This is a genomic window from Mesorhizobium sp. 01N446 (genome assembly GCF_056399285.1).
This window is the reverse complement of the sequence record NZ_JBFTRA010000007.1, coordinates 1-111,662: the sequence shown is the minus strand read 5'-3', so window position 1 is coordinate 111,662 and position 111,662 is coordinate 1. Positions and strand designations below refer to the sequence as shown.

Here is a 111,662-nt window from a genome sequence, read left to right as displayed (position 1 = left end):
CGATGGCGGCGATGCTGAAGAAGCTGTTCGGCAACAAGGACTGAGCGGGCACGCATGCGGCCTTACAGGGCTTGACGTTGATCACCCCTATCGCCCATAGCCCTCATCAAATTTCGCTTTTCCGATAGGACTGGACAAAATGGGTTTCAAATGCGGCATCGTTGGCTTGCCCAACGTCGGCAAGTCGACGCTCTTCAACGCGTTGACCAGGACGGCTGCGGCGCAGGCCGCCAACTATCCGTTCTGCACCATCGAACCGAACACCGGCGAGGTGGCGGTGCCCGACCCGCGCCTGCAGAAGATCGCCTCGATCGCCAAGTCGAAGGAGATCATCCCGACCCGCATCTCCTTCGTCGACATTGCCGGCCTGGTGCGCGGCGCCTCGAAGGGCGAAGGGCTGGGCAACCAGTTCCTCGCCAACATCCGCGAGGTCGACGCCATCGTGCATGTGCTGCGCTGCTTCGAGGATGACGACATCACCCATGTCGAGGGCCGCATCGATCCCGTCGCCGACGCCGAGACGGTCGAGACCGAGCTGATGCTCGCCGACCTCGACAGCCTGGAGCGCCGCATCATCCAGATCCGCAAGCGCGCCGGCAGCAAGGACAAGGAAGCCACCGCCGTGCTGCCGATGATGGAGGCGGCGCTCGAGCTGCTGCAGGCCGGCAAGCCGACCCGTGTCCTGCTCAAGGGCATCTCGGCCGAGGATTTGCGCATCCTGCAGGGGCTGAACCTTCTGACCTCGCACCCCGTGCTCTATGTCTGCAATGTCGCCGAGGCCGATGCCGCGACCGGCAACGAACACACCAGGGCCGTGGAAAAGATGGCCGCCGCGCAGGGGGCCGGCACGGTGGTGATCTCGGCCGCGATCGAGGCCGAAGTCGCCCAGCTCTCCGACGAGGAAGAGATGGAGTTCCTGTCCTCGCTCGGCCTCGACGAGCCGGGCCTGAACAAGGTGATCCGCGCCGGCTACGATCTGTTGCATCTCATCACCTATTTCACCGCCGGTCCGAAGGAGACGCGCGCCTGGACCATCCACAAGGGCGACAAGGCCCCGCAGGCCGCCGGCGTCATCCACACCGACTTCGAACGCGGCTTCATCCGCGCCCAGACCATCGCCTATAACGACTTCGTCACGCTGGGCGGCGAAGTGGCGGCCAAGGAAGCCGGCAAGGCGCGCGACGAAGGCAAGGAATATGTCGTCCAGGACGGCGACATCATGCTGTTCAAGTTCAACACCTGACGCCTCAGGCGGCAGACGATGCCCAGCCGTCCTCTGAAAACCGACCTGCCGAACGGGTTTCGCCAGCTGGTTTCCGGCTACCGCTGGCACCCCCAGACCATCGGCCAGTCACAGGCCGGCGTGTTCCGGCTGGCGGCTGACGGCCAGCCGGCCCTGTTTCTGAAATGTGAGCGCAGCGGCCCCTTTGCCGAACTCGCCGATGAGGCCGCGCGGCTGCGCTGGCTTGCCGGACAAGGCATCGCTTGCCCCGATGTGATCACCCTGGAAAGCCATGCCCGTCACGACTGGCTGCTGATGTCGGCCGTCGCCGGCGAGGATCTGGCGTCGGCTGCCGTCGATCCGGCCGATGTCATCGCCATCATGGCCAGCGCGCTTCACGGCCTGCATGCGCTCGACATCCGCTCCTGCCCCTTCGACCATCGCCTCTTCAGGCGGGTCGCGGCCGGGCGGGCCCGCATGGAAGCCGGCGAAGTCGACGAGAGCGATTTCGACGAGGAACGGCAAGGGCGGACCGCCGCCGAGGTCTTCGCCGAGCTTGAGGCGCTCCGGCCGGCGACCGAGGATCTTGTCGTCACCCATGGCGACGCCTGCCTGCCGAATGTCATGGCGACCGAAGGCCGTTTCAGCGGGTTCATCGATTGCGGCCGCCTGGGCGTGGCGGATCGCCACCAGGATCTGGCGCTCGCCTGCCGGAGCATCCGCTACAACATCGGTGAGGCCTGGGTAGAGCCTTTTCTCGAAAGCTACGGGCCGCCAGAAGCCGAGCCGGCGAAATGTTCCTGGTACCGGCTGCTCGACGAGTTTTTCTGAATAACCGAGGTCGACCCCGCCCGACCCGGCCTTGTCTTGATTTCGTCATGCCACAGGTCTAAGCGGCTTGCACACGGTCGCGCACACACGACGAAGTGCCGTGAAATCCGACACGACGCGCATCCGAACGCACCTTCGCAGGGGAGATCTGGCGATGATCAAGGCCTTTGTCGTGGACAATGATCGCCTGCGCGTCGTCGATGACCTGCTGGCCGAGGGCGACAGGGTTGTCTGGGCCGATCTGGTCAGTCCGACCAGGGAAGAAGAAGCCGCCATCGAAAGCTGGCTTGGCGTCGCCATCCCGACCCGCGAGGAGATGGAGGAGATCGAGATTTCCAGCCGTCTCTACATCGAGGACGGCGCCTACTTCATGACCGCCACCTTGCCCGCCCAGACCGAGGTCGACGATCCCCTGATGTCGCCGGTCACCTTCGCGCTTGCCGGCAAAAGGCTGATCACCATCCGCTATCATGAACCGAAGGCCTTCAAGACCTTTCCGCTGCGCGCCGAGAAGGTGGCGACCGGCTGTACCAGCGGCGACACCATCCTGATCGGCCTGCTGGAAGCGATCGTCGACCGTCTCGCCGACATCCTCGAACGCGCCGGCCGCGACATCGAGGGGATTTCGCGCGATATCTTCGAAGCACGCTCGACCAAGGTCTCGAAGCGCAACCGCGACTTCCAGGAACTCTTGAAAGCCATCGGCCGCAAGGAGGACATCGCCTCGTCCGTACGCGACAGCCTGATCTCGCTGCAGCGCCTGGCCGGCTTCCTCGCCCATGTCGCGACCCAGACCAAGATGAGCAAGGATGTCCGTGCCCGCATCAAGACCTTGTCGCGCGACGTGCTGTCGCTCGCCGACCACGCCACCTTCCTGTCGCAGAAGATCTCCTTCCTGCTCGACGCCACGCTCGGCATGATCTCGATCGAGCAGAACGCCATCATCAAGATCTTCTCGGTCGCCGCCGTCATCTTCCTGCCGCCGACGCTGGTCGCCTCGATCTACGGCATGAATTTCGATGTCATTCCCGAGCTGAAATGGCATTTCGGTTATCCCTTCGCCATCGGTCTGATGATCCTGTCGGCGATCCTGCCCTTCTGGTATTTCCGCCGTCGCGGCTGGCTCTGAGCGCCGCCGCCGCGCAGGCTGGCTCACCAGAAAGGACTTGACCAAATCGCTGCCGGCCTGCATCCGGGTTGCCCGATCTTGGGAATTAACCGGATTGCCGACATGACCCGAAAAACATGGGCCTATGAGGATTTCGTCGAGGGCGCCTCGTTCGACCTCGGCGCGAAACAGGTGAGCGCCGCCGAGATCATCGGGTTCGCCAGCGAATTCGATGCCCAGCCGATGCATCTCGACGAGGACGCCGGCAAGGCCAGCATCCTCGGCGGCCTCTCGGCCTCTGGCTGGCACACCTGCGCCATGTTCATGCGCATGCTGTGCGATGCCTTCCTGTTGGACTCCACCTGCCAGGGCTCGCCCGGCGTCGATCAGGTCAAATGGAAGAAACCGGTCCTGGCCGGCGATACGCTCAGGGGCAACCTGGTCGTGCTGGCCAAGCGCCTGTCGCGATCGAAGCCGCAACTCGGTTTCGTCACCATGCGCAGCGAGCTGGTCAACCAGCGCGGCGAAAGCGTCTTCGAGCTCGAGAATTCCGTCATGTTCCTGACGCGCGATGCGGCGGGGTATCAGGCATGACCCTGGATGAATTCTTCCGCATCGGCACCACGATGACGCTGGGCTCGCACACATTCGAGCCCGAGGCGATCAAGGCGTTCGCCCGCAAATACGACCCGCAGATCTTTCACATCGACGAAGAGGCCGCCAGGAAGAGCGTGCTCGGCGGGCTATGCGCCTCCGGCTGGCACACCGCCGCCACCTGGATGAAGCTCAACCTCGAAGCGAGCATGGATGCCGAGGGCGCCAACTGGAACGGCCCCGGCCCGGTCCCGGAATTCGGCCCCTCGCCCGGTTTCAAGAACCTGAAGTGGCTGAAACCGGTCTTTGCCGGCGAAACCGTCACCTTCAGCCGCACCGCGCTATCCCACCGTCCCATCGTCTCGCGTCCCGGCTGGCGAATGCTGTCGCTGCGCGCGGAGGCCTTCGATTCGACCGGCGACAAGGTGCTGGAGTTTGAAAGCGCCGTGCTGGTGAAGGTGGGTGAGTAGCCGGTTCGCGTAAGCGAATTCATCGTGCCAGTGGCACGATGAAAGGCCGACGAACGCCGGGACGCTGCGAAACAGCGGGGACCCGGCCGGGCGGTTGTGATCAATCGCCCCTCAATGCCCCTCGAACCCGATTAGCGTCCTGACCGGCACGCCGAGCGCCTCGAGCTTGGCGCGCCCGCCGAGATCGGGCAGGTCGATGACGAAGCAGGCGGCAAGGATATCGGCGCCGATCTGGCGCAGCAGCCTGACCGCGGCTTCCGCGGTGCCGCCGGTGGCGATCAGGTCGTCGACCAGGATCACCTTCTCGCCGGGGGCAACGCCGTCCTTGTGCATCTCCATCTCGTCCAGCCCGTATTCCAGGCTGTAGGCGACGCGCACCGTCTCGTAGGGCAGCTTGCCCTTCTTGCGGATCGGCACGAAGCCGGCCGAAAGCTGGTGGGCTACGGCGCCGCCCAGGATGAAGCCGCGCGCCTCGATGCCGGCGATCTTGTCGATCTTCTGCCCGGCATAGGGATGAACCAGTTCGTCGATGGCGCGGCGGAAGGCGCGCGCATTGCCGAGCAGCGTGGTGATGTCGCGAAACAGGATGCCGGGCCTGGGATAGTCCGGGATGGTGCGGATCGACGCCAGCAGCGTGTCTTCGAGCGAAGGTTTCATGAAGTGGCTCCGGATGATCCAGCTGACAGGTTTGCAACGGCGCGGGAGACCGATCGTAACCCGGCGCGACCGACAACGGCTAGCGCGATGTGGCGAGCGAGACAAGCGCATCCGGCAAAGGATTGACCTGGCCGGCGCAGCGACCGTCCATGCCGATGCTGTGCCGGTTACCGGAAGCGCAGGTTCTCGCGCGACAATTGTCCGATCGAACTGCACCCCATCAGCTTCATGCCGCGTTCGATCTCGACCCGCATCTGTTCAAGCGCCCGTTCGACACCCGGCTGGCCGGCCGCCGCCAGCGGGAACAGATAGTAGCGGCCAAGGCCCACCGCCTTGGCACCGAGCGACAGCGCCTTCAACACATGGGTGCCACGCTGGACGCCGCCGTCCATGATGACGTCGATGCGGTCGCCGACGGCATCGACGATCTCGGCCAACTGGTCGAATGCCGCCCGCGAACCGTCCAGCTGACGCCCGCCATGGTTGGAAAGCACGATGCCGCTGCAGCCGATCTCGACGGCGCGTTTGGCGTCCTCGACCGACATGACGCCTTTGAGGCAGAACGGCCCCGACCACTGCCTGACCATCTCGGCGACATCGTCCCAGGTCATCGACGGATCGAGCATTTCGGTGAAATAGCGGCTGATCGACATCGTGCCGCCGCCCATGTCGACATGCTCGTCGAGCTGCGGCAGCTTGAACCCCTCATGCGTGAAATAATTGATCGCCCAGGCCGGCTTGAGCGCGAACTGCGCCATCCCCGCCAGGTTGAGCTTGAAGGGAATGGCAAAGCCGGTGCGCTTATCGCGCTCGCGGTTTCCCCCGGTGATGCTGTCGACGGTCAGCATCATCACCTCGACGCCAACTTGCTTCGCCCGCTGCATCATCGCCCGGTTGAGGCCGCGATCCCGGTGGAAATAGAACTGGTAGACTTGCGGACTGGCGCTGATCCCGCGCGCCTCCTCGAGGCTGACGGTGCCGAGCGAGGAGACCCCGAACATGGTGCCGTATTTGGCGGCGGCCTTGGCCACGGCACGCTCGCCCTGATGATGGAAAAGCCGCTGCAGGGCAGTCGGCGAGCAGTAGAACGGCATGGCCAGCTTTTGCCCCATCACCGTCACCGACATGTCGATCTCGCTTACCCCGCGCAGCACGTTGGGAACGAGATCGCAGGTCTCGAAGCTTTCTGTGTTGCGGCGGTAGGTGACCTCATCGTCGGCCGCGCCATCGATGTAGTTGAAGATCGGCCCCGGCAGCCTTCGCCGCGCCATGCGGCGGAAATCGGAAAAGTTATGACAGTCGTTGAGCCGCATCATCGATTTCCCAGGCCATGGCGGGCCAGCCTTTGCCGCCCTTCGATGCGTCGAATATCAATCCGATGCCGCCATGCCAACGGACTAATTGCTGAACCCCGCCGGGCATGGCCGTGAAAAGAAAAAGGGGCGCCTGGAGCGCCCCTCGCATCGAAGCCGGCTGCCGGCGAAGATTACATGCCGAGATCGGAACGAAGCTCGGCCCTGGCCACTTCGTATTCGGCCTTGAAGTCGTCCCGGTTGAGCAGGACAGCGGCAATGACGCTGCCGGAAATCTTGCCCATCTCGACATCGGACGCATAGTGGATGCCGCCAACCTCACGATTGTGGGCGTATTCGGCCGCACGCGCCATGATCTCGGCGCGCTTCTCCGGAACCATGTCGGCCAGGATGATGCCCATCATGGTGCCGACCGTGGCGTGGCCGGACGGCCAGGAGCCGGAGCTCGACAGCTTGACCACCGGCTTGACGAGGTCGCTGAGCTGATGCGGACGCGGGCGCTTCCAGACATCCTTGGCCGGATCGACGACAGCGCCTTCGGTCTCGACCACGCGGTCGAAGAAGGCGCTGAACTTCGGCAGCTTGTCCTTGGTGAAATTCGGCCCCATGACGTTTGCAAAGCGCCAGACATTCTCTTCGGAGTCGGCAACGGCGCTGGCAATCATCTGCGGCGTGCGCGTCACCTGCAGCGTCAGCACCGCGCCGAGTTCGGCCTTGGTCTGCGCCGAATCGTTTGCCGGCGGCGGCGGCAGGATCATCGTCAGGTCGATGTCCTTGTTGGTGACGAAGGGCTTTGCGTCTTCGGCCTGGGCGGCCGAGCCGATGACCAGCAACAGCAGACCAGCAGTCAGCGATGCGTATTTCTTCATGGGTGCGATCCTTTGGTGGGAATGACGCAGGATCGCTGTTGGCGGTGACGGCTATGTGACACAGCCTGTCGCCTGAAATGCAAAAAGGCGCCTTTCGGCGCCTTTTGTGGTCGGTTGGGCGCGCTGCTTAGTGCGCGACGCCTTCCCACACCTTGCGCTTGGTGAGGTAGACCAGCGCCCCGAAGAGCAGCAGGAACACCAGCACGCGGAAGCCCATCTTCTTGCGGTCTTCCATGTGCGGCTCGGCGGCCCAGGTCAGGAAGGCAGCCACGTCGCGGGAATACTGGTCGACGGTCTGCGGCGAACCGTCATCATAGGTCACCTGGCCGTCGGAGAGCGGCTTGGGCATCTTCAGCGACACGCCGGACATGAAGTACGGGTTGTAGTGCGTGCCTTCCGGGATGACCATTCCGGCCGGCGGTGTCTGGTCGTAGCCGGTCAGCAGCGAATGGATGTAATCGGGGCCGCCCGCGTCATACTGGGTGAAGATATCGAAGACGAACTGCGGAAAGCCGCGCTCGACGCCGCGCGCCTTGGCCAGAAGCGACATGTCGGGCGGGGCCGCGCCGCCATTGGAGGCAGCGGCGGCTTCCTCATTGGCGAACGGCGCCGGGAAGTGGTCGGACGGCTTGCCGGGACGGTCGAACATGTCGCCGGCGTCGTTGGGACCGTCATGGATAGTGTATTCGGCGGCCAGCGTCTTGATCTGGGCTTCGTTGTAGCCGAGGTCCGACAGCGTGCGGAACGCCACCAGGTTCATCGAATGGCAGGCCGAGCAGACTTCCTTGTAGACCTTCAGGCCACGCTGCAGCTGCGCCTTGTCATAAGTGCCGAACGGGCCGGTGAAGCTCCAGTTCATTTCCTTCGGTTCGTTGATCGGGAAATGCGTGGGCGCCGCCGCGTTGTGCGCCTCTTCGGCCGCGAACGCTGCGGTGCCGGCGGCCACGAGGCCGACCAGCGCCAGCGAGGTGAGAATCTTTTTCATGCCAAATCCCCTTAGATTCTCTACCGCTCAGCCCTTGGTCTCTGGCGCGGCCGTGGCGCCCGCCGGATGCCCGCTGCCACCCTTGTTCTTTTCGAGCACCGCTTCGGTGATCGAGTTCGGTAGCCTGCGCGGTGTCTCGATCAGGCCAAGCACCGGCAGCGCGATCAGGAAGAAGGCGAAGTAGAACAGCGTCGCCATCTGCGCCATGAACACATAGCTGCCTTCCGCCGGCTGCGAGCCCAGCCAGCCGAGCAGGATGGCGTCGGCCACGAACAGCCAGAAGAACAGCTTGTACCAGGGCCGGTAGACCGCCGAGCGCACCTTGGACGTGTCGAGCCACGGCACCAGGAACAGCATGACGATGGCGCCGAACATGCACAGCACGCCGCCGAGCTTGGAATTGATCGGCCCTATGTTGAAGGTGATGGCGCGCAGGATCGCGTAGAACGGCAGGAAATACCATTCCGGAACGATATGGGCCGGGGTCTTCAGCGGGTTGGCGACCGTGTAATTGTCCGGATGGCCGAGATAGTTCGGCAGGTAGAAGACGAAATAGGCGAAGAAGAACAGGAACACGATCATGCCGAACGCGTCCTTGATGGTCGCGTAGGGCGTGAAGGCGACGGTGTCGGTCTTCGACTTGACCTCGATGCCGGTAGGGTTCGACTGGCCCACCACATGCAGCGCCCAGACGTGGAGCACGACGACGCCGGCAATCATGAACGGCAAGAGGTAGTGCAGCGCGAAGAAGCGGTTCAGCGTCGGATTATCGACGGCGAAGCCGCCGAGCAGCAGTTGCTGGATCCAGTCGCCGACCAGCGGGATGGCGCTGAAGAAGCCGGTGATGACGGTGGCGCCCCAGAAGCTCATCTGCCCCCACGGCAGCACATAGCCCATGAAGCCGGTCGCCATCATCAGCAGGTAGATGATGCAGCCGAGGATCCACAGCAGCTCGCGCGGCGCCTTGTAGGAGCCGTAGTAGAGGCCACGGAAGATGTGGATGTAGACGGCGACGAAGAAGAACGAGGCGCCGTTGGCGTGCATGTAGCGCAACAGCCAGCCGGAATTGACGTCACGCATGATCTTTTCGACGGAGCCGAAGGCGAGATTGGTGTCGGCAGTATAGTGCATGGCCAACACGATGCCGGTCAGGATCTGCGCCACCAGCATGATCGCCAGGATGCCGCCGAAGGTCCAGGCATAGTTGAGGTTACGCGGCACCGGATAGGCGATGAAGCTGTCGTAAACCAGCCGCGGCAGCGGCATGCGGGCGTCGAACCAGCGTTCGATACCGGTCTTGGGCGTATAGGTCGAGTGTCCCTCGCTCATCGAAATATCCCCTGCCTCAACCGATAAGGATCTTGGTATCGGAAATGAATTTGAATACCGGCACAGCCATGTTCTCGGGCGCCGGGCCTTTGCGGATGCGGCCGGCGGTGTCGTACTGCGAACCATGGCACGGGCAGAACCAGCCGCCGAAATCGCCTTCCTGGCCGAGCGGGATGCAGCCCAGATGCGTGCAGACCTGAACCATCACCATCCAGGCTTCCTTGCCGGGCGTGGTGCGGTTGGCGTCGGTCGCCGGCGCGTCGGCCGGCAGATTGGCGTTGCGGGCGATCGGATCCTTGAGATCGGAGAGGTTGACGGCCTCGCCGTCCTTCATTTCCTTTTCGGTGCGGTTGCGCACCACGACCGGCTTGCCGCGCCACTTGACGATCAGCGACATGCCGGGCGTCAGCGAGGCGACATCGACTTCCACCGAGGCGAGCGCCAGCGTCGAGGCATCGGGGCGCATCTGGTCGATGAACGGCCAGGCGACGGCGCCGGCCCCGACCACCGCGGCCATGCCCGTGGCGACATAGAGAAAATCTCGACGATTGGGATCGTGGATGTCGGTTGCGCTCACGGGTGCCTGATCCTTTCGCCTCTTCCGCGCCGGTGGCCGAGCCTTGTTCCCCGCTCAATCACGCCAACCCGACAGCGCATGGCGAACAGGCTAGCGAATTCCTCCGGCATTTGGACTTCGGTTTATGCGTGAAGCCCGTTTTTGTCCAGACGGGTCAAGGCACAAGGGCAGATTGTCGCGGGGACAAAATCCCCTATTGCCCGGCGGGACGGCGAATGGCCGCGAAAGGCGGCTAAACAACCGGGAAATATCAGCAAAATCCGAGGCTCCAGCCTGCCTCGACACAGGGCGCCGGTGTGATCTATCCTCCCAGGCATGGCACACGTCATAGACCGTGAGGAATGGGCGGTTCGCTCCGACCACTGGAAGGGCGAGTTGCAATGCGGCGCCTACGGCTCCAACTCCTGCCTGATCTTCAACTACCTGCCTGATGAAGGCGGTGGCCCGCGACTGCATTCCCACCCCTATGCGGAGATCTTCATCATCCGCCAGGGCACCGGGCTGTTCACCGTCGGCGACAAGGAAATCGAGGCATCCGCCGGCCAGATTGTCATCGTGCCACCGCATACGCCGCACAAATTTACCAATCTCGGTCCGGGCCCGCTGGAAACGACCGACATCCACGAGAACGCCACGTTCATCACAAAGTGGCTGGAGTGACCAGGATCCCCAAAAGTGGATACCGGTTTTCCCGGACAAACGGAGCCTGTTCGTCCAGGGATCCTGGTCAAACAAAGCGCCCTATTTGGCGCCGAGCCTGACCAGCACAGCCCTGGGGATGTCGTATTCGCGGATGACGCCGTCGTGCTTGCGCAGCCCGCACAATTCGCGCTGGATGAAATAGCCGTGCACCGCCTCGGCGGCCTCCTTGAGAAGCCTGGGGCGCAACTGTTCGTCGGCACTGCCGCGCAGCCTGGCCAGCGTTTCCTCGACCTTTTGGCCGGCGCGGCCGAGCGCCGCCGCCTTCTCGGCCAGGATTTCGTGGCCAAGCGCGTCGAAGGCCGCTTCAGCGGCCGAAGAGCCGGCAAGATGAGATGGCGGACGCAAGGACATTTCAGTTCCCCTTCCCGAACACCATGCGGTGGGTGACGAATTCTTCGCCTTCCACGCGCTGAAAGCCAAGCCTTTCATAGAAGCCGAAGGACTCAGGCGGCGCGCGGGTGTTCAACACGGTGAAATAGCGGCGTGCCCGATCGATGACGGTCTCGACCAGCATGCGGCCGAGGCCGGCGCGGCGGTGAGGCGCGCCGACGAACAGGTGCCGGACCCGGCCCTGGTCCCTGCCCCCGGCGTAAGGATCGATGTTCAACCCGCATATGCCGGCGAGGTCGGCGCCCTGCCACGCCCCGAACAATGCCTCGCCGCGTCTCAGGAACTTGTTGCGGCCGCTTGCCCAGCCATCCGCCAGGCGCACCAGCATCCAGTAGCCTTCCAGCCGGCTCTCGTCCTTCAACCTGTCGAAGGCCGGCGTGGTTGGCCGCAGCCGCTTGAGAACGTAGCCGACTTCTGGCGTCCCGCCCATGCGCCTACTCCGCCGGCCGCGTCTCTTCGAGCACGCTTTCCTCGTGATAGAGGAAGCCGCCGGATTGCCGCTTCCACAGCCTTGCATAGAGCCCGTCAAGCGCCACCAGCTCGTCATGCGTGCCTTGCTCGACGATGCGACCGCCGTCGAGCACCACCAGGCGGTCGAGCGCGGCGATCGTCGACAGCCGGTGGGCGATGGCGATGACCGTCTTGTTCTCCATCAGCCGGGCGAGGTTCTCCTGGATCGCCGCCTCGATGTCGGAATCGAGCGCTGACGTCGCCTCGTCGAGGATCAGGATCGGCGCGTCCTTGAGAAAGACACGGGCGATCGCCACGCGCTGGCGCTGGCCGCCCGACAGTTTCACCCCGCGCTCGCCGACAAAGGCCTCGTAGCCGGCCCGATCCCGGTTGTCGCGCAGACCCAGGATGAAATCATGCGCCTCGGCCTTCCTGGCCGCGGCGATCACCTCGGCGTCCGTTGCATCAGGCATGCCGAGCTTGATGTTGTCACGCAGCGAACGGTGGAAGAGCGCCGTATCCTGGCTGACGACGCCGATATTGGCGCGCAGCGAATTCTGTGTCACCTCGGCAACGCTCTGGCCATCAATGGCGATCGACCCGCTTTCCAGGTCGTAGAGCCGCAGGATCAGATTGGCGAGCGTGGTCTTGCCGGCGCCCGATGGCCCGACCAGCCCGACCTTCTCGCCCGGCTTGACGACAAGGTCGATGCCGTTCAGCACGCCGAACCCCTTGCCGTAGTGGAACTCGACATTTTTCACCTCGATGCGTCCGCCGGTCACCACAAGCTCCTTGGCGTCGGGTGCATCGACGAGGCCCAGCGGCTGCGAGATCAGTGCCTTGGAGTTCTCCAGCACGCCGAGATTCCGCAGAATGCCGTTGAGCTGCATCATCAACCGGCCGAGCAGCATGTTGAGCCGCAGCACCAGCGACAGGGTGAAGGCGACCGCGCCGACGGTGATCGAGCCCTCGACCCAGAGATAGACGGCAAAGCAGCCGATCGCCGTGATCATGATGCCCGACAGCGTCGTCAGCGCCATGCGCACGCCGGTCAGCCGGCGGGTGAAGGGGCGCAGCGCGTCGAGATAGATGTCGAAACCGTTCCTGATGTAACGGTCGTCGCCATCGGCCGAGAACAGTTTCAACGTCTGCACGTTGGAATAGGAATCGACGATGCGGCCATTGATCATCGAGCCGGCCTCGGCCGTGGCCTCGGCATTCTTGCGGATCGCCGGCAGATAGAGTCTTGCCAGCAAGCCGAAGGCCACGATCCAGACCACCACCAACGCCGCCAGCCGCAGATCCAACCCTGCGACCAGGGCCAGCGTCGTCACCGTATAGACGAGCATGAACCAGACGACCTCGATGAAGCTTTCCATCAGGTCGCCGGTGGCTTGTCCCGCCTGCCAGACTTTCGTCGCGATGCGGCCGGCGAAATCGTTCTGGAAGAAGGCGTAGGACTGGCGCGAGACATGCCGATGCGCCTGCCAGCGCACCAGATTGTAGAAGCCGGGCGTGATCGTCTGCTCGTCGACCAGCGCCGACAGGCCGACGACGACGGTGCGGATGACCAGCACGACCGCGATCATGAACACCAGTTCGGGGCCGGCGGCGGCCCACAGTGCATGCCAGCTGCGTTCGCCGGGAAGCTGGTCGAGGATATCGACCAGCCGCCCGACGAAGTAGAACAGACCGGCCTCGACCAGCGGCGCGATGCCGCCGATCACCAGCATGGCAAAAAAGGCGAACTTCGCCTGGCCGACATAGTGCCAGAGAAAACCGCCGACGCTCGATGGCGGCCGAAGATTGGCCGGCTCCCTGAACGGGTAGACCCAGTTCTCGAACCAGCGATAGATGGCTGTCATCATGCGGCGGCCATCATTCTGCGGCTTGCCCCTTCGCGATCACGTCGTTGGCGACCTCGGCCGGTATGTCCTCGAGCAGGAACCCGCCCGACTGGCGCTGCCAGAGCTGCGCGTAGAGCCCGCCCCTGGCGACCAGTTCGTCGTGCGAACCTTCCTCGATGACACGGCCCTGATCCATCACCACGAGCCTGTCCATCGCCGCGATGGTCGACAGGCGGTGTGCGATGGCGATGACGGTCTTGCCCTGCATGAGCTTGTAGAGGTTCTCCTGGATGGCCGCCTCCGCCTCGGAATCCAGCGCCGACGTCGCCTCGTCAAGGATAAGTATCGGCGCATCCTTCAACATAACGCGAGCAATGGCGATGCGTTGCCGCTGGCCGCCGGACAATTTGACGCCACGGTCGCCGACATAGGCGTCAAACCCCTTGCGGCCCTTGTGATCCGCGAGGCCGCCAATGAAGTCCAGCGCTTCGGCCCGCCGCGCCGCCTCGACAAGCATCTCGTCCGATGCATCGGGCCGGCCGTAGAGGATGTTCTCGCGCACCGAACGATGCAGCAGCGAGGTGTCCTGCGTGACCATGCCGATCTGGGCGCGCAGCGAATCCTGCTTCACGCCGGCAATCTCCTGGCCGTCGATCAGGATCTTGCCGCTTTCCAGGTCATAGAAGCGCAGGAGCAGATTGACCAGTGTCGACTTGCCGGCGCCCGATCGACCGACAATGCCGACCTTCTCGCCCGGCTTCACCGTCAGCGACAGGTTTTCGATCACGCCTTTCTGCTTGCCATAGTGGAAGCGGATATCCTCGAAGCGGATCTCGCCCCTGGAAACGGCGATCTCCCTCGCGTCCGGCCTGTCCTCGACCAGCCGCGGCAGCGAGATCGAGGCGATTCCATCCTGCACCGTGCCGATATTCTCGAACAGGCCCGACATTTCCCACATGATCCACTGCGACATGCCCCACATCCTGAGCACCAGGCCGATGACCACGGCAACCGCACCGATCGTCACCACTTGCCCCATCCACAGCCACAGCGAGATGGCGGTGACGGAGAACAGCAGCAGGGCGTTCAGAATGTAGAGCGTGCCGAAAAGCACCGTCACCAGCCGCATCGACCGGTAGACCGTGTCGAGGAAGCCCATCATGCCTTCCCTGGCGAAAGTCGCCTCGCGCTTGGCATGGCTGAACAGCTTGACCGTCTGGATGTTGGAGTAGCTGTCGACGACGCGGCCGGTCATGACCGAGCGCGCATTGGCCTGCTCCTCGCCGACCTTGCCCAGGCGCGGGATGAAGTAGCGCAGCAAGAGGACGTAGCCGACCAGCCAGACCGCGAGAGGCGCGGCCAGCCGCCAGTCGGCCGAGCCGACGATCAACAGCATGCCCAGGAAATAGACGATGACGTAGTTGAGCACGTCGATCACCTTGATGACGCATTCGCGCACGGCGAGCGCCGTCTGCATCAGCTTGGTGGCGATGCGGCCGGCGAACTCGTCCTGGTAGAAGCTCATCGACTGGTTGAGCAGGTAGCGGTGCACCTGCCAGCGGATGCGCATGGGATAATTGCCCATCAGCGTCTGCTGGTTGAGCAGCGAATGCACCCATACCGTGCCCGGCAGCGCGAACAGCACGATGAAGGCCATTGCAGCGAGCTTCCAGCCCTCCGTCTGCAGGAAGGTTTCGCGATTCTGCCCCGACAGCCAGTCGACGATGCTGCCGAGGAAGCCGAACATCCACACTTCCGCTATGGCGATGGCCGCAACCAGCACCGCGTCGACGAGGATATAGGGCCATGCACCGCGCGTATAATGCAGGCAGAAGGCGACCAGCGTCTTGGGCGGCTCTACCGGTTCCGCTGCCGGGAACGGATCGAGCCTTCTTTCAAACCAGTTAAACAACAACATGGGTCATGCTCTTAAATCTGTTTTCCGCTCACGCGGCTTGGCGACGTACGAAGTCCCCGGCGGCGCCGAGGGCCGACGGTCCGGAATCATCCGGACCGTCGGCCCTGCTTCGCGCAATATAGGGGTTCGCGGGCTTTTCGCCGACAGGCTCGCTTGACGATCCTGACGGGGCGGTGTCGACAAGCCGGATTTTCGCGCCCGGCCGGATCAGCCGGATGATCCGGCGCACCAGCGAAGGCCGGCTCGGATCGGGCACCGCGCGCGAAAAATCGACATCCGGCAGCATGCCGCGATGCGGGCGGCGACGGACTTCGGCATGGACCACCGACGAATAGGTGTCGCCGATCAGCAGCGCCCAGGTCGGCAGCCGGTGGATATGCAGGCTCCTCGAGCCAGGTATTCTGTAGGGATCGAACATCGGTCCGTCCTCCGTATGAAAATAGAGATGGAAAGGCGAAGCAACGTCGTCCGCCGGCATTCGGCCGGAGGCGCGGATTGCGTCTGTCTGGACACGGCGAGCGTCAGTCCAGGCATGCTCAGTTCGGGCGTTCAGCCCTTTTGACTTTTTGAAAAACATCGCAGGATTCCTTCGAGAGCCGAAAAATTGTTTCGGCGGGAATCGGTGCGATCAAGTCTTAGAGAGTCAGGAGAATTGTCGAACCGAAGCCGCCGGCAGGCGTACAAGCCCACGAGAGGGGCGCTGGATGTGCATGGTCATCATGAGTGTCCCCTCCATCGGTTCGGGTTGACAATGCGACTGACATACCCGACTTCGCAGAAAATGGCCACCCGCAGGTCCAGCAATTTCCAAAACCGGGAAGCTCCTGTGGCCGATCTGCCACTTATTAGAAGGACGCGGAAATGAACCGTCGTCTCCGCATCGCGCTCTACCAGCCGGACATTGCCGGCAATACCGGGACAATCCTGCGCTTCGCCGCGTGCCTCGGCCTCGGCGTCGATATCATCGAACCGGCCGGCTTTCCGCTTTCCGACAAGGCGCTCAAGCGCGCCGGCATGGACTACCTCGAAATGGCTGCCCTGACCCGGCACATTGACTGGAACGCCTTCGAGGACTGGCGCAGGAAGGACAGGCACCGGCTGGTGCTTCTGTCGACCAAAGCTGCGGCCCCCTACACCAACTTCAGCTTTGCGGACGGCGACATCCTCCTGTTCGGCCGCGAATCCGCAGGCGTGCCGGATCTTGTCCATCAGGCCGCGGATGCGCGGCTGACCATCCCCATGCAGGGCAGCGCGCGCAGCATCAATGTCGCGCTCTCCGTCGCCATGGTGGCGGGCGAAGCCGTTCGGCAGCTCGGATAGGATCCGCGGCCCGTCGACGGCCCTGCCGTCGCCGACGGCAGCGGTTTCTCCGGCCATTCTCACCCAGGCGCACATCGCCTTCTCCTGTCATTTGCCCAATCGATGTTTCTTCGCTACAAGCTCAACTTAACTTGAGGTCAAGCGGAAAATCGGAAATGGCTCCAGTAACGGAATTGACGGTCGGCCAGGTGGCCATGCGCAGCGGCGTCGCGGTGTCGGCACTGCATTTCTATGAAGCGCGCGGGCTGATCCGCAGCCACCGCACGTCCGGCAACCAGCGCCGCTATGGCCGCGACGTGCTGCGGCGGGTGGCGATCATCAAGGTCGCGCAGGAGGTCGGCATCTCGCTGGCCGAGATCGGCGAGGCACTGGCCTCCCTGCCCGAAGGCCGCACGCCGACCCGCGACGACTGGAGCCTCTTGTCGACCGCATGGCGCGATGCGCTCGACCACAAGATCGACCAGTTGAAGAAACTGCGCGACGGGCTGACCGACTGCATCGGCTGCGGCTGCATGTCGATCGACAAATGCCCGCTCAGGAACAAGGGCGACCGGCTGGCCAGGGAAGGAACTGGGGCGCGCAGGCTGGTTCTTCCTTCTTCCCGTTCACGGGAAGAAGGTGCCTGAAAGGCGGATGACGGGCCAGCCCCAGCATTGAAAAATTCGCGCTGCCCTCACCTGCCTGCCGGTATCCTCTCCCGCAAGCGGCGCGAGGAAATTCTAGTCCGCCACCGGCAACCGCCTGATGGTGAATTCGATCAAATCACCCGGCCGCTCGAACCAGCTTTCGATCTCGGTCCAGTAGGCCTGCTTGGGAAAGCGCTCGAACCATTCCTTGGCCTTGAGGCGGGCATCGGAGCGCGGCAGGACGAAGGTTTCGCGCAAAAAGCCGTCGCGCGGCATGCGGGCGCGTTCAGCCCGGCTTTGGTCGAGCCTCTTCTTCAGGCCATCCAGCGGCGGTCTTGCCGGCGTGCGCACGAAACAACTCCTTGCACAGCAGCGCATGACCCCGAAACCGGATTTCGGAAAGGATCATGCGCAAAACCAAAGTGACTTGACCCTGTCCTTTAAGAGATTAGGGATCGCGCCCGGAAAAGACGAGTCTTTTGTCGACTCACCGCCCAGCAACCGGAGAAGGCGCTTTGGAACGACCTGAAATACCAGCTGGCCTGCCCGCCGACATCGAAGAGAAGAAGATGAAGGCGCGCCTGTGGTTCGAGGCGCTGCGCGAACGCATCTGCGGTGCCTTCGAGCAGATCGAGCAGGATCTCCAGGGGCCGCTGGCCTCATGGTCGCCGGGCCGCTTCGAAAAGACGCCGTGGGAGCGTGACGAGGGCAAGGGTGGCGGCGGCACCATGTCGATGATGCATGGCCGCGTCTTCGAGAAGGTCGGCGTCCACACCTCGACCGTTTACGGCGAGTTCTCGCCCGAATTCAGGAAGCAGATGCCCGGCGCCGAGGAAGACCCGCGTTTCTGGGCCTCCGGCATCTCGCTGATCGCGCACCCCTGGAACCCCAACGTTCCGGCCGTGCACATGAACACGCGCATGGTGGTCACCTCGAGGCAATGGTTCGGCGGCGGCGCCGATCTGACGCCGGTGCTCGACCGCCGCCGCACTCAGGACGACCCTGACACTGTCGCCTTCCACCGCGCCATGCAGTTCGCTTGCGAAAAGAACGCCGCCGTCGCCGACCACCCGAAATTCAAGGCCTGGTGCGACGAGTACTTCTTCCTGCCCCACCGCAACGAGCCGCGCGGCGTTGGCGGCATCTTTTTCGACTGGCTGAATTCCGCCGAGGACAAGGGCGGCTGGAACGCCGACTTCAACTTCGTCCAGGACGTCGGACGCTCCTTCCTCGTCGTCTACGGCCACCTCGTGCGCGCCAATTTCAACGAGAACTGGACGGACGGCGACCGCGATGAACAGCTCATCCGCCGTGGCCGCTATGTCGAGTTCAACCTGCTTCACGACCGCGGCACCATCTTCGGCCTGAAGACCGGCGGCAATGTCGCCTCGATCCTCTCCAGCCTGCCGCCCGAGGTGCGCTGGCCGTAAGGTCAGCCGGAGCAATTCCGTCTGGAATTGCGTCAAGCCAGCGAGGCAGGGAGGGCGGTGCACGATGCTTTGATGCAACCAGACCGCCCCTCCCGTGTTATAGTCCTCGCCCTGCCCGCGTCCGGGAATGGACCCTGGGCCAAAAATGTGGCGGAGCCCCGACCGGCTCCCTGGAGGAAAAGGAGAAATCCGATGAAGCAGTTTCACTGCGGCTCGCTTGTTCCCGGCTGTGAGTGGCACACCCGTGCCGACGAGGAAGCCGAAGTGATGCGCCGTGCCGTCGAACATATGCGCGAGACGCATGGCGAGACGACCATCCGCGAAACCATGATCGAGGCGATCCGCTCGCGCATCGAGAAGGTTCGCGACGCCGCGTAGGCTTTGCCCTGACAGGAGCCATCGGCAACGGAAAACCAGCCGCGTTGGCGCTTCAAGATTGGCTGGAAGCGCCATCGCGAACGCCGGGCGAGCCGGACCCCGCAGGGTCAAAAATTATATTTGCCTCAGCTAAAGTAAACCGCACGGTAACCGAACCCGTGCCACCGTCGCGCGGATAATCCGGCTACAGTGGGCTGCCAGAGAAGCCCGTCGCCACCAGGGCACTGATCCGGACCGGTGGGGCGAGGTGTTTCGCGCATGCGCGAAAAGTCCGGCAGTCGAAGGAGGTTCCGCACGGTGGCGCTCCTGCTGTGCGCGCTCATCGGGGCGTTCCCGGCTGCAGCACAGGAAATGACGACATCGCTGGTCGACATACATCAGGGCTCGCCACTCAGCGATCGCGCGAGAAGCCTGGGCAATGGCGGCTACGAACTGCAGAACGGGACCTTTGTTTCGTTCAACCAATGGTACCGCGCGCGCTGGGTCGACATGCATGTGGACCTGCTCACCCAGATCACCGAAGATACCGGCATCCTTTGGGGCTTTGGAACCGGCGAAGAGGGCGAGAAGTATCGGGTCGAGCCCAGCCTCAAGCTCGGGTTCGTCACCCAGATGCATCCGAACCCGAACAGCACGCTTTCCCTTTCGCTCACCACCACCATCGGCGGCAAGCTTACCGAAAAAGCCTGCGAAGCCGACTACGGTGATTTTGGCACCTACAGCGTCAATTGCCGGCTTGCGGCGAGCCAGTTGGCGCCTGAGGAAACCTTGAAATATCTGGTTAACGCTAAACCGGAGAGCCAGCACATCTGGCTGAATTACCGTGTAACTTTCTGATCGCCGGGAGGATGAAAAATGAGAAGATCATCCTGCCCCGAAATGCGCGATCACCCGTCTTGGTTCTTGTTTGAACGGAGTAAGATCATGTCACGGAGTTGCTTGAAATTCGGCGTCGCCACGGCTCTCGCCATCCTGTCGGCACCGATGGCGTCGGCGCAGGAGGCGGTCAACGCGGACGAGATGGCCGCGCTGTGCCACGGCGGCGGTCTGTCCACCTGCGTCAGCGCAACGATCCCGGCCGCGGGCATGCAAGTGGTACAGGGGTGGATGAGCCCCGACGTTGGCGCCGCCTGGGCCGCGGGATACAAGGGCAAGGGCGTCACGATTACGATCGTCGACGATTTCTCCAGTACGTCGCGCTTTTCCGGCAATTTCGGTGTCGGGGCTCAAACCCAGCGCCACGGCGAATGGACGCGTGAGGAAACCGCCATGATCGCGCCCTTGGCGACCATCCGGTCGAAGGATTTCTCAACCGGCTCGGCCGTCGGCCTGGCGCCCGGCCTGAATGTGCTCAATCTGAGCTACGGCATGTACGCCAAGGCGGGCTACCGCTCGAACCAGATCGGGTGGGCCCAGGAGGAAGCCTCCATCATCTCTTATGCCAACAACGGAACGGCAGTCGTTTCGAAAGCCGCGGGCAACGATTCGGTTGCCGTGGGCGGGATCACGAACGGCCAGCAGGACTATCTCGACCTTGCCCTGATCGGAAAACCATCCGCGATCTTCGTCGGCGCACTGTCCACCAACGGCACGACGTCCAGCAAGGCCCAGCTTGCCTGGTATTCCAACACCGCCGGCTCCAATGCGGCGGTGCAAAGCCACTTCCTGGTGGTTGGTGTCGATGGCAGCAAGACGGGCCTTTATGGCACCTCCTTCGCCGCGCCGATCATTTCAGGATACGCGGCGATCATCGGCAGCAAATTCACCAAGGCCACGGCGACCCAGATCACCAACGACCTGCTCAACACGGCACGTACCGACACGCTGGTCAACTATAACCCTTCCGTCTACGGCAAGGGCGAGGCAAGCCTTTCGCGCGCCCTGGCCCCCGTGGCGATCAAGTAGGAGAGCGACATCGGTTTTTGATCGGCGACGCCAGACCGCAGGCGCGGCCGTCCGGCCAGGCTCCAGTCTAAGTTTCGAGCGCCTTCGCGGCGCGGTCGAGCAGCGCGCCGCGATCAGGGGCAAATCCGGCCTCGATCCATTCCGCCTCGAGGTTCTTGAGGATTTCGCCGAGCTTTGGCCCAGGCGTTGCGCCGAGCGCCGTCAGATCGGCGCCTTTCAGCGGAAACGCCGGTTTTTCCCATTTGAGCGCGAAGGCCAGCAGGCGCGAAAAGCCGCCGGCTTCGAGCAGCGCGTCAGTGTCCTCGACAGCGCGCACCCTGGCCCCGGCAAGCGACAGCCGCAGGCGGTCAACAAACCCTTGCCGCTCGCCGCGATAAAGCCTTTTCGCCAGTTCGCCCTCGGTCGTCTTCGGCTCGACGGCGGTGGCCACTGCCCAGTGGCGCAAGCGGTCGGATTCCGCGGTCGAAAACCGGAGCCGCTCGGCGAGCGTCTTCATGCGCGCTGCATCCGGCGGCACGATCGCCTCAAGCCGCAGCATCGGGTCCGCCGGCCAGCCCAGATCCTTCTCGGCCTTGGTCAGCCCGTGGATGGCGTCGATGCCCCATTTCTCGCTTTCCGGCAGCGCGGCGGTCAGGACACCAGCCTGGCGCATCCACAGCAGCGCCCGCGAGGGGTCAGGCGCCGAAAGCAGTTTCTTCAGTTCGGACCAGACACGTTCCGCCGAAAGTTGCGCCAGGCCCTCCTTCAGCCGGGCGCAGGCTTTCAGCCCCTCGGCATCCGGCCGGCCTTCGCCATACCAGGCGAAGAAGCGGAAGAAACGCAGGATGCGCAGATAATCCTCGCGGATGCGTGCTTCCGCATCGCCGATGAAGCGCAGCCGCCGCGCCTCGATATCGGCGATACCGCCGACCAGGTCGACGATGCTGCCGTCGGCCTCGGCATAGAGCGCGTTGATGGTGAAGTCGCGCCGCTCGGCATCCAGCTTCCAGTCGCGCCCGAACGACACTTTGGCGCGGCGGCCGTCGGTCTCGACATCGGCGCGCAAGGTGGTGATTTCATAGGGCTTGCCGCCGGCGACCACAGTGATGGTGCCGTGCTCGATGCCGGTCGGCACCGGCTTGAAACCTTCCGCCTCGGCGCGGCGGATGGTTTCGTCGGGCAAACAGGTCGTGGCGATGTCGACATCAGCGACCGGCTGGCCCATCAGCGTGTTGCGCACCGCGCCGCCGGCGATACGCGCCTCTTCACTGCCTTGCGAAAGGGCGGAAAGCAGGCGCTGCAAATGCTTGTCGGCAAGCCAGTTGGCCCTGCCAGCGATCGAAACACTCACGCATAGAGCCTTTCATAGAGCGTGCGGATGATGCCGGCGGTGACGCCCCAGATACGCCGGTCGCCATAGGGCATGTCGTAAAAGAACCATTCGAGATCGTTCCACATGCGGCTGTCCCTGATATGGTTCGCAGGGTCCATCAGGAAGCGCAGCGGCACTTCGAACGCGGCATCGACCTCGTCGATGTTCAAGGTCAACCCGAAGCCGGGCCGCACGATGCCCAGGACAGGCGCTATGCGGTAGCCGCTGCCGGCGACGTAGTCGGGCATGCGGCCGATGATCTCGATGCGGTCCTGGTCGAGGCCGATCTCCTCGAAGGTTTCACGCAGCGCCGCCGCCTCCGGGCTGGCATCGGTGGCATCGATGGTGCCCCCGGGAAAGGCCACCTGCCCCGAATGGCTGCGCAGCTTTTCGGCCCGTTTGGTCAACAGAACCGTCGCCTCGCCGTCATGATCGACCACCGGGATCAGCACCGCCGCATTGCGCAGCGGCTTGCCCTGGTTCAGCCGCGGATGACCCGGATTGAAGCGATGGTCGCCATAGTCGTCGCCGGCATGCGCATCCGGCTGCGCGGCGAAGCGCGCGCGAAAATCAGCCGATGAGAACGGCACCCGTGACAGCTGGTCCATCATGCGCTCAGCCGTTTCAACTGGTCCGCCGGCATGATCGGAAACACCGCGCCCTTGGAGCGAACGGCAAACATGATCTTGCCGCCGATCTCGATCTCCTCGCCATGCCCGACCAGTTCATACATGACAGGCCGCCCCACCAGCGCTTCCAGCCGTCCGCGCACCAGCACATAGGGCTTCAGGCCGCCTGTCTCGTTCTCGTCGACGAAGCGCAGCGGCCGTTCCGGCCCGGCCTCGACCACATCGCCGACATTGGTGCGGAAGGTGATGATCTGTTCGTCGCCACTGCCCGAAACGTCCATTTCGACGGCGATGAACGGCGCATCGGCGACGCGGATGCCGACCTTTTCCACAGGCGTCACCAGATAGGTCCTGCCGTCCGCGTCCTTGCGCAGCACGGAGGAGAAAAGCTGCACCAGCGGCATGCGGCCGATCGGGGTGCCGAGATAAAACCAGGTGCCGTCGGCCTTGATCTCCATGTCGAGATCGCCGCAGAAGTCGGGATTCCAGCGCTCGACGGGCGCCGCGCCCTTGCCGGCACGCGCCGCGCGCGAGATCAACGCCTCCAGGCCGCGCGCCTCGGTTGCCTGCGTAAGGCTTTGTTGGCGATGTTCGTCGTGTTCCGTCATCGTCACGAAATAGTCACTGTTGTTCCGCTTGTCAGCCTAAGTCTGTGATTTAAGTTCGACCATAGGCGCTACGCGAGGCCGAATCGCGGCGACATATGATATGGTGCGGGCCGGTATTTCCAACCAAAGGGATCGAGCCGAATGAGCGTGATGGTCAAGGAAAGCCCGATCAGCGAAACGGACATGATCGCCGAGGCCGAAAAGGCGCTGGCCGACATTTCCAGGATCCGCGACGGGGTCGGCCGGGTAATCTTCGGCCAGGAGGCTGTCGTCGAGCGCACTTTGGTGGCGCTGCTGGCCGGCGGCCATGCGCTGCTGGTCGGCGTTCCCGGCCTTGCCAAGACCAAGCTGGTCGAAACGCTGGGCGTCGTGCTCGGCCTCGATTCGCGCCGCATCCAGTTCACCCCCGACCTGATGCCGTCGGACATTCTCGGCTCCGAGGTGATGGAGCAGGACGAGACCGGCAAGCGTTCCTTCCGCTTCATCTCCGGGCCGATCTTCGCCCAGCTGCTGATGGCCGACGAGATCAACCGCGCCTCGCCGCGTACCCAGTCGGCGCTGCTGCAGGCCATGCAGGAGTATCACGTCACCATCGCCGGCGCCCGCTATGACCTGCCCGCACCTTTCCATGTGCTGGCAACGCAGAACCCGCTGGAGCAGGAAGGCACCTATCCGCTGCCCGAAGCCCAGCTCGACCGCTTCCTGATGCAGGTCGATATCCTCTATCCCGAAATCGAGGCCGAGCGCCGCATCCTGCTGGAAACCACCGGCATCGAGGATGCCAAGGCGCAGAACGTGCTGCAGCCGGCCCGGCTGAAGGAGATCCAGACGCTGATCCGCCGCATGCCGGTGCCCGAAAGCGTCGTCGAGGCGATCCTCACCCTGGTGCGCTCGGCGCGTCCCGGGCAGGGCAATGCCGAGACCGACAAACATGTCGCCTGGGGCCCCGGCCCGCGCGCCAGCCAGGCGCTGATGCTGTGCACACGCGCCCGCGCGCTCTACGACGGACGGCTGGCGCCCTCGGTCGACGATGTGCGGGCTCTGGCCGAGCCGGTGCTGCAGCATCGCATGGCGCTGACCTTCGCGGCCCGCGCCGAAGGCACCAGCGTGCGCGACGTGGTGGCGAAACTCGTGAAAGGGATTTGATGGCGCGTATCGGCGAGGTCCAGGCTCCGGCAGCGACGCGCGACGCGCTCGCCCGTGGCCGGTTGCGGGCTTCGCTTGTGCCCGACCTGCTGGTCGAGGCGCGGCGCATCGTCAACACCGTGATCGCCGGCTGGCATGGCCGCCGCAAGCGCGGCATCGGTGAGAATTTCTGGCAGTTTCGGCCCTATGTCGAAGGTGATTCCTCGCGCATCGATTGGCGCCGCTCGGCCCGCGACGACCACACTTATGTGCGCGACCGCGAATGGGAGGCCGCCCATACGGTATGGCTGTGGGCCGACCCCTCGCCGTCCATGCTTTACAAATCGACCGGCGCCAGCGTCTCCAAGCAATCGCGTGCGTTGGTGCTGGCGCTGGCCATGGCCGAATTGTTGTCGCGCAGCGGCGAACGCATCGCCTGGCCTGATCTGACCGACCCCTTCACCGCCCGCAGTGGCGCCGAGCGCATCGCCGCCCAGCTCATGCATGCCGGCGACCTGCCGGCAAAGCCCAACCTCTCCGACATCAGGCGCTTCTGCGACATCGTCATTGCCAGCGATTTCCTCGATCCGGTCGAGGAAACGATGGAATGGCTCGACGTGCTCGCCCGCCACGGCGTGCGCGCCCATCTGATCGAGGTCGCCGACCCGGCCGAGGAGACCTTCCCTTATGCCGGCCGCACCGAGTTCACCGATCCCGAGACCGGAGACAAGCTGACCGCCGGACGCGCCGAAATGCTGGGCGACGAATACCGCCTGCTCTACGCCGCCCGCCGCCAGGAGCTGGCCGCATGGTGCAAGCGGCTCGGCTGGAGTTTTACCGTCAACCACACCGATCGGCTGGCGTCCGACGCGCTGGTGCGCCTCCACATGGCGATGACCGCCGATGGCGGCTATGCCGGTAGCGGTCGTGCTGGTCAATTCGGGCCGACCGGTGCTGGCGCTCGTGCCGGCATGATCGCCACTGGCGATCAGCCAGGAAAGGTGGTTGGCGCATGAACTGGCTGCCGCTCTCCTTTGGCGCTCCCATGGTGCTGTGGGGCCTGCTGGCGCTGCCGGTGATCTGGTGGCTGCTCAGGCTGACGCCGCCCAAGCCGCAGGCCGAGATCTTCCCGCCGCTGAAGATCCTGGCGCGCGTCTTGAAGCGCGAGGAGACGCCGCATCAAAGCCCCTGGTGGCTGACGCTGCTCAGACTGCTGATGGCCGGCCTCATCGTCGCCGCTTTGGCCGAACCGGTCTTCAACCCGCGCGAAAAACTGCCGGCCGAGGGTGCGGCCCTTGCGCTGGTCATCGACAATGGCTGGGCGAGTGCCGCCGACTGGAACAAGCGCGTCGCCACCGCCGAGCGGCTGATCAAGGACGCCGGCTCGAACGGCGTGCCCGTCATCATCGCCTTCACCGCCGAAAAACCCAACGCCGAGATCGGCCCCTTCGATGCCGCCGCCGCACTCGACCGGCTGCGCGCCGCCAAGCCGCGGCCGATCCCGACCGACCGGCCCGCCGTCTATGCCCGCGTCGCCGGCGTGCTGGAGAATTTGCCCGGCGCCAGCGTCGCCGTGCTGGCCGACGGCCTGGCGGCCAAAGGCGACGAAGCCGCCTTCAACACGCTCTTGTCGAAGAATGCCGCGCGCGTGGTGTGGGCAACGGCCGACCGCCTTTCGCTGACCGGGCTTACCGCCGCCGACAACCAGGTCGACGGTTTCGCGCTCACCGCCATCCGCGCACCGGGCGATCCGGCGCCCGCACAGGTCACCGCCGGCGCCTTCGACGACAAGGGCCGCCGTATCGCCGATGCGACGCTGACCTTCGCGCCCGGCGAAGCCACCGCCACCGGCACCATGGGGGTGCCGTTCGAGCTGCGCAACGACTTCGCCTCGATCGCGCTCGACGGCGAGCGCCAGGCGGGTGCGGTGCGCGTGCTCGACGAAAGCTCCAAGCGCCGCCGCGTCGGGCTCTTGTCGCAGGCCGAGGCCGACCAGGCGCAGCCGCTTCTGTCGCCGCTCTACTACATCAGGCGCGCGCTGCAGCCCTTCGCCGACCTGGTTGAACCCTCCAGCGCCGATCTCGCCGACGCCATCCCGCAGATCCTCGACCAGAAGCCGGCTATGATCATCATGGCCGATATCGGCACCATTCCCGCACAGGTCCGGCAAAGGCTGGTCGACTGGGTCGACAATGGCGGGACGCTGGTGCGTTTTGCCGGCTCGCGGCTGGCCGCCGCCGGCAATGACGACGATCTGCTGCCGGTCCGCCTGCGCACAGGCGAGCGTTCGCTCGGCGGCGCGCTGTCCTGGACATCGCCGCAGCCGGTCACCGAATTTCCCAAGGCCGGTCCCTTCGCCGATCTGGCGCCGCCTACGGAGGTCACCGTGAGCAGGCAGGTGCTGGCCGAACCGACACCCGACATCGTCGAACGCACCTGGGCCGCTCTTGCCGACGGCACGCCGCTGGTCACCGGGCTGAAGAAAGGCAAGGGCACGCTGGTGCTGTTCCATGTCACGCCGGAGGCAACCTGGTCGAACCTTCCGATCTCGGGCAGCTTCGTCGAGATGCTGCGCCGTATCGTGCAGCTGTCGCGCAACCAGGGCGCGGCGATCGCCAATGCCGAAGCCGCCGCCACGTCGCTGGCGCCCTATCGCATGATCGCCGCCGACGGCTCGCTGGTGCCGCCGACGCCGGATGCGCGGCCACTGGTGCCGGGCGCCGGCGTACCGGTGACCTTCGAGAACCCGCCTGGCCTTTACGGCTCGGAGACCGGCGTCTTCGCCCACAATCTGCTCGATGCCGCAAGCACGTTCGTGCCGCTGGCCCGCCCGCGCTTGACCGTTCCGGTCACATCAATCCAGTACGCCTTCGATGAATCCCGAAATCTGAAGGGTTCGCTGGTCACGGCCGCGCTGGTGCTGATGCTGCTCGACACGCTGGCGGTGTTTTGGATGGGCGGGCTGTTCTCGCGCCGGCGGCGCCGTGCCGGCGCGGCGGCCACCACCGCGGCCGTCCTGATCGCGCTTGGCGCGCTTTTCGGGCACGCCGATTTCGCCCGCGCCGATGATGCCAAGCCAGGCGACGAAGCGGCCATCGCGGCGATTTCGAAGACCCGCATCGCCTATGTGCTGACCGGCGTGCCGGGCGACGATTCGATCAGCCGCGCCGGGCTCGAGGGCCTGACCCGCTTCCTGATCGAGAAGACCGCGCTGGAACCCGGCGAGCCGGCTGGCGTCGACATCGCCAAGGACGAGTTGTCCTTCTATCCCCTGATCTACTGGCCGATCGATCCGGCCGCACCCATGCCGAGCCAGGCCGCGATCGCCCGCATCGACGCCTATATGCAGCAGGGCGGCACGGTGCTGTTCGACACGCGCGACCAGTTCGCCAACGGCATCGGCGCCGATTCCACCAGCCCGGCGACCGAGCGGCTGCGCGACATCCTCGGCAACCTCAACGTACCGCCGCTGGAGCCGGTGCCGTCGGACCACGTGCTGACCAAGTCCTTCTTCATCCTGCCGGAATTCCCCGGCCGCTTCAGTGGCAGCCCGCTCTGGGTCGAGGCCTCGCTCGACGCCAGCAATGCCGACAACCGGCCGGTGCGCACAGGCGACGGCGTCTCGCCGATCATGATCACCGCCAATGATTTCGCCGGCGCCTGGGCGGTCGACGAGAACGGCGACCCGCTGCTGCCGACCGTGCCGGCCGATCCGATGCAGCGCATCTACGCGCTGCGCGCCGGCGTCAACATCATGATGTACATGCTGACCGGCAACTACAAATCCGACCAGGTGCATGTCCCCATCCTGCTCGAACGGCTGGGGCAGTAAGCCAAATGAACTGGTCGATCTCTTTCGAACCGCTGATCGCCTGGCCTCTGCTGGCCTTGGTGCTGGTGCCGCTCGCGCTGCTGGCACTCGTCGGCCTGTGGTATCGCCAGCGCGGCGGTGTCCTGCGCTTCGTCGCCCTGCTGGCGCTGGCCGCCGCTTTGTTCAATCCGGTGTTCCTCAACGAGGAGCGCGAGCCGCTGAAGAGTGTCGTCGCGCTGATCGTCGACCGCAGCCAGAGCCAGGACATTGGCGACCGCACCAAACAGACCGACGAGGCGCTGGCCGGGCTGCAGCAGCGTCTTGGCCGCTTCAAGCAGTTCGACGTCCGCGTCGTCGAGGCCGGCAAGTCCGATGCCGCCGAGGAGCGTACCGAAACACGGCTGTTCGGTGCGCTGGAAGGCGCCTTCCGCGACGTGCCGCCCTCGCGCATCGGCGGCGCCATCATGATCACCGACGGCGAGGTGCATGACGCGCCCCCCGGCGCGCCCGACTTCAACGCCCCGCTGCATGCCTTGATCACCGGCAACGACCACGAAAAGGACCGCCGCATCCGCTTCGAGAATGCGCCGCGTTTCGGCATCGTCGGCAAGCCGCTCGACATGACCTACCGTGTCATCTCGACGGAAAACGAAACCGGCCCGGTCGATGTGCGCGTCTCGGTCAATGGCGAGCAGGTCTCGGTCGAGCACGCCACGGTCGGCCAGGCCATGCCGCTGCAGGTGACCATTCCGGGCGCCGGGCGCAACATCATCGAACTCGCCATCGATCGCGAACCGGGCGAGCTGACCGACACCAACAACCGCGCCATCGCGCTGGTCGACGGCATCCGCGAGAATTTGCGCGTGCTGCTCGTTTCGGGCGAACCGCATGCGGGCGAGCGTACCTGGCGCAATCTGCTGAAGTCCGACGCCTCGGTCGATCTCGTCCACTTCACCATTCTGCGGCCGCCCGAAAAGCAGGACGGCACGCCGATCAACGAATTGTCGCTGATCGCCTTCCCGACGCGCGAACTGTTCGTCGAGAAGATCAAGGATTTCGACCTCATCATCTTCGACCGCTACCAGCACCGTGACGTGCTGCCGATCCTCTATTACGACTACATCTCCGAATATGTCGAAAAGGGCGGCGCGCTGCTGATCGCCGCCGGCCCCGAATATGCCGGCGAGGCTTCGATCGCACGCACGCCGCTGATGTCGGCCTTGCCGGCCATGCCGACCGGCGAAGTGGTCGAAAAGGCCTTCTATCCGCGGCTCACCGACCTCGGCCAGCGTCATCCGGTGACGCGCGGCCTCGACGGTTCGGCCACCGAGCCGCCGCACTGGAGCCGCTGGTTCCGCACCATCGGCGTGCAGAATCCGCAAGGCGAAGTGGTGATGAAGGGCGCCGATAACCGGCCGCTGCTGCTGCTCGACCGCAAGGGCGAAGGCCGCGTCGGGATGCTTCTGTCCGACCAGGGCTGGCTGTGGGCGCGCGGCTTCGAGGGCGGCGGCCCGCATGTCCAGCTCTACCGGCGCATCGCCCACTGGCTGATGAAGGAGCCCGAGCTCGAGGAAGAGCGGCTGACCGCCGAGGGGCGCGGCATGGTGCTGGAGATCCGCCGCCAGACCATGGCCGACGATCCAGGCCCGGCGCAGATCATCACGCCCTCCGGCAAGACGGTGACCGTCAAGCTCGACAAATCCGAGCCCGGCGTCTTCCTCGGCAGCGTCCAGACCAACGAGATCGGCCTCTTCCAGGTCGCCAATGGCGATCTCACCGCGCTCGCCCATGTCGGACCGGTCAATGCGCCGGAATTCGCCGACGTCATCTCCACCGAAAACCTGCTGAGTGCGCCGGCGGAAGCCACCGGCGGCAGCGTGCGCCGGCTGGCCTCGTCCTCTGCCCTTGGCAGCGACGTGACCTTGCCGTCCATCGTGCCGGTGCGCTCGAGCGGCGAGGCCTCCGGCAGCGACTGGATCGGCCTGCGCACCACGGACGACAGCGTGCTCAAGGCCGTCTCGCGCGTACCGCTGTTCGGCGGCTTCCTCGGCCTCGGCCTGCTGCTCCTGGCGATGGGCTCGATGTGGTACCGCGAGGGGCGGTAGTTCCCTTCTCCCCGTCCCTATGCGGGGAGAAGGTGCCAGCAGACGGATGAGGGGCAGCGCTGGCCTCCGAAGTATTGATCTGAGATTCGATACTAATCAGCCGTTGGCACCATAGCCGTCGGCCCTTCACGTCAAACGGCGTCTGCCGGGGCCCCGTTGCCTGCGGCAACTCCCCAGCGTTCGTGACCTTTCATCGTGCCACTGGCACGATGAATTCGCCGGCGGCGAACCGGCCACTCACTCTTCCGGCTCGGTCGTGAACAGCAGCGGGTAGCCCTTGGCCTTGCCGGCATCGGTGGCGCGCGTCGCCTTGGTCTCGGCGACGTCCTTGGTGAAGACCGCGACGACGCAGACGCCGCGCCGGTGCGCGGTGATCATGATGCGGTGCGCCTGGTCCTCGCTGAGCTTGAACTCGCCCTTCAGCACCGTCACCACGAATTCGCGCGGTGTGAAGTCGTCATTGACGAGGATGACCTTGTAGAGCTTCGGCCGCTCGGTCTGCGGCTTGACCTTGGTTCGCGGTTTTGTGGTGATTTCAGGCATCGGAACCGACAGTTTCGCGATCGGGCTGCCCCGGTATTTTGCCACGGGCGGCAGCGATCGTCCATTTTGATTGGCATGCGGACCGCCGGCGGGCCGGCCCGGTCATTCACAACCATGTGGGAAATTGTCGGGCGCGGTTCAACGGCCCTGGCGGCCGAAGATGCGGCGGTTGGCATCGGCATCGGCCCGGCGTTCCATCCAGGCCGCGATCGGCCATCCGGCAATGCAGACCAGCGTCACGGCAAGAAGCACGATCAGCAGCCATGCCTGGACAGGCGTGATGTAGTCCCAGTTGCTGGAAACTATCGGCGCGAACAGCGAGGGCTCGGTGCGGCCGCTGGCAGGGTCGGGCACGGGGCTGGCGGTGAGCAGAATCAGCACCCTGGCGACACCGGTGGCAACCAGGCCGCCAATCACCATGGAACGCAAAATGGACGAAAGCCGCTTCTTCATGCGGATTGTCCTACACGGCCGGCGTTGAAAACGGGTTAAGTCGGATCGAGGTGGCTGGCTGTGGGCCGCCGGCGTTCAGCCGCTCGATCGGGTGCCTGGCAGAAGGCCGCCCCAGCCGGCTAGGGCTGGAACGGCCTCGATAGAAACTGGCTTCAGAGCCGATCAGGGCTTCTTCGGAGCAACCTTGTCCGTCGCCTTGTCCGTGGCCTTCTTCACGACCTTCTTGGCCGGAGCCTTCTTGTGCTTGACCTTCTTGACGACCTTCTTCACCGGGGGCTTGGCGGTGGCGTCAGCAGCCGGAGCCGGGGTGGTCGTGGTGGCGGCAGCAGCCGGAGCAGCGGTCGTGGTGGCAGCGGCGTTGCCGAGAGCCGGCATCGCGAAAGCGAGAGCGACGGCCAGACCGGTGGCGGAGAGGATGGACTTTTTCATGGCTTTCATTTCCTTTTTATGCTGGTCAAGTTGAGTGTCACTGGACCGGGTCGTTCGGTGTCACTCCAAGCAGCTTCAGAGCGTTGGCGAGCATCCGGATGCCCTGCGCCTGTTTCTTGGCGGCGCAGTACCGGTTGCCCTTTCTCTGAAGTGCCTTTGCCGCGGTGACCTGCGTTGCCGTGGCATGGGTTTCGAGGGCTTCATCAAATTGGTGGCTGAGATTGGCGCACCGTTCGCTCCGGGTGAGCGGCGCCTTTGCATCCGATTGTCCAACAGCGGCAGTGACCAGGCCAAGGCCCAGCAACGCACCCAACAAACTGATCGACAAGCTTGGCATGGTTTTTCCGTGAACCCGGAGATTTTGCGTCGCAGCCGGTAATCTGACCGCCACGGCACCGTTATGCCGCCCTACCTTTTCAGGAGTTTTTCCCGATTGTAGAATTTTGTTTCTGGATTGTGTCTGGCCCGCCCGGGCGATGGGTGTCGCCCAAAAGTGGTCCCGGCTTTGGGAAAACGACACGCATGGAAACAAACAGCTTCAGCACGACCGTGGCTTTCCATGTGGAGAAGACGGAATTCGTTCTCCCTTGAAATCCAAGGCACTGGCCAACATATGGCCCGAATTCTATCGTGTGGCTCACCAGCCAGGAATGACTTGGCTGGCAATCGAAACAGGGCACCTCGTGAAATCCGACGCACACATACTGATCGTCGACGACGACAAGGGCATCCGCGACCTCCTCCAGGAGTTCTTCCAGAAGCGGGGCCTGCACACGTCGGTTGCCGCCGACGGTACCGAGATGGAGGCCGTCCTGCGCCGCTCGCAGGTGGACCTCATCGTGCTCGACGTGATGCTGCCCGGCAAGAGCGGGCTGGAACTGTGCCGTGACTTGCGCGCCCAGTATTCGACGCCGATCATCATGCTGACCGCCGTCACCGAAACCACCGACCGCGTCGTCGGCCTGGAGATGGGCGCCGACGACTATGTGCCCAAACCCTTCGACCCGCGCGAACTCCTGGCGCGCATCCGCGCCGTGCTGCGGCGCAACGGCGCCGCCGAGCCGAAGCGCGCCGCCACCAAGCAGATCTACCGTTTCGCCGGCTGGACGATGGACTGTTCGCGGCGCCGGCTGACGGCGCCCGACGATGTCAGGGTCGAGCTGACCATGGCCGAGTTCAACCTGCTGCAGACCTTCGTCAAGAGCGCCCAGCGCGTACTCACCCGCGACCAGCTCATCGAACTCTCCGGCGGCGACAGCGACTATTCCTTCGACCGCAGCATCGACATCCTCGTCAGCCGGCTGCGGCGCAAGATGGAAGATGATCCGAAAACACCGAAACTGATCCTGACGGTGCGCAGCGGCGGCTACCAGTTCCTGCCCGAGACGACCTCCGAATGAAACGTCTCCTGCCGCAGACCTTGCCTGCCTGGGTGCTGCTGATCGTCATTGCCGGCCTTTTGATCAGCCAGGTCGCGACCCTCTACATTGTCTCGCGCGACCGCGCCGCGGCCAACGACGTGGTCGACCTCTACCGTCTCAACGACCGCGCCTTCTCTTTGGTGCAGCTGATGAGCGGCGCCACGCCTGAGGAGCGCAAGGCAACGGCGGCAGGCCTCTTCAATTCGACTTACGCCCTTACCGTCTCGGACACGCCCGCCGTCACCTCCTCGATCGCCGGCGACGACGAGCTGGCCGAACTCGAGGACATCCTCGTTGGCCGGCTGACGAAGTTCGGCGTCACCGACGCGCGCGTCCGGCGCGATCCCGCGACACGCGAGGCCGACGACGCCAGCACGGTATCCGGCCCCGATATCGGCCAGGTCGAGCGCGACCTTCTGGTACTTGCCGCCGACTTCGCCCAGAGCGACAAGCTGACGGCCTCCTTGCGCTTCGCCGACGGCCAGTGGCTGAACTTCACCGAGCCGATCACGCCCGTCGGCCCGATCCTGAGTTTCGACAGCCTGCCGCTCTATTCGCTGATCGCCGGCCTGGTGGTGATCATGTCGATCTGGTCGCTGCGCCGGCTGACCGCACCATACCGGATGATGGAAACCGCCGTGAACCGGATCGGCAAGGATTTGAAGAGCCCGCCGATCGCCGAATCGGGCAGCCGCGAGGTCCGGGCCGCCGCCAGGGCGATCAACGCCATGCAGACGAGACTGCGCGAATATGTCGAGGACCGCGAACATCTGGCCGCGGCACTCGCGCACGATTTGCGCACGCCGATGACGCGCATGCGGCTGCGGCTCGAACTGTTGCGCAAATCGGCGGTCCGCGAGGCGCTGGCGCATGATCTGGCCGATGTCGAGAGCATCGCCAGTTCAGTGATCGACTTCGCCACTTTCGAGGTGAACGAGGAAAAGACCGAGCGCATCGATTTCTGGTCGCTCGTGGAATCGATCGCCGACCCCTATCCGGAGGTCTCCTTCGACAATGACGACACCCGTTCGCGCGGCCTGATCTGCATGGCGCGGCCCGTGGCGCTCAAACGCTGCGTCACCAATCTGGTGCAGAACGCCGTCACCTACGGCAAGAAGGCGCATCTCAGCCTTTATCGCTCGGACGGCACGATCACGCTCGCCATCCGCGACGAAGGGCCAGGTATACCGCAGGCCCAGATCGATGCCGTGTTCGGCTCCTTCGTGCGCCTGGAACAGTCGCGCAACCGCCAGACCGGCGGCCTTGGCCTCGGCCTCACCATCGCCCGCAACATCGCGCGCGCCGCCGGCGGCGAAATCCACCTGTCCAACCATCCGGATGGTGGGCTGCTGACGGAGCTGCGGCTGCCGCTGGCAGCCTGAGCTCTACCTTCGCAACACCGCGCTCAGCACATCGCGGATGCCGATGGCGCCGACGAAGCGCGACTGATCGTCGAACAGCGCCACCGGTGCGGTCTGCGAGCGATGCATGGCCAGCATGACGGTTTTCAGCGACGTGCCGGGATTGGCCCAGAATACTTGCGCTGCTTCCTCCGACTGGGCCTCGACATCGGCGCAGGACACCCACACCGCAGGCTTGCCGTCGCGTTCGGCCGCCGCCACAAGGCCGTGCTCGTCGATCTTGAAGCGCGTCGTCTTGCGGCGGTCGAGCCACACCCAGCCGTCCTTGCTCTCTTCGAGGTCGCGGCGGTCGCGCATCACGTTCCAGGCGGTCAGAACCGAGAGCGGGTTCACATTGGCGATGAAGTCGCGGACATAATCGTTGGCGGGGCGCAGCACGATGTCTTCCGGCGCGCCGGTCTGCACGATGCGCCCGCCTTCCATGATGGTGATGTGGCTGCCGATCTTCAGCGCCTCTTCCAGATCGTGGCTGACGAAGATGATGGTCTTCTTCAGCTCGGCCTGCAGCTGCAGTAATTCGTCCTGCAGCTTGGTGCGGATCAGCGGGTCAAGCGCCGAGAACGGCTCGTCCATCAACAGGATCGGCGCCTCGGTGGCGAAGGCCCGCGCCAGGCCGACGCGCTGCTGCATGCCGCCCGACAGCTCATGCGCGTATTTCTTCGACCACTGGTCGAGATTGACCAGCTTGAGCTGCCTGTGCACGCGCTCCTTGCGCTCGGCGTCCGGCACGCCGGCGAGTTCGAGGCCAAGCCCGACATTTTCCTCCACCGTGCGCCACGGCAGCAGGCCGAACTGCTGGAACACCATCGCCACCTGCTTCTGGCGCAGCCGCCGCAAGGTCGGCTCGTCGCAGGTGACGACGTCGACGGTTCTGTCGCCGTCCTTGACCAGCACCTGGCCGCGCGACACCACGTTGAGCCGGTTGACGGCCCGAAGCAGCGTCGACTTGCCGGAGCCCGACAGGCCCATCAGCACCGAGATCTCGCCCTCATGCACGGTGAGGCTGGCGCCGGCGCAGCCCAGCACATTGCCGGTCTTCTCCAGGATTTCGGCGCGCGTCGCGCCCTTGTCGATCATGGCCAGCGAGCCGGCCTGGTCGGCGCCGAAGACGATATCGACGTTCTTGAAATCAACGGCGACGGTCATTTCTTGCCTCCAACGCCAATGCGGGTCATTCGGTCGAGCACGATGGCCAGCACGACGATGGCAAGGCCCGCCTCAAGCCCGAGATCGATGCGGCGCGAGCCGAGCGCGCGGTTGATCTCGGTACCCAACCCGCCGGCGCCGATGAGAGCGGCGAACACCACCATCGACAGCGACAGCATGATCGATTGCGTCAGGCCCGCCATGATGGTGGGCAGCGCCGAGGGCAGTTCCACCTTCCACAAAAGCTGGCTCTTGGTGGCGCCGAACGCCTCGCCGGCCTCGATGATCGACTTCGGCACCGAGACGACGCCGAGATGGGTGAGCCGCACGGCCGTCGGGATGACGAAGATGATGGTGACGATGAGGCCGGGCGCGTTGCCGAGGCCGAACAGCGTCAGCACCGGGATCAGGTAGACGAAGGTCGGCAGCGTCTGCATCAGGTCGAGCACCGGCAACATGATGCGGTAGACCTTCGGCTTGTGCGCCGCCCAGATGCCGAGCGGCACGCCGATGGCCATGGCCATGGCGGCAGCGGCGACGACCAGAACCAGCGTCTGTACGGTCTGCTTCCACAGGTTCTGGTTGATGATGAAGATCAGGCCGAGGAAGACGCCGATGGCGAGCGGCCGCGAGCGCTGCAACAGCCAGGCGATTATCGCGATGACCAGCGCCAGCAGCACCGGCGGCACCATCAGCAGCAGGTCGACCAGCCCGTTGAGGATGAAATTGAGGCCATTGGAGAAGGCCCTGAAGATGGTGTCGAAATTATCGGTAAGAAAGCCGAAAAACGCCTTTCCCCAGGCCCCTATCGGGATCTTGTGATCGACCATAAATTGCGAAATCGGATCCATCTTACCCCTCTTCGTCCATGAGCCGTCCCGCTCCCGGCTCGCGCAACGTCATCTTGTCACACGATATGAAAAAGGGCAGCCTTTTCCAGAATGGCTGCCCTTTTATTTCGGTCACGCCGAAATCACAGTCGGCTCAGCTTCCGAGCGCGGTCTTGATCGCCGCTGCGGCATCGCCGCCGTCGAAGGTGGTCACGCCGGCGATCCATGGCTTGACCGCGTCGGGGTTCTTCTTCAGCCAATCTTTTGCCACCGTGTTGGCGTCGCCGCCCTTCAGGATCGCGTCCATCATCTGGCCTTCCATGTCCAGATTGAACTTCAAATTGGCGATGAACTTGCCGGCGTTCGGGCATTCGGTGGTGTAGCCCTTGCGCACGTTGGTGAACACGGTGGCGGCCCCGAAGCCGCTGTCGCCCATGCCGTCGAGATAGGTGATCTTCATGGCGCCCATCACCGGATGCGGCGTCCAGCCGAGGAAGGCGATCCACTCATTGTTCTTCATCGACTGCTCGGCCTGCGTCAGCATGCCGGCCTCCGAGGATTCGACCAGCTCGAAGCCCTCGAGATTGTCCTTCGGGTTCTTGATCATGTCGAGGATGATGCGGTTGCCGTCATTGCCGGCTTCGATGCCGTAAATCTTGCCGCCGAACTTGTCCTTGAACTTGCCGATGTCGGTCAGCGACTTGACGCCGGCGTCCGCGACATAGGTCGGCACGACGATGCCATAGCCCGCGCCGGTCAGGTTGGTGCTGATCGTCTCGACCGAACCGTCGGCGGTGTAGTCCTTGATGTCGTTGGTCATCGACGGCATCCAGTTGCCGAGGAAGACATCAAGGTCCTTGTTCTTGAGCGAAGCCATGGTGACCGGCACCGACAGCTGGATCGTCTGCGGCTCATAGCCGAGCGCGGTGAGCAGAACGGAGGCGACGCCGGTCGTAGCCTGAATGTCGGTCCAGCCGACATCGGAGAGACGCACCGCCTTGCAGCTTGCCGGATCGCCGGCGTAAGCGGCGGTCGTGGACAGCAGGGCCGCCAGGCCGAGGCCGACGACGATAGATTTCATACGCGACATGAACTTTCTCCCATTGCAAATTTTGCGGCAAAGCGAAGTCACGGTTCTTGCGCCCGCCTTGTTTCGTCAGCCAAACACCATTTTGATGTTGTTTCAAGCGGCGCAACATCACGATGAACGGCGCGCGCTGGCCATTACGCGACATGACAGGTTTTTGAACGACATGGAGTTTTTGGTGGACGAAGCCTGCGCCCACTCCCCGCGCGGCGGCAAGTCGGCTTAAAAGGCAGCCATGGCCAAACTCTACTTCCACTATGCGACGATGAATGCCGGCAAGACGACGATGCTCTTGCAGGCCTCTTACAATTACCGCGAGCGCGGCATGACGACGATGCTGTTCGTCGCCGGCCATTACCGCAAGGGCGACAGCGGCCTGATCTCGTCGCGCATCGGACTGGAGACCGAGGCCGAGATGTTCCGCGACGGCGACGACCTTTACGCCCGCGTCGCCGAGCACCACGACCACACGACGGTGCATTGCGTCTTCGTCGACGAGGCGCAGTTCCTCGAGGAGGAGCAGGTCTGGCAATTGGCCCGCATCGCCGACCGGCTGAACATACCGGTCATGTGCTACGGCCTGCGCACCGATTTCCAGGGCAAGCTGTTTTCCGGCTCGCGCGCTCTGTTGGCGATCGCCGACGATTTGCGCGAAGTGCGCACCATCTGCCGCTGCGGCCGGAAGGCCACGATGGTCGTGCGCCTCGGCCCGGACGGCAAGGTGGCCCGCCAGGGCGAGCAGGTGGCGATCGGCAAGGATGTCTATGTCTCGCTCTGCCGCCGTCACTGGGAAGAGGAAATGGGCCGCGCCGCGCCCGACGATTTCATCGGCTTCATGAAATCCTGACCCTCTTGCGCGGCGATCCGCGTCAGGCCGCTAAGACACGCCTCAGCGGAAACCGCCAGCTCAGCCGGACACCGAGCGTCGCCATGGCGATCAGCGCCATGCCGGCGGCCTGCGCCGGCCCGAGCGGATGCCCGTAGACCGCCCAGTCGATGACGATGGCAACGACCGGATAGATGAAGGTGATGATGCCGATCACCGGCGTCGTCAGGCGCGGAAAGGCCGAGTTCATCAGCACATAGGCAATGCCGGTGTGCAGCACGCCGATGCTGACCAGCCAACCCCATGAATGCGCGGGAATAGGCTGGCCGATGCCGGCGAAAGGCGCGAGCATGACGATGCCGACGATCGTCTGGCAAAGCACGGTGACCTCCGCGCGCTGCTGACCGAGCCCCTTGGCCAGGATCGTCGCCACCGCATAGAGCAGCGCGGCGACCAGCGTCAGCGCGATGCCCAGCGCCCATGCCGCGCTGGCTTGCGCATGTGAAACCACCAGCCCGCTGGCCAGCACGACGCCGAGGAACGCGCCAAGCATCCACAGGATCTGGTCGAGCGAGATACGCTCCTTGAGGAAGACCACGCCGATGATGACCACGAAGAAGGGTTGCACGTGATAGACGATCGTTGTCGTGGCGATCGAGGTCATGGCGAAGCCGGCGAAGAAGGCGGTCCAGCTCAGCACCATGCAGGCGCCGGCAAGTGCTGCCAGCGCGAGGCGGGACGGCGACAGCGTCCTGTCCGGCAGATAGCCGCGCAGCAGGCACCATGCGCCGAGGAACATGGCGCCGAAGACGCAGCGCCAGAACACGATCGTCACGGGATGGAGCCCCGCTTCCGTCACGAAGGCGCCAACCGTGCCGGCAATCGTCATCGCAAAGGCCAGGCTCGCGGCCGGAAAACGGGAGGTTGGCAGCTCCTTCATCGAAGGCTCCTCAAACGGACAAGACCCATCTGGCCAGCAGGACAGCTTTCAAACAAGCGAATAGATTTGGAGCGATCTATTCGATATGCTGATAGCACCATGGCTGCTCCGCTTGACCTCAACCTCCTGAAAACCTTCGTCGCCGTCGTCGAAAGCGGCAGCCTGTCCAATGCCGCGCCCCGGGTCGGCCGCAGCCAGTCGGCGGTCAGCATGCAGATGCAGCGGCTGGAGGAGATGGTGGGCAATCAGCTTCTTGTGCGCGGACCGAGAACGGTCACTCCCAACGCCATCGGCGAGGATTTTCTGATCTATGCGCGCCGGCTGCTGAAACTGTCTGACGAGGCCTGGGCGAGCGTCACCCGGTCGAAGGAGACGGGCATCGTACGCCTTGGCGTGCCGGACGATTACGCCGCCTTCCTCCTGCCGCCAGTGCTATCGCGCTTTGCCGAGGATCATCCGCTGGTCACGGTGGAACTGATCTGCGAACAGTCGACCGCGCTGGTGAAAACCCTGGCGGAAGGGCGGCTCGACCTGGCGATCGTTACCCGCCTGCCGGACCAGCCGCTCGACGTGATCAGGCTGGAGCGTTTCGTCTGGGTCGCTTCATCAAACCATGTCGCCTGGCAGGCCGATCCCTTGCCAGTCGCCCTGTTCGAGCCCGGCTGCGCCGCCAGGATGAATGTCCTGCAAGCGCTTGGCGATGCCGACCGCTCCTACCGCTGCACCTATTCCAGCGCCTCCCTGCTTGGCCTGATCGCGGTCGTGCAGGCCGGGCTTGCCGTCGCCGGTCTCGCCCAGCGCAGCGTGCCTCAGTCGCTGCGCATCATTGGCGCCAATGAAGGGCTTCCCGCGCTGCCGGATCTCGAAGTCGGCATCCTGCGCAACCCGATGTCGACGACACCGGCGGTCGATCGGCTGCATGATTTCCTGCGCCGCGACCTCGCGCAGCAGGCCTGAGATCCACTTCCGGCCGCGGGCGATTGGGCGAAGGTCCGCCCTTGCCAATCCGCCATGATGCAGCGTTTGTTAAGGCCTCGGTCCTACAAGGCCGTCAGCCAGAGCTCTCCGGGGTCAGCCATGCTTCGCGCCATTTCCTCAGCCAGTCTTCTTCTCTTGGCCACCTCGATCGCCGCCCATGCCGGCGGCGATCCGGCGCTGGGAAAGAAAGTCTTCAACCGCTGCATCGCCTGCCATGAGGCGGCCAGCGACCGCGACAAGGTCGGCCCGCATCTCATGGGTGTGGTCGGCCGCACCGCGGGCACCGCGGAAAGCTTCCTTGGCCATTATTCGGAGGCAATGAAGGGCGCTGGCGCTGGCGGTCTTGTCTGGGACGAGGCAAATCTTGCCGAATATCTCAGGGCCCCCAAGCTCAAGGTTCCTGGCAACAAAATGGCTTTTGGCGGCCTGACCAATGATGACGACATCGCCAATGTCATTGCCTATCTGAAGGCCGATCCCAAACCCTGAATGCGCCCGGGCGGCAGGGCTGCGCCTGATATGTCTGCCTGCAACCGGCTCAATTCCCTGGCGAATTCAGGATTTTCCCGCCGGAAGGGGCTGACTGCTCTGCCCGCATGAAGGTTCAATGGCAGTTGAACTAGTCCCGACTGACCGGCTAATCACGCCATGACCCCACCTTGATTGTCTTTCAAGGCCTTGGCGGATTCTTTTGTTTTCACGCCGCCCTTGTCTTCACGTCTTTCAATCGCCGGAAGCCCCACATATATTCGCCGCTGTTCGCAGCCAGCGACCGGAAGCCGAAGCGGGAGGCCCCTATGGCGACATTGCAGAATTTCGATGCCGAAATTGCCAAGACCAAGCAGGTCGTCCAGGACATGCGCACCAAGATCGAGCAGTCCGGCACCGTGCTCGACACGCTCGCCACCGCCGACAAGAAGATCGGCGACGCCAATTTCGACATCGAGAACGCCCGCATCGAGGATGTGCTGAAGCAGCAGAAGGTGATGGAAGGCAACATTGCCGACCTGATCATCGGGCTGGAGGACGCCACCAACGTCTTCGGCGCCGAGTTCGAGAGCATGAAGAACTACACCGGCTGGGAAAACTTCGTCGGCATCTTCTCCAGCCAGAGCAAACAGCGCATGCGCACCGACCGCGTCCGCAACATGTCCCTGGCCGGCAATCTGCAGGAACTTCTGGCCAAGTCCGAGACCATCGTCGGCATCCTGAAGGCGCAGAAGGAGGTGCTCGACCAGCGCTACAAGACTTCCGAGACCAGCCTGTCGCAGGTGATCGAGCGCCGCAAGACCACCATGTCGAACCTCGAAGCCGTGCAGAAGCGCATCGAGGAGCTCAATCCGATGCTGCTCGACATCGAAAACAAGATCGCCGCCTCGACCAGCCAGAAGGACCGCACGCAGCTCGAAGGCGAGCGCTCGAAACTGGCCACCGAATACAATGAGAAGCAGGCCAAGGAACAGGAACTGCTGGCCGAAAGCCAGACGCTGGAGCGCTACACCTCGATGTTCCAGACCTTCGTCGATTCACTCAACAACCAGATCGCCGCGCAGTCGACGCTGATCAACAAGCTGACCATCGATACCGAGCAGCGCATCGTGCTCTACAAGGCGCTGGAAGATTCGCTGAAGACCGCCGCCCAGCAGGATGTCGCCCACAAGATCAACACGCTGGGCAGCCAGGTCGACAACACGGCGGAAGAAACCATGGCCGGCATTGGCGCCGCCTCGCAGAAGCACATTGGCGACCTGCTCGAAATGCACGAGAAGAACATGGTCGCCAGCGCCGATATCCAGCGCCGCAAGAAGCTGGCCGACGACGCCTTTGCCCGCCGCTTCGACGAGGTGCTGAAGAAGCACAATTCGGCCAACTACGTGCAGTCATAATTGCCGCGCGCACCGGTGCGACAATCCCAGGACTGACAGAATGACCCCCGAAAACGACGCGGCGGCGCGGTATTTCTCGGCAATCACGGCCGCGCTCAGCGGCCTTGAAGTGTTCATGCGCGACGACCGCTCACCGCTTTACCGGCACGGCATCGTCGCCAAGATCGTTGCCGAATACATCGCCCGGCTCGACAAGTCCTTTGGCTGCTGGCGCAACCGGCTGGGCTTCATGGATACGTTCCGCATTTCGCGCGCCGAAAGCGGCTTCCCGGTGTTCCAGAACCTGCTCGAACTGGAAAACGACCGCCGCCAGGCCGACAGCCGGCTCGCCAACATCCCGCTGGCCGGCGAGCTGCGCGAGGAGATGGCCGACTTCATCCTGCGCCACAAGGAATTCCCCGAAGCGCTGCAGAAGTCGATGGCCGAGCGGCTCTATCTCGAGGACGTCAAGAGCGAGCAGACCTTCGGGCCGTTCACGCTGGCGCAGACGGCCAAGGTCTCGGTCAATCCGAAGACGGCACTGCCCTACTATCTCGTCCATTGGGCGAGTTTCGACGGCAGCGCCAACCTGCCTTTGGTCTACATGGTGACCGTGGAGGATTCCTCCGAGAACATGGTCCGCCAACTCGTCGACCGCAACGGCAAGCTCAACGACAAGGTCGACATCCCGTTGCCCGTCGACGGCCTGCTCAATCCCGAGCTTGCGCACCGTTTCGACGATTTCACCGAAAAGAATTCCGCCTACACGCTGTCGCCGGCGACCATTGCCGTCAACCTCGACAAGGATTTCGAGCCGCTGCACCCCAAGCAGTTGCGCCGTGTCGTGCTCGGTCCCTTTTATTCGGCCGGCATTACCGACAACAATTCGACGGTGACAGAAGTGCTGGCCAAGGTGCGCAAGCCGGAAAACGCCTGGCTCCTGACCTGGACCATCCAGGAGGTCTATTCCAAGGGCGAGAAGCCCGGCCGCAAGGGGTTATTTTCCAGCGAGAAGACGACGCAGGAATTCTTCATCAACACCGACGACCTGGAAGCCGCGCGCCAGGGCGTGTCGAGCTACGAGAACCACGCGCTGATCCCGCACGAGGCCTACCAGGCGCTCTACGCCGCCGGCGAAGCACAGAAGATCTTTGGCGGCTACAAGGTTCATATCCTGTCCAACGGACAGGTCATCTCGGACGTCTGACCGTAACACCACGGAGCATCCTTCATGGACACCGGCCTGACCACCATCCCGGAAGCGGCGATCGAGAAGCACCGCGCCACCGCGCAGAGCTTCATCACCCGCATCGTCGTGCTGGAGGATCCGTCGCGCGAATCCGGTACCGCACTGGCTGGCACCAACCGCCGCTTCGTCTCCACTGTCTCGGTCGGCTCGGTGCGCCGCACCCGCGAGGTCGAGCTGTCGAAGACCGTCGGCGCCGTCCATCCCGACGACCAGTTGCTCACCATCCCGCAGCACACGCTTCTGTTTCGCGCCCGGCGCGGCACGGCGATCGCGCTCGCTGTATCGGATGTCTTCGCCGAAGGCTCAGACCTTGAAAGCCTGCAGGCGAAAAACACCCGCGCCCCGCTCGAGGGCGACGAGGCCTCGGCCTTCAAGAGGCTTCTCTCCGCTTCCGCCTACATCTCGGCTTTCAGCCTCGCCTCCTATCTGTTCCAGCTGATCGACAGCGATGGCGAGGCGCCCAACGACACGCCAGAGCCGGATTTCCTGTTCGACACGCCGCAGGATGCGGTGAAGTCGATCCTCGCCGGCCTCGACAAGGCGATAGCGGGCTCGAAGGACGACGCCGACCTGATGATCCGGGCACGCGCCTTTGCCCGTGTCGCCATCGACGGGCTGCTGGCCAGAAAAGGCCGCTTCGACGGCATCGGCCCGTTCGAGAACGCCCATATCCGCATCGATGCCGATGATTTCACCCTCGACGGCTTCGACGTCGCGCCGGGCAAGCGATCCAAGCCGCTGGTGATGACCTTCAAGAAGCCGGAAGAGGTTGTCGGCAACCACATCGCCAAATACCAGTCGGTCAAGCTTGCCAAGATGCTGATGGCCTATGATTTCGAGCGCGAACTGAACCCCTTCGTCGAGCTCGGCGGCTTCCTGTTCACCTTCATCGGCGACGGCGCGCCCGGCACCGGCAAGACGACTTTGATCCAGATGATCGCCGGCCTCGTCAACGGCTACTGCCAGGTCGCCGGCTATCCCTTCGCCTACGAGAATTTCGGCGTCGACCAGATCTCGTCCTACCAGGGCAAGTCGGGCCAGAACTGCCGCCAGTTCATCAACAATGTGCTCAATCCCCGCGTCATCGGCTTCGGCACCATCGACGACATCGACCAGGTGGCCGCCAGACGTTCCGACGACCGCGCCTCGGCCGGCCAGCAGGAAATCACCGGCGTCTTGATGGATGCCTTCGCCGGCGCTTCAACCGTCGTGCGCGGCAACTGCTCGTTCGGCATGTTCTCCAACTATCCCGAAAATGTCGACGACGCGCTGCGCCAGCGCGCCGGCGCCCGCTGGCTGGTCGACGGCCCGCAGACCCGCGACGACTATATCGACATCTTCGTGCTGCTTGCCGGCAAGAACCACGAGATCCCTCTGGGCAAGCACGAGCTCTACGCCGCGCAGGAAATCCAGCGCGCCGTGACCGAGGCCTATGAGGAGCATGAGAAGCCGCAAGAGGACGGGCTGATGAAGGTCTATGAGCGCTACATGAAGGAGAACGGCGCGCCCAAGACCATGGCCGACATCGGCACCTACCTGCACCTGATCAAGGACGCCGAGCCGCGCTTTACCGGCCGCGCCATCAAGAACGTCACCGACGCCATCAAGATGCGCGCCATGGACATCGAGCTTCCCGACGACTGGTTCGAGAAGCCGGAAGCCTTCATGCACAAGGCCTATGACGAGAAGAAAGCCATGATCGAGGAACTGCGCGGTCCGTTCTCGATGGACATGGTCATGCAGGAGATCAACCGCTACGCCGATTCCGAGTTCCGCTATTCCGACAAGTCGGACGACGCCGCGGTGGAAAAGCTGCTGCGCGACGCGCGGCTGCGCGAGCGGGCGGCGCGCGAGATGGAAGAGATGAAGAAGAAGGGGCTGTGGGATGCTTGAGGCGCGCCGACCTTCCCTTCTCCCCTTGTGGGAGAAGGTGGATCGGCGCGTTAGCGCCGAGACGGATGAGGGGTGTTCCAGCGGAGTGAGGCGTTGGCGTTCCCTGGAGCACCCCTCATCCGTCGCCTTCGGCGACACCTTCTCCCACAAGGGAAGAAGGGAAGACCGCACAGCTCATCCGCCCTTCGGGCACCTTCTCCCTGTGAACGGAGGGAAGGCAAGATGAACGCCAAAAAACCCGACCTCCTGCGCGACAACGAACTCATCTACGGTCGTTTGCTCCCCGTCGACGAGCCACACCTCATCCAGCGCTACAACAAGGCGCTGGCCGCCTTCGGTCTCGCGCCGACCAAGCTGAAAAGCTTCCAGATCGACCGCACCGGGTTTTCGCCCGAGATCGCCGACGAATGCGGCGACCCTGACTATCTCGATCCCAACGAGGTCAACCGCCGTTTCATCATCCTGACGCCGTCGCAGATCGACCTGCCGGTGGTGCACACCGCCTTCTCCAACACCTCGCAGCTGATGTTCGAGTTCATGTCCAAGAACCAGCGCGCCATCGACGCGCTGACCATCAAGGACGTCATCTACGGCGAGATCGAGGATTCCGTTCCCAAGGTCAACGACATCGAGGACTTGCTGTCGATCAACCAGGTCGAGTTCAAGGTGCTGTCGGCCGAGGACGTTCTGGGCAAGGCCGCCGAACTCGGCAAGCTGGTCGACCGGCTGAAGCAGGAGCCCGATGCCTGGCGCGACAACGCCATGCTGACGCGCATGGTGGAGCTGGCGAAGATCTGCGGCGACATCAGAGAGAACGCGCTGGTGCCGGATCAGGTGATCTTCCGCCACAACGCCTACTGGACCAGCCATTTCGGCGGGCTCTACGTCTTCGTCGATCCCGACATGACGACGGTGATCAGCGACCCGGCCGCGCCTGGCTTTCGCCGCTCGCGGCCGTGGCAGGTCAGCTATCTCTCGATCAACGACGCCGACAAGGTGTTCAAGTTCCTGGCCAGCACCGGCCGCATCGAACTGCCCCGTGCCTCCTGGATCGAAGCGTCCGGCTATCTCGAGCACCGGGCCGAGATGGTGGTGCGCGCGCTGATCCGCGACGCCGAGCCGAACCGCAATCTGACCGATGTCGACAAGGTCTGGCTGCAGACCTGGATCCAGAGCCATGCCGACCTGATCACCAAGGACGGCAATTTCCCCTTCCTCAACGCCGCCAAGCGCGAGATCGCCCAGCTTGGCCATCTCAAGATCGAGGATGTCTTCCCCCAGCAACGCTTCCTGGTGATCCGCGCCAAGCCGGACCATCCCGACGCCTGGCTGACCAACCGGCTGATCTCGGATTTCGTGCCGACCGACTTCGTCTCGCGCTACATCTTCAACAAGCAGGGCTTCTACAAGGACTATGACGGCTTCAGCGACGCCTGGCGGTCGCATGTTGTGGACGTTCTGAAAACCACATATTTGAAGGACAAGGTGGCGTTTCGCACACGCCTCTACGGCCTGACTGACTAGAACGAAATGAGCCGCCATTTCGTTCTAACTTGTTGTTTTGGCGCATGATGTTATCCAAAAAGCCTGCAACTTTTTGGCATCATGCTGAGTTGTTTTGGCGCATGATGTTATCCAAAAAGTCTGCAACTTTTTGGCATCATGCTTTGAGGGGGTGACACTGCCATGCTCGATCCGATCGTCAATTTCTTCACCCGGATCTTTCAGTGGATCGGCCGCGGCATCGGCCTCTTGATCGGTGCCGTCCTGTGGCCGTTCCTGTGGGCGGGCCGCTGGTACACGCAGCGCGGCTGGATCCTCAAGGCCGTGCTCGGCCTGGCGCTACTGGTGCTGATCGGCCTTTACGCCAACTTCTTCTACGCCACCCAGTGGTGGAACAATTTCAACCCGAACTATCCAGACGGCTACACGTTCGAGAAGCGCAATGTTTCCGCCGGCGAGCAGGTGGCCGCCGGCACCGGCACCGACACGGCAAAGACCTGCGGCAATTCCGGCATTGCCCAGATCGCGGCGGACCTGACCGACTTCAACGTCAATCAGAATGCCTGGATCTCGTCGATGATCCTCTACAAGCTCGGCCTGTTCGGCATCGACTGGGACAACACGCCGTGGATGGACAACAAGGCGTCCTTCCAGCGCGGCATCAACCAGGCGGTGCGGCGCACGGCGACCGAGCTCGCCGACAATCTCGGCCGCGTGCGCACGACCTCGCAGATCGATGCCGATCTGCAGGATGCGCGCGGCAATCTGCAGTTCGACGAATACACGTGGTATTTCGGCGTGAGCCCGTTCGGCCCGAAGACGCCGACCCCGAGCTATTATCGCGACGCCGTGCGCAAGCTGCGCTCGTTCAATGCCCGCCTTGCCACTTGCCAGGCCACGTTCGATGCCCGCGCCGACAATCTGAAGCAGTATATCGACCGCATCGCATCGGACATCGGCTCGACCTCCGCCATCCTCAAGGAGCGTGCCGAGAACCATAACAATGGCTGGTTCGACACCCGCGCCGACGACCGCTACTGGTTCGCCTATGGCCAGCTCTATGCCTACTACGGCCTGATGAAGGGTGCCCAGGCCGATTTCGAGGACGTCATCAAGGAAAAGCACCTGCAGAGCCTGTGGGACACGATGGACGCGCAGTTCGTCTCGGCCCTGCGCATCCAGCCCTTCATCATCGCCAATGGCCGTGAGGATGGCTGGCTGCTGCCGACGCATCTGACGACGATGGGCTTCTACATCCTGCGCGTGCGCTCCAACATGGTCGAAATCAGCAACGTGCTGACGCAGTAAGGCTGCTTACCCGCAATGCATGTCGCCCAAAAGTGGTCCCGGTTTTGGGAAAACGACATGCATTAAAACAAAAGGCTAAAGCGCGATGCGCTTTAGCCGACCGATGGCGAATTTGCGCCGTCGCCTCTGTCGCATTCCGTGCATTGTGCGGCTGTTTTGAGACGGCGGAAGCGCCCCTGCTCTGGCTTCTATACGGCACGGCAAGCGGAGCCAGAAAGAACCGAAGACAGGTCGGCCGGCCGCAGAAGAATTTTCTCTATAGGAAACATAGTTGCATGGAAGTTGACGCCACGGCTGCGACAGGGTTAGAACATGCCCGCGCGCCCGGTTCCAACCTGCTTGCGAGTGAGATCAACCCCGTCCCCTCCACCGTTCAATCCAGAGGAAAGCCGTCATGGCCGAAGTGAAGTCCGACATCGAGATCGCGCGCGCCGCCAAGAAAAAGCAGATCCAGGAGATCGGCCAGAAGATCGGCATCCCGACCGAGCATCTGCTGCCCTATGGCCACGACAAGGCCAAGATCTCGGCCGAGTTCATCAAATCGGTGAAGGGCAACAAGGACGGCAAGCTGATCCTGGTCACTGCCATCAACCCGACGCCTGCCGGCGAAGGCAAGACCACCACCACCGTCGGCCTTGGTGACGGCCTCAACCGCATCGGCAAGAAGGCGATCGTCTGCATTCGCGAGGCCTCGCTCGGCCCGAATTTCGGCGTCAAGGGTGGTGCCGCCGGCGGCGGTTACGCGCAGGTCGTGCCGATGGAGGACATGAACCTCCATTTCACCGGCGACTTCCACGCCATCACCACCGCCCACAATCTGCTTTCGGCGCTGATCGACAACCACATCTACTGGGGCAATGAGCTCGGCATCGATACCCGCCGCGTGGTGTGGCGCCGCGTCATGGACATGAACGACCGGGCGTTGCGTGAAATCATCTGCTCGCTCGGCGGCGTCGCGAACGGTTTTCCGCGTGAAGCCGGCTTCGACATCACCGTCGCCTCGGAAGTCATGGCCATCCTGTGCCTGTCGACCGACCTTAAGGATCTCGAAAAGCGCCTCGGCGACATCATCGTCGCCTATCGCCGCGACAAGTCGCCGGTCTATGCCCGCGACCTCAAGGCCGACGGCGCCATGGCCGTGCTCCTGAAGGACGCCATGCAGCCGAACCTGGTCCAGACGCTGGAGAACAACCCGGCCTTCGTCCATGGCGGCCCGTTCGCCAACATCGCCCATGGCTGCAACTCGGTTGTCGCCACCACGACGGCACTGAAGCTTGCCGACTATGTCGTCACCGAAGCCGGTTTCGGCGCCGACCTTGGCGCTGAAAAATTCTTCGACATCAAATGCCGCAAGGCGGGCCTCAAGCCAGCAGCCGCCGTCATCGTCGCCACCGTGCGCGCCATGAAGATGAATGGCGGCGTCAAGAAGGAAGACCTCGGCAAGGAAAACGTCGAGGCCGTGAAGAAGGGCTGCGCCAATCTCGGCCGCCACATCGAGAACATCAGGCAGTTCGGCGTGCCGGCGGTGGTTGCCATCAACCACTTCTATTCCGACACCGACGCCGAAATCCAGGCGATGAAGGACTATGTCGCCTCGATGGGCGAAGAGGCTGTGCTGTGCAAGCATTGGGCCAAGGGCTCGGCCGGCATCGAGGACCTCGCCAACAAGGTGGTGGCACTGGCCGAATCCGGCGCCTCGCAGTTCGCGCCGCTCTATCCCGACGCCATGCCGCTGTTCGAGAAGATCAACACCATCGTCCAGCGCATCTATCGCGGTTCGGAAGCGATCGCCGACAAGTCGGTGCGCGACCAGCTCAAAGCCTGGGAAGACGCCGGCTATGGCAATCTGCCGGTCTGCATGGCCAAGACCCAGTACTCCTTCTCGACCGACCCGAACCTGCGCGGCGCGCCGACCGGCCACACCGTGCCGGTGCGCGAGGTCAGGCTTTCGGCGGGTGCAGGCTTCGTCGTCATCATCTGCGGCGAGGTCATGACCATGCCCGGTCTGCCCAAGGCGCCGTCCTCGGAAAAGATCTTCCTCAACGAGGCCGGCCAGATCGAAGGCCTGTTCTAGAATCCTTCAAAATCCCAAACGGCAAAGGGCGCTGCAGCGATGCGGCGCCCTTTCTGTTGCGGAGTGGTCCTACGCCGCGCTGCGCGCCAGCGCCCGCTGGTTGGAGGCGTAGATCGAGTCGCGCTCCGGCAAGGCGCCGGTCTTCAGGCACTCGGCCCATTCGGCGGTCTTAAGCACCGCGGCGAAGCGCGACTGCAGGATAACAGTCACCACGCGGTGGATCTCCTCTGCCGAGGCATAGCCGGCGCTGTTGGCGTAGGGCACCGAGCCCGTTGCATCCGACAGGAACTCGACGGCAAAGCCCATATGCACGGCATGGATGATGGTCGACAGGTCGCAATTATGCGTCATGTAGCCGACCACAGTGATCGTATCGATGGCGTTGGCGCGCAGCCACGCTTCGAGGTCGGTGCCGGTGAAGGCGGAAGGCAGCGTCTTCTCGACATAGTGGTCACGGCCGCGCCTGGCGATTTCGGGATGCAGGTCGCCGCCATGGCTGCCCTTGGCGAAGATCGGCGACGTCTCGGGCGCCATCTGCTTGATGACGACCACCTTGATGCCGGCGGCCGCCGCGGCGTCCATGGCGCGCGCCACATTGACGACGCTGTCGCGGAACGGCGGATGCTGGATGGCCAGATTGCCGCCGTCATAATCGTTCTGGACGTCGACGACGATCAGCGCGCGGCGCGGCGTGGTGTTGGCTGAGGCAGACATGGGGTTTTCCTTTCCGGCTTGAATGCGATGGGCGGACAATAGGCGGCTCCATGAGTGACCAAAAGTGGCCCGATTGACATCATTCGAAAGAATTGGGACAATCCAGCTTCCGAACCGGAAACGCCCATGACCGCCCCGATCATTGCCGCCCTCGCCTTCGACGGCATCAGCCCGTTCCATCTCTCCGTGCCTTGCCTGGTGTTCGGCGCCGACCGCACGAGGCTCGGCCTGCCGCGCTTCGACTTCCGTGTCTGCGGGGTCGAGCAAGGCATGATCCAGACCGATGCCGGGCTGAGCATCCTTGTCCCGCACGGTCTGTCCGCGCTCGACGATGCCGACATCATCATCATCCCGAGCTGGAAGGATCTCGAAGCCCCGCTGGTCAGGCCGCTCAACGAAGCGCTCGGCCGCGCCCACCGGCGCGGGGCGCTGATCGTCGGCCTGTGCCTCGGCACCTTTGCCATCGCTGCCGCCGGCCTGCTTTCAGGCCGCAAGGCGACCACGCATTGGGCCTATACCGAGCAGCTGCGCGCCCTGCACCCCGACATTTCGATCGATGCGGATGTGCTCTATGTCGACGACGGCGACATCGTCACCTCCGCCGGTGTCGCCGCCGGCCTGGACTGCTGCCTGCATATTGTGCGCGCCCGTTATGGCGCGGAAGCGGCACTGCGGCTCGCCCGGCACGTCGTCCTCTCGCCTCACCGCCAGGGCGGGCAGGCGCAGTTCATCGAACGTCCCGTTGCAAAGAGCGCTGACGCCGACCGCTTCACCCAGGCGCTCGACGCGGTGCGCGCCACGCTCGGCGAAACGCACAGCCTCGACAGCGTGGCCGAGGCCGCCGGCCTGACGCGGCGCACCTTCACCCGCCGCTTCCAGAAATCGATCGGCACCAGTTTTGGCGACTGGCTGACCAGCCAGCGCATCGAACTGGCGCAGCGCCTGCTGGAAGCCACGGAGAAATCGATGGACATCGTCGCCTTCGAGGCCGGCTTCGGCAGCGCCACCTCGCTGCGCCAGCATTTCGCCGCAAGGCTCCGGACATCGCCGGCGCAGTATCGGCGGGAATTCTCAAGACAGGCAGACCAGGGCGAACGCATGGCGCGTGCCTGATTGCTTGCAACGGGACTCAGCCGCGCTTGACCGCCCGCGCCGGATTTCCGACCACCGTCGTGTTTGCCGGCACGTCGCGCGTCACCACCGCGCCGGCGCCGACGATGGCGCCCTCGCCGATGCTGACGCCGCCAAGGATGACTGCGCTGCCGCCGATCCAGGCATGGGCGCCGATCTCGACCGGCCTGGCGATCTCCAGTCCCGCCTGTCGGCCCGCAGCTTCCTTATGGTGCTCGGCGCAGTAGATCTGCACATTGGGGCCGAGCAGCGTTCCCTTGCCGATGCGTACCCTTGCCGTGTCGAGGATGGTGCAGCCGGCGTTGAGGAAGACGCCGTCGCCGAGAAAGATGTTGAAGCCGTAGGCGCAGTGGAACGGCGCCTCGATGCGGGCGCCCTCGCCGACGCCGCCAAGCAATGCCTTCAGGCCCGGCCCGAGATTGCCGCGCTGCCGCGGCGGAAGCGAATTGTGCTCGAACACCGCGTCGCGCGCGGCAACACGCAGCGCCTCCAGCTCGTCATCGAGGCAAGTGTACCACTCGCCGGCCGCCATCTTCGCGCGCTCGCTTCCAGCCATGGCGGATCTCCGATTGGTGTCTTTGCAGAGCATAGTAGCGTCCCGCAGAAAAGCGCCAATCCAAGTACTGGTCAAATATTGGACCTATGGTAGCCTGCCGTCTCAAGGCCGTCCTGGCCCGGTGATCGAGGGGATCAACATGCTCTATCTTCTTGCACTTCTGATCGGCGTCATTGCCGGTCTGCGCGCCATGACCGCGCCGGCCGCGGTCGCCTGGGGCGCGTATCTGGGCTGGCTGCCGGTTGCCGGCACCTGGGCAAGCTTCATGAGCCATTGGGCCGCTGTCGGCATCTTCACGATCCTGGCCATCGTCGAACTCGTCACCGACCAGCTGCCGTCGACGCCAAGCCGTAAAGTGCCGCAGCAGTTCGGCGCCCGCATTATCATGGGCGCCTTCACCGGCGCAGTGATCGGCGCGACCGGTGGCGCCACCATCGTCTGCCTGATCGCCGGCGCCATCGGCGCGGTCATCGGCACGCTGGGCGGCGCCGAAGCGCGCGGCCGGCTGGCAGCCGCTTTCGGCAAGGATCCGCCCGCCGCCTTCATCGAGGACGCGGTCGCGATCATCGGCGGCCTGCTGATCGTGGCGGCGGTGGCATGACGGCAAAAAATTTCGACGCCATCATCATTGGCGCCGGCCAGGCCGGCACACCGCTCGCCGGCAGGCTGAACGCGGCCGGCATGAGCGTGGCGCTGATCGAGCGCAAGCTGGTCGGCGGCACCTGCGTCAACACCGGCTGCATCCCGACCAAGACGATGGTGGCGAGCGCCTATGCCGCGCATCTGGCGCGGCGCGCGGCCGATTATGGCGTCACGATCAGTGGCCCTGTCGGCGTCGACTATGCCAAGATCAAGGCGCGCAAGGACAAGGTTTCGGGGGCCTCCCGCACCGGGCTGGAAAGCTGGATCGCCAGCATGGACAAATGCACGCTCTATCGCGGCCATGCGCGCTTCGAATCCGCCAATACGGTGCGCGTCGGCGACGACCTTCTGACCGCCGGCAAGATCTTCCTCAACACTGGCGGCCGTGCCTCAGTGCCTGATTTGCCCGGCATCCACGACATCGACTATTTGACCAATTCCTCGATGATGGATCTCGAGGTCCTGCCGCGCCATCTGATCGTCGTCGGCGGCAGCTATATCTCGCTCGAATTCGCGCAGATGTTCCGCCGTTTCGGCTCGGAAGTCACCGTCATCGAGAAGAGCCCGCGCCTGACCGGCCGCGAGGACGAGGACGTCTCGGCCACCATCCTGTCCATCCTCGAAAACGAAGGCATCGCGGTCCATGTCGGCGCCGACGACATCGGCTTCGCCAAACAGGGCAACGATATCGCCGTGACCTTCTCTGCCGGCAAGCCGCCAGCTGTCGGTTCTCACGTGCTGCTGGCGCTGGGACGCACCCCAAACACCGACGATCTCGGCCTCGACAAAGCCGGCGTCGAAGTCGACAAGCGCGGCTTCGTCGCGGTCGACGACCAGCTGCGCACCAGCGTGCCGGGCATCTGGGCGATGGGCGACTGCAACGGCAAGGGCGCCTTCACCCACACCTCCTACAATGACTACGAGATCGTCGCCGCCAATCTGCTCGACAATGATCCGCGCAAGGTCAGCGACCGCATCGAGGCCTATGCGCTCTATATCGACCCGCCGCTCGGCCGCTGCGGCATGACCGAGGCGGCGGTGAGGAAATCCGGACGCCGCGCGCTGGTCGGCCAGCGGCCGATGACCCGCGTCGGCCGCGCCGTCGAAAAAGGCGAGACGCAAGGCTTCATGAAGATTCTCGTCGATGCCGACACCAGGGAAATCCTCGGCTGTTCCGTGCTTGGTCCCGGCGGCGACGAGGCGGTGCATTGCGTGCTCGATTTGATGTACGCCAAGGCGCCGGTCGACACGCTGGCGCGCGCGACGCACATCCACCCCACAGTCTCGGAACTGCTGCCCACCATCGCCCAGGAGCTGAAGCCGCTGGCCTGAGTCTAGTCCCCAGCATCCGGTCCGGTCAGCTTCGCTTCCAGTCGGCCGAGCAGAAGCATGGCGCCGCTCAATTCGGCGTCGCCGACATCGCTCAACAGATCGGCGCGCAGCACCGCCAGCAACCGCTCGATCTCGGTCACGCGGCTGCGCCCGGCATCGGTGAGCGACAGGATTTTGGCGCGTCTGTCGGCCGCGTCCTCCGCGCGCGTCACCAGCCCTTCCTCGACCAGCAGATCGACGATGCGCACCAGCGACGGCCCCTCGAAGCCGAGATGATCGGCGAGCACACCCTGGCGCTGATTGTCGCCCAACCGCGACAGCATCACCAATGGCATGGCGGTGGCATGCGACAGCCCGCAATCGTCGAGTGCCTTGTCGGCCGCGCGCCGCCACAACCTGGCGACTGATATAACGAGTTGGCCAAATCTGGCTCGATCCAGGTCTTGCTTGGGCATGGCGAAAAAGATAACATGCTATCTATTAGGTTGCGATAAAATTCTTTTCCCTGGCGAAGCCCCCGTCGCCAAAAAACCGGAAGCCGACGACCGAGCTCCAAAGATCGCCCTGACGGCCCTTTTCGGCCGCCGCGACCGCGAGGCACCGCGACCGGAAAAAACCGTGAGGACCGACATGGCGAACCAAGATTCCAACAGCTCCGGCGGCATCTGGCTGCTTGTCCTTTTCGGCCTGGTGCTTATGACCATCGGCCTGCCGCTGCTCTATGGCGGCGTCCAGCTCATCGGGCTTGGCGGCTCCTGGTATTACGCGCTGGCCGGCGCCGGCATCATTGTCTCCGGTTTCCTCTTTGCGTTGCGCCGTCGCGCCGGCTTCTGGCTGTACATCCTCATTTTCCTCGCCACCATTGCCTGGGCTCTATGGGAGGCCGGGCTGAATTTCTGGCCGCTGGTGCCGCGACTGGTYGCGCCGGCAGTGCTTGCGGTGATCGCCCTCCTGCTGGCGCCGCTGTTCCCGTCCTTCAGTGGCGGCAAGCGTGGACCCTTCACCCTTGCCGGCATCCTCGTGCTCGGCCTGGTCGCCACCGCCGCCTACGCCTTCCAGCCGCATGGCGTCATCCGCAACATCGCTGCCGCCAGCGAAGCGCCGGCGCCTGCCGCCGCGATGGCCTCCAGCACCGACTGGCGCCACTACGGCCGCACGCCCACCGGCACCCGCTATGCGCCGATCGGCCAGATCAACAAGGACAATGTGAAGGGCCTCAAGGTCGCCTGGACCTTCCGCACCGGCGATGTCCCGGCCAAGGGCGCCGAGGACCAGAACACGCCGCTGCAGATCGGCGACACCGTCTACACCTGCTCTTCGACAAACATCGTCAATGCACTCAACGCCGAGACCGGCGAGCCGCGTTGGAAATTCGACCCGAAGGCCTCGGCGCCACTATGGCAGCGCTGCCGCGGTGTCAGCTACTACCAGCCCACAGCCGATGCGGTGGCCAGCGGCGCTCCAGCCGCCTGTGCCGGCCGCATCGTCATGACCACCATCGACGCGCGGCTGATCGAGATCGATGCCGGGACCGGCCAGCCCTGCGCGGATTTCGGCCAGGGCGGCACTGTCGACCTCAAGCAAGGCATGGGCGAGGTCAAGGCCGGTTTCTATTTCCAGACCTCGGCACCGACAGTCATGCGCGACCTGATCATGGTCGGCGGCTGGGTCTGGGACAATGTCGAGACCGGCGAGCCCTCCGGCGCCATCCGTGCCTTCAGCGCCAGGACAGGCGAACTGGTCTGGGCCTGGGACCTCGGCAACCCCGCCATCACCAAAATGCCGCCGGAAGGCGAGAGCTACACGCGCGGCACGCCCAATGTCTGGTCGACGCCGAGCTATGACGATGCGCTCGGCCTCGTCTATCTGCCGACCGGAAACGCCACCCCAGACTTCTTCGGCGCCGAGCGCAGCAAGGCGGCGGAGGATTACACCGCTTCGGTCGTCGCGCTCGATATCGCCACCGGCCGCGAGCGATGGAAATTCCAGACCGTGCATCACGATCTGTGGGACTATGACCTTCCCTCTCAGCCGGCGCTCTATGATGTGCCCGACGGCAAGGGCGGCAAGGTGCCGGCGCTGATCCAGGTGACCAAGCGCGGCCAGATCTTCATGCTCGACCGCCGCGACGGCAAGCCGATCGCCGAGGTGCAGGAAAAGCCGGTGCCCCAGGATGGCGGCGCCAAGGAGGATTTCCTGTCGCCGACCCAGCCCTATTCGGTCGGCATGCCTTCGATCGGCGATCAGCCGTTCACCGAAGCCAGCATGTGGGGCGCCACGCCGTTCGACCAGCTCTACTGCCGCATCGGCTTCAAGAGGCTGCGCTATGAGGGCGAGTTCACGCCGCCCGGCCCGACACGCTCGCTGCAGTTTCCCGGCTATTATGGCGGCATGAACTGGGGCAGCGCCTCGATCGACGAGGCCAATGGCTATCTCATCGTCAACGATATCCGCATGCCGCAATTCGTCGAGTTGCTGCCGCGCGCCGTGGCCGACAATTATGGTCCCTCGGCGGCGCATGACGGCCTCGGCACCCAGCTTGGCACGCCTTATGGCGCGCTGAAGAACGGCTTCATGTCGCCGCTCGGCGTGCCTTGCCATCAGCCGCCCTACGGCACGATCAGCGCCATCGACCTGAACACGCGAAAACTCATCTGGCAGGTGCCGGCCGGCACGCTGCAGGACACCGGCCCGCTCAGCATGAAGACCGGCCTGCAGATCCCGATTGGCATGCCGTCGCTCGGCGGCCCGGTGACGACGGCGGGCGGCCTCGTCTTCTATGCCGGCACGCAGGACTACTATCTGCGTGCCATCGATGTCGCCACCGGCGAGGAGCTTTGGAAAGGCCGCCTGCCGGTCGGCGCGCAGGCGACACCGATGACCTACACCTCGCCCGAAAGCGGCCGCCAGTTCGTCGTCGTCTCGGCGGGCGGCGCACGACAGTCGCCCGACCGTGGCGACTACATCATCGCCTATGCCTTGCCGAAGGCGCCATGATCCGCAAGTTCCTCCACGGATGATCGACAAACGGGACGCCTCGGCGCCCCGTTTGTCGATCTGCCCCCCGCTTTCTGCATTGCTGCATTGCAGCGATAGACATTGCGTCTGATATGGATACTCGCGCAGTCTGGAAATTGAACCGATTCAGTCTGGACGCCCCATGCCTTTGCCGATCCTTGCGCTTGCCATTGCGTCCTTCTGCATCGGCACCACCGAATTCGTCATCATGGGCCTGCTGCCGGAGGTCGCCGCCGACCTTCGCGTGTCGATCCCTTCGGCCGGGCTGCTGGTCACCGGCTATGCGCTCGGCGTCGTCTTCGGCGCGCCGATCGTGGCGATGGCCACCGCGCATTTGCCGCGCAAGCCGGTGCTGGTCGGGCTGACGGCTTCATTTGTCATCGGCAATCTGTTCTGCGCCATCGCGCCCGACTATTGGACGCTGCTGGCGGCGCGTGTCTTCACCGCTTTTGGCCACGGTGCCTTCTTCGGCATCGGCTCGGTCGTCGCCGCCAGCCTGGTGCCGCGCAACAAGCGCGCCAGCGCCATGGCGCTGATGTTTGCCGGCCTCACGCTGTCCAACATCCTCGGCGTTCCCGCCGGCACGGCCCTTGGCGAAGCCTTCGGCTGGCGCTCCACATTCATCGCCGTGGTCGGCATCGGCCTGATCTCGGTCGCGGCGATCGCCTGGCTGGTGCCGTCGGATGTCACGGAGCCGAGCGGCGGCGGCCTGCGTGGCGAGTTGCGGGTGCTGGGCAGGCTGCAGGTCTGGCTGGCGATGCTGATCGCCTCGCTGGCCTCGGCCAGCCTGTTTGCCGTGTTCACCTACATCAAGCCATATCTGACCGACGTGTCCGGCCTGTCCACATCGGCAGTCACCTGGGTGCTCCTGCTGTTCGGCGCCGGCATGACGATCGGCAACATCATTGGTGGGCGGCTGGCGGACTGGAAGCTGATGCCGACGGTGATCGGTACGCTGCTTCTGATGGCGGTGCTGTTCGTCGGCTTCATGCAGTTCGGCGCCATTGCAAGCGTCGCCATCGGCATTGTCTTCCTCTGGGGCCTGCTCATCTTCGTCGTGGTGCCGCCGCTGCAGATCCGCGTCGTCGAGGCGGCTTCCGAAGGGCCCAACCTTGCCGCCACGCTGAACCAGGGCGCGTTCAATGTCGGCAATGCCGGCGGCGCCTGGATCGGCGGCGTGGCCCTGTCCGCCGGCGTTTCCTACGCCCACCTGCCATTGGTCGGCGCGGTGCTCGCGCTGCTGGCGGTCACCGTCGCGGTGCTGTCGCAAGCACTGGACCGGCGCGCGCCCGTCTCGCTCCAGGCTGCCGCGGAATAGACGTCCATCGCCAGAGGGACGGAAATCTTGCGCCCATAGCGCGGCAGGCTGGACCAATCGACAGCGATACCTCAAATGGGCATGTCTCATCGCTCTAATGGAGGAAGCCATGCAGAAATCGATCGAACGCATCGCCGGTGACAGCGAAGGCGTTTCCTACGAATTTCCCGTGTTCCGCTTCACGGGCGCCGACAAGGCGGCGCCCTCGGCCTATCTGCAGGCCGCCCTCCATGCCGGCGAACTGCCAGGGGTCGTCGCCATCGACGCGCTGATGCCGGCGCTGAGCAAGGCCGAGGCCGAAGGCCGTATCAAGGGCGACATCACCATCGTGCCCTGGGCCAACCCGATCGGCCGCGCGCAATATCATTTCGGCGAACACCAGGGCCGCTTTCACCTGGGCACCCGCACCAATTTCAACCGCGCCTTTCCGCTGCTTGCCGCGCCCGACGCCAGGCTGTTGCCCGACACCTCCTTTGGTGGCGCCGACCAGCGGCTGAAGTCACGCCTGGTGCAGTTGTCGCTCGGCCATGACATCGTGCTCGACCTGCACTGCGACGACGAGGGCCTTGCCTATCTCTACATCCACACCAGCCTGTGGCCTGCCATGGCCGATTGCGCCGCCGCCATGGGCGTCGATGCGGTCGTGTTGTGGAGCGAGGACACCGACGGCACCTTCGAGGGCGCCTCGATCATGCCCTACCAGAACGTTCCCGCCGACGTRGCGAAGTTCGACCGCCGTGTCGCCACCACGGTCGAATATCGCGGCATCCTCGACGTCGATGGCGCCCTCGCCAAAGCCGACGCCGAAGGCCTCTACCGGCTGCTGGTGGCGCGCGGCGTGATCACCGACGGCGCGCTTTCCGAACCCGGCCCTTTCAAGGGCGTTGTCGCCCCGTTGGAAAACATCGACATGATGCCCGCTCCCCGGGCTGGCGCTGTGCTCTATGACGTGAAGCCCGGCGACCGCGTCGCCAGGGGCGATCGCCTTGCCACCATTGTCCATGCCCCGGGCGAGGCCGATGGCCGCGCGGAAGTGTTCGCGCCGCAGGACGGCATCATCCTGACCCGCCGCTCGCGCCGCATCATCCGCGCCGGCGAGGACCTGCTGAAGCTGGTCGGCGACAGGAAGAGCGCCGACGCCAGGTCAGGTACGCTGGAGGATTGACTTAACCCGAGATCGCTTGCCGCGCCTTGGCCTCCAGCCACTCCGCCATCTGCCGGTAAGGCACCGGGCCGTGGCTGATGCGGGCGACGCCGAGTTCGGCCAGCCGCTGGCGCGGCGGCACATGCGCCAATGCGATGATGTTGACCGGCAGCGCCGTGGCCTTGCACAGCGCCTCGATGAGGCCCTCGTCACCCAGGCCTGCCGCAAAGAAGCCGCTTGCTCCGGCCTTTTCATAGGCATGCGCCCGCTCGATCGCCTGGTCGAGCAGTCCCCTGTCATGCGCATCGGGCTTCGCCTTGAGGAAAATGTCGGTGCGAGCGTTGAGGAAGGCCGGTATGCCCGACGCCTTGACGGCGGCCGCGGCGGCTTCGACCCGCTTCACCTGAACGGCGATGGCGTGCAGGCCGGTGCCGCCGACGATCTGATCCTCGAAATTGAAGCCGATGGCGCCGGCCTGTAATGCGCGTGTCACGGTCTTGGCGACGGTCTCCGGCTCGACGCCGTAGCCGCCTTCAAGATCCATGGTCACCGGCAGGTCGACCGCCGCGACGATTCGCTTGATGTTGTCGAGCGCCAGGTCCAGCGGGATTTTCTCGCCGTCGGCATAGCCGAAGGCGGCCGCGACCGGCCAACTCCCGGTGGCGATCGCCTTGGCGCCGGCTTTCTCGACGATCTTGGCCGAGCCTGGATCCCAGGCATTGTAGAGAACGATCGGATTGCCCTTGACGTGAAGGGAATGGAACGTCCGCGCGCGCTCGGCCTGATCGGTCATTGGTGTTTTCCCGTTCTCTGGATGTCGGATGTACAGTCTAGGCAACGCCACCGGCGCTGGCGATGGGCCATGAGCCCGGGAAGCGGCGGCCACCGGGCAGACGTTTCAAACCTGTTGCGCATCCGGTTTTTCGCCGCTATGGATTTCGCCCATGAACATGCGTTCGACCAAGACCATTTGGTGGTGGGCCTGCTGACAGCGGCCTGTTCGAACGCGCGTGCGTGAAAAGAGAGGGTGGCCGCAACGGAAAGTCCGGGCGGCCATTTGTTTTTCCAAAGCCAGTCCCGGGTCCGTTGCCCCAACAAGCTGATGGAGACGGCAATGACGATGAAGGTTCTGGAAAACGGCGCTGAAAGCTTCGTGACCGCGGGTGGCATCACCATTACGCGCGAGCGCCACGACCGGCCCTATGCGGGTGCGATCGACGCCTATGTCGATGGTTTGAACTCGCGCCGGGGCGCGGTGTTTTCCTCCAATTACGAATATCCCGGCCGCTACACGCGTTGGGATACCGCCATCATCGATCCGCCGCTGGTCATCTCGGCGCGCGGACGCGCCATGCGCATCGAAGCGCTGAACCGTCGCGGCGAAGCGCTGTTGCCAGTCATCGGCAAGACACTGGCGGACCTTGCCGACATCACCATCGCCGAGACGACGAAGAAGCTGATCCGCCTCGACGTCGCCAAGCCCGGCCGTGTCTTCACCGAGGAGGAACGCAGCCGCGTGCCTTCGGTCTTTACCGTGCTGCGCGCCATCACCGCTCTGTTCAAGACCGCTGAAGACGCCAATCTCGGCCTCTATGGCGCCTTCGGCTACGACCTCGCCTTCCAGTTCGATCCGGTCGACTACAAGCTCGAGCGCAAGCCGAGCCAGCGCGATCTGGTGCTGTTCCTGCCTGACGAGATCCTGGTGGTCGACCACTATTCGGCCAAGGCCTGGACCGACCGCTATGACTATTCGGGCGAGGGTTTTTCGACCGAAGGCCTGCCGCGCGACGAGATCGCCGAGCCGTTCAAGACCGCCGACCGCATCCCGCCGCGCGGCGACCATGAACCCGGCGAATACGCCAACCTTGTGCGGCGGGCCATGGACTCGTTCAAGCGCGGCGACCTGTTCGAGGTCGTGCCCGGCCAGATGTTTTACGAGCGCTGCGAGACCCAGCCCTCCGAGATTTCGCGCAAGCTGAAGTCGATCAATCCCTCGCCCTACTCGTTCTTCATCAATCTCGGAGAAAACGAATATCTGATCGGCGCCTCGCCGGAGATGTTCGTGCGCGTCAACGGCCGCCGGGTCGAGACCTGCCCGATCTCGGGCACTATCAAGCGCGGCGACGACGCCATTTCCGACTCAGAGCAGATCCTGAAACTGCTCAATTCGAAGAAGGACGAATCCGAGCTCACAATGTGCTCGGACGTCGACCGCAACGACAAGTCGCGGGTCTGCGAGCCGGGCTCGGTCCGCGTCATCGGCCGCCGCCAGATCGAGATGTATTCGCGCCTGATCCACACCGTCGACCACATCGAGGGCCGGCTACGCGAAGGCATGGATGCTTTCGACGCGTTTCTCTCGCACGCCTGGGCTGTCACCGTCACCGGCGCGCCGAAACTATGGGCCATGCGCTTCATCGAGCAGAACGAGAAGAGCCCGCGCGCCTGGTATGGCGGGGCGATCGGCATGGTCAATTTCAACGGCGACATGAACACCGGCCTGACGCTGCGCACCATCCGCATCAAGGACGGCATCGCCGAAGTGCGCGCCGGCGCCACATTGCTCTTCGACAGCATTCCCGAGGAAGAAGAAGCCGAAACCGAACTGAAGGCATCTGCCATGCTCTCCGCCATCCGCGACGCCAAGACGGGAAATTCCGCCAGCACCGAACGCACCACCGCGCGCGTCGGCGACGGCGTCAACATCCTGCTCGTCGACCACGAGGACTCCTTCGTCCACACGCTGGCCAATTACTTCCGCCAGACCGGCGCCAATGTCTCGACCGTGCGCACGCCGGTGCCGGAGGAAGTGTTCGAGCGGCTGAAGCCGGACCTCGTCGTGCTGTCGCCCGGACCGGGCACGCCGAAGGATTTCGATTGCGCCGCCACCATCAGACGGGCGCGCGCCCGCGACCTGCCGATCTTCGGCGTCTGCCTTGGCCTGCAGGCGTTGGCGGAGGCCTATGGCGGGGAATTGCGTCAGCTGCATATTCCCATGCATGGCAAGCCCTCGCGCATCCGCGTCTCCAAGCCGGGCATCATCTTCTCCGGCCTGCCCAAGGAAGTCACCGTCGGCCGCTACCACTCGATCTTCGCCGATCCGGTGCGGCTGCCCGATGATTTCATCGTCACGGCAGAGACGGAGGACGGCATCATCATGGCCTTCGAGCACCGCAAGGAGCCGATCGCGGCCGTGCAATTCCATCCGGAATCGATCATGACGCTCGGCCACAATGCCGGCATGCGCATCATCGAGAACATCGTCGCTCACTTGCCGCGCAAGGCCAAGGAAAAGGCAGCCTGACCGCGATGGCCGAAGCCGAGAACACGATGGCGATCGCAGCCAGGGCGGCCGCGAAGCGCAAGGTTGCCAACCTTGCCTTCTGGTCGATCGTGGTCGCCTTTGTCGTGCTCGCGCTGAAGCTGGCCGCCTGGTACGTCACCGGCTCCGTAGCGCTTTATTCGGACGCGCTGGAATCGATCGTCAACGTGATTGCCTCGGTCGCGGCCTTCTGGGCGATCCAGGTCAGTTACAAGCCGGCCGACCAGGATCATCCGTTCGGCCATCACAAGGCGGAATATTTCTCGGCGGTGCTCGAAGGCGTGCTGATCGTCGTCGCAGCACTGTTGATCCTCAACGAGGTCTGGCGCTCCTGGCAAGCGCCGGCACCCCTGGAAAGGCCCTGGAGCGGCCTCGCCGTCAACGGCGTCGCCACCCTCATCAATGCCTTCTGGGCCTGGATGCTGATCCACGTCGGCCGGGCGGAGAAATCGCCCGCGCTGGTCGCCGACGGCAACCACATCATGACCGACGTCGTCACCTCGGTGGGCGTCTTCGGCGGCCTGGTCGGGGCAATCCTGACCGGCTGGCAGATCCTTGATCCTGCACTCGCCGTCATCGTCGCGCTCAACATCCTGTGGCAGGGCTGGCACGTCATCGGCTCGTCGATGAACGGGCTGATGGACCGTGCCGTCGACACCACCGAACACATGCGCATCCGCGACGTCATCTCGGCCAACTGCAAGGGTGCGCTCGAGGTGCACGACCTGAAGACCCGCATCGCCGGCCGCGCCACCTTCATCGAGTTCCATCTGGTCGTCGACGCCGACATGTCGGTCGGCGCCAGCCACGTCATCTGCGACCGCATCGAAGACGCACTGAAAGCCGAAATCCCCTCGGTGCGCGTCACCATCCATGTCGAGCCAGATGATGAGGCCAAGCTGCCGAAGGGCACGACGGCCGTTCCGTTTGCTTAGCCTTGCGCTAGCCTGAGGCCTGTCGAGATTCAGGTCAGGCCGAGTCGAGAATGGTGACTTCCGAGAACCGGAGCGGAGCGTACTTTAAAGTACGTGAGCACCGGAAGCGCAGGAAGTCGCCGTTCGCAGGCCGGCATCACCTGAATATCGGCAGGCCTCAAGGTGCGCAGGCCGATTGCGGCATCGGCTCCAGCCGGTAGACCTTGTCGTCCGATTTCGTCTTGCCATCAGCAGCCTTCGAGCAGAGATCGACGATTGCCAGGCTGCTGTTGGGATTGGCCAGCATCATCATGCCGTTTGCGCCGCGCTTGAGGAAGATTTCCTTCTGGGCGATGTCGCAGGCAAAATCGCTCATCTTCGAGCTTGCCGCGCAGCGCCACTGGTCGGCCTCGCCCTGGCAGGAATAGGTCTGCGTGACCTTGCCGGACTTCTGCCGCGTCGTGACCGAAACGGCAATGTCGGCGCCGTCAGGCCAATTGGCGACGTCACCGCCAGATGCGAAGGACGCCAGTTCGACCGGCCCGCGAAAAACCCGGATCGACTGCGTCAGCTGGTCGGGATGCGAACTCATATGCGCCGCATCGTAATCGCGGCCGTAGCAGAACGGCTGGTCGGGCTTCAGCCGCACGCGCAACGGGTCTCCGAGCGCCGGATCGATGGGATCGATGCGCGCGAATTCCGCCTTGCAGGTCGCCGCCGGCATCGGATCGAGGCGGAAATTGTCGTCCTCCGAGCCGAGCGCTTGCCTGTTGTATTCCGCCTTGCCGAGTTGCTCCTCAGAGTCCGGATCGAGATAGATGTCGGAAGACAGGTCGGAGAGGAGCAAGCGGCCCTTGTCGTCGACCTTCAGCGAGGCCAGCGTGCGGTCGCAATCCATGCCGCAACGGATCGGGCCTGAAGTGCCGTCCTCTGATTCGTGATTGCACCAGCCGCCAGCCCATTCCGGCGCCTTGGCGCCACGCACCGTGGTGGTGAGAAAACCGTTGTAGGATGTGTCGGCATTGGCCGTGGGTTCCTCGTTCGGCCGGCTGACCGGATCATGGCCGTAGTAGAAGAATATCCGCGCCACTTTCTGCTTCGGATGTGCCTTGAGATGGCCCGCGTCATAGACCCGGCCGAAACAGGCGTCCGCCCCGTTCGGGCTGAGTTCCCTAAGTTTGAGCGCCTCGTCGGCGACCGCTGTGCCGGCCAGGAAACCGAGCAGCGCAACGCCAAGCCCGGCGCCCGCAATTGTCTTCCATTCCCTTGCCCCGAACGTCATGTGACCTCTCCTCGCATCGACAGGACGTAGCATCAACCTATGCTAGTATTGCGGCCGCAGCCACGCAAATGGCGGTGAAATCTGAGGAGAGTGCCCATGCGCAGACGCGACATGTTCCGCGCGGTTCTTGCCGGGACCGGAACGTTTCTTGGCCTGCGGTCGGTGCAGGCCGCGGCCACGGAACCCGCCAGGCTGAAGGTCGCCTATCACTTAAGCGATGTGGACAAGGTCAACTTCGTGCTCGGCAACATCAAGAACCACTATGAAGGCACCAGCGGCAATGTCGACATCGTGCTGGTCGTGCATGGCCCGGCCCTGGCCAGCTTCAAGTCGAAGGGCATATCGGCTGCGATCTCCGGCCGCTTCGCCGGCCTGGTGCAGCAGGGGCTCGAGCCGCAGGCCTGCGGCAACACCATGCGGGGCATGGATATTTCGCTCACCGACCTGCTCGAGGGTTTTCATGCCGCCGACAAGGGCGGCGTCGTCAAGCTCGCGGAACTGCAAAGCCAGGGCTATGTCTATCTGCGCCCCTGAGGCTTGAACACTGCCGCGGCAAAGGCCTACGAAGGGCGGCGGACATCCCGGAGGAAACAACAGTGCCAGCCAACAATACACTCACCATCCCCGATCTCGCCGGCAAGGCGGTGCTGATCACCGGCGCCTCGACCGGCATCGGCGCAGCCCTCGCGCTGGCCTACGCCGCGCAGAAATCCAAGGTGGCGCTGCATTACAATTCGAGTAAAGAGGCTGCCGAGAAACTCGCCAAGACCATTCGCGACGGCGGCGGTGAGGTGTTCCTCGTCCAGGGCGATTTTTCCGTTGCCACCGATGTCGAGCGCGTCGTCGAGGACAGCGCCCAGCATTTCGGCCGCCTCGACGGGCTGGTCAACAACGCCGGCGGCATGCTCGGCCGCATCCCCTATGCCGAACAGACCGAAGCGCATTACGACGCGGTGATGGACCTCAACGCGCGTTCGGTGCTGACCGCTTCGCGCAAGGCGATGCCGTGGCTGAAGAAACAGGGCGGCTTCATCGTCAACACCTCCTCGATCGCCGCGCGCAATGGTGCGGGCGGCGGCGCCGGCCTCTACGGCTCTGCGAAGGCCTTCGTCTCCAATGTCACGCGCGGCATGGCCAAGGAACTGATCGGCTTCGGCATCCGCGTCAACGCTGTGGCGCCCGGCACCATTCTCACCCCGTTCCACGAGCGCTATTCGACCGAGGAGCAGATCAAGGGCATGGTCGCCACCATTCCGCAGGGCCGGGCCGGCACGGCGGAAGACTGCGTCGGCGCCTATCTGTTCCTCTCGTCAGACCTGTTGAGCGGCTACATCACCGGCCAGGTGATCGAGGTGAATGGCGGCCAGTTGATGCCGTGACCGGCTATCTGCATACTGAAGGCCCGCACACTCTTGTCGGAGACTTTGAAGGGGAGACAACTGAATGTACGGACTGATCGGCAAGATGCGGGCGGCGCGCGGCCAGCGCGACGCGGTCATGGACGTCCTGCGCGCCAGCACCGGCGCCCTGCCGGGCTGCCTGAGCTATATCGTCGCCACCGACCCGGCCGATGCCGATGCGATCTGGGTGACCGAAGTGTGGACGGACCAGGCAAGCCACAAGGCCTCGCTGCAGCTTCCCGAAGTCCAGGCGGCCATCGCCAAGGCGCGCCCCTTCATCGCCGGCTTCGAGTTCCAGGTGGAGACCCACCCGGTCGGCGGTTTCGGATTGCCTGACGGCAAGACCGGCTGAACCCCAACGAAGCAAGCGCTTCTCGAATGCGGCCCATGGCCGGGCGCTAGCGCGCGTCGGCACGGTGCCGAGGATATGGCATTCATACGGAATACTCCTCAGTCACCCTCTGCTTCGGAAAACAGAGCGTCAATATCGCGATGCCCCCCTCGATTATGGTGGCGACTTCGAAGAAATCGTCCCGATAACGGAAGAAGATCACATACCCGCGAAATGCGTAGCTTCGCACGTCAGGTCTGAGCTCGTGCCGCGCACGCCCGATAGTGGCTGGCAATGTCGCGAGGTCGCGACATTTTTGACGCAAGACCTCTACAAACCGTCTCGCGACTTTGAGGTCGCCGCTTTCTCGCGCGATATGCTCAAGAAGACTGACCAAGTCTGCTTGGGCTGACGAGAGCATGCGAAGGCGTGGCACTCCTAGAGGCCTTCCTTTGCGAGCTGTGCGGCCTTGGCGTCTAAAGATGCATCAATGTCCTGTTCGGTGGCTTCACCGCCCTCAGCAAACGATTTGTCGAGCATGGCGCGTAAAGCCTTCAGCTTTTCCTCGCGTTCTTCGACCAGGCGCAGCCCCTCGCGCACGACTTCACTGGCCGAGCCGTAGCGGCCAAGCTTGACGATGTCCGAGACAAAATTTTCCCAACGATCTCCCAATGATACGTTCATAGGTGTACCTCCTTGTCCCTTTGACTATACGCAAATAACAAAATTTGCGCAATTACTGACATCGGCGTGAAGAATGCCCGCACCAACGTAGGCTCCACGCCAGCGTCGCCAGTTGAGAGAAATCGTGCCCATTTTCGCCGCAAGGGTTCGTATTTTTCGCGGCTGGGTCTAAGACCGAAATATGGAGACCTCGCCCGAGCAGCCGGATACGCCGGCCATCGAACGTATGGCGCACTTGCACAAGTTTGCGCAATGGCTGGTCCTGCTCACCATCTCGGCCCTGTTTGCCGGCGTGCTCGAACTTGCCGCCCTGCCGGCGGCGCTGCTGATCGGGCCGATGCTGGCGGCGATCGTCGCCGGCACCAATGGCGCCACGGTGCGGGTGCCGCGCCTGCTGTTCGGCTCCGCCCAGGCCATTGTCGGCTGCCTCGTCGCCGCGTCGATCTCGGCCGACATCTTTCCGGTCTTCTACCAGGAATGGCCGCTGTTCCTGGGCGTGGTGATTGCCACCGTCGCGGCCTCCAGCCTGCTTGGCTGGCTGATCAGCCGCTGGCGCATCCTGCCCGGCACCACCGCCGTCTGGGGTTCCTCGCCTGGGGCAGCCACCGCCATGGTGCTGATGGCCGGCGCTTTCGGCGCCGACCAGCGGCTTGTCGCCTTCATGCAGTATCTGCGCGTCATCTTCGTATCGATGACGGCGGCTGTGGTAGCCAAGATGTGGGTCGACACATCGGGCATCGAAATCCCACCGATCATCTGGTTTCCGCCGGTCGATGCCCAGGCCTTCGCCGCGACCATCGGCATCGCAGTCATAGGTGGCCTGGCGGGAAAGCTGTGCCGGTTGCCCTCACCCTTCTTCCTCGGCACCTTCATCTTCGGCGCCGTCGTCCATCTCGGCCTCGGCGTCGAGATGCAGCTGCCGCCCTGGCTGCTGGCGATCAGCTACGCCATGGTCGGCTGGTCGATCGGGCTGAACTTCACCAGGCCGATCCTGCGGCATGCGACGCGCGCTTTGCCGCAGATCATCGCCTCGATCGTGGCGCTGATCACCTTTTGCGGCGGGCTCGCCTTCCTGATCAGCCATCTCCTCGGCATCGATCCGCTGACCGCCTATCTGGCGACCAGCCCCGGCGGCATGGACAGCGTCGCCATCATCGCCGCCGCGGCGCGGAACGTCGACATCTCCTTCGTCATGGCGCTGCAATCGGCCCGCTTCCTGATCGTGCTGCTCGTCGGCCCGAGCGTTGCGCGGCTGGTGGCCAGAAGCATCAGGGACTGATAGGCTTCAGCGCCTTTGGTGCCCTACTTTTCGCCCCAGTCATATTCGCCGCCACCGCAAGGCGCTCGGGAAGGAAATCGACGAAGACGCGTACCTTGGGCGACAGATGGCGGTTGGAGGGCCACAGCATGCGGAACTGGCCGCGGCCGTCGATATGATCGTCGAGCACGGTGCGCAGCCTTCCGTCCAGCAGCGCCTCGCGGACCAGGAAATCGGGCATGCAGGCAATACCGAGCCCCGCGATCGTGGCCCCCTTCAAAGCCTCCATGTTGTTGCAGGTCAGCTTCGAGCGGATCTGCGGTTCAGCGCTTCCGGTGATGAAGGGCCACTCCAGCAGCCTGCCACTGTTGAGAAAGCGAAAGCTTATGCCGAAATGCCGGATGAGATCCGCCGGTTCGCCGGGTGTGCCATGGCGCTCGAGGTAGGAGGGCGCCGCGCACAGAAGCATGCGAAAAGGCCCAACAGGCCTCGACACCAATCGTGAATCCGGCAGCTCGCCGCTTCTGATCGCGACGTCGATGCCTTCCTCGATGACATCGACGATGCGGTCGTTGAAATCGATGTCGAGTTCGATCTCGGGATAGCGAGCCATGAACTCCGACAGCACCGGCAGCAGCAGATGATAGGTGACGATCGGGGTCGAGATACGCAGCCGCCCGTGCGGCGTCTCCCGCGTTCGTGACAGCATCGCCTCGGCATCGTCGATGTCGTCGAGGATGCGCCGCACCCGCTCGTTGAACAGCCTGCCCTCTTCCGTCAGGCCGACCCGCCGCGTGCTGCGCTGCAGGAGCCGCACGCCGAGTTCCTGTTCGAGCCTGGCCACGCTCTTGCCGACGGCGGAAGCCGAAATGCCGAGCGCCCGGCCGGCGGCAATGAAACTGCCGAGCTCTGCGGTACGGGCGAAGGCCAAAAGGCCATTGAGACGATCCATCGTCATTCCCATTAGAGCGTTTCAGTCCGGTATATCAGGAGATATAATACTATTTTTCCTGAAAGCTCGTCGACCTATCTTGTCGTTAAAACCGGCGCCGCGAGCCACGCACATGCCGGAGGATGCTGCTTCAGATAGGAAAATCCATGACCCCGAAGACCCCAACCGGCCCCGCCGAGCGCTGGCTCGTGCTCTTGTCGGTATGCCTTGCCGCGATGACCATGCCCTTGACCTTCACCGGCCCGGCCGTCGCGCTTTCCCGCATCGCGGCCGATCTCGGCGGCAGCCCGATCGCGCTCAACTGGGTGACGAACGCCTTCATGCTGACCTTCGGCGCCAGCCTGATGGCGGCAGGCGCGCTGGCCGACAATCTGGGCCGCAAGCGCATCTTCCTCGGTGGCCTCTGCCTCTATGTCCTAGCGTCACTGGGTGCGATGCTGGCGCCCGGCATCGTCTGGTTTGACATGTTCAGGGCCGCGCAAGGCATCGGCAGCGCCCTGGCCTTCGCCGGCGGCGCTTCGGCGCTTGCGCAGGAATTCGAAGGGCCGCTACGGCTGCGTGCTTTCAGCTTCCTCGGCACCAGTTTCGGCATTGGCCTGGCCTTCGGCCCCATCGCCTCGGCCCTGCTCATCTCCGCATTCGGCTGGCGGTCGATCTTTGTTCTGGTGGCGGTGCTGGCGATCGCCTCGGCGATGCTTGGCCTGCGCACCATCAGGGAATCGCGCGACCCGGATGCGACCGGTCTCGACTGGGCGGGCGCCGGCACCTTCACCACAGCGCTGGCCTCGCTGACCTATGGCGTCCTGCAGGCGCCGCAGAGCGGTTGGGCCGATCCCCTCGTCATCGCTCTGCTGGCCGCGGCCGCCCTCTTCTTCGCCGCCTTCGTTGTCGTTGAACGGCGCTTGCGCCGGCCGATGCTCGATCTCACGCTGTTTCGCTTCCCCCGCTTCGTCGGCGTCCAGTTCCTGGCGGCGGCGCCCGCCTATGGCTTCGTCGTCCTGCTGGTGCTGTTGCCGATCCGCTTCATCGGCATTGAAGGGATGAGCGAGATCAAGGCCGGGCAATTGATGATCTGTCTGTCGGGGCCGCTGCTGATCCTGCCCTTGCTTGCCGGCCAGCTGGCACGCTGGATCGCGCCGGCCACGATCTGCGGCGCGGGCCTGCTCATCACCGCCGCCGGCCTCGTCTGGCTGAGCCTGACGCCGCCGATCGCCGTCGCCCTGGTGGCGCCGCTGGTGCTGATCGGCGTCGGCATCGCCTTGCCCTGGGGGCTGATGGACGGGCTTGCCGTCAGCGTCGTGCCCAGGGAGCGCGCCGGCATGGCGGTCGGCATCTTCAACACCACGCGCGTTGCTTGCGAGGGCGTGGCGGTGGCGATCGTCATGGCGACCCTGTCGGGTTTCACCGCCGCACAGCTAGGCACTCAAGGTGCGTCTTCCAGGGATGCGGCCGCCGCGGCGCAGATGCTGGTGACCGGCAATCTCGGTGAAACGGCGCGGCATCTGCCGGCGGCCAGCGCCGTGGCTCTGGTCCAGGCCTACGACACGGCGTTCGACAGGCTGCTGATCGTGCTGGCGGCAATCACCATCGTCACCGCCCTTGTCGTCTTCCTCGGCCTGCGTCGCGGATCGGCGGCGGAACGCGAGACCGTGCCTGTGCCGGCATGCCAGGAAGGATAAGCTACGGGTGTCAGGTGATGACGAGGCTCGTGATGCGATCGCCATCCAGCGTGAAGGTCATGTCGCCCTCGCCGTTGAAGCCCTTGCCCTTGACGGCGATGCGGACGCGATAGGTGCCTTCCGCAGGGGTGATGTTGACGATACGCAGATGCGATTTCACGCCGATATTGTCCGACTGGTTCCAGCGCGCGATCTGCTCGCGGCCCTGGAAGGATCGTCCCCAGTCGCTCAAGAACGCGTCGTCGGCAAAGGTGTCGAGAAAGGCTTCCGTGTCGCCTGCGTTTGTGGCCTCGACAAAGCGGCGAATGGGTTCTGGCGTGGTCATCAGTCCAATCTATGCATCAGATCATCATCCAGCCAGCGGCCGAAGAAATAGACCAGCTGCTTGTGCCACCATGGCCAGTCATGGCTGACGTCGCCGCCCCAATAGTCGACCCAGGCCGGAATGGATTTGTCACGCAGGATCTGTTCCAGCTGGCGCGTCTCGACCAACATGCGCTCTTCCCAGGCGCCCTGCCCGCAGCAGAAGATCAGCCGCAGCGCCTTGAGCCGGGCCAAAAGCTTCGGGTCGACGATGCCCGGCAGATAGTCGAGCGGCGAGTTGTAGAAGATATCGCCTTCCAGCGCCTTGCCGAAGAAATCGCGGGCCGAATAGACGCCCGACAGCGAGATGACGCCGCTGGCGAGTTCCGGGAAGCGGAAGACGAAGTTCGAGGAATGGTAGCCACCCATCGAACAGCCTGAGAACAGCGGCTTCAGCTTGCGTCCGCCATTGGCGGCCGATGCCGTGGACAGGATTTCCGGCAGCGCCTCCTCGCGCACATAGCGGAAATAGGCCTCGTGGCGGCCGATGCGATGCGCGGCGTCGGCATGCTTGTCGAAGAAGGATTCCGAATCGATGCCGTCGACGGTGAACAGCTGGATGCGGCCGGTGTCGATGAACTCGGCCAATGAGCCCACCCCGCCGGAATCCTCGAACTGGTAGAACCGCCCCTGCGAAGTCGGGAACACCACCACCGGCCTGCCGGCATGGCCGTAACGCTTGTACTCCATGTCGCGGCCGAGCTTGCCGGAGAAATGCTTGTGATAGGAGATGTCCATGGCCTCAGGCCTTTTCCGCGTGGATATAAGCGACCGCCTCGCGCAGCTCCACCTGATCCTTCGAGCGCATCTGATAGGCGTAATTTCCCATGGCGCGGCTGAAAACCTCTTCTATCTGCTGATGGTGGACGATCTTGTCGCCGTGCGCCGCTAACACGTCCTCATGGCTGTGCAAATAGTGGAGGTGCCGCTTGCGGCTGGCATAGGCGGTGAAATACTTGCCCTCATAGGGTCCGCCGGCGGCGTCCTTGACCACCATGTCGGCCCATGCGGCGTAGACGTCGATGTCGAACGTGTAGTTGATGGCGTCGGTCATCCAGGCGCCAGGTGGGCGCATATTGACCTCCAGCGCGATGATCCGGTCGTCCCTGGTCTCGAACAGTTCGATATGGAAGAAGCGCTCGCGCACGTCGAACGCCTTCAGGATCTTGCGGCCGGCCTCCTCGACCGCTGGCCTGATATGGGGAAAACAGGTGTAGCTCATGTGGCGGTCCTTGTTGACCACCTCCATGACGCTCTGGTCGTAGCGGTGGCTGGCCGCCAGCACCACTTCGCCGTCGCGGTTGACCAGCCCGTCATAGGTCACCACCAGCCCCTCGATGAACTGCTCCATGACGAAGGTCACGTCCTCGGGCTTGTCGCGGAAGAACTGGTCGAGTTCCCCCGTGTTTGAGATCTTGAAGGTGTTGGAAGCGCCTGAGCCCGAATCCGGCTTCACCACCACGGGATAGCCGACGCGGCGGATGAAGGTCATGGCGCCGGCACGGTCGGAACACTTGCGCTGCGCGATCGTCTCGACGCCGCTCTTGCGGAAGAAGGCGCGCATGCGGCTCTTGCGCTTCAGGTTCTTCACGAAATCGAGCTTGGTGCCGTAGATGTTGAAGTCCGTGCGGATGTTGGCTTCCAGCTCCAGCCAATGCTCGTTGAGCGATTCGAAACGGTCGATGCGGCCCCATTTGTGGATGAAATGCCCCATCGCCCGGAATACCGGATCGTAGTCCTCCATGTCGGCGACGCGGTAATATTCCGAAAGCGCGCTCTTCAGCTTGCTGTTCAGCGCGTCATAGGGCTCGTCGCCAATGCCGAGCACGGTGGCGCCGGCCTTCTTCAGCCGGTCGCAGAAATCGGCGCCGTTGGTGGGAAAATGCGGCGAGAAGAACACGAAATTCATCGACACCCCCTCATGGCGGCGACGCACCCCAGCCCCGCCGGCACCCAAGTCTGGCGCATTTGCAGCGCCTGGGGAAGAGCACCTGAATTAGGGATAATGTTCAACGGATTCAGCCCCTGCTTGCCTCCCACAGGCCGCTCCTGTATGAGAACCGGCATGAACACGCGCGCCACCACCGCTTCCCGTCAGACCGGCTTTGCCGGCGAGACCGTGCGCGCGCTTGCCTCGACCCTGCTTCTTCTCGGCCTTATCGGCGATCGCCGGGTTCGCTGAAGGAGCGCCCGGCGGTCGAACCGCCGCGCAAGCGCATGCTCCTTGGCCAGTCTCAAAATTGGCAGTCACATCAAGCGAACGAAAATCTGGTAAAGGCGCCACTCGCCAACAATCCGTCTAAAGACGGATCCGAGGGCCGCCGGGAGAACAAGACGATGAACGCACGAGAACAAATCCGCCCTGATGCCGAGGTCACCGGCACGGGCGTGGAACCGGCCCGCGGCATGCGTGAGGCAGCCCGCAAATATCAACCCTATCCGACCGTCGGCCTCACCGACCGCACCTGGCCCAACAAGGTCATCGACAAGGCGCCGATCTGGTGTTCGGTCGACCTGCGCGACGGCAACCAGGCGCTGATCGACCCGATGGGCCACGAGCGCAAGGCGCGCATGTTCGGCCTGCTGCTCGACATGGGCTTCAAGGAGATCGAGATCGGCTTCCCCTCGGCCTCGCAGACCGATTTCGACTTCGCCCGCTGGTGCATCGAGGAAGGCAACGTCCCCGCCGACGTGTCGCTGCAGGTGCTGGTGCAGTGCCGGCCCGAACTGATCACCCGCACCTTCGAGGCGCTGAAGGGCGCCACCAACCCGATCGTGCATTTCTACAATTCGACCAGCGAATTGCAGCGCCGCGTCGTCTTCGAAAAGGATGTCGGCGGCATCAAGCGCATCGCCACCGACGCGGCCAAGATGATTACCGACATGGCGGCCAAGGCCGGCGGCGGCTATCGCTTCGAATATTCGCCGGAAAGCTTTACCGGCACCGAGCTCGAAGTCGCGCTGGAGATCTGCAACGCCGTCACCGAGATCGTCAGGCCGACTTCAGACAACAAGCTGATTATCAACCTGCCGTCGACGGTCGAGATGTCGACGCCCAACATCTATGCCGACCGCATCGAATGGATGTGCCGCAATCTCGACAACCGCGAGAACCTGATCATCTCGCTGCATCCGCACAATGACCGCGGCACCGGCATTGCCACCACCGAACTCGGTCTGATGGCGGGTGCGGACCGCGTCGAAGGCACGCTGTTCGGCAATGGCGAGCGCACCGGCAATGTCGACATCGTCACCCTGGCGCTCAACATGTACACGCAAGGCGTCGACCCGGGCATCGATTGCTCCGACATCAACCGGATGAAGGACGTCTACGAATATTCGAATCAGTTGAAGATCCCGGAGCGCCATCCCTATGTCGGCGAACTCGTCTACACCGCCTTTTCCGGCTCGCACCAGGACGCCATCAACAAGGGCATGAAGGCGCTGAAGAAGGCCAACACTGGCCTGTGGGAAGTGCCCTACCTGCCGATCGATCCGGCCGATGTCGGCCGCAGCTACGAGGCGATCATCCGCATCAACTCGCAGTCGGGCAAGGGCGGCATCGCCTATGTGCTGCAGGCTGATTATGGCCTCAATCTGCCGCGCAACCTGCAGATAGAGTTCAGCCAGGCGATCCAGGCGATCACCGACGCCGAAGGCAAGGAAGTGCCGGCCAAGCGCATCTATGAGCGCTTCCTCGAAACCTATGTCGACCAGCCGGGCGCGCGCCTGAAATTCCTCGACCACCACACCTATCCAGACACGGTGGTCAAGGGGCGGCGCGTGGTCGAGGCAGTGATCCTCGACAAGGGCAAGGAAGTGACCATATCCGGCACCGGCACAGGCCCGATCGACGGTTTCGTCGATGCGCTGTCGCGCCATGTCGGCGTCGAGATGTCGGTGCTCGATTATTCCGAACACTCGATGCAACGTGGCTCCAATGCGTCCGCCATTTCCTATGTCGAAATGGAATATCCCGGCGGCAAGCTGTTCGGTGCCGGCATCAACACCAACATCGTCGCCGCCTCGCTGGAAGCGGTGACTTCGGCAGCCAACCGCATCGTCGGCCGCAAGACGCGGTAGCATTTGCTGATTGGCGCGAGAGAGCTGAACGGCTCTCGCGCCAGCCAATTTTTCGAGCCCGAACAAGGCCTTGGCCTCAAACGGCCGACGCTGGCGGCGTGCTTGTTTGGTAGCCGGCATCGGTCGCGTCATTAACCACCGGAAAATTATCCGGTTAGGTACGCGATCGCATAACGGGTGTATACTTGTGTGGTGGTGCGAGCCCTATATGATCGCGCCTCAACCTGTGCCGACTTCGAGAGGATCGACACTTGCAGCATGCCACGCCTGCCGCCCCCGCAGTGCGCGAGACACTGGAGCGACTGCTTGCCAGCGAAACGTTCGGAAGATCCGAGCGCGCGCGCAAACTGATCCGTTATCTCGTCGAGCGCGAGCAGGCCGGCGAAGCCGACAGGCTCAAGGGCTTTTCCATCGCCATGGACGTCTTCGGCAAGGACGGCGATTTCGATCCGTCGACCGATGCCGTCGTGCGGGTGCAGGCAGGCAGGCTGCGCGAATTGCTGCAGCAGTATTTCGCCAATGAAGGCATCGCCGAGCCCGTTCGCATCGCCATTCCACGCGGCGGCTACGTGCCGGCCTATGAGCTCAACGCGATCCGTCTGCCGGAAGCGGCCAAACCCGCCGAGCAGCCGCCAGCGGCATCGGCTCCGGCCGAGTACCCTGCCGCTGCCGAGGATGCTGTTGCGCCCGCTGCATCGCCGGCGCAGGCGGCAACCCCCGTGCCCTCGGTGGCGCGCCATCTCAGGTTCTTCTGGATGGCGATCGCCGTCGTCATCGCCATGCTCGGCGTCCTGATCCTGCGCCAGGGCAGCGGCGCATTGCTGGCCGGCGGCGATCTGCCGGCCACGTTCGAGAGCGCCGGTCTTACCAGCGGCATTGCGCCGTCCCCTGTCAGCGAGGCCTTGCCGCTTGTCTACATCGCCGTCAAGGCCAGCGGCGCCGACGCCAGCCGCGTCGCCGCGTCGTTGCGCGCCGGGCTGAGTGGCTTCGATACGATCGACTTCATCGGTCGCGACACCGTCGACAAGACCGATCCGGTCACAAGTGCGACGAGCTTCATGTTCGATGTCCTGCCTGGACCGGGCGCGGGCGAGATCACCGTCGAACTGCAGAGCGTGGCGACCGGACGTGTGCTTTTGTCGCGCAACCTGACCGCTGCCGACAGCGCTCCATCGGCCGTCGAAGACCGTATCGCGGGCATCCTGAGTTCCGCGCTGCCCGCGTCCGGCACGATCTACAACTATATCGAGCAGAGCGGCATTCAGAACGGCCTGACGCAGTGCCTGCTGCTCAACGGCAAATACTATCTCGACCAGAACGCCAGAACCCATGAGGCCGCCTATCGCTGCCTGGAAACCCTGGCCGAGAACGGTGCAAAATCGTCGCTTGTTTATTCCGAACTCGCCTCGTTGCACCTTGAAGCCGTGAACGACCACTACGCCTATCCGCCGGATGCGACGATCGAAAAGGCGATCACATTCGCCCATCGCGCCGTGCAGATGGGCCCGACCAGTCCCTACGCGCATCGTTCCTACGGCTACATCAATTCGCGTCTTGGCAATGCCGAGGAAGCGCTGCGCTGGATGCGCAAGGCCTATGACCTCAACCCCTATGACGTCGCCATGGCGGCCGCCTATGGTTATGGGCTGGTCTTCGCCGGCCGTTACGCCGAGGGAACACCCCTTCTGGCCCATGCGGTGGATGCCTCCAGCGGCCATCCGACATGGTGGGATTTCGGGCTTTTCGCAGGCGAATTCATGCTCGGCGACACCGACAAGGCCGCGATCGCCAGCTCCGCCCTGAGAACCACCGCGACGAAATCGCACTATCTTGCCGCGCGGCTGATCGGCGCCAGGATCTCCGGCCAGGACAGTCTGGCAGGCAAGCTGCTCGATGAACTCACCACTAAATTCCCGAAATTCGCCGCCAATCCGCGCGCGACTTTCATCGACCGAAAATATCCGGCCGATCTGACCGAGAAGCTGATCGACGCCTTGCGCGCCGCCGGGCTCGGCAACGCCAGCTGACCTTCGGCAGGCCGGGACGGGTTGGACCAATGGAATTGTTGGGCGTTCGCGCGCACGGGACGAAGCGCCGAACGGGATGATCTGCCGGCTTTTGCCGGGCGAACCCGTCGTATGACATGCCAGCGCTCGCGAAAATCGCGAAGATTTTACTGGCCATGGCTCTGGACGAAGCGCAATCCAGTCACATTTCACGCGTTCCCGCAATTTGATACCTTCCGCTTTCATGATCTCATCGCTCCATGCTGCCGAACAGGGTGCCGGCTCGAAGACAATCGTCCTGCTGCACGGTTTTGGTGGTTGCTCCGACGTCTGGCGCGACGTGATCGCCCCGCTCTCTGCTGCCGCGCGCACCCTTGCCTATGATCTGCCGGGGCATGGCCTGTCGCTCGACTTTCCCGAGGCCGGGCCTGCAAAGGTCGCGGCAAGAGCTGTGCTTGCTGACCTCGCGACCCGCGCGGTCAAGCGGATCCATCTCGTTGGCCATTCGATGGGTGGAGCGGTGGCGGCCTTGATGGCTATGGCCGCGCCGGAGAAAGTGGCCTCGCTGACGCTTCTGGCGCCCGGCGGTTTTGGCCCGGAGATCAACGGCCCCTTGCTGCGCCGCTATGCCGGGGCGCGGGATCTTGCCGAGATCCGCGCCTGCCTTGGCGCGATGTCAGGGCCTGCCAGCGCGCCTTCGCCACACATCGCCGAAATGCTGTTCCAAATGCGCCAGCGGCCCGGACAATCGGAAAAACTCGTCGAGATCGCCGCCGTCATGACCAGGGACGACCGGCAAGGTGTTATCCCGCGCGAGCAGTTGGACAGGCTGACCATGCCGGTGATGGTGGTGTGGGGCAGTGATGACGCGGTGCTGCCCTTCACCCATGCGGATGACCTGCCGGCGCGCTTTCATGTGCATCATGTGCTGGAGGCCGGCCATATGCTGATCGAGGAAGCACCCGACCTGATCGCCAGCATCATCCGGCGCAATATGAACCGCCGCGCCAGGCCCGTTCGCCCCAAACTCGCCGCCGCGGCCAGTTGAGTTGCCTAATGCGTGTCGCCCAAATGGGACCTCGGTTCGGGAGAACGACATGCATGAACAAAGACCTGAAGCGCATTACGCGACGCGCTTCAGCGCAACATGCCTGGAGCGCGTTGGTCCCCTTGATCTCGCCAGTGCATTTTGCCGTCGCCTGTGTTAACCCCGTGTTAACCAAACCCGCGAGGCTGACGCCGATGAAGGACGCAGGCGAAAAGATCGATCCGTCAAGAAAACTGTCCGATGCCATCCGTGATGTGAAGAACGCCTTCGCCGACCGCGACGACGTCGTCGTCGACATGCGCGAGGCGCATCGCATGCGCCTCGATCTGCTGGCCGCCGAACTTGCACCCGTTTTTGCCGACGTGCCTGCCGACATGGACAATTTCGACTTCGTCGTTTCGGCGGGGCTGCAACCGCGCCTCTGGATCGATGCCGTCAGCCATGTCGCCATGGGGCGCGACCGCCGCACCTACCGATTCCTCAAGGACACCCGCATCGGCCGCGTGGTGCTTGCCGAATCGACCGAGATGAAGCCGGTTGTCGATTCCGTGACGCGCTATGTCGCCGAGCGCATCGTCGAGCGCCAGAGGATGATGGAGGGTGGGGTCGAGCCGGCTGTCGCGGGGATGAGGCGTGCCGAGGTGGCGGAGGCCGAGCCACCGCTGCGATCGCCGCAACGCGGCAACGGCTGGTCGGCCTTCCTGTCAGGCCTTGGCCTGGTCGCCGCCGGCGCGCTGGTCGGCCTGGCGGTGTCGGTCGCCCTGTTCTGGGACCGCCTCGTGGCGATGGTGTTCAGCCTGCGGCCATAGCAGCGCTGGCCTCCACACCCAGTTCCATCGTCTGCAGATCGGCTGGCGGTATGGCCGGCCCGGTCAGGCCGCGCCGCGTCAGGCCGATGCGCCAATTGCCCTTTTCGCCATCGATATCGAAGAGATTGTACTGGGCCGCCGGATGCTTGCCGCCCGGCGCCTGGCCGGCGGCGGCGACGCCGACCACCGGAACCTTGGTGCCGCGCGGCCCGATCTGGAACAGCGACGGCAGATGCGAATGACCGTGCAGGATGAGTTCCGCACCGTTCTTGCGAATGACTTTGTGGAAGCGGGCGATGCCGAACAGCCGCTTGTGCTGCGAGACGGCGCCGCGCACCGGCGGATGGTGGATCATGATAGCGCGAAACAGGCCCTGCCCGCCGGTGTCTCGCAGGATCTTGCCGAGCCGCTCCGCCTGCCCTTCCATGAAAAAGCCATTGGCCATGAAGGGCGCCGTGGCGCGCGCCGTCGAGACGCCGATCAGCGCGACATCGCCGCGCACGCGCAGATAGGGAAACGCGTTGCGGTCGACCGGCGTGTTGACGCCGTCGCCGCTCATCCAGGCCGCCCATGAGCGGCAGACTTTGTCGAACGCGCCCGGCACATAGGCGTCGTGGTTTCCCGGAACCACGGAAACGTCGTGCGGCGATCCCAGCGTCTCCAGCCAGTGCTTGGCCATCTCGATCTCGCCGTCGAGCGCCAGATTGACGAGGTCGCCGGTAACGGCGAGGTGGTCCGGGTTCTGCGCCTTGATGTCGGCGGTGATGGCGTCGATGACGGCGTCATGCATGTGACGCCGGCGATTGCGTTGCCAGTTGACGTAGCCGAGCACGCGCTTGGAGGCGAGATCGCGATAGGATACATCGGGGAGCGGCCCCAGATGGACATCGGAAATATGCGCGAGCCTGAACATCCATCCCTCATAGGCGACCAGCGCCCGGCTTTCCACTCAAGGTTTCCTTACCGGTTTCGCACCTGATGGCAAACCCGGAAGACACCTTCCGCCAGACCGGCTGGCCGGGTTTGCGGGCCCGGCTGTTCCATCTCTATTTCGTGCTGCGGCGGCCAATGACCCTCGGCGTGCGCGGCCTCGTCCGTGACACCGCGACGAATTCCATCTTCCTCATCCGCCACACCTATGTGCCCGGCTGGCAGCTTCCCGGCGGCGGCGTCGAGGTCGGAGAAACGCTGGCTGAGGCGCTGGCGCGCGAACTCGCCGAGGAAGGCAACATCGCGCTGACCGCCCCCGCGGCGCTGAAGTCGATGCACTTCAACCGCCGCTCCAGCCGACGCGACCATGTCGGCTTCTATCTCATCGAGCAGTTCAGTCAGACCACGCCGAAGCTGCCCGACCACGAGATCGCCGAGGCCGGCTTCTTCCCGCTGGATCGCTTGCCCAGGGACACGACGCCGGCAACGCTGCGGCGCATCGCCGAGGTTTTTGGAGAGGAACCCGCGTCGCCCTATTGGTGAGCCCGCCTTGGCTGTTGAAAAAGTCCCAAGCTATATTGATCAGGAAAATACACGGGGGGACGATTCCATGGATCTCGAACAAGTAAAATCAGTGAGCGTTTGGCCCTATGTCGGCTTTTATAGTCTTATGATGGTAGGCTTGACCGTTGTGTTTATGGGCGTAGCAATGATGTTTCCGTCGCTGCCGGACAGCTTCGGCCATGCAAGCGGCTTCGCCATCACATTCGGGTCGACCTCCTTCGCCTCCTACAAATTCATCAACAGGAACCTTCGGCTTTTCAATCGAGACGAATATTGGAAGATTACGCTTTTTTCGTCTCTGGCCTCGTGCCTGCTTTCACTGATACTCGTCGGCCTTGCTGTTGCGGGCGGGGCCATGCCGGGAAGCAATGCCATGCCTGCCCTCGTTTGGGTTTTCGTCCTGCTGTTTGGCGGGCTTATCGTCTTTGCGATCAACGCCTGGGGCTATTCCAGCCGCATGGGCAAGAATTTCCTGAAGGCGGAGCTTGCCAGACAGGCTCGCATCAACGCCGAGACCTTCCGGTAAGACTCGACGATTTGCAGCCATCGGCGATTTCAGATCGCGAACCGCCCCCGGTCATGCGGCGCGCCATAGTCGAGTTCCGGCCCCACGGGCACGATCCGTGTTGGATTGATCGTTTCGTGGCTGCCGTAATAGTGCGCCTTGATGTGATGCAGGTTCACGGTCGCGGCGACACCAGGCACCTGATAGAGGTCGCGCAGATAATTCGACAGGTTCGGATAGTCGGCGATGCGGCGCAGATTGCATTTGAAATGGCCGACATAGACCGGATCGAAGCGCACCAGCGTGGTGAACAGCCGCCAGTCGGCCTCGGTGATGCGGTCGCCGACGAGATAGCGCTGTTTTGACAGCCGCTCCTCCAGCCTGTCCAGCGCCGAGAACAATTCGCCGAACGCCTCCTCATAGGCACGCTGCGTGGTGGCGAAGCCGGCGCGGTAGACGCCGTTGTTGACCGCGGGATAGACCAGCGCGTTGATACGATCGATCTGGCTGCGCAGGTGCTCGGGATAGAAGTCGAGGCTTGCATCGCCCCATGCGTCGAACGCCGAATTGAGCATCCGGATGATCTCGGAAGACTCGTTGGAGACGATGGTCTGCTCCTTCTTGTCCCAAAGCACCGGCACCGTCACCCGGCCGGAATAGGCGGGATCGGCCTTGGCATAGATCTGATGCAGGAAATCCAGCCCGTAAAGCGTGTCGCCCGTGGCGCCGTCCTCGGCCAGGAACGTCCAGCCGTTGGCGCCCATGAAATGATGCACGACCGAGACGGAGATGATGTCTTCCAGCCCCTTCAGCGCGCGAAAGATCAGCGTCCGGTGCGCCCAGGGACAGGCGAGCGAGACATAGAGATGGTAGCGCCCGGGCTCGGCCTTGAAGCCGCGCGTGCGGCCTTCGGCCGGCGCTCCGTCAACGGTGACCCAGTCGCGCCACTGCGACTGCGTCCGCACGAACCTGCCGCCATTGTCCGCCGTATCATACCAGCGGTCCTGCCACCTGCCCTCGACCAGCAATCCCATGCAAATCTCCTTGCGTCCTTTCTTCCAATTTAGGCGCAAGCTCGCCCTGCCGAAGACGTCAGGTGCTGAACAGACCGTCACTTGACAGAGACGGCGGATTAAAACGGCCAATTGCGGCGGCCGAAAATTGATGCTAGCGGACACTCCGCATGTTCGACTTTGCTTTGATCCGGTTTGACCGACGACGAAAGGGCGCCCGCGCTTGATGAAGCGCTGACTGGCGAATGCTGCCGTTTGCAGCAACCTTTCCTCCTGACCGGAACGCAAAGACCATGAGCCTTGCCGACGTGAAATACCTGCCGGAAACTCCGGCGCACGACCCTGAAATCGAAGCCATCAATGACGAGGCCTTCGGGCCCGGCCGCTTCGTGCTGGCCGCCTACAAGATCCGCGAAGCCGGCGGCCACGAGCGCGCGCTGTCCTATGTAGCGGTCGACGGCGATCTCGTCGTCGCCTCGGTGCGCATGACCCGCATCGCCGCCGGCGCCGGCCGCGCGTTGATGCTCGGACCGCTCGCCGTGCGGCCGGCCTTCAAGAATCTCGGCATCGGCCGCCGGCTGGTGGCGATCGCGCTCGAAGCGGCGGCAAAGGCCGGCGCGCCGGCCGTCATACTGGTCGGCGACGAGCCCTATTACGGGCCGCTCGGTTTCAAGCGCATCCCGCGCGGCCAGATCTCGATGCCGCGCCCTGTCGATCTAGACCGCCTTTTGTCGCACGAGATCACGCCGGGCGCGGTCGCCAGGCTCACGGGCGAGGTTGGCCATGCCAGCCAGGCCAGGATCGCCGAGCACGTCTAGCCGATGGCTTGACCTTGACCGCCGATCCGGGCCTGATCCGTCCCTGCTTCCTGGAGCAATTCCAGGAAGATGTGAAACTGTTCGGCGCTTTCGTGAAATGATGAATTGCTCCGGGAGAGGATGACGCCATGAACCCCAACGGCCAGATCGCGATCGTCACCGGCGGCGGCTCCGGCCTTGGCGAGGCAACGGCGCGTGCGCTTGCCGCCAAGGGCGCCCGCGTCGCCATCTTCGATGTCGGCATCGACCGCGCCGCCAAGGTCGCGGCCGAAATCGGCGGCATTGCCGTCCAATGCGACGTCAGCAGCGCCGACAGCGGCACCGCGGCCCTCGCCGAGACGGCGAGCAGGCTGGGCGAGCCGCGCCTGCTGGTCAATTGCGCCGGCATCGCCATTGGCGTGAAGACGGTCGGCAAGGACGGGCCGCATCCGCTCGATCAATACCGCAAGGTGATCGAAGTCAATCTGATCGGCACCTTCAACATGATCCGCCTGGTCGCCGACCGCGCCGCCAAGCTCGAGCCCCTGTTGGGCGGCGAGCGTGGCGTTATCGTCAACACCTCTTCGGTCGCCGCCTATGACGGCCAGATCGGCCAGGCCGCCTATTCCGCCTCGAAGGGGGGCGTGGTCGGCATGACGCTGCCGGTGGCGCGCGACCTTGCCCGTTCCGGCATCCGCGTCTGCACCATCGCACCCGGCATCTTCAAGACACCGATGATGGCCGGCATGCCGCAGGAGGTGCAGGATTCGCTGGGCGCCGCCGTTCCCTTCCCGTCCCGCCTCGGTGAACCATCCGAATATGCGGCACTTGCCCTGCACATCATCGAAAACCAGATGCTGAACGGCGAAACCATCCGCCTCGACGGCGCCATCCGCATGGCGCCGAAGTAGTACAGTCACCTTGGAAGTGCGATGCGGCTCCGGGTGATTTGCATAGAGTGCTTGCCAAGACCGGCATCATCGTCTGATAAGTGGAATAGAAAAATCAACTTAGCAGGACGGGACCCTTGGACGATCGAAAGAAGGACGTGATCCGCCAGACCGACGCCGAGGCGATCCGGTTGGCGAAGACGCTTCTGCGCAGCGCTCGCTTCGGCGCCCTGGCGGTGCTGGAACCGCAGACCGGGTCACCGCTGGCGAGCCGGGTTGGTGTCGCCACCGACATCGACGGCGCGCCGCTGATCCTGGTTTCGATGCTCTCGGCGCACACGCCCGCCATGCTTGCCGATCCACGCTGTTCCCTCCTGCTCGGCGAGCCCGGCAAGGGCGACCCGCTGGCGCATCCGCGCCTGTCGCTGATCTGCCAGGCATCGCGGCTCGAGCGTGGCTCTGAGGCGCATGCTCGTGCCCAGCGCCGCTATCTCAACCGCAATCCGAAGGCGAGCCTCTATGCCGGGCTCGGCGACTTCTCGATCTTTCGCCTCGAGCCACAGCGCGCCAGCCTCAATGGCGGCTTCGGCAAGGCCTATCTGCTCGATCGCTCCGATCTCGTCTCCGTCGGCCCCATCGTGGAAGAGCTTGCGGCGAGCGAACAACCCGCCGTCGAGCACATGAACGCGGACCATCTGGACGCGATCGCCGTTTACGCGCATTATTACGCTGGGGCATATGGTGATGGCTGGAGCATCGCCGGGTTGGACGCCGACGGCATGGATTTGCTGTCGGGAGACAATGTTTGCCGGGTATTCTTTCCACAACCTCTGGTAGCGGCACGGGAATTGCGGCCCGTTCTGGTCGAAATGGCTAGGGCCGGCCGAGCCGCTGGGCAGACAAATAATGAAACTTAATTGCATTTGATCAAAAGCAACACTTGAGATTTGAAAGAAATGTTCTACCCTTCAGAGATGGCGCTGACTCGTCAGTGGCCTTTCGCAAGTGAATTTATGGATTCAGGCACCATTGCCCCCATGGCGCCTCGATGAGCAAACAGCATGGGGCATTCATGGTCTCGACAAAGCTAATCGCCAACGCCGAATCTGCTGCCGAATTTTTGATGCTCATGGGCAACGAAAAGCGGCTTCTGATTATGAGCTATCTGATCGACGGTGAAATGTCGGTCGGCGCCATCGCCGACAAGGTGATGCTCAGCCAGTCCGCGCTCTCGCAGCATCTGGCCAAGCTGAGGGCGCTTGACCTCGTGGAAACCCGCCGCGACCGCCAGATGATCTACTACTCCTGCAAATCCGACGCAGTGCGCGAACTGCTTGTCGTGCTGGATGGTATTTTCGGCACCGGCAAGGAGGATCTGTCCCAGATGGCGCAGAGGTTGCGCCGCGCCGGGACTTGACCGGACGCTCCTGCGGCCGCTTACCTCGCTGATGATTTCCGGAGCGTGGCTTGTGCGTCTCTCCCGGCGCACGAACCACGCTCTCGATGCTTGAGCGCAGGACATGGACCCAATTCGCATCGACGACCCACGGGATTCACGCGTCGCCGCCTATCTCGATATCCGCGAACGCGATCTTGCCGGCCGGCAAGGCCGTTTCGTCGCCGAAGGCAAAGTGGTTCTCGACCTGCTTCTGTCCTCCGGCCGCTTTGGCGCCGAATCCGTTCTTGTCCTGGAAAACCGGCTCGGCGGCCTGAACGACATCCTGCACAAGGCGCCGGCGGACCTGCCGGTCTACGTCGTCGCCTCAGCGGTGATGGATGCGATCGCCGGCTTCCACATGCATCGCGGCATCCTGGCCATCGGCCGTAAGGAGACGCCGCAAGCGGCCGCGCCGTTGCTGGATGCCTTGCCCGACCAGGCTCTGGTGGTGGTGCTCGTCGGCATCGCCAACCACGACAATATGGGCGCGATCTTCCGCAATGCCGCCGCCTTCGGCGCCGATGCGGTGCTGATGGACGCGACATGCTGCGATCCGCTGTACCGCAAAGCGATCCGCGTTTCGGTCGGCGCCGCGCTCAAGATCCCGTTTGCGTCCTTCGCCGACACGTCAGGCTTTACCGCGATGCTCGCCGAACAGGGTTTTGAACAATTCGCCCTGTCACCGCGCGGAAATACCGACATACGCGATGCAAGGCCGGCCAAGCGCCTGGCGCTCTATCTCGGCACCGAGGGCGAAGGCCTGCCAGAAAGCCTGCTTGCGCGCCTGCAAACCGTGCGGATCACCATGTCGAAAGGCTTCGACAGCCTGAACGTCGCAGCAGCGTCAGCCATCGCGCTGCACCACTTCTCGCATCGTTAAGGGCGACGGCGGCGCGCCCGCCTCAGTTCGCGTCCGCCTTCTGCAAGGCCCGCACACGGTCGGCGAGGCTGCGGTCGCCGCCGTTGGATCGGCTGTCCTGCGGTGCCGCCAGCGCCTTGGCGATCGGGGAATCAGGTCCCTCGAGCTTGGCCGTCAGATGGACGACCTCAGCCGCCAGCTCGTTCATCTGCTCGCGCAGCGCGGCGCTGCCATTGGCCGTATCCGACGATGCCATGGCGCCGAGATCCGCCTTGAGCCGCTTGTTCTCGCGCGCCAGCGCCGTCAGCCTGGCCTCCAGCCGCTCGCGGTCGCTGTCGAGCTTGGCGATCGCCTGGTCCAGATCATCGCGCTGCTTGGCTTCCTCATGCCTGCCCGCTTCATCGGGCTTGCCGACCAGCCGCAAGGCCGGTCCGCCATCCTCGGCCTTCGCCTTTTCGCGCAGCCGCGCCAATTCCTTTTCGCGGCGGTCGAGCTTGTCCTCGCGATCGGCGAGCGTCGCCAGCAGCCGCTCCACCTTCTTGTCGAGTTCGGCCGCCCYTTTCTTCTCCGCCTTCAGGGCATCGCGCGCGGCCTTGCTTTCGGCCGCGATCTCCTGATGGCGCCGGTCTGCTTCCTTGCGCTGGCCGCGCAGCAGCGCGATATCGCTGGCCAGCTTCTGCAATTCGGACTCCCGCGCCACGAGCTCGATCTGCCGGTTGGAAGAAGAAAAACTTGCATCGTCGTACATGTGCTCCAGCTTTTCGAGCTCCAATGCCCGCTTCTCCAGCTTGCGTTCGGTTTCCTTGTGACGCTCCGAAAGTTGATGCAGTTCCTCTTCGCGCTGCCGCAGCGCTTCGTTCTTGGCGCCGAGTTCGGCGAGCGCGTGGTTCTTGTCCGTGCGTTCGATCGCCAACCCCTTCAACGCCTCGCGGCCACGATTGATCTCGACGAGCTGTTCGGCCGCTTTCTCGCGCAGCGCCTTGACGTTCATCTCGAGGCGGCGCGTCGTCATGGCGTACTCGGCCCGGATGCTGTCCTTGTCTGCCTGGATTTCGCTCTGCGTCAGCGGGATGGAGGCCTCGATGCGCCTGCGGGTCAACGCGACGGCACGCCGCCAGACGGCCGGCGCCACCATCAGCGCCAGGAAGCCGGCACAGAGAAAGCCGAGGGCAAAGAACAGGACCGACTGAACCAAAGGACTACCCGCTATCGGCGGCAACCGCCGGAACTGGACCGCATCATACTGGCATGGCGGAAATCCGGCGCTGCGGCAAGAGCTTGCCGCGGCGCGAGGAGGGTCACAGGCCTACAATTCCCATCGAAAACTTGGCATTGCGGTCACGAAGGGTCGAACTTTAGAACGGATTCCAGGTCGCCCGCTCGGTCAGTTTCAGATAGCCGAGATTGACGCCGAGCCGGGCGCCGACGCCGGTGCGGATCGGCACCAGAAGCACATTGTTGTTCTTCAGCACATTGAAACCGACACCCGCCACCACATAGGCCGAACCGGCGACGCCGCCATAGCGGTTGTAGAGGTTGCTGACATCGTCGAGATTGTAGACCAGCATCATCACCCGGGACCCCTCGCCGCCGAAATCCCAGCCCAGCGACGGGCCTTGCCAGAACACTTTGTGGTCGCCGGCATTCTTGGTGTAGAGCGTGCCTTCGCCGTAGGTCAGGCCGCCGATCAGCGCGCCCGAACCCTCCTCACCCAGTAGATAGCCATTGGGCAGGCCGTAAGAGGCGAAGATCTTCTCGACGACGGTGGCGAGCCCACCCGATGTCGCGCCGAAGAACTTGTGGCCGGAATCGATAATCTCCTGAGCGGTGTATTCCTGGGCCCGCAGGGCTGAGGTCGAGAAGACGAGGACGCCCATGAGCGTGATCGCCATTGAGATGACGCGGAGGAAACTCCGGTCGTAGAATCGGGAAAACATGCTTCCAATCTCCGTCATGGAGCACTTTCGCCGACGCCTCGCATCCGGTCCGGCTCTTTAGGCGGCCGTTAAGGATGACTGTTAGGGGCAAACTATGCCGTAATTCTTTTTCAACCATTAACTCCCACAGGAAGATGGCGGTTCGAAGGCTGGCTTTTGGGGTCGCGCGGCGCTGAAAGCCCGCGCAAACGCGCCATTTGCCCCGACGACAGTTTCGGATTTGTTGCTGTACATACGAGTGCTGTGTATTCAGAGAGCCTCGGGTTGAAGCGTGATTCGTGTGGGCAGGCGCGACAATCAATCGCTCGGCCATGAATTGTGGAATTTTGCAGGGATTTTCACCGATGGCCGATCTGTTCACCCTTTCCGCGCCTGACCTCGCGGCGCTTCTGTGCAGCCGCGTCTGCCACGACATCATCTCGCCGGTCGGCGCGATCAACAACGGGCTTGAACTGCTTGACGAGGGCGGCGCCGACGAGGATGCCATGCGCCTCATCCGCCAGAGCGCCAAGAACGCCTCGGCCCGGTTGCAGTTCGCCCGCATCGCCTTCGGCGCGGCAGGCTCCGCCGGCATGCTGATCGACACCGGCGACGCCGAAGCGGTGGCAATCGCCTTCCTCAAGAACGAGAAGCCGGAACTGACCTGGAACGGGGCACGCGCGCTGCTGCCCAAGAACAAGGTCAAGCTGCTGCTCAACCTGATCCTGGTCGCCAACGCCGCCATTCCGCGCGGCGGCAAGCTGGTCGTCACCCTCGAGAATCTCGAAACCGAGCCGCGCATTTCCCTTTCGGCAAGCGGCCCGATGCTGCGCGTGCCGCCGAAATTCCTCGAACTGCATTCCGGCCACAAGCCGGAAGAGCCGATCGACGCGCATTCGGTGCAGCCCTACTACACGCTGCTGCTGGCCCGCGAGGCCGGCATGACGATATCGATCCACGCGACCGCGGAAGAAATCGTGCTTTCGGCAGCCTGAGCGTCCGGCCGGCTTGCCGGAAGAACAAAGTATTTCAACGGCGTAATATTGCCGTGACGGTTCAATCGGCAGCGGCAGCGAAGCATTCGCGAAGAAAAGCCTCTCCAGCGGCATCTTTCCAAAAATTTTACCTAAAGGCTTTTCGGGTTCTTTACCAGATCGGCCTAGGGTGATCGGCAGATGCCCCGCACGACCGGATTGCCCTGAGGCAAAGAGGACCCGGAAATGAAACGCTGCATGTTCGTCGACGATTCAAGCGTCATCAGGAAGGTTGCAAAACGCATCCTGGGCGGTTCCGACATGGTGGTCATCGAAGCAGCCAGCGGGCTTGACGCACTGGAGATGTGCGCCGCCGACATGCCCGACATCATCGTCGTCGACGGTGCCCTGCCGGACGTGCAGGCGGTTGACCTCATCCGCCGCGTGCGCGCCATGGAAAGCCCGATACGGCCGCAGATCCTGATCTCGCTGGTCGAGCTCGACATCGCCTCGATAATGCGAGCCAAACGCGCCGGCGCCCAGGGCTATCTCCTGAAGCCGTTCAATCGCCCGCAACTGCTCGAGCGCTTTCGCAACCTGAAAATCGCCGCCTGAGGCGGCAAGGCCCTCGCATTGCCGATCCATGACGGCAAAAACCCGGCCGAAGCCGGGTTTTTTGTCTGACAAGGCAATGATTCGGGCGATGCCCGCCGCTCAGGCGCTGACGCGGATATCTTCGGGTTCGCGCAGCACGTAGCCGCGGCCCCAGACCGTTTCGATGTAGTTCTGGCCACCGGATGCGGCGTCGAGCTTCTTGCGCAGCTTGCAGATGAAGACGTCGATGATCTTCAATTCCGGCTCGTCCATGCCGCCATAGAGGTGGTTGAGGAACATTTCCTTGGTGAGCGTGGTGCCCTTGCGCAGCGAGAGCAGCTCCAGCATCTGGTATTCCTTGCCGGTGAGGTGCACGCGCTGGCCGCCGACTTCGACGGTCTTGGCGTCGAGGTTGACCACCAGGTCACCGGTGGTGATGACCGACTGGGCATGCCCCTTGGAGCGCCGCACGATGGCATGGATGCGCGCCACCAGCTCGTCCTTGTGGAACGGCTTGGTCATGTAGTCGTCAGCGCCGAAGCCGAGGCCGCGCACCTTATCCTCGATGCCGGCCATGCCGGAGAGGATCAGGATCGGCGTCTTCACCTTGGAGAGGCGAAGCGTTCTCAGGACCTCGTAGCCGGACATGTCTGGCAGGTTGAGATCGAGAAGGATGATGTCGTAGTCGTAGAGCTTGCCCAGATCGACACCCTCTTCGCCGAGGTCCGTCGTATAGACATTGAAACTTTCCGATTTCAGCATCAGTTCGATGCTTTGTGCGGTTGCACTGTCATCTTCTATCAGCAGAACACGCATTTCATTCCCCTTTTCTGCTGCCGGACCATTTCACGACCCGTCCTGCCCGGAGCAGTGGTTGCCTTGTGCAGAGGCTGCCATTGAATGGTTAACAAAACCTAATTTCCCGTCCATGACGGTATCAGATTTTTTAACCCCTTTCTACACCCTCTTGAATCTAATAACGAATCTCATACCCAAATTCCTAATGCAACACATTAACAACCTGGACTAAGCGACTCCAGGGACTCATCGACGCGCCTTCGCTTCGGCGGCCGGAATTTTTACCCGGCCTTAAGTCCTGAGCCGTATGATTAACAATGCCCGTAAACGAATGGTTACCGCCGGCAAAAAACTTTAGGGTTTTGTTTCCCATAGTTCGGGAGATGCCGGTGGACATGGGCAACGCCTGGGCCTTTCCAGGTGGTTTGGACGATATGTGCGGGTGTGCGTTTCCGGGAGTACCGAATCATGAAGTCACGTGAAAACCTCGTTCGGCTGAAACAGTTTCAGGTGAATGAGAAGCGGCGGCAGCTGCTGCAGCTCGACATGATGATCGCCGAGTTCGAACGCATGGCCGTCGAACTGGAGCTTCAGATCACCGCCGAGGAAAAGAAAGCCGGCATCACCGACATCAATCATTTCGCCTATCCGACCTTCGCCAAGGCGGCGCGCTTGCGCCGCGACAACCTCAGAAATTCGCAAAGCGACCTCGCCCAGCAGCGAAGCGCTGCCGAATCATTACTCGGCGAAGCTGAAGCGGAGCTTTCCAAGGCCGAAATGCTGGAATCGCGAGACACCAAGGTCCGCGAGGCCGAAACCGGTGGCCGCAGCGCCATGATCGGCTGAGCCGGCCGATATCCGCATAATCGACGCGGGCGCGTGGCTCATCGAGCGATCGCGCCGAACCCGCCACTTGCCGCGAGATCCCCGATCTAGGCGGCCCAATCCCCTTCATGTGCGGCAATCGCCCTGGCGCGGGCATCCTTGATGTCAGGCGCGTGCTGCTCCGCCCATGCCCTGATCTGGGTAAGAAGGGCCCCAAGGTTCTGGCCAAGCTCGGTCAATTCATATTCGACGCGCGGCGGAATGACCGGGAAGATCTCGCGCCGCACCAGGCCGTCGCGCTCCAGTACCCGCAATGTCTGCGTCAGCATCTTGGGCGTTATGCCTTCGAGCTTGCGGGCAAGCTCGCCATTGCGCAGCCGGCCTTTGCGCAGCGCGCAGACCACGAGGTAGACCCATTTGCTGGCCAGCATCTCCAGCACCGTGTGCGAAGGGCAGGTCCGCCGGTATGCGTCATAGCCAAAGGGAGAAGCGTCTTCACTATACATGAGGTACCTATATATCACAAAGGTACATACTGGACAAGAGACTATTACTATCCAAATGATAGCGGCACCAACCAAGCAGGAGAGATCCCATGCGTGCCGTTACCCAGAATTCCGTCGGCGGACCCGATGTCCTTGTCATTGCCAACAAGCCCGACCCCGCACCCAAGGCCGGCGAAGTGCTGGTCCGCGTCAAGGCGGCCGGCATCAATCCGGTCGATGGCGCCGTGCGCGGCGGCTACTATCCGCTGCTTGGCGAGCCGCCCTTCATCCTCGGCTGGGATATTTCGGGAACGGTCGAGGCGCTGGGCGCCGGCGTCACCGGCCTCAAGGTCGGCGACGAGGTGTTCGGCATGCCGCATTTCCCCAAGCAGGCGGCCTATGCGGAGCTCGCCGCGGTGCCCGCCGACGAGATCGCACTGAAACCAAAGCGAGCCGACCACATCCAGACAGGCGCCCTGCCGCTGGCCGGCCTGACCGCCTGGCAGGGCCTTGTCCGCCATGGCGGACTGAAATCGGGCCAGCGCGCGCTGGTGCATGCGGCGGCCGGCGGCGTCGGCCATCTGGCGGTGCAGATCGCCAAGGCGCGCGGCGCTTACGTCATCGCCACCGCCAGCCCCAACAAGCTCGATTTCGTCCGCAAGCTCGGCGCCGATGAGGTCATCGACTACACCAAGGGTGATTTTACCAGCCGCATCAGCGACATCGATCTGGTACTGGACCCGATAGGCGGGGAGCATGCCGAACGCTCGCTGAAGGTCATCAGGAACGGCGGCGTGCTGGTGTCCTTGCTGAACCTCAGCGACGCCACCAGGGCGCTGGCCAGCGCGCGCGACATCCGCGTCGAGCGCATGTCCGTCGTGCCTGACCGCGAAGGCCTGGTGGAGCTTGGCCGGTTGATCGACGCGAACAAGCTCACCGTCCATGTGGCCAAAAGCTTCCCGCTCGAAGAAGCGGGTGCTGCCCACGCCTTCCTCGCCACCAAACCAATCGGCAAGGTGGCGCTGACGGTCTGACCAACAAAGACACGCCCCAAAAACAAAAGGGCGCGGAATGCCGCGCCCTTTTGTATCTTCGGCCCGGCCCTAGTGCCGGTATTGCTGGATGCGCGTGGTGCGCAGCCCGGCAAGGCCATATTCGTCGATCGACGCCTGCCAGGACAGGAATTCCTCGGTGGTGAGCTTGTAGCGCTGGCATGCCTCCTCAAGGCTCAAAAGCCCGCCGCGCACCGCCGCGACCACTTCCGCCTTGCGCCGGATAACCCAGCGACGCGTGTTGGTCGGCGGCAGATCGGCAATCGTGAGAGGGCTGCCGTCAGGCCCGATAACATACTTAACTCTAGGTCTAACCAGATCGGTCATCGTACTCTCTACAAAAAACTCAAAGACCCAATCCCCGCCACGTTACCGCCACAGCTTTAAAAATTGCCTAAGCAGACCCTAATGACTAGGTAAGGATCGTGAACGCCGCGTTAGTCTTTTCGCAGGCATTTGAAACATCCGGCTGGAAGCGTTGAATTGGTTGGGAAAAATCCGGTCGATGGCGGATCGCCCGCAATTCGTCGATCGCCTTGCAAGCTGGCGCTGCCGGAAAGCTTGACCTATATTCTCGACATTGGCATTCAGACGCCGCGCAGAATGAAAGCATCATGAACAGTCTCGACCTTCCCGGACGTCCCGAAAACACCCGCATTGTCGTCGCCATGTCGGGCGGCGTGGACTCGTCCGTGGTCGCCGGCCTGTTGAAACGCGAAGGCTATGATGTCGTCGGCGTCACCTTGCAGCTCTACGACCACGGCGCGGCCACGCACCGGGCCGGCTCATGCTGCGCCGGACAGGACATCGACGATGCCCGCCGCGTTTCCGAAACGCTTGGCATTCCCCACTATGTGCTCGATTACGAGGAGCGCTTCCGCAAGGCGGTCATCGACCCCTTCGCCGAAAGCTATGTCGCCGGCGAGACCCCGATCCCTTGCGTCTCCTGCAATCAGACGGTGAAGTTCGCCGACCTCCTGGCCACCGCCAAGGAACTCGGCGCCGACGCGCTCGCCACCGGCCATTACATCCGCTCAGGCGCCAACGGCGCCCACCGCGCGCTCTACCGGCCGGTCGATGCCGACCGCGACCAGAGCTATTTCCTGTTTGCCACCACGCAGGCGCAGATCGACTATCTGCGCTTTCCCCTGGGCGGCCTGTCGAAGCCGCAGGTTCGCGCCATAGCCGAGGAGATGGGGCTGACGGTGGCCGCCAAGCAGGACAGCCAGGACATCTGCTTCGTGCCACAAGGCAAGTATTCCGACATCATCGCCAAGCTGAAGCCGGCTGCCGCCAATCCAGGCGACATCGTCCATATCGACGGCCGCGTGCTCGGCCGCCATGAGGGCATATTGCGCTACACGATCGGCCAGCGCCGCGGCATCGGCATCGCGTCGGGCGAGCCGCTCTATGTCGTTCATCTCGATGCCGAACGGGCCCGCGTCGTGGTCGGCCCGCGCGAGGCGCTGGAGACGCACAAGATCTACCTGCGCAACATGAACTGGCTCGGCGACGGGCCGCTTGGCGATATTCCGGAAGGCGGCCTCGAACTGTTCGCCAAGGTGCGCTCGACCAGGCCGCCGCGCCCGGCGGTGCTGCGCCACATCGCGGGCGTGACGTCGGTCGAACTGGCCGACGGCGAGTCCGGGATCGCGCCCGGCCAGGCCTGCGTGCTCTATTCCGACGACGGCAACGAAGCGCGCGTCTTCGGCGGCGGCTTTATCGAGCGCTCCGAGCGCGGCGCCGAGGCAGAGGCCATGCTGACGAAGCTGGCGGCCAGGCCGGCGCAAATTCCGGCCGAATAAGCAGTCGGCGCCTTCTCAGTCTTTCGACTTGGTGTGGGTGACGGTACCCGCCGTCAGGATGCGCAGCACCCTGATTGCTTCCTCGCCGCTGGTGCGCGGCTCGGCCCGCGTCTCGATGCAGTGGATGAAATGCTCGAGCTCGCGCGTCAACGGCATGCCTTGCGCGACCGCGACATAGGACGGCTCGTTGGTGGTGAAGGCCCATTGGCCGCTGTCCTGCCAGACCGCGTGGCGGTAGACGGCCAGCTTGCGTTCCCATGGCTCGACATCGTCGAACACCGCCATCGCCTTGGTGCCGACCACGGTCAGCCGCCGCTCGCGATAGGGATTGAGCCGCGAGGTGAAAAGATGGCTGCGCAGGCCGTTGGGAAAGCGCATGTGCAGATGTGCGAAGTCGCTGAGGTTGTCGAGGAGTGCCGCGCCCTCGCCGCGCACCTCGATCGGCTCGGTGCCGGTGATGGCCAGGATCATCGACAGATCGTGCGGCGCCAGGTCCCACAGCGCATCGTTCTCGGTGTGGAACTTGCCGAGGCCGAGCCGGTGCGAGTGGATGTAGCGGACTTCGCCGAGCTCGCCCTTGTCGATCAGCCCCTTCAGCGTCTCGAAGGCGGGATGAAAGCGCAGGACATGGCCGACCATGAAGACGCGGCCATTGTCCTTGGCCGCCTGCACCGCGCGCTCGGCATCCGGCACCGTCAGCGCGATCGGCTTTTCCACCAGCAGGTCCTTGCCGCTTTCAGCGGCGCGCACGGAAAGGTCGGCATGGTATTGTGGCGGCAAGGCCATGACGATGGCGTCGATGTCGTCCCGGCCGAACAGCTGGTCCGGCTCGATCGCCAGGCAATCCTGTTCGCTGGCAAAGCCTTCGGCTCGCGCCTTGTTGGCGTCGGAAACCGCGTACAGCGCGCCAAGCGCCTTGAGGGTGCGGATATGGTTGCTGCCCCAGTATCCGCAACCGAGGACTGCAATGCGCGGCTTCATCTGTTTCAAACTCTAAAAACTCGTGGCCGAGACATAGCGACGTGCCCCTTCGAACTCAACCCCGGCGCTTGCAACCAAATGTCCAGACGGCAAAGCTTTTTTCGGCAATGAGGATATGCGGCGATATGGAATGCTTCGAAGCTTGACAGGCTCGCCCTCCCAACCTTATATCCGCGCGACCTTGGCGAACGCCTCGAAATGCCTTTTGATTTGAGGCGGATTTCGGGCCTTTCGCCGCCATGGCGGGGTAGCTCAGTTGGTTAGAGCACGGGAATCATAATCCTGGGGTCGGGGGTTCAAGTCCCTCTCCCGCTACCATCAATACAGCGTTAGGCGCCTCTCCTGGTTTACGGTTTGCCAGGTTGAGGAGCTCCGCCAGCGCACCGTGGACCTTGAGCTCAATCTGCCCCCTGCCCTCGGCCGGAATGATCTCAATCTTCGCAACTAGCGAACGGACAATCCTCGCTGCCTCGTCACGCTCGCTTTCGTCGGATTGCAGGGCCATCTGGAGCTCCGACACTTTGCGGCGATAAGCCTCGACAGCTGCCGGGTGAAACTCCACGATGCTTTCAGCGGCTGCCATGGCTTGAAGCTCTCGCGCTAGACTTTCCTTCTCGCTCTCGAGGTCCAGCAACTTCGATCTCATGCTGGCCGTCGAGACACCGTCGGCAATGGCATCAACGATATTGGCGATCTGTCTGTCGATGCCGATGAGCCGCTTCTCAGCTTCCTTATTCCGTTGGCGGTTCATCGCATTCAGCCGCTTTTGCTCGGCGTGATATTCGGCAAGGAAGCCTGCGATGGCATCTGGCGCCAGCAATCGCCGCTGGACGCCAGCAAGCACACGTTTTTCGAGGTCGCCAACACGGATCGTCCTGCTGTTGGTGCAGGTACCTTTCTCACGATGCGCAGCACAGGCCAGTTGGTCTTGATTCTTCACGGTATAGGAGGCGCCACAGCGGCCGCACCGTACGAGCCCTGAGAACATATGTTTCGGACGTCGGCGATGATGGAGTTTCGCACCTCCATACAGCTTCTTGCGAGCTTGGGCTGCTTCCCATAGCGCATCATCCACGATCCGCAGATGCGAGACCTCCATGATCTGCCACGTTTCGGGCGGGTTCGGCCGCGAGATGCGCTTGCCGGTTTCTGGATCTTTCACCATCTTGATACGGTTGAAAACGAGCAACCCGATATAGATTTCGTTGTAAAGGAAGCCGCTTCTTCGCTTGAGGTTGCCGTTGATCGTCGAGGCGCCCCAAGCGCCACCAAAGGGCGATGGGATACCTTCTTTATTGAGGTCAGCAGCTATCGCACGTGCTGATCGACCAACCGCGAACTCCTGAAAGATTCTGCGTACGACCTGGGCTTGATGCTCATCGATCTCGCGCAGACCGCGGATCGGTTCGCCGCTTTCATCGAGCTTTTTGACCACGCGATAGCCATAGGAAAGGCCACCAGCCGCATAGCCATTCAATATTCGTCCGCTTTGTCCGCGCCTGATCTTAACCGCAAGGTCACGCAGGAAGAGCGCGTTCATCGTTCCCTTGAGGCCCACATGAAGTTCATCGACTGCACCCTCGGAGAGGGTGACGAGGTTGACGCCGGCGAAGCGCAGCCGTTTGAAGAGACCAGCCACATCTTCCTGGTCGCGTGAGAGGCGATCAAGCGCCTCGGCAAGAACGATCTCGAACTGCCCGCTTTGAGCATCACTCAGGAGCCGCTGAATGTCTGGTCGACGGACGATGCTTGCACCAGAGATGGCAGCATCGGCATAGGTCCCAACAACAGTCCATCTCTCTTTAAATGAGTGTTCTCGGCAAAGTCGCAGTTGGTCTTCGATTGAGGCTTCGCGTTGGTTGTCGGACGAATAGCGGGCATAGAGTGCAACACGGGTCATGGCGGCGGCTCCTCTCTCCTGTTCCCAGGGGGGTTGCTATCCGGCTCCCTGCCCTCTCCCTCTCGGCGGCCCGGCCGATTGTCGTTGGCCGCCAGCCCCGACTCGAATGCCTCCCGCGCCAGTTGCCGGCCGATCAAACGGGCGATATCCAGCACGACCCGATCCAGCCTCGCCGCCATGTTTTCTGGGCGCCCCTCGGGGTTGGCGACGTCGCCGTTGTCGTTCGCCGGAACTAAAGCCTGTGGGCCGATCCTGGTTTCCTCAGCCATAGCGGTCGCTCTCCCAATGGTGGATCGACCGTCTATCGGAGGCCGCCGGGCGGCTAGGGAAAGCACGAAGTTCACGAAGTAGGGCCACAGCGTGCAATGACTTGCGTCGTGCGGTTTCGTCTCAATCATTAGGTCGGGCTGCAGGCGACAAGTGGGAACGTCCTGATGCTCACATCCAGGCCCACCATCACTTCAGAGGGCGTGTCGGAAGTCGGCCACATCGCTACCCTGCTCCGCCTCGCCTTCCTCTTTGAGCGCCGCGACGAGCTTGACTGCGGACTCCCAATGCTTGGCGACATCGCTCCGCGTCCTTTCCCGGCTCCGGCAACCAACCGGCAAATCCCCTCCGATCGCCTTTAAGTCACGCAGTACGGAAGCTATGTGCGGCCACGGGAAGTCGGTTGGGTCACCAATATCTCGATCAGCCCCAGCGATCATTTCCAACTTGGCGATGACGCCGATGAGCGACGTAGCCGCGACTTCGGGGATCGAATCTTGAAGCTTAAGAGCTTCGGTCATCGCAAAGACCTCGGCTTCGCAAGCTATGAGATGCTCAGAGTCTAGACCCGTAGTAGGCACTGATAGTTGCCACGGCATCGGCTCGGCCGCAGTCAATACCTGAATTCCGGTATTGGCGATCATTCGCGCCTCCATCCGCTGCTGAATTCGACACAACAGCAATGAGGCATGTCGAGCTCGTTGCCATTCGCTCCATAGTCTCAAAGCGGAATCTGTGCCTTGGGGCCCCGGCCTCTCGAGCTCATCGCGTTGGCCGCCGATGACGAAAGGCAAAGTCGTGGTATTGTCGGAATCAACCATGATCCGAGCTCCAATCAGCTTGGGTTGTGGTCAGGCCGAGCGACGTGTTCGTGCACGTTGTTCGGCCGCAAAGCGCAAACCACAATTTACGTACATACCGTACATTACGGACATAAGCATTGTCAAACACGCCCGATGCTATTGATAACAAAACTGAGCGCTTCGAGCTGCGGCTTACGAGTGACTTGCTTGCCCGCGTTGACGAATGGCGCCGAAATCAGCCCGATCTACCCACCAGATCGGAGGCCTTCCGACGACTTGTCGAGGCTGGTCTAGGCTCTAAGACAGTCGGTAAGCCAGAACCAGGCGGCACATGACTCAAGAAGAATTGCCAGAGCGCTCCGGCCTGGTCGCCCGCTATATAAGTGCCCTTGAACGCGCTGATGTTTCAGCAAGTGTGCTTGGGCACATCGCCGACGCGTTAGGAATGGAGCCGGAAGCACTCATTCGCAAAGCGAACGGCAGTCATTCAGAATAGGTCCGCGCGTAGCCGCTCGCGAGCGCGCCGTAAAAAGCGCCGTAGCGAGCGAGCGGCGGGTTTGCGCAGCATCTCGGACATTCGCGCAATATCAGCGATTTCTCGAAAGCAGCCAGCAGCTTGGGCAGTGGCGGCCTACAACGGGTAAATTGCAGGCGTTCTTCCGATGGATCAACCTCTGGCGGTCACCCGACGCAGCGCGGATCACCGTTTCGACGCGTCTGCTGTTCGCGTTGGACGCGGTCATTCGTGCAGCGCCAGATCAAAAGCAACTATGCAGGACAAGGCGAGTTCGTGGCGCCATGGGCAAACGGCCGCTTACACCATCAAGTAAAAGGCTGGTGTCACGATGCCTATAGCAATGTTTCGTACACACTATGTGCTTGGTGGGATTGCGGGAGTTCCCGTGCGTCGAAGGCTCTTGTCCAGCTCGCTTTTCATCCAACTCTGTCGGTACTCCAGAAGGCGCTTATACGGAGGGGCCTCCCGGTCCACTAACACCGCAAACTCCCTTTCGACATCCTCGACCCAGGGGTGTTCCGCCGCTAGTGACTTCTCGTGAACATCGTTCGAGTAACGATCCAGGAATGCGGCCATCACGGTCTCCCGTGGCGCCGACCCATCGACGAGTAGTTCGGCGAACTCCTTGGGATTGCAGAGTTGGAGGAACGGAACGCCCTGCAGGTTGCCTTCTTTCTCTCCGTAGTTGTTCAGGCGGAGAGCTGCGCGCTGATCGACTCGTAAATCCGCCAGGAAGGCTGGGAGCATGTCAGCCAATTTCGCGTCCCGAACTCTCCCGACACCGCCACGGACCAGGTCCCTGAGCGCTTGGAATTCAGGGGTGTCATTCTCCGGATAGACGAGACCGGCATGCGAGCCAGAGCTGAAACCGAACAATTCTGTCAAAGGTTGAAGCCGCCGGTCGGCAACCACCTCATCGACATACTGTCTGAAGTACGCGTCTGGATCGGCCCCGTTGATCAGGTCGTCACCAAATTTACGAAGTCGTAGAACCTCGCCGATCGCATGGAGTAGTTCTCCGGGATGGAGGATCGAGCGATTGGCTAGTTGCCCTGCCAAAAGGTCTCGAAACTGAACGTACTGTGCCCTCGTCAAAGACGTCCAGTCCCATAGGGCTCTCCAAGGGGCTAGACTTTGCGGTGGGGCAACTGCTGGGTGCGACTGAACCCGATTAATAAGTTCTTCGATTGCGATTGTTCCTGCTTTGAGCAGCGCTGCCATATGCTCGTACGGGATGATCGGATCTTTCCAAGACACCATGGGGTAGGACGCCAGTAGGCGAACTCCAGTCCCGCTCGGACCCTTGCCAAGCAGGCTCGACCAGCGTTCTGAACGCAGGGCGCGGATGCCTTCGACCGACATCCCCTTGGTGCCGCCACGAAACTCCATCTCAACCGCGATGAGATAAACCAGGATCGCGTCTACTGCCTTGGGGTGTTCCCTCAGCGTCGCTTCGAGCATGCCGACTAAGTGGTCGAAGTCCTCAATGGCCTGGCGGAGACTTCGGAGATTCTGCATTTTGGACGCTCGGAACACTCCCAAAACTGTTTCCGTGGATCGCTCCACGCACGCCTTCGCGATCGGCGACGTCATCCGCGCAGTGAATAACGGCAAGACCTCTTCGGCGTCCGAACCAACCCTGATCGTCTTGCTGACGAATTTCTCCTTCTGCCGTTCGTAGTCCGATCGCGCGGGCTCAGCCTCCTCGAGCGTCTTATCGGTGTTGCGCACCGGCGACGTTATTTCCTCCTCGTTCACAACAACGATGACTTTTACACCGTCCTTTGCGAACGAGTACACGATTGCCAACGCTTCAAGCACGGGCATCGATGAACGTTCGAGGTCGTCGAACACTAGCACTCGTTCGCGCGGATCGAGCATGGCGCGACGGATTTTCGCCGCGTCTTCCGGCGTGCCTACCGTATTTTTCGAAAAATAGGCGCTGGCACGCAGCGCAATCTCCGTGGCGATCCGGCCGGACTTGCCATGTTCGGATGCAAAGAACTGCTCGTAGATTTGATTGACATTGCTCACTCCGGCCAGCGACGCGTACCAGTAGCGGCCGCTCGCACTCAAGGGATCCCAGTTGAGCACCGAAGCGTTGCGCCGATCCAGGAACGATTTCAAGAAATACGTCTTGCCCGAGCCCCACGGACCGTCGATCATGACAGCATAATCGGTCCCATCCGCTGCAAGGTATCTGCTGAGGTACTCTTCCGCCTCTCGGTGGCTCGCTCTAGATACAGTCTCGTCCATCAACTCGTTCCTTGATCTGCGTGCAAGAGGACCGACACTGCGTTCGTGGTATCAACTTTTATTATGCCCAAGACTTTCTAGCGCCGTGCAGCCGAACATTTCGGGCTGTTAGCGAATTCTGCCGTACCGGTGCGGATCAGCGGAGCTTCCGGGCGGGACATTCTCTCCGTTCCAATATAGCTCACGCCTTGTCGCCTCAAGCCGGACACAGACGGAAACTTTCTCCAAGGGTGTCATGTTCGCCAAGGCGGCCATCATTCACTTTACGGCATCGGTCAAAGGGTTCGAAGCCAACGTTCGGCCCGCGATGTCCGAACGTTCTGGTTGGGGCTCGGCTGCAGAACAGCTACTATCGACATTGCGCCTGCCAAGATCAGACGGTCCGGTCTCGGCCGCGATCGGTATGGCTCAGCCCGCCGGAGATCGAACAAACAGGCCGCGAAATTGCGCCCTGAGTTTTTGGGCTGGCCCTCAACCTGATAGCGGTCGTTCGGCTACCGTCGGGCTTATTCAAGTAGGTCTTTCAAGCGACGATATTCAGGCATGTCCTTAATGCGCGGATCGAGCTCGGCGAGCGCATCGAGCGCCCCCGCCAGTTCGTAGGGCATACGTGCGCGGTCATCGGGCGTGATCGCATTGAGCAATCGCATCGCCACCTGCGGGTGGTTGCGGGCGATATTCTCCTTGTCCTTGCGGTCCCTCGAAATGCGATAGGTCAGCATGTCGGCGTTTGGCACCGGGCGGATCAGCGGAAGGATCGTCTTCACGGCATCCGGGAAGTGGTCACCTGCCTGTTCGGCAATCTGGATGAAGCCGCGCGTGGTCTCGTCGCTGCGATAGCGCAGAGCGCGGGGCCAGCTATTCTCGATGAACGGCTTGATGAACTCGACCCATTGACCATGCTCCTGAAGGCTGTTGCCCAGCGTCCAGAGGATCCGGCCGCGCAGATCGTCGTCGATCGCGGTGAGCGCGTCGCGAATTTCTTCGAAGCTGAACAGCGGCGCGAAATCGGGCACCGGCCGCGACAACCAGACCAGCAGCGAGCCAAAATAGTCGCGCTCCTGTTCGTCGAGCGTCCAGTCGGCTTCGCCCTTCAGAATCTTGAGCATCGGCGCCTTGAGCTGCTGCCAGAAGGGCGCGGGCATGGCGTTTCGATTGAAGGCGAGGCCATGCCAAGCCGCTTCGGCGAGCGGATGATCGAGTTGGAACATTGGCAGCAGGAACGCCTCCGCCCAGTCATGGAAGCAATAGTCGATCCAGCCCATATGCTGGGTGAGGACGGCGACGGCATGGCCACCGCCATGGCCGGGCGCGGCGGCTAGCGCTTCGAACCGGCTGGCGAGATTGCGGTTCAACGATTTGTGGCGCTTAGCCTTTTGGGGCGTCAGTTTCCACAGCGCCTGAGTGAGCGTCCCGATCGGGCTGTTGATCGCCTTGCTGATCGACACTTCCGACTGCTGCTGCTCGACACCGCCGATCGTGGTCGCGCCGATGCCACTGTCGGTCGCGTCGGGCGCGCCCGACAGGAAGGGGTGGAGGAACCCGTCGAAGATCGCGAGCGCGTTGGTACGGCCATTTGCGTATAGCGCGGGAAGATGCTTTTCGAGCCAGTTCGGTGCTTCGTATCGCAGCGTGATCGCTTGCGCCGGGCTGAGCCGTATGAACGAATGCGCGAGCAGGCATCGCAGTTTKGGTGTCGTGTCTTTAGGCCATTTGTTGAACAGGTCGCCCCACAGTTGCGCCGGGAACGCGCCCTTGCGGTAAGCGGACCGGAGCGCGGCCAGCGCCTTGTAGGGATGTTCTTCGACCAGGCCCCGGAAAGGATGATAGCTCGCAAGTTCCCGGATCGGACGCTTTGTCCGCGCCAGCGCAGTGTCCACCACCTGATCCAGCGGCAGAAGGTCGAGATCGCCGGGGTCGCTGACCTCCCGGACCCAGCCGCCACGGCCGTCATGGCTGTCGTCGGCATCTTCCGCCCAGCTGTCGCTCCATTTGGGATGAATCAGCTTGAGCTTGGCGAGAGCGTGCTGACCAGCGGCAGTCAACTGACACTGTTGCAGCTCGAGCCAGCGCAGATTGGTGGCGGCGTAGGCGGCGCGGCGCTCGCGATATTGTTGGCGCCTCTCGTCACGATAGGTAGGCGGTCCAGCTTCCAACAACCGCTCGACCGTCCGCTTCTGCCGGTGGGACCATTCGCCCCATCTCGCCTTGATCAGGTGGAGCAGTTCGCGCTGATTATAGGCATTCCACATCGTTTCGCACGGGAGCGACACGATGATCGCCAGCGCCTCAGCCGCGGTGGCGATCTTCGGATCAGCCGCTGCCCAGAGCCGGAACTTGGCGAAGATGCGCGTCTCGGTGGTTGACCAGGCGAGGAATTCACGGCGCGCAAGGTCCGGATCGTGCGCGAACAAAGCGAGGTATATTGTCCTGAACCACAGGACGTTGTGCGACTTCTTGCCGGAGAATCCGTCATTATCCGCCTCGGGCAGCAGTGTCGGTGGATGCCAGAAGAGGTCGCCGATCTCGTCGAGCAGCGCTGAAATGCGCTCAAGCGATCCCCGGACGATCTGCGCGACCTGCGCCAACGATTCGGGCGGGCACTTCACATCATGATTGTGCCGGTCGAGCGATGCCACCTTGAGTTCGACGACGTCGCGAAGGCGCAATTTGTCCCAATCCTCGAGGGGCGGGCGCGGCGGCGACATGAAAGGCCGGGAGATTTCGACAAAGGGGGTGACGCAGCGCTCGAAGAACCGCGCCACCGCCGGTGTCCAGCCGGATCTCTTGAGCATGCCTTCGAACGCGAACCAGCTGTCGCCGCCCTCTTCCTCGGGCAGCATGTCGAGCGCCTCGAGATAGAGGTTCCACAGAGTCTGCGAGGTCGGCGGCATGTCCTTGCCGTACCGGCTGCGCACCCGGTTCGAGACGAACCAGAGCAGGTGCGGATTGGGACGATAATAGGCTGACGCCCACCACAAGGCGGCCGGTTCGTGGCTTTGCGCGCCGAACCAACGCGCTAGGTGATGGAGTCGGTCGGGCAGGGGATAATTCCACAAGGTGCCGCCGCCCTGCAGCGTCATGCGCTCCGGCTGGACGCCATCCCCTTTCTGCCAGGCAAGCGGGTTGCGCGCGTTTTCGGGAACCGTCCGGCGCTCATTGGGCGAAGGCCGCAAGGGATCGTCGTCCAGTCCGTAGAAATCCTGCGGATCGATCTCCTTGGCGTCGCGGTTACGCGATTCCTGACCGGGGGCGAGATACCGGACGTTCGGATCGAACACCGACAGCCATTCCGCACCGGGCGCTGGATCGGCATCGGCAAATGCCTTCGCGCCTTTCGTCGTACTCACCAGCTGGACTACCTGACCGCGCTGGAACGGCTCGAGCTCGGCCGGTGACTGGCGCGCGAGCGACAGAACCTCATCGGCCCAGCGATCCGGTGAGCGCGCCGCCTTTGCCCAGGCCGTGATGGTCCGCCACAATCCCGAGTGCGTTTTGTCGGGCGTATAGCAGATCGGCGTGACGCCGCGATCCTGCCAGATTTCCTCCGCGTCGTCGGTCGACCGGTCGGTAAAGACGTAGATTGGTGACTGGTAGATGACGCCCGTGCGGACGTTGAGGCCTTCGAGCAGGTAGCGCACCGGCGGATCGTCCGCGCTGTAGCCGAGCAATACGATCGTGTACTTTTCACGCAGCGCCTTCACGAAGCGTGTTGCCCATCCTTCGGCGAGATAGGCTCGGCCGAAGTCGCTGCTGCCGATGACGTAGCTCGGAATTTCTTCAGGCTGCCGCGGATCGGCCAGGCGGCCGTGGAGATAGACCACGCCGCGGATCGGTTGATTGATTTCGATGTCGGGCAGACCCGGTGGAACGATTGGCCGAACATCCCGTCCGGCTTGTTCGAAGAGCCTATCGAAATTGGTGGTGACGACCTGGGGGTTGCCGCTCGCCCCGCGCGACAGCGCGAGGATATCGCGATGATGTTTGAGCGTACGAGGCTTACCGACACCGAGTGCGGCATAGATCTGGCTGTCGATTTCCTCGCGCCCGAACTCGCGCACGAGCACGTTGAATACGCGATCGAAGCTTTCCTTGTCGGCCAGCGCCTTGCGTGCCTTGGTCGCGTCGAGCGTATCGATGATGCGGTTGGTCAGCGCCCAAAAGCTGTCGAGCCCGGCTGGCATCGAAACCCCGGCGCCGCAGAAGAAGATCACATTGCCCTGTGCTTGTTCCTCAAGCAGGTGGGCAGGCAGTGATGGACCATTTTCGACAAAGCGCATTTTTCCAACATGACCAAAACAGGTCGTAACACAAGATTTTAGGGTGAGATTGAACAAGATTGACCAACAATTCTTAGTCACGCAAAATCGCTGCCGGGGCACCATTGCGATCCGTCGGTCCTGTCATTTGATTGGCGTCGCGAGGGCCGTCATTCTTAGAGCGTCCGAGACGAATCCTCCTTCCTCAGAGGTCTAGGCCAACCAGTCAAATGTCCGACCAATCCGATCTCGAAGCTCTCTACAAGAGATGCGAACGCAGCTTCTCAAAGATGACTGACGACGAGGCGCTCAAGCATATCGGGCAGTTGATCGATGACTCGTACGACGCATCGTTTGAGCGTGGCGCAAAGCGGGCGTTGTACTTCACGAGCCAGCGTGACGGTGGTGCGCAACTTCCACAATATCCGCGGACAATCGCAATCGCCAATTGTGAGTCACATTGCCAATTGCTGAGCTAACGCAATTGTTTAGCGTCGGAGCGCACATTGCAGCAAAAACTCATAATGTGCGGAGGACGCAAAAAAACCTAATAAACTCAATCAACCGAAAGCAGCACAAGGTGCGGCCTTTTATCTTGCCGTCTAAATCGGTCGTATTTGTCGATACTTTCTGCCCATCGTCGTTCCTTTCTCTTTGCGCGATAATATACGAATCTATGCTCTGCGCTACGATCCCGCGTTCTGGCGTCGGGTTCCGATGCGCCGTGCACTCTTCCGCGCTCTGCGACGGGTTAGTTTCGCTGCTTATTTGCAGCGCCCGAACCGTCGCGGCGCACTTTTGCATCAGACTGACGGAGTAGCGTCACAGGCAATCGAGCGCGGTCCGGCCGTCTGTCGATCGGCGCGGCCGCAGGCGGGATAACGTGCGTTCCGTCGTTCCTGGTCTGCATCGGTCCTCATCCGCCGGAGCGGATCTCCTTGTTCAGATGGCGTTCGTCAGCGTGCCGGCGCCATGCGTTTCAAATGCCGCCGCACCGCTCATCGATGCACTCCCAGCAGCTTGCGGTACTTCACATGGGCGCGCCGCGCGGCGTCGCCCTCACCCGCGGCCGGATCGCCGACGTGCCGTCACTCTACATAATGGTATGGACCGGCCGCGCTCCGTTGGCGCGACGGCAAGGCTGCAGAAGCGCAATCGCGAAAGGAGCACACCATGACTGACATCGCTATGTTTGACGACGGTGTCGTCACGATCGGTATGGGTCTTGGCAAGAACAGCTTTCATCTGATCAGAATGAATGCGCGTGGCAAAGTGATCATGCGCGAGAAACTGCCGCGTGGACGACTGGATCGGTACATGGCCAACCTCAAGCCGTGCCTCGGGGGCGTCGAAGCCTGTGCCAGACCACACCACATTGGCCGCCGACTGGCGGTCTTGGGCCATGACGTTCGGCTGATGCCGGGACAGTTCGTCAAGCCCTTCCGGAATAGGCAAAAGAACGACTCCCGCGAAGCCGAGGCCATTGCCGAGGCGGTGCAGCGACCCACGATGCGTTTTGTGCCGATCAAGAGCGCCGAACAGCTCGATCTTCAAGCCCTGCACGGGGTTCGCAGCAGGCTCGTCGACCACGGCAGCCCAGTCATCAACCAACTTCGCGGCTTCCTTCTCGAGTGCGGGTTATCATACCGCAAGGGCCTGCAGGAGTGCGCCAGATGCTGCCATCTGTGATGGCTCAGCGCACCGACGTGCTTTCGCCGCGCATGGTCCGTCTTGTCGAGGAATTGGCGCAGGACTGGCGCCGGCTGGACGATCGGGTCGACGCAGTGACCCGCGAAATCCAGACGCTCGCGCCCCAGGACGAGAGCTGCCAACGGGTGATGGGGTTCCGAAGATCGGTCCTTTGGCCGCGAGCGCAATGGTCGCCACGATCGGCAATGGCGCAGCCTTCTCGAAGGGCCGCGACTTTGGGGCCTGGCTCCGCTTGGTGCCAAAACAGCTCTCCACTGGCGACAGAACGGCACTCGATGGGCTGAGCAAGCGTGGCAAAAAATATGCGAAACGATCTTCATCGTTGGAGGGCGCGCCATGCTGGCGAATCCCCGAAATTGGGCCAAGCTTGGCCTTGAAGGATGGTTGAGCGCTGCAGCCAGGCGGCTCCATGACAACGTCCTGGCTGCGGCACTGGCCAACAAACTCGCACGCATTGCGTGGAGCGTGCTCTGCCACGGTCGTTCGTTTGCACGAGAATCCGAGCCGCCCACCAAACTCGTGTAAGGCATAAGATGTTCTGAGTGTCGTTGATCCTCCTGCCACGGTCTGCGAGGTGACTTGAAGCGGATGGCACAGCGGCGTCGCCGGCGCACTTGAGACCTGGATGCGCGCATGGCCGACAGAGGCCTGCCACATAAAAAGATCAGGTATGTGCGGATTTCCATAATGGCCCGCAGCATAGACTCCCATGCGAGGCCGGATATATCGGCGAGGACCGAAATAGGCCACCTCGTCTCGAAATCCCTTGCACCGCGCAGCCGGTCCATAGATGCGGTGCATGATCGGCGCCAACTTGCGCGCCACGGCGACGACGGCGTGCTTGTGACCTCGTTTAGTCGCCAGCCGCATGCCGCAGGCCCGCAGCCCGCAACGCTAATTACATCGCCAGCGTTAACCGTTCTTCCATTTGGATATTGACGCTTACTCTTCATTGGCGTTAAGAATATGTTAATATATAAGCGCCTTCTAAAAAATGGTCCTGGCCGGCAGGCCGAGAGAGGGCGTCATGGGGACTAAAGGGAACGCAGCGCGGCTACCAGATTCGTCGCCGCTACATGTTGTGGTCAAGACTTACTCTCGGACGGCCATGTTGATGTCTGGCTGATCGCGGCACTGTGGCCTTGCTGCGACTGGGTACGCCAAAATTCGCATGTTGATCGTACTGTTTCAGGTGGAGAGTGACTAATCTGTCGATGCGGCAGTGTGAACAGATGTGGAGGGCATCTGTCTCGTGTACGAGTAGAGGGGTGGGGTTAAATGGCTTCTTGTCAAAGCACGGACGCCAACGGAACTAAGACATCATTTCCAAATACAACGCCGACCGGAGGCGATGTATGCAGTTTTGCCGAAAATGCGGCCATCCTCATTTCTACGCCACTGACCGTTATTGCTCTCGATGTGTTGAGCAACGATTTAGCCGCAATCGCACTTTGCTCCATCGACAATGAGTTTTCCCCCTCAACCGATAGGAACTCCGCGTCTGCCAATTGCGAAGATCCAATCGACATCCGGTATCCGGCGGACTCGCGATCGTGGGCGCTTGGCGTCTGTACAAATGTCATTGGTCCGAATGCGAACTCATCTGATCCTGGTGCTCTAGCCCAGGATCAAGCCGTTTGTTGGCGAAGGCGAACTTGCCCGCATAGGTTTGCAATTTTTGAGCGACAATCTGGTAAGCGGCGCGACGGCGCCGGCAATTCCCATGACTGACAACAACAACAACAAGGGCGATAGGGGCGGGGCATGGCAACCACCATTGGCACAAGCACCAACGACAATCTGGTCGGCGGCAGCGGCGACGACGTGCTGTCAGGGGGGGCTGGAGACGATCGCCTGAACGGCGGTTCAGGCGCCGATACGCTCGATGGTGGCAGCGGATTCGATACGGTTCTGGGCGGATCGGGAGCGGACACGCTTATCTATCGAGCGTGGGAAAACCAGTACAAGATTGGAACCCAGATTTACGGCACAGGTACAATCGCCGGACAAACAGCCTTTTCCGGTTACGACGTCTACGACGGCGGTAACGGCAATGCTGCGAAAGGCACCGCCGAAATTGATACGCTCGTTATCTACCTGAGCAATGCTCAACTGGCCGACTCGTCATTCATGACGGCGTTTAACGCTGAAATTACCCAGTTTCGCACCTTCATCGCAGCAAATTCGAACGCGAATACTGGCCAGGCAGGTCAAGCAGAATTCACATTCACCACGATCAACCTCAAGGTCTCAGCGATTGAGCAGGTGCGCTACGGAGTCGACCCAACCGCCCCGGTCGGTGTCGACGATGCCACTGGAGTCCGAGAGGCTGGCGTTGGCCCTGGGAATATACCGTTTTCGGGCGTCTCCACGGCGGCAGGCAATGTGCTGGCCAACGACACGGATTCCGACGACGGCCAGGCGTCGCTGGTCGTGTCGGCGGTGCGGACAGGTACGGAATCCGGATCAGGAAGTGTTGGCACGGTCGGATCTGCGTTGGTGGGCACCTATGGCTCACTGACCTTGAATGCCAATGGCACCTATACCTATAACCTCAACAACAGCGATGTGGACACCAATGCGCTCGCGAACGGGGTCACAGTCACTGAGGTGTTTACATACACCGTTCGCGACCCGCACGGACTTACGGACACTGCGCAGCTGACGATCACCATCACCGGCACCAACGACGCTCCGATTGCGGTCGCCGACACTAATGCTGGTGACGCGGTCACCGAGTCCGGCGTCAACCCCGGCAACATCGCCTTCGCCGGCGATCCCTCGGCCACCGGCAACGTGCTCACCAACGACACCGACGTCGACACCGGCGACRSCAAGACGGTTTCGGCCGTCAACGGCGTGGCCGGCAATGTCGGCTTGGCAGTGGTTGGAACCTACGGCTCGGTCATCATCGGGTCGAACGGCAGCTACACCTACACGCTCAACAATGCCGACACCGACASCAACGCGCTCGCCCAGGGCGCCACGGCGACGGATCAGTTCACCTACACGGTCAAGGAGA

General features: G+C 63.2%; 107 protein-coding genes, 1 tRNA gene and 2 pseudogenes (1 of these 110 running past the window's edge). 63 read left to right on the top strand and 47 right to left on the bottom strand.

Annotated features, from left to right (window positions below; all coding sequences use genetic code 11):
- The 6 genes from pth to AC1DPX_RS24225 form a co-directional block, all read left to right on the top strand.
- Positions 1-44, top strand: the 3' portion of a protein-coding gene (gene pth / locus AC1DPX_RS24250; RefSeq protein ID WP_202358220.1) for an aminoacyl-tRNA hydrolase. The gene continues 679 nt to the left of window position 1, outside the view; only the last 44 of its 723 coding nucleotides appear in the window; its start codon lies beyond the left edge, outside the window; the stop codon is at positions 42-44.
- Between the two features lie 95 nt (positions 45-139).
- Positions 140-1,243, top strand: a complete 1,104-nt coding sequence (ychF, locus tag AC1DPX_RS24245) for a redox-regulated ATPase YchF (protein ID WP_477239903.1) — start codon at positions 140-142, stop codon at positions 1,241-1,243.
- An 18-nt stretch (positions 1,244-1,261) separates the two neighbouring features.
- Positions 1,262-2,053 carry an APH(3')-II family aminoglycoside O-phosphotransferase gene (locus tag AC1DPX_RS24240; RefSeq protein WP_477239902.1) on the top strand — a complete coding sequence of 264 codons (792 nt, stop codon included), beginning with the start codon at positions 1,262-1,264 and terminating at the stop codon, positions 2,051-2,053.
- Between the two features lie 154 nt (positions 2,054-2,207).
- Positions 2,208-3,182: a magnesium/cobalt transporter CorA gene (gene corA / locus AC1DPX_RS24235; RefSeq protein WP_477239901.1), complete on the top strand. Its 975-nt coding sequence runs from the start codon at positions 2,208-2,210 to the stop codon at positions 3,180-3,182.
- A 102-nt stretch (positions 3,183-3,284) separates the two neighbouring features.
- Entirely contained in the window at positions 3,285-3,755 is a 471-nt protein-coding gene (locus AC1DPX_RS24230; RefSeq protein ID WP_477239900.1) for a MaoC family dehydratase, read from the top strand.
- On the top strand, positions 3,752-4,225 hold the full coding sequence (locus AC1DPX_RS24225; RefSeq protein WP_202358215.1) for a MaoC family dehydratase: 474 nt from the start codon (positions 3,752-3,754) through the stop codon (positions 4,223-4,225). The genes AC1DPX_RS24230 and AC1DPX_RS24225 overlap by 4 nt, the downstream gene beginning before the upstream one ends.
- 111 nt (positions 4,226-4,336) lie before the next feature.
- Here AC1DPX_RS24225 and AC1DPX_RS24220 read toward each other — a convergent pair whose 3' ends face one another.
- The 6 genes from AC1DPX_RS24220 to petA form a co-directional block, all read right to left on the bottom strand.
- A complete protein-coding gene (locus AC1DPX_RS24220) occupies positions 4,337-4,882 on the bottom strand; it encodes an adenine phosphoribosyltransferase (RefSeq protein ID WP_477239899.1) in 546 nt (181 codons plus the stop codon).
- 167 nt (positions 4,883-5,049) lie between these two features.
- On the bottom strand, positions 5,050-6,195 hold the full coding sequence (locus AC1DPX_RS24215) for an alpha-hydroxy acid oxidase (protein ID WP_477239898.1): 1,146 nt from the start codon (positions 6,193-6,195) through the stop codon (positions 5,050-5,052).
- Between the two features lie 173 nt (positions 6,196-6,368).
- A complete protein-coding gene (locus tag AC1DPX_RS24210) occupies positions 6,369-7,064 on the bottom strand; it encodes an acid phosphatase (protein WP_477239897.1) in 696 nt (231 codons plus the stop codon).
- Between the two features lie 127 nt (positions 7,065-7,191).
- Positions 7,192-8,049 (bottom strand): cytochrome c1, encoded by an 858-nt coding sequence (locus AC1DPX_RS24205; protein ID WP_202358211.1) that lies wholly within the window; start codon positions 8,047-8,049, stop codon positions 7,192-7,194.
- Between the two features lie 27 nt (positions 8,050-8,076).
- Entirely contained in the window at positions 8,077-9,378 is a 1,302-nt protein-coding gene (locus AC1DPX_RS24200; protein WP_202358210.1) for a cytochrome b, read from the bottom strand.
- A 16-nt stretch (positions 9,379-9,394) separates the two neighbouring features.
- Complete coding sequence (petA, locus tag AC1DPX_RS24195) at positions 9,395-9,955, bottom strand: ubiquinol-cytochrome c reductase iron-sulfur subunit (RefSeq protein WP_010911121.1); 561 nt, start codon at positions 9,953-9,955, stop codon at positions 9,395-9,397.
- 315 nt (positions 9,956-10,270) lie between these two features.
- On the opposite strand from petA, the gene AC1DPX_RS24190 reads away from it, so the two are divergent.
- The gene (locus tag AC1DPX_RS24190; protein ID WP_477239896.1) at positions 10,271-10,615 is read left to right on the top strand and encodes a cupin domain-containing protein; all 345 of its coding nucleotides are present in this window, start codon (positions 10,271-10,273) and stop codon (positions 10,613-10,615) included.
- 81 nt (positions 10,616-10,696) lie between these two features.
- Here AC1DPX_RS24190 and AC1DPX_RS24185 read toward each other — a convergent pair whose 3' ends face one another.
- Genes AC1DPX_RS24185 through AC1DPX_RS24165 form a run of 5 tightly spaced genes read right to left on the bottom strand, consistent with a single transcriptional unit; the run spans position 10,697 to position 15,680 of the window.
- A complete protein-coding gene (locus tag AC1DPX_RS24185) occupies positions 10,697-11,008 on the bottom strand; it encodes a DUF6665 family protein (protein WP_477239895.1) in 312 nt (103 codons plus the stop codon).
- Position 11,009: 1 nt separating this feature from the next.
- Positions 11,010-11,477 carry a GNAT family N-acetyltransferase gene (locus tag AC1DPX_RS24180; protein ID WP_477239894.1) on the bottom strand — a complete coding sequence of 156 codons (468 nt, stop codon included), beginning with the start codon at positions 11,475-11,477 and terminating at the stop codon, positions 11,010-11,012.
- A 4-nt stretch (positions 11,478-11,481) separates the two neighbouring features.
- Entirely contained in the window at positions 11,482-13,365 is a 1,884-nt protein-coding gene (locus AC1DPX_RS24175; RefSeq protein WP_477239893.1) for an ABC transporter ATP-binding protein, read from the bottom strand.
- Positions 13,366-13,375: 10 nt separating this feature from the next.
- Complete coding sequence (locus AC1DPX_RS24170) at positions 13,376-15,262, bottom strand: ABC transporter ATP-binding protein (protein ID WP_477239892.1); 1,887 nt, start codon at positions 15,260-15,262, stop codon at positions 13,376-13,378.
- A 28-nt stretch (positions 15,263-15,290) separates the two neighbouring features.
- On the bottom strand, positions 15,291-15,680 hold the full coding sequence (locus AC1DPX_RS24165; RefSeq protein ID WP_477239891.1) for a hypothetical protein: 390 nt from the start codon (positions 15,678-15,680) through the stop codon (positions 15,291-15,293).
- 443 nt (positions 15,681-16,123) lie between these two features.
- On the opposite strand from AC1DPX_RS24165, the gene AC1DPX_RS24160 reads away from it, so the two are divergent.
- Positions 16,124-16,582: a tRNA (cytidine(34)-2'-O)-methyltransferase gene (locus AC1DPX_RS24160; RefSeq protein WP_202358203.1), complete on the top strand. Its 459-nt coding sequence runs from the start codon at positions 16,124-16,126 to the stop codon at positions 16,580-16,582.
- Between the two features lie 155 nt (positions 16,583-16,737).
- Positions 16,738-17,208 (top strand): redox-sensitive transcriptional activator SoxR, encoded by a 471-nt coding sequence (soxR, locus tag AC1DPX_RS24155; protein WP_477239890.1) that lies wholly within the window; start codon positions 16,738-16,740, stop codon positions 17,206-17,208.
- Between the two features lie 93 nt (positions 17,209-17,301).
- Here soxR and AC1DPX_RS24150 read toward each other — a convergent pair whose 3' ends face one another.
- Positions 17,302-17,559, bottom strand: a complete 258-nt coding sequence (locus tag AC1DPX_RS24150; RefSeq protein WP_027030665.1) for a hypothetical protein — start codon at positions 17,557-17,559, stop codon at positions 17,302-17,304.
- Positions 17,560-17,723: 164 nt separating this feature from the next.
- On the opposite strand from AC1DPX_RS24150, the gene hemF reads away from it, so the two are divergent.
- The 4 genes from hemF to AC1DPX_RS24130 all read left to right on the top strand — a co-directional run bounded on the left by hemF (position 17,724) and on the right by AC1DPX_RS24130 (position 20,921).
- Positions 17,724-18,638, top strand: coding sequence for an oxygen-dependent coproporphyrinogen oxidase (hemF, locus tag AC1DPX_RS24145; RefSeq protein ID WP_477239889.1), 915 nt, complete (start codon positions 17,724-17,726; stop codon positions 18,636-18,638).
- 192 nt (positions 18,639-18,830) lie between these two features.
- Entirely contained in the window at positions 18,831-19,016 is a 186-nt protein-coding gene (locus AC1DPX_RS24140; protein ID WP_027047304.1) for a DUF1059 domain-containing protein, read from the top strand.
- 258 nt (positions 19,017-19,274) lie between these two features.
- Positions 19,275-19,853: a hypothetical protein gene (locus tag AC1DPX_RS24135; protein WP_477239888.1), complete on the top strand. Its 579-nt coding sequence runs from the start codon at positions 19,275-19,277 to the stop codon at positions 19,851-19,853.
- Between the two features lie 87 nt (positions 19,854-19,940).
- Entirely contained in the window at positions 19,941-20,921 is a 981-nt protein-coding gene (locus tag AC1DPX_RS24130; RefSeq protein ID WP_477239887.1) for a S8 family serine peptidase, read from the top strand.
- Positions 20,922-20,988: 67 nt separating this feature from the next.
- Here AC1DPX_RS24130 and AC1DPX_RS24125 read toward each other — a convergent pair whose 3' ends face one another.
- From AC1DPX_RS24125 to AC1DPX_RS24115, 3 genes are read right to left on the bottom strand one after another with little or no spacing between them, the layout of a single operon-like run.
- Entirely contained in the window at positions 20,989-22,251 is a 1,263-nt protein-coding gene (locus AC1DPX_RS24125; protein WP_477239886.1) for a CCA tRNA nucleotidyltransferase, read from the bottom strand.
- Positions 22,248-22,880, bottom strand: a complete 633-nt coding sequence (locus AC1DPX_RS24120; protein WP_202358197.1) for a CoA pyrophosphatase — start codon at positions 22,878-22,880, stop codon at positions 22,248-22,250. Before AC1DPX_RS24120 ends, AC1DPX_RS24125 begins: the two co-directional genes overlap by 4 nt.
- Positions 22,880-23,509, bottom strand: a complete 630-nt coding sequence (locus AC1DPX_RS24115; protein ID WP_477240096.1) for a DUF1285 domain-containing protein — start codon at positions 23,507-23,509, stop codon at positions 22,880-22,882. The genes AC1DPX_RS24120 and AC1DPX_RS24115 overlap by 1 nt, the downstream gene beginning before the upstream one ends.
- A gap of 141 nt (positions 23,510-23,650) precedes the next feature.
- On the opposite strand from AC1DPX_RS24115, the gene AC1DPX_RS24110 reads away from it, so the two are divergent.
- The 4 genes from AC1DPX_RS24110 to AC1DPX_RS24095 are packed head-to-tail and all read left to right on the top strand — an operon-like array spanning position 23,651 to position 30,550.
- On the top strand, positions 23,651-24,655 hold the full coding sequence (locus AC1DPX_RS24110) for an AAA family ATPase (RefSeq protein ID WP_202358196.1): 1,005 nt from the start codon (positions 23,651-23,653) through the stop codon (positions 24,653-24,655).
- Positions 24,655-25,650 (top strand): DUF58 domain-containing protein, encoded by a 996-nt coding sequence (locus AC1DPX_RS24105; RefSeq protein ID WP_477239885.1) that lies wholly within the window; start codon positions 24,655-24,657, stop codon positions 25,648-25,650. Before AC1DPX_RS24110 ends, AC1DPX_RS24105 begins: the two co-directional genes overlap by 1 nt.
- Positions 25,647-28,466: a DUF4159 domain-containing protein gene (locus AC1DPX_RS24100; protein ID WP_477239884.1), complete on the top strand. Its 2,820-nt coding sequence runs from the start codon at positions 25,647-25,649 to the stop codon at positions 28,464-28,466. The genes AC1DPX_RS24105 and AC1DPX_RS24100 overlap by 4 nt, the downstream gene beginning before the upstream one ends.
- Positions 28,467-28,471: 5 nt before the next feature.
- Entirely contained in the window at positions 28,472-30,550 is a 2,079-nt protein-coding gene (locus AC1DPX_RS24095; protein WP_202358193.1) for a hypothetical protein, read from the top strand.
- A gap of 237 nt (positions 30,551-30,787) precedes the next feature.
- Here AC1DPX_RS24095 and clpS read toward each other — a convergent pair whose 3' ends face one another.
- The 4 genes from clpS to AC1DPX_RS24075 all read right to left on the bottom strand — a co-directional run bounded on the left by clpS (position 30,788) and on the right by AC1DPX_RS24075 (position 32,312).
- A complete protein-coding gene (clpS, locus tag AC1DPX_RS24090; RefSeq protein ID WP_477240095.1) occupies positions 30,788-31,093 on the bottom strand; it encodes an ATP-dependent Clp protease adapter ClpS in 306 nt (101 codons plus the stop codon).
- 138 nt (positions 31,094-31,231) lie between these two features.
- Positions 31,232-31,546, bottom strand: coding sequence for a hypothetical protein (locus AC1DPX_RS24085; protein WP_202358192.1), 315 nt, complete (start codon positions 31,544-31,546; stop codon positions 31,232-31,234).
- A 162-nt stretch (positions 31,547-31,708) separates the two neighbouring features.
- A complete protein-coding gene (locus tag AC1DPX_RS24080; protein ID WP_477239883.1) occupies positions 31,709-31,975 on the bottom strand; it encodes a hypothetical protein in 267 nt (88 codons plus the stop codon).
- Positions 31,976-32,012: 37 nt separating this feature from the next.
- Positions 32,013-32,312, bottom strand: coding sequence for a hypothetical protein (locus AC1DPX_RS24075; protein WP_019860700.1), 300 nt, complete (start codon positions 32,310-32,312; stop codon positions 32,013-32,015).
- Positions 32,313-32,658: 346 nt separating this feature from the next.
- On the opposite strand from AC1DPX_RS24075, the gene AC1DPX_RS24070 reads away from it, so the two are divergent.
- On the top strand, positions 32,659-33,375 hold the full coding sequence (locus AC1DPX_RS24070; protein ID WP_202358190.1) for a response regulator: 717 nt from the start codon (positions 32,659-32,661) through the stop codon (positions 33,373-33,375).
- Positions 33,372-34,778 carry an ATP-binding protein gene (locus tag AC1DPX_RS24065; RefSeq protein ID WP_202358189.1) on the top strand — a complete coding sequence of 469 codons (1,407 nt, stop codon included), beginning with the start codon at positions 33,372-33,374 and terminating at the stop codon, positions 34,776-34,778. Before AC1DPX_RS24070 ends, AC1DPX_RS24065 begins: the two co-directional genes overlap by 4 nt.
- Before the next feature lie 3 nt (positions 34,779-34,781).
- Here AC1DPX_RS24065 and choV read toward each other — a convergent pair whose 3' ends face one another.
- From choV to AC1DPX_RS24050, 3 genes are all read right to left on the bottom strand, one after another.
- On the bottom strand, positions 34,782-35,963 hold the full coding sequence (gene choV / locus AC1DPX_RS24060) for a choline ABC transporter ATP-binding protein (protein ID WP_477239882.1): 1,182 nt from the start codon (positions 35,961-35,963) through the stop codon (positions 34,782-34,784).
- Entirely contained in the window at positions 35,960-36,814 is an 855-nt protein-coding gene (gene choW, locus AC1DPX_RS24055; RefSeq protein WP_202358187.1) for a choline ABC transporter permease subunit, read from the bottom strand. Before choW ends, choV begins: the two co-directional genes overlap by 4 nt.
- A gap of 133 nt (positions 36,815-36,947) precedes the next feature.
- A complete protein-coding gene (locus tag AC1DPX_RS24050) occupies positions 36,948-37,883 on the bottom strand; it encodes a choline ABC transporter substrate-binding protein (protein WP_202358186.1) in 936 nt (311 codons plus the stop codon).
- Between AC1DPX_RS24050 and AC1DPX_RS24045 the strand changes: the two genes are divergently transcribed.
- Together AC1DPX_RS24045 and AC1DPX_RS24040 are read left to right on the top strand one after the other, a co-directional pair.
- Entirely contained in the window at positions 37,882-38,106 is a 225-nt protein-coding gene (locus tag AC1DPX_RS24045; protein ID WP_202358185.1) for a hypothetical protein, read from the top strand. The genes AC1DPX_RS24050 and AC1DPX_RS24045 overlap by 2 nt on opposite strands.
- A 9-nt stretch (positions 38,107-38,115) precedes the next feature.
- Positions 38,116-38,727, top strand: coding sequence for a thymidine kinase (locus AC1DPX_RS24040; RefSeq protein ID WP_202358184.1), 612 nt, complete (start codon positions 38,116-38,118; stop codon positions 38,725-38,727).
- A 22-nt stretch (positions 38,728-38,749) separates the two neighbouring features.
- Here the strand turns inward: AC1DPX_RS24040 and AC1DPX_RS24035 are convergent, their stop codons facing one another.
- Positions 38,750-39,646 carry a DMT family transporter gene (locus tag AC1DPX_RS24035; protein ID WP_477239881.1) on the bottom strand — a complete coding sequence of 299 codons (897 nt, stop codon included), beginning with the start codon at positions 39,644-39,646 and terminating at the stop codon, positions 38,750-38,752.
- Between the two features lie 99 nt (positions 39,647-39,745).
- On the opposite strand from AC1DPX_RS24035, the gene AC1DPX_RS24030 reads away from it, so the two are divergent.
- From AC1DPX_RS24030 to AC1DPX_RS23995, 8 genes are all read left to right on the top strand, one after another.
- Complete coding sequence (locus AC1DPX_RS24030) at positions 39,746-40,603, top strand: LysR substrate-binding domain-containing protein (RefSeq protein WP_477239880.1); 858 nt, start codon at positions 39,746-39,748, stop codon at positions 40,601-40,603.
- Positions 40,604-40,723: 120 nt separating this feature from the next.
- Complete coding sequence (locus AC1DPX_RS24025) at positions 40,724-41,113, top strand: c-type cytochrome (protein ID WP_477239879.1); 390 nt, start codon at positions 40,724-40,726, stop codon at positions 41,111-41,113.
- Between the two features lie 308 nt (positions 41,114-41,421).
- The gene (locus tag AC1DPX_RS24020) at positions 41,422-42,510 is read left to right on the top strand and encodes a hypothetical protein (protein WP_477239878.1); all 1,089 of its coding nucleotides are present in this window, start codon (positions 41,422-41,424) and stop codon (positions 42,508-42,510) included.
- Between the two features lie 40 nt (positions 42,511-42,550).
- Positions 42,551-43,696, top strand: coding sequence for a hypothetical protein (locus AC1DPX_RS24015; protein WP_202358179.1), 1,146 nt, complete (start codon positions 42,551-42,553; stop codon positions 43,694-43,696).
- Positions 43,697-43,720: 24 nt separating this feature from the next.
- The gene (locus AC1DPX_RS24010) at positions 43,721-45,631 is read left to right on the top strand and encodes an AAA family ATPase (protein WP_477239877.1); all 1,911 of its coding nucleotides are present in this window, start codon (positions 43,721-43,723) and stop codon (positions 45,629-45,631) included.
- Positions 45,632-45,853: 222 nt separating this feature from the next.
- Positions 45,854-47,155: a DUF6638 family protein gene (locus AC1DPX_RS24005; protein WP_202358176.1), complete on the top strand. Its 1,302-nt coding sequence runs from the start codon at positions 45,854-45,856 to the stop codon at positions 47,153-47,155.
- 162 nt (positions 47,156-47,317) lie between these two features.
- Entirely contained in the window at positions 47,318-48,442 is a 1,125-nt protein-coding gene (locus AC1DPX_RS24000; protein ID WP_202358175.1) for a DUF2333 family protein, read from the top strand.
- A gap of 394 nt (positions 48,443-48,836) precedes the next feature.
- Positions 48,837-50,516: a formate--tetrahydrofolate ligase gene (locus AC1DPX_RS23995; RefSeq protein ID WP_202358174.1), complete on the top strand. Its 1,680-nt coding sequence runs from the start codon at positions 48,837-48,839 to the stop codon at positions 50,514-50,516.
- A 69-nt stretch (positions 50,517-50,585) separates the two neighbouring features.
- Here the strand turns inward: AC1DPX_RS23995 and AC1DPX_RS23990 are convergent, their stop codons facing one another.
- The gene (locus tag AC1DPX_RS23990) at positions 50,586-51,230 is read right to left on the bottom strand and encodes a cysteine hydrolase family protein (RefSeq protein ID WP_477239876.1); all 645 of its coding nucleotides are present in this window, start codon (positions 51,228-51,230) and stop codon (positions 50,586-50,588) included.
- Between the two features lie 126 nt (positions 51,231-51,356).
- On the opposite strand from AC1DPX_RS23990, the gene AC1DPX_RS23985 reads away from it, so the two are divergent.
- On the top strand, positions 51,357-52,343 hold the full coding sequence (locus AC1DPX_RS23985; RefSeq protein WP_477239875.1) for a helix-turn-helix domain-containing protein: 987 nt from the start codon (positions 51,357-51,359) through the stop codon (positions 52,341-52,343).
- Positions 52,344-52,359: 16 nt separating this feature from the next.
- Here the strand turns inward: AC1DPX_RS23985 and AC1DPX_RS23980 are convergent, their stop codons facing one another.
- On the bottom strand, positions 52,360-52,917 hold the full coding sequence (locus AC1DPX_RS23980; protein WP_477239874.1) for a sugar O-acetyltransferase: 558 nt from the start codon (positions 52,915-52,917) through the stop codon (positions 52,360-52,362).
- A gap of 139 nt (positions 52,918-53,056) precedes the next feature.
- Between AC1DPX_RS23980 and AC1DPX_RS23975 the strand changes: the two genes are divergently transcribed.
- On the top strand, positions 53,057-53,518 hold the full coding sequence (locus AC1DPX_RS23975; protein WP_202358170.1) for a DUF4126 domain-containing protein: 462 nt from the start codon (positions 53,057-53,059) through the stop codon (positions 53,516-53,518).
- Complete coding sequence (locus AC1DPX_RS23970) at positions 53,515-54,891, top strand: FAD-containing oxidoreductase (RefSeq protein WP_477239873.1); 1,377 nt, start codon at positions 53,515-53,517, stop codon at positions 54,889-54,891. Before AC1DPX_RS23975 ends, AC1DPX_RS23970 begins: the two co-directional genes overlap by 4 nt.
- A 2-nt stretch (positions 54,892-54,893) precedes the next feature.
- Here AC1DPX_RS23970 and AC1DPX_RS23965 read toward each other — a convergent pair whose 3' ends face one another.
- Positions 54,894-55,346 (bottom strand): MarR family winged helix-turn-helix transcriptional regulator, encoded by a 453-nt coding sequence (locus tag AC1DPX_RS23965; RefSeq protein ID WP_202358168.1) that lies wholly within the window; start codon positions 55,344-55,346, stop codon positions 54,894-54,896.
- A 175-nt stretch (positions 55,347-55,521) separates the two neighbouring features.
- Here AC1DPX_RS23965 and AC1DPX_RS23960 point away from each other — a divergent pair, with 175 nt between their 5' ends.
- The 3 genes from AC1DPX_RS23960 to AC1DPX_RS23950 all read left to right on the top strand — a co-directional run bounded on the left by AC1DPX_RS23960 (position 55,522) and on the right by AC1DPX_RS23950 (position 60,392).
- Complete coding sequence (locus AC1DPX_RS23960; protein WP_477239872.1) at positions 55,522-57,888, top strand: membrane-bound PQQ-dependent dehydrogenase, glucose/quinate/shikimate family; 2,367 nt, start codon at positions 55,522-55,524, stop codon at positions 57,886-57,888.
- 163 nt (positions 57,889-58,051) lie between these two features.
- Positions 58,052-59,227: an MFS transporter gene (locus AC1DPX_RS23955; RefSeq protein ID WP_477239871.1), complete on the top strand. Its 1,176-nt coding sequence runs from the start codon at positions 58,052-58,054 to the stop codon at positions 59,225-59,227.
- A gap of 109 nt (positions 59,228-59,336) precedes the next feature.
- Positions 59,337-60,392, top strand: a complete 1,056-nt coding sequence (locus tag AC1DPX_RS23950) for a succinylglutamate desuccinylase/aspartoacylase family protein (protein WP_202358165.1) — start codon at positions 59,337-59,339, stop codon at positions 60,390-60,392.
- A gap of 1 nt (position 60,393) precedes the next feature.
- Here the strand turns inward: AC1DPX_RS23950 and AC1DPX_RS23945 are convergent, their stop codons facing one another.
- Positions 60,394-61,164 carry an isocitrate lyase/PEP mutase family protein gene (locus AC1DPX_RS23945; protein WP_477239870.1) on the bottom strand — a complete coding sequence of 257 codons (771 nt, stop codon included), beginning with the start codon at positions 61,162-61,164 and terminating at the stop codon, positions 60,394-60,396.
- A 69-nt stretch (positions 61,165-61,233) separates the two neighbouring features.
- Between AC1DPX_RS23945 and AC1DPX_RS23940 the strand changes: the two genes are divergently transcribed.
- The 3 genes from AC1DPX_RS23940 to AC1DPX_RS23930 all read left to right on the top strand — a co-directional run bounded on the left by AC1DPX_RS23940 (position 61,234) and on the right by AC1DPX_RS23930 (position 64,628).
- Entirely contained in the window at positions 61,234-61,389 is a 156-nt protein-coding gene (locus tag AC1DPX_RS23940; RefSeq protein ID WP_477239869.1) for a hypothetical protein, read from the top strand.
- A 96-nt stretch (positions 61,390-61,485) separates the two neighbouring features.
- Positions 61,486-63,675 carry an anthranilate synthase gene (locus tag AC1DPX_RS23935; protein WP_477239868.1) on the top strand — a complete coding sequence of 730 codons (2,190 nt, stop codon included), beginning with the start codon at positions 61,486-61,488 and terminating at the stop codon, positions 63,673-63,675.
- A 5-nt stretch (positions 63,676-63,680) separates the two neighbouring features.
- Positions 63,681-64,628, top strand: a complete 948-nt coding sequence (locus AC1DPX_RS23930) for a cation diffusion facilitator family transporter (RefSeq protein ID WP_477239867.1) — start codon at positions 63,681-63,683, stop codon at positions 64,626-64,628.
- Positions 64,629-64,785: 157 nt separating this feature from the next.
- On the opposite strand, the gene AC1DPX_RS23925 is transcribed toward AC1DPX_RS23930, so the two are convergent.
- Positions 64,786-65,889, bottom strand: a complete 1,104-nt coding sequence (locus tag AC1DPX_RS23925; protein ID WP_477239866.1) for a hypothetical protein — start codon at positions 65,887-65,889, stop codon at positions 64,786-64,788.
- 96 nt (positions 65,890-65,985) lie between these two features.
- On the opposite strand from AC1DPX_RS23925, the gene AC1DPX_RS23920 reads away from it, so the two are divergent.
- The 3 genes from AC1DPX_RS23920 to AC1DPX_RS23910 all read left to right on the top strand — a co-directional run bounded on the left by AC1DPX_RS23920 (position 65,986) and on the right by AC1DPX_RS23910 (position 67,641).
- The gene (locus AC1DPX_RS23920) at positions 65,986-66,423 is read left to right on the top strand and encodes a DsrE family protein (protein WP_477239865.1); all 438 of its coding nucleotides are present in this window, start codon (positions 65,986-65,988) and stop codon (positions 66,421-66,423) included.
- A gap of 62 nt (positions 66,424-66,485) precedes the next feature.
- Complete coding sequence (locus AC1DPX_RS23915; protein WP_477239864.1) at positions 66,486-67,268, top strand: SDR family NAD(P)-dependent oxidoreductase; 783 nt, start codon at positions 66,486-66,488, stop codon at positions 67,266-67,268.
- Between the two features lie 64 nt (positions 67,269-67,332).
- The gene (locus tag AC1DPX_RS23910) at positions 67,333-67,641 is read left to right on the top strand and encodes a putative quinol monooxygenase (protein ID WP_202358158.1); all 309 of its coding nucleotides are present in this window, start codon (positions 67,333-67,335) and stop codon (positions 67,639-67,641) included.
- A gap of 82 nt (positions 67,642-67,723) precedes the next feature.
- On the opposite strand, the gene AC1DPX_RS23905 is transcribed toward AC1DPX_RS23910, so the two are convergent.
- Both AC1DPX_RS23905 and AC1DPX_RS23900 read right to left on the bottom strand, forming a co-directional pair.
- Positions 67,724-68,041: a type II toxin-antitoxin system RelE/ParE family toxin gene (locus AC1DPX_RS23905; RefSeq protein WP_244730744.1), complete on the bottom strand. Its 318-nt coding sequence runs from the start codon at positions 68,039-68,041 to the stop codon at positions 67,724-67,726.
- A 17-nt stretch (positions 68,042-68,058) separates the two neighbouring features.
- A complete protein-coding gene (locus AC1DPX_RS23900) occupies positions 68,059-68,304 on the bottom strand; it encodes a type II toxin-antitoxin system ParD family antitoxin (RefSeq protein ID WP_095201961.1) in 246 nt (81 codons plus the stop codon).
- 181 nt (positions 68,305-68,485) lie between these two features.
- Between AC1DPX_RS23900 and AC1DPX_RS23895 the strand changes: the two genes are divergently transcribed.
- Positions 68,486-69,583 carry an AbrB family transcriptional regulator gene (locus AC1DPX_RS23895; RefSeq protein ID WP_477239863.1) on the top strand — a complete coding sequence of 366 codons (1,098 nt, stop codon included), beginning with the start codon at positions 68,486-68,488 and terminating at the stop codon, positions 69,581-69,583.
- Here AC1DPX_RS23895 and AC1DPX_RS23890 read toward each other — a convergent pair.
- Positions 69,573-70,514, bottom strand: coding sequence for a LysR family transcriptional regulator (locus AC1DPX_RS23890; protein ID WP_477239862.1), 942 nt, complete (start codon positions 70,512-70,514; stop codon positions 69,573-69,575). The genes AC1DPX_RS23895 and AC1DPX_RS23890 overlap by 11 nt on opposite strands.
- A 146-nt stretch (positions 70,515-70,660) precedes the next feature.
- Here AC1DPX_RS23890 and AC1DPX_RS23885 point away from each other — a divergent pair, with 146 nt between their 5' ends.
- Positions 70,661-72,193 carry an MFS transporter gene (locus AC1DPX_RS23885; protein WP_477239861.1) on the top strand — a complete coding sequence of 511 codons (1,533 nt, stop codon included), beginning with the start codon at positions 70,661-70,663 and terminating at the stop codon, positions 72,191-72,193.
- A gap of 10 nt (positions 72,194-72,203) precedes the next feature.
- Here AC1DPX_RS23885 and AC1DPX_RS23880 read toward each other — a convergent pair whose 3' ends face one another.
- Genes AC1DPX_RS23880 through AC1DPX_RS23870 form a run of 3 tightly spaced genes read right to left on the bottom strand, consistent with a single transcriptional unit; the run spans position 72,204 to position 74,465 of the window.
- Entirely contained in the window at positions 72,204-72,518 is a 315-nt protein-coding gene (locus AC1DPX_RS23880; RefSeq protein WP_477239860.1) for a nuclear transport factor 2 family protein, read from the bottom strand.
- Positions 72,518-73,294: an esterase family protein gene (locus tag AC1DPX_RS23875; RefSeq protein ID WP_477239859.1), complete on the bottom strand. Its 777-nt coding sequence runs from the start codon at positions 73,292-73,294 to the stop codon at positions 72,518-72,520. The genes AC1DPX_RS23880 and AC1DPX_RS23875 overlap by 1 nt, the downstream gene beginning before the upstream one ends.
- A gap of 4 nt (positions 73,295-73,298) precedes the next feature.
- Positions 73,299-74,465 carry an ATP-grasp domain-containing protein gene (locus AC1DPX_RS23870; protein ID WP_477239858.1) on the bottom strand — a complete coding sequence of 389 codons (1,167 nt, stop codon included), beginning with the start codon at positions 74,463-74,465 and terminating at the stop codon, positions 73,299-73,301.
- 428 nt (positions 74,466-74,893) lie between these two features.
- Between AC1DPX_RS23870 and leuA the strand changes: the two genes are divergently transcribed.
- The 4 genes from leuA (at position 74,894) to AC1DPX_RS23850 (ending at position 80,502) form a co-directional block, all read left to right on the top strand.
- Positions 74,894-76,639, top strand: a complete 1,746-nt coding sequence (gene leuA / locus AC1DPX_RS23865) for a 2-isopropylmalate synthase (RefSeq protein WP_477239857.1) — start codon at positions 74,894-74,896, stop codon at positions 76,637-76,639.
- 251 nt (positions 76,640-76,890) lie between these two features.
- Positions 76,891-78,666, top strand: a complete 1,776-nt coding sequence (locus AC1DPX_RS23860; RefSeq protein WP_477239856.1) for a tetratricopeptide repeat protein — start codon at positions 76,891-76,893, stop codon at positions 78,664-78,666.
- A gap of 223 nt (positions 78,667-78,889) precedes the next feature.
- A complete protein-coding gene (locus AC1DPX_RS23855) occupies positions 78,890-79,693 on the top strand; it encodes an alpha/beta fold hydrolase (RefSeq protein WP_477239855.1) in 804 nt (267 codons plus the stop codon).
- 194 nt (positions 79,694-79,887) lie between these two features.
- A complete protein-coding gene (locus tag AC1DPX_RS23850) occupies positions 79,888-80,502 on the top strand; it encodes a hypothetical protein (RefSeq protein WP_202358147.1) in 615 nt (204 codons plus the stop codon).
- Here AC1DPX_RS23850 and AC1DPX_RS23845 read toward each other — a convergent pair.
- The gene (locus tag AC1DPX_RS23845) at positions 80,486-81,415 is read right to left on the bottom strand and encodes a metallophosphoesterase family protein (RefSeq protein ID WP_477240094.1); all 930 of its coding nucleotides are present in this window, start codon (positions 81,413-81,415) and stop codon (positions 80,486-80,488) included. The two genes, AC1DPX_RS23850 and AC1DPX_RS23845, sit on opposite strands and share 17 nt — an antisense overlap.
- Before the next feature lie 65 nt (positions 81,416-81,480).
- Between AC1DPX_RS23845 and AC1DPX_RS23840 the strand changes: the two genes are divergently transcribed.
- Both AC1DPX_RS23840 and AC1DPX_RS23835 read left to right on the top strand, forming a co-directional pair.
- The gene (locus tag AC1DPX_RS23840) at positions 81,481-81,975 is read left to right on the top strand and encodes an NUDIX domain-containing protein (protein WP_477239854.1); all 495 of its coding nucleotides are present in this window, start codon (positions 81,481-81,483) and stop codon (positions 81,973-81,975) included.
- 7 nt (positions 81,976-81,982) lie between these two features.
- Positions 81,983-82,522 carry an ABZJ_00895 family protein gene (locus tag AC1DPX_RS23835; protein ID WP_477239853.1) on the top strand — a complete coding sequence of 180 codons (540 nt, stop codon included), beginning with the start codon at positions 81,983-81,985 and terminating at the stop codon, positions 82,520-82,522.
- Between the two features lie 29 nt (positions 82,523-82,551).
- On the opposite strand, the gene AC1DPX_RS23830 is transcribed toward AC1DPX_RS23835, so the two are convergent.
- The gene (locus tag AC1DPX_RS23830) at positions 82,552-83,535 is read right to left on the bottom strand and encodes a glutathione S-transferase family protein (RefSeq protein WP_477239852.1); all 984 of its coding nucleotides are present in this window, start codon (positions 83,533-83,535) and stop codon (positions 82,552-82,554) included.
- Between the two features lie 272 nt (positions 83,536-83,807).
- Between AC1DPX_RS23830 and AC1DPX_RS23825 the strand changes: the two genes are divergently transcribed.
- The 5 genes from AC1DPX_RS23825 (at position 83,808) to AC1DPX_RS23805 (ending at position 87,519) form a co-directional block, all read left to right on the top strand.
- The gene (locus tag AC1DPX_RS23825) at positions 83,808-84,332 is read left to right on the top strand and encodes a GNAT family N-acetyltransferase (protein ID WP_477239851.1); all 525 of its coding nucleotides are present in this window, start codon (positions 83,808-83,810) and stop codon (positions 84,330-84,332) included.
- Between the two features lie 128 nt (positions 84,333-84,460).
- Positions 84,461-85,222 (top strand): 3-hydroxyacyl-CoA dehydrogenase, encoded by a 762-nt coding sequence (locus tag AC1DPX_RS23820; RefSeq protein ID WP_477239850.1) that lies wholly within the window; start codon positions 84,461-84,463, stop codon positions 85,220-85,222.
- Positions 85,223-85,338: 116 nt separating this feature from the next.
- Positions 85,339-86,118 (top strand): HugZ family pyridoxamine 5'-phosphate oxidase, encoded by a 780-nt coding sequence (locus AC1DPX_RS23815; protein WP_477239849.1) that lies wholly within the window; start codon positions 85,339-85,341, stop codon positions 86,116-86,118.
- Between the two features lie 155 nt (positions 86,119-86,273).
- A complete protein-coding gene (locus AC1DPX_RS23810; protein ID WP_027047319.1) occupies positions 86,274-86,618 on the top strand; it encodes an ArsR/SmtB family transcription factor in 345 nt (114 codons plus the stop codon).
- 103 nt (positions 86,619-86,721) lie between these two features.
- Positions 86,722-87,519 (top strand): TrmH family RNA methyltransferase, encoded by a 798-nt coding sequence (locus AC1DPX_RS23805; protein WP_477239848.1) that lies wholly within the window; start codon positions 86,722-86,724, stop codon positions 87,517-87,519.
- A 22-nt stretch (positions 87,520-87,541) separates the two neighbouring features.
- On the opposite strand, the gene AC1DPX_RS23800 is transcribed toward AC1DPX_RS23805, so the two are convergent.
- A complete protein-coding gene (locus AC1DPX_RS23800) occupies positions 87,542-88,693 on the bottom strand; it encodes a coiled-coil domain-containing protein (RefSeq protein WP_477239847.1) in 1,152 nt (383 codons plus the stop codon).
- A gap of 160 nt (positions 88,694-88,853) precedes the next feature.
- A complete protein-coding gene (locus AC1DPX_RS23795; protein WP_244277619.1) occupies positions 88,854-89,390 on the bottom strand; it encodes a DUF1134 domain-containing protein in 537 nt (178 codons plus the stop codon).
- 389 nt (positions 89,391-89,779) lie between these two features.
- On the opposite strand from AC1DPX_RS23795, the gene chpT reads away from it, so the two are divergent.
- Together chpT and AC1DPX_RS23785 are read left to right on the top strand one after the other, a co-directional pair.
- The gene (chpT, locus tag AC1DPX_RS23790) at positions 89,780-90,409 is read left to right on the top strand and encodes a histidine phosphotransferase ChpT (RefSeq protein ID WP_019860754.1); all 630 of its coding nucleotides are present in this window, start codon (positions 89,780-89,782) and stop codon (positions 90,407-90,409) included.
- A gap of 225 nt (positions 90,410-90,634) precedes the next feature.
- Complete coding sequence (locus AC1DPX_RS23785) at positions 90,635-91,003, top strand: response regulator (RefSeq protein WP_019860755.1); 369 nt, start codon at positions 90,635-90,637, stop codon at positions 91,001-91,003.
- Positions 91,004-91,102: 99 nt separating this feature from the next.
- On the opposite strand, the gene ctrA is transcribed toward AC1DPX_RS23785, so the two are convergent.
- Positions 91,103-91,798 carry a response regulator transcription factor CtrA gene (gene ctrA / locus AC1DPX_RS23780; RefSeq protein ID WP_006203583.1) on the bottom strand — a complete coding sequence of 232 codons (696 nt, stop codon included), beginning with the start codon at positions 91,796-91,798 and terminating at the stop codon, positions 91,103-91,105.
- Between the two features lie 450 nt (positions 91,799-92,248).
- Here ctrA and AC1DPX_RS23775 point away from each other — a divergent pair, with 450 nt between their 5' ends.
- Entirely contained in the window at positions 92,249-92,626 is a 378-nt protein-coding gene (locus tag AC1DPX_RS23775) for a flagellar export protein FliJ (protein WP_027030743.1), read from the top strand.
- A gap of 86 nt (positions 92,627-92,712) precedes the next feature.
- Here AC1DPX_RS23775 and AC1DPX_RS23770 read toward each other — a convergent pair whose 3' ends face one another.
- On the bottom strand, positions 92,713-93,111 hold the full coding sequence (locus AC1DPX_RS23770; RefSeq protein WP_477239846.1) for a winged helix-turn-helix transcriptional regulator: 399 nt from the start codon (positions 93,109-93,111) through the stop codon (positions 92,713-92,715).
- A gap of 89 nt (positions 93,112-93,200) precedes the next feature.
- Here AC1DPX_RS23770 and AC1DPX_RS23765 point away from each other — a divergent pair, with 89 nt between their 5' ends.
- Entirely contained in the window at positions 93,201-94,124 is a 924-nt protein-coding gene (locus AC1DPX_RS23765; protein WP_477239845.1) for an NADP-dependent oxidoreductase, read from the top strand.
- A gap of 69 nt (positions 94,125-94,193) precedes the next feature.
- On the opposite strand, the gene sciP is transcribed toward AC1DPX_RS23765, so the two are convergent.
- Complete coding sequence (gene sciP, locus AC1DPX_RS23760; protein ID WP_006203587.1) at positions 94,194-94,469, bottom strand: CtrA inhibitor SciP; 276 nt, start codon at positions 94,467-94,469, stop codon at positions 94,194-94,196.
- A gap of 287 nt (positions 94,470-94,756) precedes the next feature.
- Between sciP and mnmA the strand changes: the two genes are divergently transcribed.
- The gene (gene mnmA, locus AC1DPX_RS23755) at positions 94,757-95,947 is read left to right on the top strand and encodes a tRNA 2-thiouridine(34) synthase MnmA (RefSeq protein ID WP_143973668.1); all 1,191 of its coding nucleotides are present in this window, start codon (positions 94,757-94,759) and stop codon (positions 95,945-95,947) included.
- A 15-nt stretch (positions 95,948-95,962) separates the two neighbouring features.
- On the opposite strand, the gene AC1DPX_RS23750 is transcribed toward mnmA, so the two are convergent.
- Entirely contained in the window at positions 95,963-96,928 is a 966-nt protein-coding gene (locus tag AC1DPX_RS23750; protein ID WP_477239844.1) for a Gfo/Idh/MocA family protein, read from the bottom strand.
- A 241-nt stretch (positions 96,929-97,169) separates the two neighbouring features.
- Here AC1DPX_RS23750 and AC1DPX_RS23745 point away from each other — a divergent pair.
- Positions 97,170-97,246: transfer RNA gene (locus tag AC1DPX_RS23745), tRNA-Met, on the top strand.
- Here the strand turns inward: AC1DPX_RS23745 and AC1DPX_RS23740 are convergent.
- The 3 genes from AC1DPX_RS23740 to AC1DPX_RS23730 all read right to left on the bottom strand — a co-directional run bounded on the left by AC1DPX_RS23740 (position 97,203) and on the right by AC1DPX_RS23730 (position 99,916).
- The gene (locus AC1DPX_RS23740) at positions 97,203-98,828 is read right to left on the bottom strand and encodes a recombinase family protein (protein WP_477240093.1); all 1,626 of its coding nucleotides are present in this window, start codon (positions 98,826-98,828) and stop codon (positions 97,203-97,205) included. The genes AC1DPX_RS23745 and AC1DPX_RS23740 overlap by 44 nt on opposite strands.
- A complete protein-coding gene (locus tag AC1DPX_RS23735; RefSeq protein ID WP_477239843.1) occupies positions 98,825-99,097 on the bottom strand; it encodes a hypothetical protein in 273 nt (90 codons plus the stop codon). Before AC1DPX_RS23735 ends, AC1DPX_RS23740 begins: the two co-directional genes overlap by 4 nt.
- 192 nt (positions 99,098-99,289) lie before the next feature.
- Positions 99,290-99,916, bottom strand: a complete 627-nt coding sequence (locus AC1DPX_RS23730) for a hypothetical protein (RefSeq protein ID WP_477239842.1) — start codon at positions 99,914-99,916, stop codon at positions 99,290-99,292.
- Between the two features lie 307 nt (positions 99,917-100,223).
- Here AC1DPX_RS23730 and AC1DPX_RS23725 point away from each other — a divergent pair.
- A pseudogene (locus AC1DPX_RS23725) lies at positions 100,224-100,394 on the top strand (helix-turn-helix domain-containing protein); the annotation flags it as partial.
- 375 nt (positions 100,395-100,769) lie between these two features.
- Here the strand turns inward: AC1DPX_RS23725 and AC1DPX_RS23720 are convergent.
- Together AC1DPX_RS23720 and AC1DPX_RS23715 are read right to left on the bottom strand one after the other, a co-directional pair.
- Entirely contained in the window at positions 100,770-102,671 is a 1,902-nt protein-coding gene (locus AC1DPX_RS23720) for a P-loop NTPase fold protein (RefSeq protein WP_477239841.1), read from the bottom strand.
- Between the two features lie 506 nt (positions 102,672-103,177).
- Entirely contained in the window at positions 103,178-106,951 is a 3,774-nt protein-coding gene (locus AC1DPX_RS23715) for an SIR2 family protein (RefSeq protein ID WP_477239840.1), read from the bottom strand.
- 1,167 nt (positions 106,952-108,118) lie between these two features.
- Here AC1DPX_RS23715 and AC1DPX_RS23710 point away from each other — a divergent pair.
- Positions 108,119-109,165 (top strand): annotated as a pseudogene (locus AC1DPX_RS23710) (IS110 family RNA-guided transposase).
- 1,239 nt (positions 109,166-110,404) lie between these two features.
- A partial coding sequence (locus AC1DPX_RS23705; protein ID WP_477239839.1) for a VCBS domain-containing protein occupies positions 110,405-111,662 on the top strand: 1,258 nt, incomplete at its 3' end.

What these genes read in the sequence shown, in the direction of transcription:
- ychF (WP_477239903.1), top strand. Translation starts at nt 140, where the DNA reads ATGGGTTTCAAATGCGGCATCGTTGGCTTGCCCAACGTCGGCAAGTCG.
- AC1DPX_RS24240 (WP_477239902.1), top strand. Translation starts at nt 1,262, where the DNA reads ATGCCCAGCCGTCCTCTGAAAACCGACCTGCCGAACGGGTTTCGCCAG.
- corA (WP_477239901.1), top strand. Translation starts at nt 2,208, where the DNA reads ATGATCAAGGCCTTTGTCGTGGACAATGATCGCCTGCGCGTCGTCGAT.
- AC1DPX_RS24230 (WP_477239900.1), top strand. Translation starts at nt 3,285, where the DNA reads ATGACCCGAAAAACATGGGCCTATGAGGATTTCGTCGAGGGCGCCTCG.
- AC1DPX_RS24225 (WP_202358215.1), top strand. Translation starts at nt 3,752, where the DNA reads ATGACCCTGGATGAATTCTTCCGCATCGGCACCACGATGACGCTGGGC.
- AC1DPX_RS24220 (WP_477239899.1), bottom strand. Translation starts at nt 4,882, where the DNA reads ATGAAACCTTCGCTCGAAGACACGCTGCTGGCGTCGATCCGCACCATC.
- AC1DPX_RS24215 (WP_477239898.1), bottom strand. Translation starts at nt 6,195, where the DNA reads ATGCGGCTCAACGACTGTCATAACTTTTCCGATTTCCGCCGCATGGCG.
- AC1DPX_RS24210 (WP_477239897.1), bottom strand. Translation starts at nt 7,064, where the DNA reads ATGAAGAAATACGCATCGCTGACTGCTGGTCTGCTGTTGCTGGTCATC.
- AC1DPX_RS24205 (WP_202358211.1), bottom strand. Translation starts at nt 8,049, where the DNA reads ATGAAAAAGATTCTCACCTCGCTGGCGCTGGTCGGCCTCGTGGCCGCC.
- AC1DPX_RS24200 (WP_202358210.1), bottom strand. Translation starts at nt 9,378, where the DNA reads ATGAGCGAGGGACACTCGACCTATACGCCCAAGACCGGTATCGAACGC.
- AC1DPX_RS24190 (WP_477239896.1), top strand. Translation starts at nt 10,271, where the DNA reads ATGGCACACGTCATAGACCGTGAGGAATGGGCGGTTCGCTCCGACCAC.
- AC1DPX_RS24185 (WP_477239895.1), bottom strand. Translation starts at nt 11,008, where the DNA reads ATGTCCTTGCGTCCGCCATCTCATCTTGCCGGCTCTTCGGCCGCTGAA.
- AC1DPX_RS24180 (WP_477239894.1), bottom strand. Translation starts at nt 11,477, where the DNA reads ATGGGCGGGACGCCAGAAGTCGGCTACGTTCTCAAGCGGCTGCGGCCA.
- AC1DPX_RS24175 (WP_477239893.1), bottom strand. Translation starts at nt 13,365, where the DNA reads ATGATGACAGCCATCTATCGCTGGTTCGAGAACTGGGTCTACCCGTTC.
- AC1DPX_RS24170 (WP_477239892.1), bottom strand. Translation starts at nt 15,262, where the DNA reads ATGTTGTTGTTTAACTGGTTTGAAAGAAGGCTCGATCCGTTCCCGGCA.
- AC1DPX_RS24165 (WP_477239891.1), bottom strand. Translation starts at nt 15,680, where the DNA reads ATGTTCGATCCCTACAGAATACCTGGCTCGAGGAGCCTGCATATCCAC.
- AC1DPX_RS24160 (WP_202358203.1), top strand. Translation starts at nt 16,124, where the DNA reads ATGAACCGTCGTCTCCGCATCGCGCTCTACCAGCCGGACATTGCCGGC.
- soxR (WP_477239890.1), top strand. Translation starts at nt 16,738, where the DNA reads ATGGCTCCAGTAACGGAATTGACGGTCGGCCAGGTGGCCATGCGCAGC.
- AC1DPX_RS24140 (WP_027047304.1), top strand. Translation starts at nt 18,831, where the DNA reads ATGAAGCAGTTTCACTGCGGCTCGCTTGTTCCCGGCTGTGAGTGGCAC.
- AC1DPX_RS24135 (WP_477239888.1), top strand. Translation starts at nt 19,275, where the DNA reads ATGCGCGAAAAGTCCGGCAGTCGAAGGAGGTTCCGCACGGTGGCGCTC.
- AC1DPX_RS24130 (WP_477239887.1), top strand. Translation starts at nt 19,941, where the DNA reads ATGTCACGGAGTTGCTTGAAATTCGGCGTCGCCACGGCTCTCGCCATC.
- AC1DPX_RS24120 (WP_202358197.1), bottom strand. Translation starts at nt 22,880, where the DNA reads ATGGACCAGCTGTCACGGGTGCCGTTCTCATCGGCTGATTTTCGCGCG.
- AC1DPX_RS24115 (WP_477240096.1), bottom strand. Translation starts at nt 23,509, where the DNA reads ATGACGGAACACGACGAACATCGCCAACAAAGCCTTACGCAGGCAACC.
- AC1DPX_RS24110 (WP_202358196.1), top strand. Translation starts at nt 23,651, where the DNA reads ATGAGCGTGATGGTCAAGGAAAGCCCGATCAGCGAAACGGACATGATC.
- AC1DPX_RS24105 (WP_477239885.1), top strand. Translation starts at nt 24,655, where the DNA reads ATGGCGCGTATCGGCGAGGTCCAGGCTCCGGCAGCGACGCGCGACGCG.
- AC1DPX_RS24100 (WP_477239884.1), top strand. Translation starts at nt 25,647, where the DNA reads ATGAACTGGCTGCCGCTCTCCTTTGGCGCTCCCATGGTGCTGTGGGGC.
- AC1DPX_RS24095 (WP_202358193.1), top strand. Translation starts at nt 28,472, where the DNA reads ATGAACTGGTCGATCTCTTTCGAACCGCTGATCGCCTGGCCTCTGCTG.
- clpS (WP_477240095.1), bottom strand. Translation starts at nt 31,093, where the DNA reads ATGCCTGAAATCACCACAAAACCGCGAACCAAGGTCAAGCCGCAGACC.
- AC1DPX_RS24085 (WP_202358192.1), bottom strand. Translation starts at nt 31,546, where the DNA reads ATGAAGAAGCGGCTTTCGTCCATTTTGCGTTCCATGGTGATTGGCGGC.
- AC1DPX_RS24080 (WP_477239883.1), bottom strand. Translation starts at nt 31,975, where the DNA reads ATGAAAAAGTCCATCCTCTCCGCCACCGGTCTGGCCGTCGCTCTCGCT.
- AC1DPX_RS24075 (WP_019860700.1), bottom strand. Translation starts at nt 32,312, where the DNA reads ATGCCAAGCTTGTCGATCAGTTTGTTGGGTGCGTTGCTGGGCCTTGGC.
- AC1DPX_RS24065 (WP_202358189.1), top strand. Translation starts at nt 33,372, where the DNA reads ATGAAACGTCTCCTGCCGCAGACCTTGCCTGCCTGGGTGCTGCTGATC.
- choV (WP_477239882.1), bottom strand. Translation starts at nt 35,963, where the DNA reads ATGACCGTCGCCGTTGATTTCAAGAACGTCGATATCGTCTTCGGCGCC.
- choW (WP_202358187.1), bottom strand. Translation starts at nt 36,814, where the DNA reads ATGGATCCGATTTCGCAATTTATGGTCGATCACAAGATCCCGATAGGG.
- AC1DPX_RS24045 (WP_202358185.1), top strand. Translation starts at nt 37,882, where the DNA reads ATGAACTTTCTCCCATTGCAAATTTTGCGGCAAAGCGAAGTCACGGTT.
- AC1DPX_RS24050 (WP_202358186.1), bottom strand. Translation starts at nt 37,883, where the DNA reads ATGTCGCGTATGAAATCTATCGTCGTCGGCCTCGGCCTGGCGGCCCTG.
- AC1DPX_RS24040 (WP_202358184.1), top strand. Translation starts at nt 38,116, where the DNA reads ATGGCCAAACTCTACTTCCACTATGCGACGATGAATGCCGGCAAGACG.
- AC1DPX_RS24035 (WP_477239881.1), bottom strand. Translation starts at nt 39,646, where the DNA reads ATGAAGGAGCTGCCAACCTCCCGTTTTCCGGCCGCGAGCCTGGCCTTT.
- AC1DPX_RS24030 (WP_477239880.1), top strand. Translation starts at nt 39,746, where the DNA reads ATGGCTGCTCCGCTTGACCTCAACCTCCTGAAAACCTTCGTCGCCGTC.
- AC1DPX_RS24025 (WP_477239879.1), top strand. Translation starts at nt 40,724, where the DNA reads ATGCTTCGCGCCATTTCCTCAGCCAGTCTTCTTCTCTTGGCCACCTCG.
- AC1DPX_RS24020 (WP_477239878.1), top strand. Translation starts at nt 41,422, where the DNA reads ATGGCGACATTGCAGAATTTCGATGCCGAAATTGCCAAGACCAAGCAG.
- AC1DPX_RS24015 (WP_202358179.1), top strand. Translation starts at nt 42,551, where the DNA reads ATGACCCCCGAAAACGACGCGGCGGCGCGGTATTTCTCGGCAATCACG.
- AC1DPX_RS24010 (WP_477239877.1), top strand. Translation starts at nt 43,721, where the DNA reads ATGGACACCGGCCTGACCACCATCCCGGAAGCGGCGATCGAGAAGCAC.
- AC1DPX_RS24005 (WP_202358176.1), top strand. Translation starts at nt 45,854, where the DNA reads ATGAACGCCAAAAAACCCGACCTCCTGCGCGACAACGAACTCATCTAC.
- AC1DPX_RS24000 (WP_202358175.1), top strand. Translation starts at nt 47,318, where the DNA reads ATGCTCGATCCGATCGTCAATTTCTTCACCCGGATCTTTCAGTGGATC.
- AC1DPX_RS23995 (WP_202358174.1), top strand. Translation starts at nt 48,837, where the DNA reads ATGGCCGAAGTGAAGTCCGACATCGAGATCGCGCGCGCCGCCAAGAAA.
- AC1DPX_RS23990 (WP_477239876.1), bottom strand. Translation starts at nt 51,230, where the DNA reads ATGTCTGCCTCAGCCAACACCACGCCGCGCCGCGCGCTGATCGTCGTC.
- AC1DPX_RS23985 (WP_477239875.1), top strand. Translation starts at nt 51,357, where the DNA reads ATGACCGCCCCGATCATTGCCGCCCTCGCCTTCGACGGCATCAGCCCG.
- AC1DPX_RS23980 (WP_477239874.1), bottom strand. Translation starts at nt 52,917, where the DNA reads ATGGCTGGAAGCGAGCGCGCGAAGATGGCGGCCGGCGAGTGGTACACT.
- AC1DPX_RS23975 (WP_202358170.1), top strand. Translation starts at nt 53,057, where the DNA reads ATGCTCTATCTTCTTGCACTTCTGATCGGCGTCATTGCCGGTCTGCGC.
- AC1DPX_RS23970 (WP_477239873.1), top strand. Translation starts at nt 53,515, where the DNA reads ATGACGGCAAAAAATTTCGACGCCATCATCATTGGCGCCGGCCAGGCC.
- AC1DPX_RS23965 (WP_202358168.1), bottom strand. Translation starts at nt 55,346, where the DNA reads ATGCCCAAGCAAGACCTGGATCGAGCCAGATTTGGCCAACTCGTTATA.
- AC1DPX_RS23955 (WP_477239871.1), top strand. Translation starts at nt 58,052, where the DNA reads ATGCCTTTGCCGATCCTTGCGCTTGCCATTGCGTCCTTCTGCATCGGC.
- AC1DPX_RS23945 (WP_477239870.1), bottom strand. Translation starts at nt 61,164, where the DNA reads ATGACCGATCAGGCCGAGCGCGCGCGGACGTTCCATTCCCTTCACGTC.
- AC1DPX_RS23940 (WP_477239869.1), top strand. Translation starts at nt 61,234, where the DNA reads ATGAGCCCGGGAAGCGGCGGCCACCGGGCAGACGTTTCAAACCTGTTG.
- AC1DPX_RS23935 (WP_477239868.1), top strand. Translation starts at nt 61,486, where the DNA reads ATGACGATGAAGGTTCTGGAAAACGGCGCTGAAAGCTTCGTGACCGCG.
- AC1DPX_RS23930 (WP_477239867.1), top strand. Translation starts at nt 63,681, where the DNA reads ATGGCCGAAGCCGAGAACACGATGGCGATCGCAGCCAGGGCGGCCGCG.
- AC1DPX_RS23925 (WP_477239866.1), bottom strand. Translation starts at nt 65,889, where the DNA reads ATGACGTTCGGGGCAAGGGAATGGAAGACAATTGCGGGCGCCGGGCTT.
- AC1DPX_RS23920 (WP_477239865.1), top strand. Translation starts at nt 65,986, where the DNA reads ATGCGCAGACGCGACATGTTCCGCGCGGTTCTTGCCGGGACCGGAACG.
- AC1DPX_RS23910 (WP_202358158.1), top strand. Translation starts at nt 67,333, where the DNA reads ATGTACGGACTGATCGGCAAGATGCGGGCGGCGCGCGGCCAGCGCGAC.
- AC1DPX_RS23905 (WP_244730744.1), bottom strand. Translation starts at nt 68,041, where the DNA reads ATGCTCTCGTCAGCCCAAGCAGACTTGGTCAGTCTTCTTGAGCATATC.
- AC1DPX_RS23900 (WP_095201961.1), bottom strand. Translation starts at nt 68,304, where the DNA reads ATGAACGTATCATTGGGAGATCGTTGGGAAAATTTTGTCTCGGACATC.
- AC1DPX_RS23895 (WP_477239863.1), top strand. Translation starts at nt 68,486, where the DNA reads ATGGAGACCTCGCCCGAGCAGCCGGATACGCCGGCCATCGAACGTATG.
- AC1DPX_RS23890 (WP_477239862.1), bottom strand. Translation starts at nt 70,514, where the DNA reads ATGGATCGTCTCAATGGCCTTTTGGCCTTCGCCCGTACCGCAGAGCTC.
- AC1DPX_RS23885 (WP_477239861.1), top strand. Translation starts at nt 70,661, where the DNA reads ATGACCCCGAAGACCCCAACCGGCCCCGCCGAGCGCTGGCTCGTGCTC.
- AC1DPX_RS23880 (WP_477239860.1), bottom strand. Translation starts at nt 72,518, where the DNA reads ATGACCACGCCAGAACCCATTCGCCGCTTTGTCGAGGCCACAAACGCA.
- AC1DPX_RS23875 (WP_477239859.1), bottom strand. Translation starts at nt 73,294, where the DNA reads ATGGACATCTCCTATCACAAGCATTTCTCCGGCAAGCTCGGCCGCGAC.
- AC1DPX_RS23870 (WP_477239858.1), bottom strand. Translation starts at nt 74,465, where the DNA reads ATGAATTTCGTGTTCTTCTCGCCGCATTTTCCCACCAACGGCGCCGAT.
- leuA (WP_477239857.1), top strand. Translation starts at nt 74,894, where the DNA reads ATGAACGCACGAGAACAAATCCGCCCTGATGCCGAGGTCACCGGCACG.
- AC1DPX_RS23855 (WP_477239855.1), top strand. Translation starts at nt 78,890, where the DNA reads ATGATCTCATCGCTCCATGCTGCCGAACAGGGTGCCGGCTCGAAGACA.
- AC1DPX_RS23850 (WP_202358147.1), top strand. Translation starts at nt 79,888, where the DNA reads ATGAAGGACGCAGGCGAAAAGATCGATCCGTCAAGAAAACTGTCCGAT.
- AC1DPX_RS23845 (WP_477240094.1), bottom strand. Translation starts at nt 81,415, where the DNA reads ATGTTCAGGCTCGCGCATATTTCCGATGTCCATCTGGGGCCGCTCCCC.
- AC1DPX_RS23840 (WP_477239854.1), top strand. Translation starts at nt 81,481, where the DNA reads ATGGCAAACCCGGAAGACACCTTCCGCCAGACCGGCTGGCCGGGTTTG.
- AC1DPX_RS23830 (WP_477239852.1), bottom strand. Translation starts at nt 83,535, where the DNA reads ATGGGATTGCTGGTCGAGGGCAGGTGGCAGGACCGCTGGTATGATACG.
- AC1DPX_RS23825 (WP_477239851.1), top strand. Translation starts at nt 83,808, where the DNA reads ATGAGCCTTGCCGACGTGAAATACCTGCCGGAAACTCCGGCGCACGAC.
- AC1DPX_RS23820 (WP_477239850.1), top strand. Translation starts at nt 84,461, where the DNA reads ATGAACCCCAACGGCCAGATCGCGATCGTCACCGGCGGCGGCTCCGGC.
- AC1DPX_RS23810 (WP_027047319.1), top strand. Translation starts at nt 86,274, where the DNA reads ATGGTCTCGACAAAGCTAATCGCCAACGCCGAATCTGCTGCCGAATTT.
- AC1DPX_RS23805 (WP_477239848.1), top strand. Translation starts at nt 86,722, where the DNA reads ATGGACCCAATTCGCATCGACGACCCACGGGATTCACGCGTCGCCGCC.
- AC1DPX_RS23795 (WP_244277619.1), bottom strand. Translation starts at nt 89,390, where the DNA reads ATGGCGATCACGCTCATGGGCGTCCTCGTCTTCTCGACCTCAGCCCTG.
- chpT (WP_019860754.1), top strand. Translation starts at nt 89,780, where the DNA reads ATGGCCGATCTGTTCACCCTTTCCGCGCCTGACCTCGCGGCGCTTCTG.
- AC1DPX_RS23785 (WP_019860755.1), top strand. Translation starts at nt 90,635, where the DNA reads ATGAAACGCTGCATGTTCGTCGACGATTCAAGCGTCATCAGGAAGGTT.
- ctrA (WP_006203583.1), bottom strand. Translation starts at nt 91,798, where the DNA reads ATGCGTGTTCTGCTGATAGAAGATGACAGTGCAACCGCACAAAGCATC.
- AC1DPX_RS23775 (WP_027030743.1), top strand. Translation starts at nt 92,249, where the DNA reads ATGAAGTCACGTGAAAACCTCGTTCGGCTGAAACAGTTTCAGGTGAAT.
- AC1DPX_RS23770 (WP_477239846.1), bottom strand. Translation starts at nt 93,111, where the DNA reads ATGTATAGTGAAGACGCTTCTCCCTTTGGCTATGACGCATACCGGCGG.
- AC1DPX_RS23765 (WP_477239845.1), top strand. Translation starts at nt 93,201, where the DNA reads ATGCGTGCCGTTACCCAGAATTCCGTCGGCGGACCCGATGTCCTTGTC.
- sciP (WP_006203587.1), bottom strand. Translation starts at nt 94,469, where the DNA reads ATGACCGATCTGGTTAGACCTAGAGTTAAGTATGTTATCGGGCCTGAC.
- mnmA (WP_143973668.1), top strand. Translation starts at nt 94,757, where the DNA reads ATGAACAGTCTCGACCTTCCCGGACGTCCCGAAAACACCCGCATTGTC.
- AC1DPX_RS23750 (WP_477239844.1), bottom strand. Translation starts at nt 96,928, where the DNA reads ATGAAGCCGCGCATTGCAGTCCTCGGTTGCGGATACTGGGGCAGCAAC.
- AC1DPX_RS23740 (WP_477240093.1), bottom strand. Translation starts at nt 98,828, where the DNA reads ATGACCCGTGTTGCACTCTATGCCCGCTATTCGTCCGACAACCAACGC.
- AC1DPX_RS23735 (WP_477239843.1), bottom strand. Translation starts at nt 99,097, where the DNA reads ATGGCTGAGGAAACCAGGATCGGCCCACAGGCTTTAGTTCCGGCGAAC.
- AC1DPX_RS23730 (WP_477239842.1), bottom strand. Translation starts at nt 99,916, where the DNA reads ATGGTTGATTCCGACAATACCACGACTTTGCCTTTCGTCATCGGCGGC.
- AC1DPX_RS23720 (WP_477239841.1), bottom strand. Translation starts at nt 102,671, where the DNA reads ATGGACGAGACTGTATCTAGAGCGAGCCACCGAGAGGCGGAAGAGTAC.